The 108,542-nt window shown below is 71.8% G+C and carries 114 protein-coding genes and 1 pseudogene (2 of these 115 running past the window's edge); 54 read left to right on the forward strand and 61 right to left on the reverse strand.

Annotation, left to right across the window (positions count from 1 at the left end; all coding sequences use genetic code 11):
• The 3 genes in view from ACIBQ8_RS03970 to ACIBQ8_RS03980 are tightly spaced (at most 20 nt apart) and all read left to right on the forward strand, a layout consistent with a single transcriptional unit that may run on beyond the window.
• Positions 1–534: the final stretch of an amino acid adenylation domain-containing protein gene (locus ACIBQ8_RS03970; protein WP_397190993.1), read on the forward strand. It extends 11,784 nt beyond the left edge of the window; only the last 534 of its 12,318 coding nucleotides appear in the window; the start codon falls outside the window, past its left edge; it ends in the stop codon at positions 532–534.
• Between the two features lies 1 nt (position 535).
• Complete coding sequence (locus tag ACIBQ8_RS03975) at positions 536–1,837, forward strand: serine hydrolase domain-containing protein (RefSeq protein WP_397190994.1); 1,302 nt, start codon at positions 536–538, stop codon at positions 1,835–1,837.
• Positions 1,838–1,857: 20 nt separating this feature from the next.
• Positions 1,858–3,084 carry an MFS transporter gene (locus tag ACIBQ8_RS03980; RefSeq protein ID WP_397168883.1) on the forward strand — a complete coding sequence of 409 codons (1,227 nt, stop codon included), beginning with the start codon at positions 1,858–1,860 and terminating at the stop codon, positions 3,082–3,084.
• Between the two features lie 17 nt (positions 3,085–3,101).
• Here the strand turns inward: ACIBQ8_RS03980 and ACIBQ8_RS03985 are convergent, their stop codons facing one another.
• Complete coding sequence (locus ACIBQ8_RS03985; protein WP_397190995.1) at positions 3,102–3,965, reverse strand: YwqG family protein; 864 nt, start codon at positions 3,963–3,965, stop codon at positions 3,102–3,104.
• A 62-nt stretch (positions 3,966–4,027) separates the two neighbouring features.
• A complete protein-coding gene (locus ACIBQ8_RS03990; RefSeq protein WP_397190996.1) occupies positions 4,028–5,230 on the reverse strand; it encodes a helix-turn-helix domain-containing protein in 1,203 nt (400 codons plus the stop codon).
• 233 nt (positions 5,231–5,463) lie between these two features.
• Between ACIBQ8_RS03990 and ACIBQ8_RS03995 the strand changes: the two genes are divergently transcribed.
• Together ACIBQ8_RS03995 and ACIBQ8_RS04000 are read left to right on the forward strand one after the other, a co-directional pair.
• Positions 5,464–6,957: a serine hydrolase domain-containing protein gene (locus ACIBQ8_RS03995; RefSeq protein ID WP_397190997.1), complete on the forward strand. Its 1,494-nt coding sequence runs from the start codon at positions 5,464–5,466 to the stop codon at positions 6,955–6,957.
• 34 nt (positions 6,958–6,991) lie between these two features.
• The gene (locus ACIBQ8_RS04000) at positions 6,992–8,188 is read left to right on the forward strand and encodes a serine hydrolase domain-containing protein (protein WP_397190998.1); all 1,197 of its coding nucleotides are present in this window, start codon (positions 6,992–6,994) and stop codon (positions 8,186–8,188) included.
• 160 nt (positions 8,189–8,348) lie between these two features.
• Here ACIBQ8_RS04000 and ACIBQ8_RS04005 read toward each other — a convergent pair whose 3' ends face one another.
• Entirely contained in the window at positions 8,349–8,561 is a 213-nt protein-coding gene (locus ACIBQ8_RS04005) for a PLDc N-terminal domain-containing protein (protein ID WP_397168890.1), read from the reverse strand.
• 260 nt (positions 8,562–8,821) lie between these two features.
• On the opposite strand from ACIBQ8_RS04005, the gene ACIBQ8_RS04010 reads away from it, so the two are divergent.
• Complete coding sequence (locus ACIBQ8_RS04010; protein ID WP_397190999.1) at positions 8,822–9,412, forward strand: CBS domain-containing protein; 591 nt, start codon at positions 8,822–8,824, stop codon at positions 9,410–9,412.
• Positions 9,413–9,539: 127 nt separating this feature from the next.
• Here ACIBQ8_RS04010 and ACIBQ8_RS04015 read toward each other — a convergent pair whose 3' ends face one another.
• The 4 genes from ACIBQ8_RS04015 to ACIBQ8_RS04030 all read right to left on the reverse strand — a co-directional run bounded on the left by ACIBQ8_RS04015 (position 9,540) and on the right by ACIBQ8_RS04030 (position 13,102).
• Positions 9,540–10,358 carry a universal stress protein gene (locus tag ACIBQ8_RS04015; protein WP_397191000.1) on the reverse strand — a complete coding sequence of 273 codons (819 nt, stop codon included), beginning with the start codon at positions 10,356–10,358 and terminating at the stop codon, positions 9,540–9,542.
• 133 nt (positions 10,359–10,491) lie between these two features.
• Positions 10,492–11,886, reverse strand: coding sequence for an OmpA family protein (locus ACIBQ8_RS04020; protein WP_397191001.1), 1,395 nt, complete (start codon positions 11,884–11,886; stop codon positions 10,492–10,494).
• A 245-nt stretch (positions 11,887–12,131) separates the two neighbouring features.
• Positions 12,132–12,905 carry a DUF6544 family protein gene (locus ACIBQ8_RS04025; protein WP_397168898.1) on the reverse strand — a complete coding sequence of 258 codons (774 nt, stop codon included), beginning with the start codon at positions 12,903–12,905 and terminating at the stop codon, positions 12,132–12,134.
• Positions 12,902–13,102, reverse strand: a complete 201-nt coding sequence (locus tag ACIBQ8_RS04030; RefSeq protein ID WP_397191002.1) for a hypothetical protein — start codon at positions 13,100–13,102, stop codon at positions 12,902–12,904. Before ACIBQ8_RS04030 ends, ACIBQ8_RS04025 begins: the two co-directional genes overlap by 4 nt.
• 197 nt (positions 13,103–13,299) lie before the next feature.
• Between ACIBQ8_RS04030 and ACIBQ8_RS04035 the strand changes: the two genes are divergently transcribed.
• Both ACIBQ8_RS04035 and ACIBQ8_RS04040 read left to right on the forward strand, forming a co-directional pair.
• Positions 13,300–13,479, forward strand: a complete 180-nt coding sequence (locus tag ACIBQ8_RS04035) for a hypothetical protein (protein ID WP_397191003.1) — start codon at positions 13,300–13,302, stop codon at positions 13,477–13,479.
• Between the two features lie 137 nt (positions 13,480–13,616).
• A complete protein-coding gene (locus tag ACIBQ8_RS04040) occupies positions 13,617–13,838 on the forward strand; it encodes an SHOCT domain-containing protein (RefSeq protein ID WP_397191004.1) in 222 nt (73 codons plus the stop codon).
• 105 nt (positions 13,839–13,943) lie between these two features.
• Here ACIBQ8_RS04040 and pflA read toward each other — a convergent pair whose 3' ends face one another.
• From pflA to ACIBQ8_RS04060, 4 genes are all read right to left on the reverse strand, one after another.
• A complete protein-coding gene (gene pflA, locus ACIBQ8_RS04045) occupies positions 13,944–14,714 on the reverse strand; it encodes a pyruvate formate-lyase-activating protein (RefSeq protein ID WP_397191005.1) in 771 nt (256 codons plus the stop codon).
• Complete coding sequence (gene pflB / locus ACIBQ8_RS04050) at positions 14,711–16,957, reverse strand: formate C-acetyltransferase (protein WP_397191006.1); 2,247 nt, start codon at positions 16,955–16,957, stop codon at positions 14,711–14,713. The genes pflA and pflB overlap by 4 nt, the downstream gene beginning before the upstream one ends.
• 103 nt (positions 16,958–17,060) lie before the next feature.
• On the reverse strand, positions 17,061–19,499 hold the full coding sequence (gene mgtA, locus ACIBQ8_RS04055) for a magnesium-translocating P-type ATPase (RefSeq protein ID WP_397191008.1): 2,439 nt from the start codon (positions 19,497–19,499) through the stop codon (positions 17,061–17,063).
• Positions 19,500–19,671: 172 nt separating this feature from the next.
• Complete coding sequence (locus tag ACIBQ8_RS04060; protein ID WP_397191009.1) at positions 19,672–20,208, reverse strand: hypothetical protein; 537 nt, start codon at positions 20,206–20,208, stop codon at positions 19,672–19,674.
• Positions 20,209–20,662: 454 nt separating this feature from the next.
• Here ACIBQ8_RS04060 and ACIBQ8_RS04065 point away from each other — a divergent pair, with 454 nt between their 5' ends.
• The 3 genes from ACIBQ8_RS04065 (at position 20,663) to ACIBQ8_RS04075 (ending at position 22,524) form a co-directional block, all read left to right on the forward strand.
• Positions 20,663–21,343 (forward strand): CBS domain-containing protein, encoded by a 681-nt coding sequence (locus tag ACIBQ8_RS04065; protein ID WP_397191010.1) that lies wholly within the window; start codon positions 20,663–20,665, stop codon positions 21,341–21,343.
• A 112-nt stretch (positions 21,344–21,455) separates the two neighbouring features.
• Positions 21,456–21,728, forward strand: coding sequence for a DUF4342 domain-containing protein (locus tag ACIBQ8_RS04070; RefSeq protein ID WP_397168914.1), 273 nt, complete (start codon positions 21,456–21,458; stop codon positions 21,726–21,728).
• Positions 21,729–21,870: 142 nt separating this feature from the next.
• Positions 21,871–22,524, forward strand: a complete 654-nt coding sequence (locus ACIBQ8_RS04075; protein WP_397168916.1) for a hypothetical protein — start codon at positions 21,871–21,873, stop codon at positions 22,522–22,524.
• Positions 22,525–22,659: 135 nt separating this feature from the next.
• Here ACIBQ8_RS04075 and ACIBQ8_RS04080 read toward each other — a convergent pair whose 3' ends face one another.
• The 3 genes from ACIBQ8_RS04080 to ACIBQ8_RS04090 form a co-directional block, all read right to left on the reverse strand.
• On the reverse strand, positions 22,660–24,006 hold the full coding sequence (locus ACIBQ8_RS04080) for an acyltransferase family protein (protein WP_397191011.1): 1,347 nt from the start codon (positions 24,004–24,006) through the stop codon (positions 22,660–22,662).
• Between the two features lie 97 nt (positions 24,007–24,103).
• Positions 24,104–24,997: a hypothetical protein gene (locus tag ACIBQ8_RS04085; protein ID WP_397191012.1), complete on the reverse strand. Its 894-nt coding sequence runs from the start codon at positions 24,995–24,997 to the stop codon at positions 24,104–24,106.
• Positions 24,994–25,536, reverse strand: coding sequence for an RNA polymerase sigma factor (locus ACIBQ8_RS04090; protein ID WP_397191013.1), 543 nt, complete (start codon positions 25,534–25,536; stop codon positions 24,994–24,996). The genes ACIBQ8_RS04085 and ACIBQ8_RS04090 overlap by 4 nt, the downstream gene beginning before the upstream one ends.
• A gap of 407 nt (positions 25,537–25,943) precedes the next feature.
• Between ACIBQ8_RS04090 and ACIBQ8_RS04095 the strand changes: the two genes are divergently transcribed.
• Positions 25,944–26,099: a LuxR C-terminal-related transcriptional regulator gene (locus tag ACIBQ8_RS04095; protein ID WP_397191014.1), complete on the forward strand. Its 156-nt coding sequence runs from the start codon at positions 25,944–25,946 to the stop codon at positions 26,097–26,099.
• A 47-nt stretch (positions 26,100–26,146) separates the two neighbouring features.
• Here the strand turns inward: ACIBQ8_RS04095 and ACIBQ8_RS04100 are convergent, their stop codons facing one another.
• Complete coding sequence (locus ACIBQ8_RS04100) at positions 26,147–26,518, reverse strand: hypothetical protein (protein ID WP_397191015.1); 372 nt, start codon at positions 26,516–26,518, stop codon at positions 26,147–26,149.
• Between the two features lie 8 nt (positions 26,519–26,526).
• The gene (locus ACIBQ8_RS04105) at positions 26,527–27,252 is read right to left on the reverse strand and encodes an SDR family NAD(P)-dependent oxidoreductase (RefSeq protein WP_397191016.1); all 726 of its coding nucleotides are present in this window, start codon (positions 27,250–27,252) and stop codon (positions 26,527–26,529) included.
• A 102-nt stretch (positions 27,253–27,354) separates the two neighbouring features.
• Between ACIBQ8_RS04105 and ACIBQ8_RS04110 the strand changes: the two genes are divergently transcribed.
• A complete protein-coding gene (locus ACIBQ8_RS04110) occupies positions 27,355–28,191 on the forward strand; it encodes a helix-turn-helix domain-containing protein (protein ID WP_397191017.1) in 837 nt (278 codons plus the stop codon).
• A 25-nt stretch (positions 28,192–28,216) separates the two neighbouring features.
• Here ACIBQ8_RS04110 and ACIBQ8_RS04115 read toward each other — a convergent pair whose 3' ends face one another.
• Complete coding sequence (locus ACIBQ8_RS04115) at positions 28,217–29,173, reverse strand: hypothetical protein (RefSeq protein ID WP_397191018.1); 957 nt, start codon at positions 29,171–29,173, stop codon at positions 28,217–28,219.
• Between the two features lie 49 nt (positions 29,174–29,222).
• Entirely contained in the window at positions 29,223–30,110 is an 888-nt protein-coding gene (locus tag ACIBQ8_RS04120; protein WP_397191019.1) for a sigma-70 family RNA polymerase sigma factor, read from the reverse strand.
• 144 nt (positions 30,111–30,254) lie between these two features.
• On the opposite strand from ACIBQ8_RS04120, the gene ACIBQ8_RS04125 reads away from it, so the two are divergent.
• Together ACIBQ8_RS04125 and ACIBQ8_RS04130 are read left to right on the forward strand one after the other, a co-directional pair.
• Positions 30,255–31,400 (forward strand): serine hydrolase domain-containing protein, encoded by a 1,146-nt coding sequence (locus ACIBQ8_RS04125; RefSeq protein ID WP_397191020.1) that lies wholly within the window; start codon positions 30,255–30,257, stop codon positions 31,398–31,400.
• 228 nt (positions 31,401–31,628) lie between these two features.
• Complete coding sequence (locus ACIBQ8_RS04130) at positions 31,629–32,126, forward strand: carboxymuconolactone decarboxylase family protein (RefSeq protein ID WP_397168931.1); 498 nt, start codon at positions 31,629–31,631, stop codon at positions 32,124–32,126.
• A gap of 41 nt (positions 32,127–32,167) precedes the next feature.
• On the opposite strand, the gene ACIBQ8_RS04135 is transcribed toward ACIBQ8_RS04130, so the two are convergent.
• Positions 32,168–33,046 (reverse strand): sigma-70 family RNA polymerase sigma factor, encoded by an 879-nt coding sequence (locus ACIBQ8_RS04135; RefSeq protein WP_397168933.1) that lies wholly within the window; start codon positions 33,044–33,046, stop codon positions 32,168–32,170.
• 135 nt (positions 33,047–33,181) lie between these two features.
• Here ACIBQ8_RS04135 and ACIBQ8_RS04140 point away from each other — a divergent pair, with 135 nt between their 5' ends.
• Together ACIBQ8_RS04140 and ACIBQ8_RS04145 are read left to right on the forward strand one after the other, a co-directional pair.
• Entirely contained in the window at positions 33,182–33,640 is a 459-nt protein-coding gene (locus tag ACIBQ8_RS04140; RefSeq protein WP_397168935.1) for a carboxymuconolactone decarboxylase family protein, read from the forward strand.
• A gap of 28 nt (positions 33,641–33,668) precedes the next feature.
• The gene (locus ACIBQ8_RS04145; protein ID WP_397191021.1) at positions 33,669–34,124 is read left to right on the forward strand and encodes a DoxX family protein; all 456 of its coding nucleotides are present in this window, start codon (positions 33,669–33,671) and stop codon (positions 34,122–34,124) included.
• 140 nt (positions 34,125–34,264) lie between these two features.
• Here ACIBQ8_RS04145 and ACIBQ8_RS04150 read toward each other — a convergent pair whose 3' ends face one another.
• Positions 34,265–34,624 (reverse strand): antibiotic biosynthesis monooxygenase family protein, encoded by a 360-nt coding sequence (locus tag ACIBQ8_RS04150; RefSeq protein WP_397168938.1) that lies wholly within the window; start codon positions 34,622–34,624, stop codon positions 34,265–34,267.
• A 31-nt stretch (positions 34,625–34,655) separates the two neighbouring features.
• Positions 34,656–35,327, reverse strand: coding sequence for an NAD(P)-dependent oxidoreductase (locus ACIBQ8_RS04155; protein ID WP_397191022.1), 672 nt, complete (start codon positions 35,325–35,327; stop codon positions 34,656–34,658).
• Positions 35,328–35,627: 300 nt separating this feature from the next.
• Here ACIBQ8_RS04155 and ACIBQ8_RS04160 point away from each other — a divergent pair, with 300 nt between their 5' ends.
• The 4 genes from ACIBQ8_RS04160 to ACIBQ8_RS04175 all read left to right on the forward strand — a co-directional run bounded on the left by ACIBQ8_RS04160 (position 35,628) and on the right by ACIBQ8_RS04175 (position 38,506).
• Positions 35,628–36,032, forward strand: coding sequence for a GNAT family N-acetyltransferase (locus tag ACIBQ8_RS04160; RefSeq protein ID WP_397191023.1), 405 nt, complete (start codon positions 35,628–35,630; stop codon positions 36,030–36,032).
• A 150-nt stretch (positions 36,033–36,182) separates the two neighbouring features.
• Entirely contained in the window at positions 36,183–36,542 is a 360-nt protein-coding gene (locus tag ACIBQ8_RS04165; RefSeq protein ID WP_397191024.1) for a hypothetical protein, read from the forward strand.
• Between the two features lie 51 nt (positions 36,543–36,593).
• Positions 36,594–37,859 (forward strand): sensor histidine kinase, encoded by a 1,266-nt coding sequence (locus tag ACIBQ8_RS04170; RefSeq protein ID WP_397191025.1) that lies wholly within the window; start codon positions 36,594–36,596, stop codon positions 37,857–37,859.
• Positions 37,856–38,506 (forward strand): response regulator, encoded by a 651-nt coding sequence (locus ACIBQ8_RS04175; protein WP_397168946.1) that lies wholly within the window; start codon positions 37,856–37,858, stop codon positions 38,504–38,506. Before ACIBQ8_RS04170 ends, ACIBQ8_RS04175 begins: the two co-directional genes overlap by 4 nt.
• A 63-nt stretch (positions 38,507–38,569) precedes the next feature.
• Here ACIBQ8_RS04175 and ACIBQ8_RS04180 read toward each other — a convergent pair whose 3' ends face one another.
• Complete coding sequence (locus ACIBQ8_RS04180; protein WP_397191026.1) at positions 38,570–38,926, reverse strand: DUF4440 domain-containing protein; 357 nt, start codon at positions 38,924–38,926, stop codon at positions 38,570–38,572.
• Positions 38,923–39,768 carry an SDR family oxidoreductase gene (locus tag ACIBQ8_RS04185; RefSeq protein WP_397191027.1) on the reverse strand — a complete coding sequence of 282 codons (846 nt, stop codon included), beginning with the start codon at positions 39,766–39,768 and terminating at the stop codon, positions 38,923–38,925. The genes ACIBQ8_RS04180 and ACIBQ8_RS04185 overlap by 4 nt, the downstream gene beginning before the upstream one ends.
• Before the next feature lie 71 nt (positions 39,769–39,839).
• Between ACIBQ8_RS04185 and ACIBQ8_RS04190 the strand changes: the two genes are divergently transcribed.
• Positions 39,840–40,841, forward strand: coding sequence for an AraC family transcriptional regulator (locus tag ACIBQ8_RS04190; RefSeq protein ID WP_397191028.1), 1,002 nt, complete (start codon positions 39,840–39,842; stop codon positions 40,839–40,841).
• On the opposite strand, the gene ACIBQ8_RS04195 is transcribed toward ACIBQ8_RS04190, so the two are convergent.
• Positions 40,830–41,336 (reverse strand): GNAT family N-acetyltransferase, encoded by a 507-nt coding sequence (locus ACIBQ8_RS04195; protein WP_397191029.1) that lies wholly within the window; start codon positions 41,334–41,336, stop codon positions 40,830–40,832. The genes ACIBQ8_RS04190 and ACIBQ8_RS04195 overlap by 12 nt on opposite strands.
• Positions 41,337–41,649: 313 nt before the next feature.
• Here ACIBQ8_RS04195 and ACIBQ8_RS04200 point away from each other — a divergent pair, with 313 nt between their 5' ends.
• Positions 41,650–43,209: a PHP domain-containing protein gene (locus ACIBQ8_RS04200; RefSeq protein WP_397168953.1), complete on the forward strand. Its 1,560-nt coding sequence runs from the start codon at positions 41,650–41,652 to the stop codon at positions 43,207–43,209.
• 152 nt (positions 43,210–43,361) lie between these two features.
• Here ACIBQ8_RS04200 and ACIBQ8_RS04205 read toward each other — a convergent pair whose 3' ends face one another.
• Positions 43,362–44,066 carry a TetR/AcrR family transcriptional regulator gene (locus ACIBQ8_RS04205; RefSeq protein ID WP_397191030.1) on the reverse strand — a complete coding sequence of 235 codons (705 nt, stop codon included), beginning with the start codon at positions 44,064–44,066 and terminating at the stop codon, positions 43,362–43,364.
• Between the two features lie 110 nt (positions 44,067–44,176).
• Between ACIBQ8_RS04205 and ACIBQ8_RS04210 the strand changes: the two genes are divergently transcribed.
• Positions 44,177–44,911: an SDR family oxidoreductase gene (locus tag ACIBQ8_RS04210; RefSeq protein ID WP_397168957.1), complete on the forward strand. Its 735-nt coding sequence runs from the start codon at positions 44,177–44,179 to the stop codon at positions 44,909–44,911.
• A 56-nt stretch (positions 44,912–44,967) separates the two neighbouring features.
• Positions 44,968–45,174, forward strand: coding sequence for a 4-oxalocrotonate tautomerase family protein (locus tag ACIBQ8_RS04215; protein WP_397168958.1), 207 nt, complete (start codon positions 44,968–44,970; stop codon positions 45,172–45,174).
• Positions 45,175–45,251: 77 nt separating this feature from the next.
• Here ACIBQ8_RS04215 and ACIBQ8_RS04220 read toward each other — a convergent pair whose 3' ends face one another.
• Positions 45,252–45,851 (reverse strand): TetR/AcrR family transcriptional regulator, encoded by a 600-nt coding sequence (locus ACIBQ8_RS04220; RefSeq protein WP_397168959.1) that lies wholly within the window; start codon positions 45,849–45,851, stop codon positions 45,252–45,254.
• A 117-nt stretch (positions 45,852–45,968) separates the two neighbouring features.
• Between ACIBQ8_RS04220 and ACIBQ8_RS04225 the strand changes: the two genes are divergently transcribed.
• Together ACIBQ8_RS04225 and ACIBQ8_RS04230 are read left to right on the forward strand one after the other, a co-directional pair.
• A complete protein-coding gene (locus ACIBQ8_RS04225; protein ID WP_397191031.1) occupies positions 45,969–46,709 on the forward strand; it encodes an SDR family NAD(P)-dependent oxidoreductase in 741 nt (246 codons plus the stop codon).
• A 104-nt stretch (positions 46,710–46,813) separates the two neighbouring features.
• Positions 46,814–47,563 (forward strand): SDR family oxidoreductase, encoded by a 750-nt coding sequence (locus ACIBQ8_RS04230; protein ID WP_397191032.1) that lies wholly within the window; start codon positions 46,814–46,816, stop codon positions 47,561–47,563.
• Between the two features lie 136 nt (positions 47,564–47,699).
• Here the strand turns inward: ACIBQ8_RS04230 and ACIBQ8_RS04235 are convergent, their stop codons facing one another.
• Entirely contained in the window at positions 47,700–48,542 is an 843-nt protein-coding gene (locus ACIBQ8_RS04235; RefSeq protein ID WP_397191033.1) for a helix-turn-helix transcriptional regulator, read from the reverse strand.
• Positions 48,543–48,722: 180 nt separating this feature from the next.
• Between ACIBQ8_RS04235 and ACIBQ8_RS04240 the strand changes: the two genes are divergently transcribed.
• Entirely contained in the window at positions 48,723–49,490 is a 768-nt protein-coding gene (locus ACIBQ8_RS04240) for an SDR family oxidoreductase (RefSeq protein ID WP_397191034.1), read from the forward strand.
• A 91-nt stretch (positions 49,491–49,581) separates the two neighbouring features.
• Here the strand turns inward: ACIBQ8_RS04240 and ACIBQ8_RS04245 are convergent, their stop codons facing one another.
• Positions 49,582–50,274, reverse strand: coding sequence for a DUF998 domain-containing protein (locus ACIBQ8_RS04245; RefSeq protein ID WP_397191035.1), 693 nt, complete (start codon positions 50,272–50,274; stop codon positions 49,582–49,584).
• A 308-nt stretch (positions 50,275–50,582) separates the two neighbouring features.
• On the opposite strand from ACIBQ8_RS04245, the gene ACIBQ8_RS04250 reads away from it, so the two are divergent.
• The gene (locus ACIBQ8_RS04250) at positions 50,583–51,197 is read left to right on the forward strand and encodes a hypothetical protein (protein ID WP_397191036.1); all 615 of its coding nucleotides are present in this window, start codon (positions 50,583–50,585) and stop codon (positions 51,195–51,197) included.
• A gap of 44 nt (positions 51,198–51,241) precedes the next feature.
• On the opposite strand, the gene ACIBQ8_RS04255 is transcribed toward ACIBQ8_RS04250, so the two are convergent.
• Complete coding sequence (locus tag ACIBQ8_RS04255; protein WP_397191037.1) at positions 51,242–51,991, reverse strand: MBL fold metallo-hydrolase; 750 nt, start codon at positions 51,989–51,991, stop codon at positions 51,242–51,244.
• Between the two features lie 128 nt (positions 51,992–52,119).
• Here ACIBQ8_RS04255 and ACIBQ8_RS04260 point away from each other — a divergent pair, with 128 nt between their 5' ends.
• Entirely contained in the window at positions 52,120–52,635 is a 516-nt protein-coding gene (locus tag ACIBQ8_RS04260; protein ID WP_397191038.1) for an ArsR/SmtB family transcription factor, read from the forward strand.
• Positions 52,632–54,617: an aminopeptidase gene (locus ACIBQ8_RS04265; RefSeq protein WP_397191039.1), complete on the forward strand. Its 1,986-nt coding sequence runs from the start codon at positions 52,632–52,634 to the stop codon at positions 54,615–54,617. The genes ACIBQ8_RS04260 and ACIBQ8_RS04265 overlap by 4 nt, the downstream gene beginning before the upstream one ends.
• 264 nt (positions 54,618–54,881) lie before the next feature.
• On the opposite strand, the gene ACIBQ8_RS04270 is transcribed toward ACIBQ8_RS04265, so the two are convergent.
• Entirely contained in the window at positions 54,882–55,022 is a 141-nt protein-coding gene (locus ACIBQ8_RS04270) for a hypothetical protein (RefSeq protein ID WP_397168974.1), read from the reverse strand.
• Between the two features lie 107 nt (positions 55,023–55,129).
• Here ACIBQ8_RS04270 and ACIBQ8_RS04275 point away from each other — a divergent pair, with 107 nt between their 5' ends.
• Positions 55,130–55,984 (forward strand): right-handed parallel beta-helix repeat-containing protein, encoded by an 855-nt coding sequence (locus tag ACIBQ8_RS04275; RefSeq protein WP_397191040.1) that lies wholly within the window; start codon positions 55,130–55,132, stop codon positions 55,982–55,984.
• Positions 55,985–56,207: 223 nt separating this feature from the next.
• Here ACIBQ8_RS04275 and ACIBQ8_RS04280 read toward each other — a convergent pair whose 3' ends face one another.
• Positions 56,208–57,131, reverse strand: a complete 924-nt coding sequence (locus ACIBQ8_RS04280; protein WP_397191041.1) for a zinc-binding alcohol dehydrogenase family protein — start codon at positions 57,129–57,131, stop codon at positions 56,208–56,210.
• Positions 57,132–57,224: 93 nt separating this feature from the next.
• Here ACIBQ8_RS04280 and ACIBQ8_RS04285 point away from each other — a divergent pair, with 93 nt between their 5' ends.
• The gene (locus tag ACIBQ8_RS04285; protein ID WP_397168978.1) at positions 57,225–57,656 is read left to right on the forward strand and encodes a MarR family winged helix-turn-helix transcriptional regulator; all 432 of its coding nucleotides are present in this window, start codon (positions 57,225–57,227) and stop codon (positions 57,654–57,656) included.
• Between the two features lie 13 nt (positions 57,657–57,669).
• Here ACIBQ8_RS04285 and ACIBQ8_RS04290 read toward each other — a convergent pair whose 3' ends face one another.
• The 4 genes from ACIBQ8_RS04290 to ACIBQ8_RS04305 all read right to left on the reverse strand — a co-directional run bounded on the left by ACIBQ8_RS04290 (position 57,670) and on the right by ACIBQ8_RS04305 (position 61,181).
• On the reverse strand, positions 57,670–58,329 hold the full coding sequence (locus ACIBQ8_RS04290; RefSeq protein ID WP_397168980.1) for a response regulator: 660 nt from the start codon (positions 58,327–58,329) through the stop codon (positions 57,670–57,672).
• A complete protein-coding gene (locus tag ACIBQ8_RS04295) occupies positions 58,326–59,480 on the reverse strand; it encodes a sensor histidine kinase (RefSeq protein WP_397191042.1) in 1,155 nt (384 codons plus the stop codon). The genes ACIBQ8_RS04290 and ACIBQ8_RS04295 overlap by 4 nt, the downstream gene beginning before the upstream one ends.
• Positions 59,477–60,298 carry a lysostaphin resistance A-like protein gene (locus tag ACIBQ8_RS04300; protein WP_397191043.1) on the reverse strand — a complete coding sequence of 274 codons (822 nt, stop codon included), beginning with the start codon at positions 60,296–60,298 and terminating at the stop codon, positions 59,477–59,479. The genes ACIBQ8_RS04295 and ACIBQ8_RS04300 overlap by 4 nt, the downstream gene beginning before the upstream one ends.
• 262 nt (positions 60,299–60,560) lie before the next feature.
• The gene (locus ACIBQ8_RS04305; protein ID WP_397191044.1) at positions 60,561–61,181 is read right to left on the reverse strand and encodes a hypothetical protein; all 621 of its coding nucleotides are present in this window, start codon (positions 61,179–61,181) and stop codon (positions 60,561–60,563) included.
• 371 nt (positions 61,182–61,552) lie between these two features.
• Here ACIBQ8_RS04305 and ACIBQ8_RS04310 point away from each other — a divergent pair, with 371 nt between their 5' ends.
• The 5 genes from ACIBQ8_RS04310 to ACIBQ8_RS04330 all read left to right on the forward strand — a co-directional run bounded on the left by ACIBQ8_RS04310 (position 61,553) and on the right by ACIBQ8_RS04330 (position 64,669).
• Positions 61,553–61,891, forward strand: a complete 339-nt coding sequence (locus tag ACIBQ8_RS04310; RefSeq protein ID WP_397191045.1) for a hypothetical protein — start codon at positions 61,553–61,555, stop codon at positions 61,889–61,891.
• A 306-nt stretch (positions 61,892–62,197) separates the two neighbouring features.
• Positions 62,198–62,764 carry a DUF4240 domain-containing protein gene (locus tag ACIBQ8_RS04315; RefSeq protein ID WP_397191114.1) on the forward strand — a complete coding sequence of 189 codons (567 nt, stop codon included), beginning with the start codon at positions 62,198–62,200 and terminating at the stop codon, positions 62,762–62,764.
• 138 nt (positions 62,765–62,902) lie between these two features.
• On the forward strand, positions 62,903–63,127 hold the full coding sequence (locus ACIBQ8_RS04320) for a hypothetical protein (RefSeq protein WP_397168986.1): 225 nt from the start codon (positions 62,903–62,905) through the stop codon (positions 63,125–63,127).
• A 63-nt stretch (positions 63,128–63,190) separates the two neighbouring features.
• Positions 63,191–64,090, forward strand: a complete 900-nt coding sequence (locus ACIBQ8_RS04325; protein WP_397191046.1) for an SDR family NAD(P)-dependent oxidoreductase — start codon at positions 63,191–63,193, stop codon at positions 64,088–64,090.
• Between the two features lie 9 nt (positions 64,091–64,099).
• Positions 64,100–64,669, forward strand: coding sequence for a TetR/AcrR family transcriptional regulator (locus tag ACIBQ8_RS04330; protein WP_397191047.1), 570 nt, complete (start codon positions 64,100–64,102; stop codon positions 64,667–64,669).
• Between the two features lie 98 nt (positions 64,670–64,767).
• On the opposite strand, the gene ACIBQ8_RS04335 is transcribed toward ACIBQ8_RS04330, so the two are convergent.
• Positions 64,768–65,571: an alpha/beta fold hydrolase gene (locus ACIBQ8_RS04335; protein WP_397191048.1), complete on the reverse strand. Its 804-nt coding sequence runs from the start codon at positions 65,569–65,571 to the stop codon at positions 64,768–64,770.
• 187 nt (positions 65,572–65,758) lie between these two features.
• On the opposite strand from ACIBQ8_RS04335, the gene ACIBQ8_RS04340 reads away from it, so the two are divergent.
• The gene (locus tag ACIBQ8_RS04340) at positions 65,759–66,709 is read left to right on the forward strand and encodes a TetR/AcrR family transcriptional regulator C-terminal domain-containing protein (RefSeq protein WP_397191049.1); all 951 of its coding nucleotides are present in this window, start codon (positions 65,759–65,761) and stop codon (positions 66,707–66,709) included.
• Between the two features lie 25 nt (positions 66,710–66,734).
• On the opposite strand, the gene ACIBQ8_RS04345 is transcribed toward ACIBQ8_RS04340, so the two are convergent.
• Together ACIBQ8_RS04345 and ACIBQ8_RS04350 are read right to left on the reverse strand one after the other, a co-directional pair.
• A complete protein-coding gene (locus tag ACIBQ8_RS04345) occupies positions 66,735–67,541 on the reverse strand; it encodes a sulfite exporter TauE/SafE family protein (protein WP_397191050.1) in 807 nt (268 codons plus the stop codon).
• Positions 67,542–67,915: 374 nt separating this feature from the next.
• A complete protein-coding gene (locus ACIBQ8_RS04350) occupies positions 67,916–68,524 on the reverse strand; it encodes a TetR/AcrR family transcriptional regulator (RefSeq protein WP_397168998.1) in 609 nt (202 codons plus the stop codon).
• A gap of 97 nt (positions 68,525–68,621) precedes the next feature.
• Between ACIBQ8_RS04350 and ACIBQ8_RS04355 the strand changes: the two genes are divergently transcribed.
• The 3 genes from ACIBQ8_RS04355 (at position 68,622) to ACIBQ8_RS04365 (ending at position 71,441) form a co-directional block, all read left to right on the forward strand.
• Positions 68,622–69,479 (forward strand): alpha/beta fold hydrolase, encoded by an 858-nt coding sequence (locus ACIBQ8_RS04355; protein ID WP_397169000.1) that lies wholly within the window; start codon positions 68,622–68,624, stop codon positions 69,477–69,479.
• A gap of 63 nt (positions 69,480–69,542) precedes the next feature.
• Entirely contained in the window at positions 69,543–70,034 is a 492-nt protein-coding gene (locus ACIBQ8_RS04360) for an SRPBCC family protein (protein ID WP_397169002.1), read from the forward strand.
• 81 nt (positions 70,035–70,115) lie between these two features.
• A complete protein-coding gene (locus ACIBQ8_RS04365; protein WP_397191051.1) occupies positions 70,116–71,441 on the forward strand; it encodes a serine/threonine-protein kinase in 1,326 nt (441 codons plus the stop codon).
• Positions 71,442–71,473: 32 nt separating this feature from the next.
• Here the strand turns inward: ACIBQ8_RS04365 and ACIBQ8_RS04370 are convergent, their stop codons facing one another.
• Positions 71,474–71,611, reverse strand: coding sequence for a hypothetical protein (locus ACIBQ8_RS04370; RefSeq protein ID WP_397191052.1), 138 nt, complete (start codon positions 71,609–71,611; stop codon positions 71,474–71,476).
• Between the two features lie 422 nt (positions 71,612–72,033).
• Between ACIBQ8_RS04370 and ACIBQ8_RS04375 the strand changes: the two genes are divergently transcribed.
• Positions 72,034–72,960 (forward strand): phosphotransferase family protein, encoded by a 927-nt coding sequence (locus tag ACIBQ8_RS04375; protein ID WP_397191053.1) that lies wholly within the window; start codon positions 72,034–72,036, stop codon positions 72,958–72,960.
• A 64-nt stretch (positions 72,961–73,024) separates the two neighbouring features.
• Here ACIBQ8_RS04375 and ACIBQ8_RS04380 read toward each other — a convergent pair whose 3' ends face one another.
• On the reverse strand, positions 73,025–73,618 hold the full coding sequence (locus ACIBQ8_RS04380) for a DUF6461 domain-containing protein (protein WP_397191054.1): 594 nt from the start codon (positions 73,616–73,618) through the stop codon (positions 73,025–73,027).
• Between the two features lie 215 nt (positions 73,619–73,833).
• Between ACIBQ8_RS04380 and ACIBQ8_RS04385 the strand changes: the two genes are divergently transcribed.
• Positions 73,834–74,133: a hypothetical protein gene (locus ACIBQ8_RS04385; RefSeq protein WP_397191055.1), complete on the forward strand. Its 300-nt coding sequence runs from the start codon at positions 73,834–73,836 to the stop codon at positions 74,131–74,133.
• An 87-nt stretch (positions 74,134–74,220) separates the two neighbouring features.
• Here ACIBQ8_RS04385 and ACIBQ8_RS04390 read toward each other — a convergent pair whose 3' ends face one another.
• Positions 74,221–75,639 carry a serine/threonine-protein kinase gene (locus ACIBQ8_RS04390; protein ID WP_397191056.1) on the reverse strand — a complete coding sequence of 473 codons (1,419 nt, stop codon included), beginning with the start codon at positions 75,637–75,639 and terminating at the stop codon, positions 74,221–74,223.
• A 369-nt stretch (positions 75,640–76,008) separates the two neighbouring features.
• Between ACIBQ8_RS04390 and ACIBQ8_RS04395 the strand changes: the two genes are divergently transcribed.
• Positions 76,009–76,869: a LysR family transcriptional regulator gene (locus ACIBQ8_RS04395; RefSeq protein WP_397191057.1), complete on the forward strand. Its 861-nt coding sequence runs from the start codon at positions 76,009–76,011 to the stop codon at positions 76,867–76,869.
• A 10-nt stretch (positions 76,870–76,879) separates the two neighbouring features.
• Here ACIBQ8_RS04395 and ACIBQ8_RS04400 read toward each other — a convergent pair whose 3' ends face one another.
• Positions 76,880–77,794, reverse strand: coding sequence for a hypothetical protein (locus tag ACIBQ8_RS04400; protein ID WP_397191058.1), 915 nt, complete (start codon positions 77,792–77,794; stop codon positions 76,880–76,882).
• 312 nt (positions 77,795–78,106) lie between these two features.
• Between ACIBQ8_RS04400 and ACIBQ8_RS04405 the strand changes: the two genes are divergently transcribed.
• Positions 78,107–78,313 carry a hypothetical protein gene (locus ACIBQ8_RS04405; RefSeq protein WP_397191059.1) on the forward strand — a complete coding sequence of 69 codons (207 nt, stop codon included), beginning with the start codon at positions 78,107–78,109 and terminating at the stop codon, positions 78,311–78,313.
• A 109-nt stretch (positions 78,314–78,422) separates the two neighbouring features.
• Here ACIBQ8_RS04405 and ACIBQ8_RS04410 read toward each other — a convergent pair whose 3' ends face one another.
• The 6 genes from ACIBQ8_RS04410 to ACIBQ8_RS04435 all read right to left on the reverse strand — a co-directional run bounded on the left by ACIBQ8_RS04410 (position 78,423) and on the right by ACIBQ8_RS04435 (position 83,093).
• Positions 78,423–79,358 (reverse strand): NADP-dependent oxidoreductase, encoded by a 936-nt coding sequence (locus ACIBQ8_RS04410; RefSeq protein WP_397169019.1) that lies wholly within the window; start codon positions 79,356–79,358, stop codon positions 78,423–78,425.
• Positions 79,359–79,438: 80 nt separating this feature from the next.
• Positions 79,439–80,038, reverse strand: a complete 600-nt coding sequence (locus tag ACIBQ8_RS04415) for a TetR family transcriptional regulator (RefSeq protein WP_397191060.1) — start codon at positions 80,036–80,038, stop codon at positions 79,439–79,441.
• A complete protein-coding gene (locus tag ACIBQ8_RS04420) occupies positions 80,038–81,048 on the reverse strand; it encodes an aldo/keto reductase (RefSeq protein WP_397191061.1) in 1,011 nt (336 codons plus the stop codon). The genes ACIBQ8_RS04415 and ACIBQ8_RS04420 overlap by 1 nt, the downstream gene beginning before the upstream one ends.
• A gap of 217 nt (positions 81,049–81,265) precedes the next feature.
• Positions 81,266–81,430 (reverse strand): hypothetical protein, encoded by a 165-nt coding sequence (locus tag ACIBQ8_RS04425; RefSeq protein ID WP_397191062.1) that lies wholly within the window; start codon positions 81,428–81,430, stop codon positions 81,266–81,268.
• Between the two features lie 108 nt (positions 81,431–81,538).
• Positions 81,539–81,793 carry a MerR family transcriptional regulator gene (locus ACIBQ8_RS04430; protein ID WP_366328834.1) on the reverse strand — a complete coding sequence of 85 codons (255 nt, stop codon included), beginning with the start codon at positions 81,791–81,793 and terminating at the stop codon, positions 81,539–81,541.
• Positions 81,794–82,739: 946 nt separating this feature from the next.
• On the reverse strand, positions 82,740–83,093 hold the full coding sequence (locus ACIBQ8_RS04435) for a winged helix-turn-helix transcriptional regulator (RefSeq protein WP_397169024.1): 354 nt from the start codon (positions 83,091–83,093) through the stop codon (positions 82,740–82,742).
• A gap of 213 nt (positions 83,094–83,306) precedes the next feature.
• Here ACIBQ8_RS04435 and ACIBQ8_RS04440 point away from each other — a divergent pair, with 213 nt between their 5' ends.
• Positions 83,307–83,600: a DUF1330 domain-containing protein gene (locus ACIBQ8_RS04440; RefSeq protein ID WP_397191063.1), complete on the forward strand. Its 294-nt coding sequence runs from the start codon at positions 83,307–83,309 to the stop codon at positions 83,598–83,600.
• A 260-nt stretch (positions 83,601–83,860) separates the two neighbouring features.
• Positions 83,861–84,760, forward strand: a complete 900-nt coding sequence (locus tag ACIBQ8_RS04445; protein WP_397191064.1) for a PhzF family phenazine biosynthesis protein — start codon at positions 83,861–83,863, stop codon at positions 84,758–84,760.
• A 239-nt stretch (positions 84,761–84,999) separates the two neighbouring features.
• Here ACIBQ8_RS04445 and ACIBQ8_RS04450 read toward each other — a convergent pair.
• The 3 genes and pseudogenes from ACIBQ8_RS04450 to ACIBQ8_RS04460 all read right to left on the reverse strand — a co-directional run.
• Positions 85,000–85,311 (reverse strand): annotated as a pseudogene (locus tag ACIBQ8_RS04450) (winged helix-turn-helix transcriptional regulator); the annotation flags it as partial.
• Positions 85,312–85,514: 203 nt separating this feature from the next.
• Positions 85,515–86,216, reverse strand: coding sequence for a response regulator (locus tag ACIBQ8_RS04455; protein WP_397169030.1), 702 nt, complete (start codon positions 86,214–86,216; stop codon positions 85,515–85,517).
• Positions 86,213–87,496, reverse strand: coding sequence for a sensor histidine kinase (locus ACIBQ8_RS04460; protein WP_397191065.1), 1,284 nt, complete (start codon positions 87,494–87,496; stop codon positions 86,213–86,215). Before ACIBQ8_RS04460 ends, ACIBQ8_RS04455 begins: the two co-directional genes overlap by 4 nt.
• Before the next feature lie 285 nt (positions 87,497–87,781).
• Here ACIBQ8_RS04460 and ACIBQ8_RS04465 point away from each other — a divergent pair, with 285 nt between their 5' ends.
• Complete coding sequence (locus ACIBQ8_RS04465; RefSeq protein ID WP_397191066.1) at positions 87,782–89,287, forward strand: alpha/beta hydrolase; 1,506 nt, start codon at positions 87,782–87,784, stop codon at positions 89,285–89,287.
• A 105-nt stretch (positions 89,288–89,392) separates the two neighbouring features.
• On the opposite strand, the gene ACIBQ8_RS04470 is transcribed toward ACIBQ8_RS04465, so the two are convergent.
• The 6 genes from ACIBQ8_RS04470 to ACIBQ8_RS04495 all read right to left on the reverse strand — a co-directional run bounded on the left by ACIBQ8_RS04470 (position 89,393) and on the right by ACIBQ8_RS04495 (position 95,595).
• On the reverse strand, positions 89,393–90,124 hold the full coding sequence (locus ACIBQ8_RS04470; protein ID WP_397191067.1) for a hypothetical protein: 732 nt from the start codon (positions 90,122–90,124) through the stop codon (positions 89,393–89,395).
• 46 nt (positions 90,125–90,170) lie between these two features.
• A complete protein-coding gene (locus tag ACIBQ8_RS04475) occupies positions 90,171–91,085 on the reverse strand; it encodes an RNA polymerase sigma-70 factor (protein WP_397191068.1) in 915 nt (304 codons plus the stop codon).
• Between the two features lie 42 nt (positions 91,086–91,127).
• Entirely contained in the window at positions 91,128–91,844 is a 717-nt protein-coding gene (locus tag ACIBQ8_RS04480) for an alpha/beta fold hydrolase (RefSeq protein ID WP_397191069.1), read from the reverse strand.
• 20 nt (positions 91,845–91,864) lie between these two features.
• On the reverse strand, positions 91,865–93,511 hold the full coding sequence (locus ACIBQ8_RS04485; RefSeq protein WP_397191070.1) for a ferritin-like domain-containing protein: 1,647 nt from the start codon (positions 93,509–93,511) through the stop codon (positions 91,865–91,867).
• Positions 93,504–93,734 (reverse strand): hypothetical protein, encoded by a 231-nt coding sequence (locus tag ACIBQ8_RS04490; protein ID WP_397191071.1) that lies wholly within the window; start codon positions 93,732–93,734, stop codon positions 93,504–93,506. The genes ACIBQ8_RS04485 and ACIBQ8_RS04490 overlap by 8 nt, the downstream gene beginning before the upstream one ends.
• Positions 93,735–93,864: 130 nt before the next feature.
• A complete protein-coding gene (locus ACIBQ8_RS04495; protein WP_397191072.1) occupies positions 93,865–95,595 on the reverse strand; it encodes an L-aspartate oxidase in 1,731 nt (576 codons plus the stop codon).
• 571 nt (positions 95,596–96,166) lie between these two features.
• Between ACIBQ8_RS04495 and ACIBQ8_RS04500 the strand changes: the two genes are divergently transcribed.
• Positions 96,167–97,264, forward strand: a complete 1,098-nt coding sequence (locus ACIBQ8_RS04500) for a hypothetical protein (protein WP_397191073.1) — start codon at positions 96,167–96,169, stop codon at positions 97,262–97,264.
• Positions 97,265–97,281: 17 nt separating this feature from the next.
• On the forward strand, positions 97,282–101,082 hold the full coding sequence (locus ACIBQ8_RS04505) for a hypothetical protein (RefSeq protein ID WP_397169048.1): 3,801 nt from the start codon (positions 97,282–97,284) through the stop codon (positions 101,080–101,082).
• Between the two features lie 157 nt (positions 101,083–101,239).
• Here the strand turns inward: ACIBQ8_RS04505 and ACIBQ8_RS04510 are convergent, their stop codons facing one another.
• Positions 101,240–101,713 carry a MarR family winged helix-turn-helix transcriptional regulator gene (locus tag ACIBQ8_RS04510; protein WP_397191074.1) on the reverse strand — a complete coding sequence of 158 codons (474 nt, stop codon included), beginning with the start codon at positions 101,711–101,713 and terminating at the stop codon, positions 101,240–101,242.
• Between the two features lie 94 nt (positions 101,714–101,807).
• Between ACIBQ8_RS04510 and ACIBQ8_RS04515 the strand changes: the two genes are divergently transcribed.
• A complete protein-coding gene (locus ACIBQ8_RS04515) occupies positions 101,808–102,776 on the forward strand; it encodes an NmrA/HSCARG family protein (protein WP_397169052.1) in 969 nt (322 codons plus the stop codon).
• A gap of 98 nt (positions 102,777–102,874) precedes the next feature.
• On the opposite strand, the gene ACIBQ8_RS04520 is transcribed toward ACIBQ8_RS04515, so the two are convergent.
• The 3 genes from ACIBQ8_RS04520 to ACIBQ8_RS04530 all read right to left on the reverse strand — a co-directional run bounded on the left by ACIBQ8_RS04520 (position 102,875) and on the right by ACIBQ8_RS04530 (position 107,737).
• Entirely contained in the window at positions 102,875–105,388 is a 2,514-nt protein-coding gene (locus ACIBQ8_RS04520) for an excinuclease ABC subunit UvrA (RefSeq protein WP_397191075.1), read from the reverse strand.
• A 673-nt stretch (positions 105,389–106,061) separates the two neighbouring features.
• Positions 106,062–106,544 carry a nuclear transport factor 2 family protein gene (locus ACIBQ8_RS04525; protein WP_397169055.1) on the reverse strand — a complete coding sequence of 161 codons (483 nt, stop codon included), beginning with the start codon at positions 106,542–106,544 and terminating at the stop codon, positions 106,062–106,064.
• 161 nt (positions 106,545–106,705) lie between these two features.
• Positions 106,706–107,737, reverse strand: a complete 1,032-nt coding sequence (locus ACIBQ8_RS04530; protein WP_397191076.1) for a hypothetical protein — start codon at positions 107,735–107,737, stop codon at positions 106,706–106,708.
• A gap of 66 nt (positions 107,738–107,803) precedes the next feature.
• On the opposite strand from ACIBQ8_RS04530, the gene ACIBQ8_RS04535 reads away from it, so the two are divergent.
• Both ACIBQ8_RS04535 and ACIBQ8_RS04540 read left to right on the forward strand, forming a co-directional pair.
• Positions 107,804–108,469: a response regulator transcription factor gene (locus ACIBQ8_RS04535; RefSeq protein WP_397169059.1), complete on the forward strand. Its 666-nt coding sequence runs from the start codon at positions 107,804–107,806 to the stop codon at positions 108,467–108,469.
• Positions 108,466–108,542, forward strand: the 5' end (the start) of a protein-coding gene (locus ACIBQ8_RS04540) for a sensor histidine kinase (RefSeq protein WP_397191077.1). 955 nt of this gene lie beyond the right edge of the window; only the first 77 of its 1,032 coding nucleotides appear in the window; its start codon is at positions 108,466–108,468; the stop codon falls past the right edge of the window. The genes ACIBQ8_RS04535 and ACIBQ8_RS04540 overlap by 4 nt, the downstream gene beginning before the upstream one ends.

A 108,542-nucleotide genomic window follows, 5' to 3' on the forward strand; every position in this document is an offset into this window, starting at 1 on the left:
GACCTCGACCTGAGCAGGACGGTCGGCTGGTTCACCGCGGAGTACCCGGCGGCCCTCACGCTGCCCGGCGGCGACGACTGGGTGAAGATCGTCCGGTCGGTGCGCGAGCAGCTTCGCGCGATCCCCGGCAACGGGCTCGGCTACGGCCTGCTGCGCCACCTCGGCCCGCCGGGATCCGCCGGGTCGGCGCTGGCGTCGCGGCCCGTCCCGCAGGTGTCCTTCAACTACCACGGGCAGGCCGACGCGGGCGGCGACCACGGCGGCGAACATGGCGGCGAACATGGCGGCGGTCTCCTGTACGCCCTCCACGACCCGATCGGCCGCGAGCAGAGCCCGCTGGAACGGGCCGACCACCTGCTGGAGGTCGTGGGCGCGATCCGGGACGGCCGGTTGTCCTTCGACTGGTACCACTCGCGGAACCTGCACGACCGGGCCACCGTGGACCGTCTCCTGGCGGACTTCCTGACCGCCCTGCGCACGCTGGCCCGCCACCCGGGGCCGCGCCGCGCCGCGAGCCCCGGCCGGGAGGGGTGACATGGACCGCCTCGACCTGCCGGGCCTGCTCGCCGAGCTGGCGCGCGGGCACCGCGTCCCGGGCGCCCAGCTCGCCGTCCACCGCGGCGGCCGGACGACGACCGCCGAGTACGGCGTCGAGACGCCGGGCGGCCCACCGGTGACGTCCGGCACCGCGTTCCCGCTGGGCTCGCTGACGAAGCCGTTCACCGCGACGCTGGCCGCCATGCTGGCCGACGACGGCGACGTCGGTTTCGGCACGCCGCTCGCCGGGCCGCTGCCCGAGCTGGGCCCGGCCGCCGCCGAACTCACGCTGGCCCGGCTGCTCAGCCACACCGCCGGCCTGGCCGCCAACGCCGAGGACGCCGACCGCGCGCCCAGCAGGCGGGCCTGGGCCGAGGAGCACTGCGCACCCGCCTGGCCGGGCATCGGAGCCGCCTTCTCCTACTCCAACGCCGGGTACGTCCTCACCGGCCACCTGATCGAGTCCGTCACCGGGATGACGTGGTGGGAGGCGGTGGAGGACCTGCTGCTGGCCCCGCTGGAGATCACGCCCGCGTTCGTGGCGGGCCCGCCGACGGCCCGGCGGGCGGCGTCCGGCCACAGCGTGCACCCGTCCAGGGACGTGGTGGTGGCGGTGGAGGAGGAGGGCTCGCCCGTCGAGGCGCCGGACGGCGCGCTGGCGCTGAGCGCCGCCGACCTGGTCGCCTTCGCCCGCCTGCATCTGGGGGACCCGTCCCTGCCCGCGCTGCTCGGCGGCGACACGCTGCTGCGGCTGCGCGCCGACCGGCTCGCCGGGGCCGCGATCGGCCCGTACGGCATGGCGGACGGCTGGGGCCTCGGCTGGGCGCTCCACCGCCGCGACGGCGCCGAGTGGTTCGGCCACGACGGCACCGGCGAGGGCACCTCCTGCCATCTGCGCGCCGACCCCGTGAGCGGCACGGTCGTCGCGCTGACCACGAACGCCAACACCGGCCTGGCCGTGTGGCGCGACCTGGTCGACCGGCTGGCGGCGGCGGGCGTCGAGGTGGGCGACCACCGCCCGCTGGCCGATCCGGGCCCGCCGGTGCCGGGTCCGCCCGGCTGCGCGGGCACCTACGCCAACGGAGCGGCCAGGTTCGAGGTGAGCGAGGACGGCGCGGGCGGCCTGAGCCTGCGGTCCACGGGAGCGATCACCTGCTTCCCCGGCCTGGTGTTCGCCGTCGGCGAGCCGCCGCCCCGGGGCCGCACCGCCCACGCCGGCCGCTTCATCGGCGGCGGCGGCCGGATCGACCTGATCCAAGTGACCGGACGGCTGGCCCGCCGCCTGCCGCCCGGGTCCTGAGCGGGAGGAACGCGTCGACCATGAAGGATTCCGCTGTGGCGGCCGCGCCCGCGCCGCTGTCGCGCAACAGGAGCTACGCCACGCTGTGGAGCGGGCAGTTCCTCTCCGAACTGGGCAACGAGATCAACTTCATCGCGATCCCGCTGCTGATCCTGGCCATGTCCGGCTCCGCCCTGGAGGCCGGGCTGGCCTCGTCGGTGGTGGCGGCCGGTCACATGATCGCCAACCTGCCCGCCGGGGTGATCGCCGACCGCTGGGACCGCAGGCGCACCCTGCTGGTCTGCCAGACCGGGCGGGCGCTGGCCATGGCCTCCGTCGCCGCCGCCGTCTGGCTGGACGCCTACTCCTTCCCGCACATCCTGCTGGTGGCACTCCTCGACGGCCTGCTCGGGGCCGCGTTCGAGCCCGCGGAGCAGGCCGCGCTGCCGCAGGTGGTGCCGGCCTCGCAGCTCTCGCGGGCGGTGGCGGCCAACACCGCGCGGCCGTTCATCGCGACCCTGGTGGGGCCGGCGCTGGCCGGCTTCCTGTTCGCCGTGCAGCGGGCGATCCCGTTCGTGGTGGACGCCGTCATGCTCGCCTGCTCCTCCGTCGCGCTGCTCTTCCTGCGGCTGCCCGCGCGGCCGGAGCCGGCCGGGGAGGAGCGGGGGCCGGGCGGCGATCTCGTGGCCGGGTTGCGGTGGGTGCTGGGCCGGCGCGTCATCAGGACGACGCTGCTGTGGATGCTCGTGTCCAACCTGGTCTTCACCGCGCTGATCATCATCGTGCTGGCGACGTCCCACGAGGACCAGGTGGGCGCCGGGGTGATCGGGCTGAGCATGGCGTGCATGGGGGCGGGCGGGCTGCTCGGCGCCGCGCTGGCCGACCGGCTGCACGCGGCGCTGCCCGCGCCGGTCGTGATCGTGGGCTTCTCCTGGGTCACCGCCGCGCTGACGGCGCTGATGGCCGTCGTGCCGAGCGGTCTGCCGCTCGGGCTGCTGCTCGGCTGCGCCGCGTTCTTCGTCCCGCTGGCCAACACCACGATCCTGACGTACCAGATCACCGTCACCCCGGACGCGCTGCGCGGCCGGCTGACGGGCGTCACCGGGCTGTGCGGCGGCGGCGCGGCGGCGCTCGGGCCGCTGCTCGGCGGCGCGCTGGTCACGGCGGGGACCGGCGGCATCCTGGCCTGCGCCGCCGCGCTCGCCCTCGTGGCGACCGCGACCACGCTCAGCCCGACGCTCCGCCGCTTCCCCACCACCCGCCCCTGACCGCAGCGGCGGCGGCGCTAGCACTGCACGGTGACCCTGGCCTGGTCGAAGCGGCGGGCGGCGAGGTGTTCAGGGCGGATCAGCCAGTAGAGGGCGCCGGTGTCCCCCCAGCTCATCTTCGCGTCGCCGTCGCTGTCGAACTGGGCGAGCAGCACCCAGCCCCCGGCTTCCCGGTCCAGGGCCGGGGCGCCCCACGAGTGACCGCCTCCGAGTGCCGCCTTCGCGATCTCGTACTCCACCGGGCCCTGCACCGGCACGGCGTGGCCGCCGAGCTGGTGGCCGATGCGGGTGCGCAGCCGCTGGAAGGCGCGCAGGAACGGCCGGAGCCGGGCGGGCGTGTCACGAGGGCCGGGCCAGTGCCCGCCGTCGCCCAGCAGGGCTTGCCTGACCTGGGGCAGCCACACGTCAGGGGCGCTCTCCTCCACGCCCGCGGCCAGCTCCACGCGCGGGTACGGTTCCAGCCCCGCGGGCGTTCCGGCCCGGCGGACCGGCGTGCCCTCCGGGACGTACAGCACCTGGGCACCGGCCCACGTCCCGGGGTCGTGGGGCGAGACGAACGAGCCGTCGTCGCCCTCGTCACCCTGGCCGTCGAAGAAGAAGAACAGCAGGGTCCCGTCCTGCGGGAAGGCGGCGGTCAGCCCGGCGCGCGGGAGCGTCGCGCACCGCACCGACGCGATGAAGGACAGCGGGCCGTGCCCCGGCCACTCGGGCCAGACCGTCCCGGCCGGCAGGTCCGGCTCCCCGCCGAGGGCTGCGACGGCCCGCTCGCCATGCGCGGCCCGGCGCAGGCGGACGCATGGACGCAGCAGTGCGATCCACCGCTCGGCGAGGTCGGCGGGCAGGTGCTCGGCAGCGAGCCGGGAGTACCGGTCATCAGTCATGACAGTCATGATGGAGCGCGTCACCGACACCCGCGCCGTCCACCGGACGCCGGCCCCGCGCCCTACTTGGTCAGGGATTCGGCGACGAGCCGCCAGATGTCGGCGGCCAGGTCCATGTTGCCGCTCTGCTGGGCCTGCTCGGCGAGCTTGCGCAGCCCGGCGAGCGCCGTGTCCTGCTCGCCCTCCAGGAGCAGGACGCGGTGGCGCAGGACGTCGAGCCGCATCCGCTCCTGGTAGGTGAGCAGGTCGTCGAAGCCGGTCAGCCGGTCGAGGACCGTGCGGGCCTCGTCGAGGTCGCCGGTGAGGACGGCGATCCGGGCGCGCACGGCCAGCAGTTGCTGCTCGATGGTGGGGGCGCCCGCGAACGGCAACGCGGCCTGCACTTCCGCGACCCGCCGCCGGGCGGACTCCGTCCTGGGCGGATCGGCCCTGAGGTCGAGCCGGGCCGCGCCGAGGCGCAGACGCATCCAGAGCGTCAGGTCGTCACGGCCGTCGAAGCCGTCGACGGCCTGGTTCATCAGCTCAGCGCCGGTGTCGAGGTCGCCCTGGCGGAGCCGGACGTTGGCCACCGTCCACACGGCCTGGGCCCACAGCGCTCCCGAGACCTGGTCCGCCAGCGCGAGCAGTTCGTCGGCGTGCCGGGCGGCGTCGGGAAGCCGACCCGCCTCGCCCAGCGCCGACACCAGGGCCAGCAGCGTGGAGACCCGCACGCGGGCGGGCAGCGACTCGCGGACGGCCAGCTCGTGGGCGCGGGTCGCGGCATCGACGGCGCCGGCGATCTCTCCGGTGCTGCGCATGCAGCGCGACAGCGCGGCCAGCACTCTGGACTGCAGCTCGGGCAGCCCGATCTGCGCGCTGAGCGTGACCAGCTCGTCGAGGCAGGCCCGCTGCTCGGCGTACTCCTGACGCCACTGGCGCCATTCGGCGACCTGCCAGAGGGCCTGCCAGCGCAGCAGGGGGTCCTCCCCGCCGGAGGTCTTCAGGGCGTCGCTGAGGGCCTGGCCGCCTTCGTCCTGGCTCAGGCCGGTGGCCAGGGTCAGGCTCTCCGCCAGGGAGGTGGCGGTGGACCGGGTGAGTTCGGCGGGGCTGATGCCGAGCTGTGCGGCCAGGTGCGTGACGGCCCGTTCGGTGGGCTGGCGCGCCCCTGATTCCAGCCGGGACAGGTATCCGGTGGACATGCCCTCGCCCGCGAGAGCTGCGAGCGTCAGGCCGCGTTCGGTCCTCAGTTGCCTGAGCCGGCGGCCGAACACTGGTTGTTCGAGCATCTCCGAACTCCCGGGTAGCGGTTGACGTCGTCCGACGTGCGCGGTCACGCCCGAGGTTAGCTCATTTGCCTCCATGTGGACAAGTTCTTGCCAGGGGCGCTGCCTGCTCGCCGCCGACTTGGCAATTCATTTGGCAAATACTTGCCAAAGTCGTGGCAACAGTCGTAACGTTCCTGTCGTCGCCGACGGCCCTCGTCGCCGACAAGCCAGAAGAAGCCCAAAGGAGCACCGCCATGTCCCCCACCCTCGCCCTCACCGACCAGGACCGGCTCACCCTGCGCACCGCCGCCTGGGGCGCCGTCTCGCTGATGTCGGCCGCCGGTGCCGCCGGCTCGGCGCACAAGGCCGCCGCCGCGGGCTCCGTCGCCCTGACCTCCGCGACCGGCCCGGTCGGGCACGTGCTGGCCAAGGCGCCCAAGGGCGTGAAGTACGGCAGGACCGTGGCCGAGCTCGCCGACCAGGTGCTGCCCGCCCTGAACGCCTCCATGGGCCTGCTCAAGGAGGTGGCCCCGGCCGAGGCCGACAACTTCCGCCGGACCGTCCTGGTCGCCGTCGAGGCGGCCACCGAGGGAAGGCCCAGCCCCACCATGACCGAGATGGCCCGCAAGATAAGCGCGGCCCTCGCGGCGAGCACCGCGACCGGGCGGGATCGCCCCGAACTGGACAGGGCCATGCAGGCGTTCGTCGAGGCCGGGGTGGCCACCGGGATGCAGCTGCGGGTGAACGACGAGCGCGGCGAGTGGGTCGGCACCGCCGGGGTGCGCGAGCTGGGCTCGCCGGACAAGCCGCCGGCGGACGGACGGTTCCGGGTCGGCAGCTCCACCAAGACGTTCGTCGCGACCGTGGTGCTCCAGCTCGTGGCCGAGGGCAGGATCGGGCTGGACGGCCCGGTGAACGGCTACCTGCCCGAGTTCGGGCTGGACGAGCGGATCACCGTACGGATGCTGCTGCAGCACACCAGCGGGATCTTCAACCACACCGGCGAGTACTACGAGGACGGGACGTTCGCGCCGGGCATCGCCTGGTCGGGCAAGGAATGGGTGGAGGGCCGGTTCCACACCCACCAGCCCGAGGAGCTGGTCCGGCTGGCGCTGTCCAAGCCGGCGCGCTTCGAGCCGGGCGCGGACTGGAGCTACGCCAACACCAACTACGTGCTGGCCAGGCTGGTGATCGAGCGGGTCACGGGCCGCTCGTTCGCCCAGGAACTGCAGCGGCTGATCGCCGGCCCGCTGGGGCTGACGGGCACCGAGGCGCCGGGCACCTCGACGGAGATCACCGGGCCGCACGCCCACAGCTACTACCGGTACGAGGACGGCGGCCAGGAGCACACGGTGGACGTCACCCGCCAGAACCCCTCGTGGATCTCCGCCGGCGGCGACATGATCTCCACCACCCAGGACCTGCACACGTTCTTCGCCGCGCTGAACGGCGGCCGGCTGCTGCCCGCCGAGCTGCTGGCCGAGATGCGCAAGCCGGACCCGAAGATCGGCTACGGCCTGGGGATCTTCGAGCAGGACCTCGGCGAGCGCGGCGGCACCGTCTACCACCACAACGGCGGCATGGCCGGCTCCGCGGCCCTGATGTACAGCACGCCCGACGGCGGCAGGACGATGACCGCCTCGGTGACCTACGTGGACGACGCCGGCCTGTCCAAGGCGGCGGCCTTCCAGCAGGCGGCACAGCGGCTCGTGGACGCGGTGTTCGGCGACGGCCGGATCACGAACTGACAACAGCGACCAAGACCCCGGAAACGAGGACATCATGAACACGACGACCATCCGACGCGTAACCCTCGCGGCGCTCGCGACGGCGGTGCTGGCGGGAACCGCCGCCCCCGCCATGGCCACCCCCGCCGGAAAGGATCGCCCGGAGCTGCGCAAGGCGATGAACGCCTTCGTCGCCGCCGGTTTCACCGGGATCCAGCTACGCGTACGCGATCAGCAGGGCGAATGGGCCGCCGGCGCCGGAGTGCGCAAACTGGGATCGGCCGCCGCGCCCCCGGCCGACGGGAGCTTCTGGACGGGCAGCATCGTCAAGACCTTCACCGCGACCATGGTGCTGCAACTGGCGGCCGAGGGCAGGATCGACCTGGACAGACCCGTCGCCGCCTACCTGCCCGGCTACGGGCTGGACGAGCGGATCACCGTACGGATGCTGCTCCGCCACACCAGCGGGATCTTCAACTACACCGGCGAGTACAAGCCCGACGGGACGATCGACGAGCCCGGGATCCCCGCCAACGGGGACGATTGGGTGCCCAACCGGTTCAGGAGCTACGAGCCCGAGGAACTGGTACGCCTGGCCCTGTCCAAGCAGCCGCGCTTCGAACCCGGGACGCAGTGGAGCTACTCCAACACCAACTACACGGTGGCGCAGCTGATGATCGAGAAGATCACCGGCCACTCCTACGCCACCGAGCTGAAGCGGCGCATCACCGGCCCGCTCGGACTGCGCGGCACCCTCGCGGCGGGCAACCGCACGACGGCACTCCCCGGGCCCCACGCCCACGGCTACTACCGGTACAAGGACCGCGTGATCGACCTCTCCCGCCAGAACCTGTCCCTGCTGACCGGCGCCGGTGACCTGATCTCCACCACACAGGACCTGACCACGTTCTTCTCCGCGCTGAACGGCGGCCGGCTCCTGCCCGCCGAACTGCTGGCCGAGATGCGTACGACGATCCCCACGCCGCTCCCCGAGCAGGACTACGGCCTCGGCGTCTGGGCGCAGGACCTGGGCCCCGGCTGCGGCACCGTCTACCAGCACAACGGCAGCCCGCCGCACGGCTACGGGGCGCTGATGTACAGCTCGCCCGACGGCAGCAAGACCCTGACCGCCTCGGTGACCTGGGTGGACTCGGCCACCAGAGGCCCGGTGAAAAACTTCCTGCCGCTCGTGGACGCCCTCGTCAGGCAGGAGTTCTGCGACACGCCGGCCGGCTCCGCCGACCAGGGTTGACCGGCCGCACGGCGAGTCGCCGCCGGTGAGCGCGGTGCGGGCGGCGCCGGAGCCGTCCCTGGAGGTCTCGCCGGACAGGGCTCCGCGGCTCGGCGTACGGAGCAGCCGGCCGAGGACCGGGTTCACCGGACGGGTCTGTCCAGCGCCTTCCAGGTGGGGATCACGACCGGCGGCGCCGTCCCCACAGGAGGTAGGCGAGGGGGCCGACCGGCTGCACGAAGATCGCCGGCCACCACAGTCCCTTGCGCCCCCTGACGTCCGCCCTGGGCCGGAACCAGAGATCCACCGCCGCGGCCGTCGTGGCCGCGAACTCCGCGGACGCCAGCACCAGCAGCCAGCTCCGCTGCCTGTTCGACAGCTCGTTCCATCGCATCGACCGGCTCCTCTCTCTCAGTCCTTCGGCACCAGGATGACGGCGTCCGCGCGGGAGCGCCCGAGCAGAAGGTCGCGAGTCCGCGGGACTTCGGACCCTGACAGGTCCGCCGACGCCCGTCACGATCGCCGGCGGCGAAGTGCGGTGCTCCTCGCCGAAGCAGGCCGATTCCCAAAGTCCGCCTGGCCAAGGCCTTCCGCCCCTACGCCGCCACCATGCGAGCCGATGGCATGGAGGGGAGAGCCGACAGGAGGGACACCATGCGAACCGTCGTGAGAGACGTGATGACCACCCAGGTTACGGCGGTGGGAGCCGACACCCCGTTCAAGGACGTGGCCGACGTCCTGGTGCGGAACGGGATCAGCGCCGTCCCGGTGGTGGACGCCGACGATCGCGTCATCGGCGTGGTCTCCGAAGGGGACCTCATGCGCAAGGAGGAGTTCCGCGAGCAGTACTGCGGCGAGAGCCACCACCCGCCGCTGCGCGCGCGGCTGCGCCGACGCGTCACCAGGCAAGGCGACGGGAAGGCCGGCGGGCACACCGCCGCCGACCTGATGACCGCTCCCGCCGTGACCGTCCCCGCGACCGCCTCCACGGTCAGGGCCGCGCGGATGATGGACGAGAGCGGCGTCAAGCGGCTGGTCGTGACCGACGCCGAGGGCCGGTTGAAGGGCCTCCTCAGCAGGCGGGACCTGCTGCGGATGTACCTGCGGGACGACGACGAGACCAGACGCCGCGTCGCCGAGGGCATCCAGCCGCAAGCCGGAGGGGAAGGCCGCGACGGCGGGGTCGTCGTCGAGGTCCACGACGGCATCGTCACACTGTCCGGGTATGTGGGCAGGCGCAGCTAGGCGGCGTCCGCCGTCCACGCCGCCGGACGCACCTGAGCGCGGCTCCACGACGGCGACAACCCGTCCGAAACCGGTGACGACCGCCGGCCGGATGCGGATCACCTGCCGTGCGAGGCCGCGCCGGCGTTCACCGGACGCTCCTGACCACGGCCAGCGGGCCCGGCGCCCGATGGAGCAGTTCATGGGTGACCGAGCCGAGGACCGTCCCGGCGAACGCGCGGTGTCCGTGCGAGCCGACCACCAGCAGGCCGGCGCGGATCGCCGCCTGGCGCAGCACCTCGACGGGGTGGCCGTGCACCTGCTCCTCGACGAGCGCGACGTCCGGATACCGCCCGGCGAGGGGGCCCACCGGGCCCGGCGTGTCCGGAAGCTCCGCGGGGTCGAACCGGCCGGGATGCGCGGCGGTCCTGGCGTGCACGACGCGCAGGCGCGCCCCTCGCAGCCGCGCCTCCTTGAAGGCGAACTCCAGCACCCCGTGGGAAGCGGGCGAGCCGTCCACACCGGCCACGACCTCCTCCTGGGGCGGCAGGGGCTGCTCGCGGACCACCACGACGTCGCAGGGCGCGTGCCCCGCCACGCCGTAGGCGACCGATCCGAGGAGCATCCCCCGGAAGCCGCCGACCCCGTGGTTGCCGACGACCAGCAGCTCGGCGCTGTCCGCGGCGGCGATGAGCGCGGTGCGCGGATCGTCGGGCAGGAACGTGGTGTCCACGGCGATCTTCGGCTCTTCCCGCCGCGCCCGTGCCTCGGCCGACTCCAGCACGCTTCTGCCGCCCTGGCGCATCCACGCGCCGACCTCGGCGTAGGGGCCGGCCCCCGTCTCGTACGCCCACCGCGGCATGGCATGCGCCACCAGCAGCGGCAGGTCGCGCAAGGCCGCCTCTCGCGCGGCCCAGGCGACGGCCTCCAGCCCGGCCTGCGAACCGTCCACTCCGACGAGAATCATGTGCCCTCCCTGTGTCTCCACCAAGGACACGCCGGGACCGGTTCCCGGCTCCACGGTCGAAGGGCCTCAGCAGAGAGGGCCTTTGGGCCTCTCCGGGATCACGGGCGGCCGGCGTTGCGTGCCGGACCCGCCGTCACTCCTGCTGGTTCCAGCGCGCGATCGGCACTTCGGGGACGGTCTGCCCGCCCTGGACCTGCAGAGTGATCGACGTCCTGTCGTCGGGCGGCGCCGGGAAGTAGACGTAGGCCCGGCCCTTCTGCCCCTCGGCGAGGTGGTGGATCTGGTTCTCCGCCCAGCGGATCGGGAAGTAGCGCGCCTGGGTCGCCGGGTCCACGACGGTGATGGCCCCGTAGCTGGACGGCTGGACGAAGTCGTTCACCCACCCCTCGAACGGTCCCGGGATCGGGACGTTGTCCACCAGGGCGGTGACGTCGAAGCTGATCACCAGGTAGGCGCCGTCACGGAAGGCGGGCAGCACGTCGACCTTGTACTTCCCGCCGTGCTCGAAGCTCGTCACCGCCTCACCGGGACTCGCGCGGAACGGCGCGGGCGGCAGCACGGAACCGCGCACGTCGCCGACGGCCGGCTCGGTGGTCGTGGCGCCCGGCTTCTCCTGCTTGATCGTGTACGAGATGTCGACGCGGCGGTTGAGCGCGCGGCCCTCGGGGTTGTCCGCGCCGCCCGGCTGCTCGTTCGGGGCGACGGGCTGGGTTTCGCCCTTGCCGTCCGTCTTGTACTGGTAGTCGGTGCCGAGCTTGGCCTGGAGGTACCGGGTGACCGATTCCGCTCGCCGTACGGAAAGCTGCTGATTGTAGGAGTCGTCGCCCTTGCTGTCGGTGTGGCCGGTGACGATCACGGGCGGCTTGGCCGGGTCGGCGCGGCGGCGGGTCTCCTCGACGACCTCGTCGAGGACGGCGGTGGCCTTCGGGTTGAGCGTGGCCTTGTCGAAGGCGAACAGGACGTCGGTGCGCAGGCCGATCGTCTCGGTGCTCCCGTCCTGCTTGGTGGTCCGTTCGGGGGTCTCGACCAGCTCTTCGACGTCCCAGGCGCCTTCCCAGATCTGGCCTTGGGGCGCCACGACCTGCCACGGGTCGCCCGGCTTCGAGACCGGGTCCGCGGCGCCCTGCGTGACGGGGATCCCGGTCAGGGGGCCCATCTGCGTCGTCGGCGCGACCGTGACGGTCTTCGTCTCGGGCGGCAAGGGCGGGAAATAGATCTCCACCGGGTGCGGCACGCCCGGCTCGAAGTCGTCGGTGAAGCTGCCGTGCCGCGTGCCGAACACCTGGCCGTCACGGTCGTTCTCACGGAGCGGCGTGTAGTGCCTGCCGTTGACCGCGTCGAGCAGCCGGAAGTCGGCGAAGTCCGCCCGCAGCCGGTCACTGGCGAAGTGACCGGTCTGGGGCTTCCGGGTGGGGTTGGTGATCACCATGCGCAGGATCGTCAGCCTGGGACGGCGCTCGACGGCCTTGACCTCGACCCGGAACGGCTCGGGGACGTCCCACCCGGCCAGCCCTTCCACGGCGTACACGGCCGGCGGCTGTGGCTTCGGCGGAGCGGTCGCCTGCTTCGCGGGTCCCACCTGGGATGATCCGCACGAGACGGTCAGCAGCGCGACAGCGAGCACAGCGACAGAGCGCAACGTCCCTCCCCGAAATGATCGGAACGGGGAGGCTACTACAGGTCCAGGAGGGACGAGAGCGAGTTGTACGACTTCGGCTAGTGTGCGACCTCAGCGGGCCGGGCCGGCGGGCCGAACGGCGTCCTGTCCGGCCGCTAACGGAACAGCGCGTCCTCGACCTGGAAGCGGATGAACTCGCCGTCGGCCCATCGCTCGCTCCCCGGCCACCATCCGCCGCGCAGCCGGGCCGGTACGGTGAACCCGTCGAAGGTGGCCTCGTCCTCGCACTCCACCCCGAACAGGTGACTGCGGAACGGGCCTTTGTCCGGGTTGCCCCAGCGCTCGACGGTGACGGCGGTGAGGGCGCCGGTGGGGGCGACGGTCAGCGTCACGTCGAAGTCCTCACCGCCGACCGGCACGACGGCGATCACCCGATCGTCGTCGAGGGGCTTCCACCTCAGGCGCGGGTCGAGCGCCGCGGCGGGCGCCATGACGAACTCGCAGGCCAGCCGGCCCGCCGCGCTCCTGGCGAGGTCCGGGCCGGTGCCCGACATCACCGGGACGACGTTCAGCAGCCGCCATCGCATCTCCCCCACGCCCGCCCGGTAGCGGTCGAAGCCGCTCACCGGCAGCGCCCCCATCCAGGCTCCGGCCGTCCAGACGAACCCTTCCATCGGCGCCAGCACCTGCAACGCCGCGAAGCGCCGCCAGCGGCCGAGCCTGATGTCGCCGCGCATGCGCAGCACCACCGCACGCAGCAGCGGCGTGCCGGGCTCGATGGCGTGCAGGACCCAGCGCCGGGCCGGTTCGGGCAGCAGATCCGCCTCGGCGGGGTCGAACGGGCGCGGGTTGCGCGTCCCGGCCTGCAACAGCTCCCAGTCGCGGCGGGCCTGTTCGGTCAGGTGCGGCGGAGCGAGGACGACGCTCATGACGACCCGCCTCCCGCCCGCACGACGGCCACCGGCCGCCGGTCGCGGGCTCGCCGCGCCGGCGCGTCCAGCAGTCCGGCACCTCGTCCGGTCGGCGTCTGGTGATGGCCGGCGGCGGTGAGCGCGTGCTCGGCCGCCCCTGGCCCGCGCACCGCGGCGTACGAGGATGCCGAACCGTCGAATCCGACGACGATCATCTCTTCCACCCCATCACGGTCTCGAATCTCCCTGTACCACCAGCACACTCCGCCCGGACGGCCGGTCACAGAGGAGAAGGTCCATCCGCGACCTGTGCCATTGGTCCCCGGGATCCCGGACGTTCGCCGCTGTGCCGGACGCGGCCGGACGCGCACCATGAGCGTGTACCGGAAGGACGAAGGAGAGGTGAGCCACCATGATCGGCGGACGGATGCTCATGGAGTCACCGGCGCTCGAGGTCGAGCTCCTTGCGCTGCGGAAGCGGGTCGACGAGCTGGAGGAGCAGGTACGCACCTTGACGGCCGCCGGCCTCGCGCTCGCCCGCATCCTGGAGAACCTCCAGCGCACCACGACGAGGCCCGTCCCCACCGGCTGAGCCGGATCAGAGGCCCTCGCCTGCCCGGGGGCCGCCGCCGGAGGGGGCGGCCCGAAAAACCCGCTTCGCCCCTGACCTCGTACGGCCGGGCGGCTGGAGGAAAGGAGATACGCATGAACATGGGCATCATGTCTCACATGGGAAGCGGCGTCGGCTGGATGGGGGGAGGCGTCATGCTGCTCCTGTGGGCCGCCCTCATCGCGTCGGCCTGCTGGCTCGTCATCCGCGCCGCGTCCCCCGCGCGCCTGGTTCCCGTCCGCGTCGACCGGGCCCGCGACCTGCTCGCCGAGCGCTACGCGCGCGGCGAGATCTCGACCGAGGAGTACCTGGACCGGCTGACGTACCTGACATCCCGCTGACCGCCGCGAACGCCGGCGCACGGCTCCGTCCCGGACGCCCTCGTCTTCCGGGCGCCGGCGGAGGCGGCCGTACTTCTCCGGCCGGCCCCGATGCGGCCTGTCCGGTCAGAGGCTGGTGACGCCGTGGGCGCGGAACTGGGCGTGGACGCGGTCCAGGAGCGCCTGGTCCGGTGGTGCGACGTCGGCGAGAGGGTAGGGCAGGCCGAGCCGCTCGTACTTGGCGGTGGCCATGCGGTGGAAGGGCAGCACGTCGACCCGTTCGACGTTGCCGAGCCCGGCGACGAAGCGGGCCAGTCCGTCCACGTTCGCGGGCGCGTCGGTCAGCCCGGGGACCAGCACGAACCGGATCCAGGTGGGCCGGCCGAGCTCGGCGAGCCGGCGGGCGAAGCGCAGCGTGGGCTCGACCGGCCCGCCCGTGACCCGGCGACAGGTGGCCGGGTCGAAGGACTTGATGTCGAGCAGGACCAGGTCGGTGTCGGCGAGCATGGCGTCGGTGGCGCGGACGCCGAGCAGGCCGGAGGTGTCCAGGGCGGTGTGCAGGCCGCCGTCGTGGCATCGGGCCAGCAGCTCGGCGGTGAAGCGGGGCTGCAGCAGCGGCTCCCCGCCGCTGACGGTCACCCCGCCGCCGGAGACGGCGAGGAAGCGCCGGTACTTGCCGATCTCGTCCATGATCTCGTCGGTGGTCGTCCGGCGGCCGTCGCGCATCCGCCAGGTCTCCGGGTTGTGGCAGTACTGGCAGCGCAGCGGGCAGCCGCAGGTGAAGACGACGAAGCGGGGGCCGGGGCCGTCCACGCCGACCGACAGGTCCCAGGAGCTGATGACGCCCGTGCCGGGCGCTCGAGGCAGGCGTCCGGCGGGGCGGGTGGCGGTGTTCACAGCGCGTCGTGGAAGGTGCGGTTGACGACGTCGCGCTGCTGCTCGGCGGTGAGCCGGACGAAGTTGACCGCGTAGCCCGAGACGCGGACGGTCAGGTGCGGGTGGCGCTCGGGGTGTTCCATCGCGTCCAGCAGGACCGCCCGGGTCAGGACGTTGACGTTCATGTGGAAGCCGCCGGCGTCGACGTAGCCGTCGAGCACGCCGACCAGGTTGTCCGCGCGTTCGGCGGGGGTGCGGCCGAGGCCGTCGGGGGTGGTGGTGCTGGTCAGGGAGATGCCGTCGAGCGCCTGGTCGTAGGGCAGCTTGGCGACCGACAGCGCGGAGGCGACCAGGCCGTGGCGGTCGCGGCCGTTCATCGGGTTGGCGCCCGGGGCGAACGGTTCTCCGGCGCGGCGGCCGTCGGGGGTGTTGCCGGTGTGCTTGCCGTACACGACGTTGGAGGTGATCGTGAGGACGGACTGCGTGTGCTCGGCGTCCCGGTAGGTGCGATGCCTGCGGATCTTGGCCATGAACGAGCGCACCAGGCCGACGGCGATGGCGTCGGCGCGGTCGTCGTTGTTGCCGTAGGCGGGGAAGTCGCCTTCGACCTCGTAGTCGACGGCCAGCCCGGTCGTGTCGCGGACGACCCTGACCCGCGCGTGCCTGATCGCCGACAGGCTGTCGGCGGCGACCGAGAGGCCGGCGATGCCGCAGGCCATGGTCCGCCTGACCGGGTGGTCGTGCAGGGCCATCTCGATGCGCTCGTAGGCGTACTTGTCGTGCATGTAGTGGATGATGTTGAGCGCGTTGACGTAGGTGCGGGCCAGCCAGTCCAGCATCCGGTCGTAGGCGGCCATGACCTGCCCGTGGTCCAGGTACTCGCCGGTCAGCGGCGGGAAGGCGGGGCCGACCTGCTCGCCGGTGAGCTCGTCGCGGCCGCCGTTGATCGCGTACAGCAAGGTCTTGGCCAGGTTGACGCGGGCGCCGAAGAACTGCATCTGCCTGCCGACCGGCGCGGCGGAGACGCAGCAGGCGATGGCGGTGTCGTCGCCGGTCCGCGGGCGCATCAGCTCGTCGCTCTCGTACTGGATCGAGCTGGTCTCGATCGACAGGGCCGCGCAGAAGCGCTTGAACGGCAGCGGCAGCCGCGGCGACCAGAGGACGGTCAGGTTCGGCTCGGGAGCGGGGCCGAGATTGCGCAGCGTCTGCAGGTAGCGGAAGCTGGTACGGGTGACCAGCGGGCGGCCGTCGTCGCCGATGCCGCCGATCGACTCGGTCACCCAGGTGGGGTCGCCGGAGAAGAGCTGGTCGTACTCCGGCGTGCGCAGGAAGCGGACGATGCGCAGCTTGATGACGAAGTCGTCGACGAGCTCCTGAGCCCGTTCCTCGGTGATGCGGCCTTCGGCGAGGTCGCGCTCGACGTAGACGTCGAGGAAGGTGGAGGTGCGGCCGAGCGACATGGCGGCGCCGTTCTGCTCCTTGATCGCGGCCAGGTAGGCGAAGTACAGCCACTGGACGGCCTCGTGCGCGGTGGCGGCGGGCCGGGAGATGTCGTGGCCGTAGGAGGCGGCCATCGTCTTCAGCTCGTCCAGGGCTCTGATCTGCTCGGCCAGTTCCTCCCGGTCGCGGATCACGGCGCCGGTGGCGTCGCGGTCGTCCAGGGAGCGCAGCTCGGCGTGCTTGGCCTCGATCAGCCGGTCCACGCCGTACAGGGCGACGCGGCGGTAGTCGCCGATGATGCGGCCGCGGCCGTAGGAGTCGGGCAGGCCGGTGATGACGCCGGCCTTGCGGGCGCGCCTGATCTCCGGGGTGTAGGCGTCGAACACGCCGTCGTTGTGGGTCTTGCGGTACTTGGTGAAGATCTCCTTGACGGCCGGGTCGAGCTTGCGGCCGTAGGCGGCCAGGCCGTTCTCGACCATGCGCAGCCCGCCCGCGGGCATGATGGCCCGCTTCAGCGGCGCGTCGGTCTGCAGGCCGACGATCAGTTCGAGGTCCCGGTCGATGTAGCCGGGCGGGTGAGCGGTGATCGACGAGGGAGTCGAGGCGTCCACGTCGAGGATCCCGTGCTCGCGCTCCTCGGGGAACAGCTTCGACACCGCCGCCCACACGGCCCGCGTCCGTTCCGTCGGCCCGGCGAGGAAGCTCGCGTCGCCCTCGTACGGCGTGTAGTTGGCCTGGATGAAGGCACGCACGTCCGGCGCCGCACGCCAGCCCTCCCCCGCGAACCCCTGCCACGCGCCCGTCTGTACCCCGGTCAGCGTCATGAGTTCCCCTTCGCGTCGATGTCCCTCCTCACTCTCTCCGCGAGGGGCGGGCCGCCGCCGCGGTCCAAGGCCATCGGCGTCCGGGACCAAGGTCCCGGACGGCTCACGCGGTGAGCAGCCCTCGGAGCAGGCGCTTGGCGCCTTCGTTGGCGGCGACGTACAGGACGGTCAGGGCGGCGAGCGCGCCGAGCACCGGCCACGTCAGCGGTGCCAGCCCCAGCACCCCGCCGACCGGCGTGTACGGCAGCGCCACCGTCAACACGGCCACCGCCACACTCGTCAGCAGCAGCGGCCGGGACGGCCGGCTGCGGTAGAACGGCCGCGCGGTCCGCAGCACGAGCATGACCGCCAGCTCGGTGGCGGTGGACTCGATGAACCAGCCGGTGCGGAAGACGTCGGCGCCGGCGTCCAGGCCCAGCCTGAGCACCAGGAACGTGGCGATGTCGAACACCGAGCTGAGCAGCCCGAACATGATCATGAAGGTGCGGATCCCGGCCAGGTTCCACGACCGGGGCCGCCGCAGCTGCTCGGGATCGACCTGGTCGGTGGCGATCGTGGTGCCCGGGATGTCGGACAGGAAGTTGAGCAGCAGGATCTGACGCGGCAGCAGCGGCAGGAACGGCAGGAACGCCGAGGCGGCGGCCATGCTGAGCATGTTGCCGAAGTTGGCGGAGATGGTGACCCGCACGTACTTGAGGGTGTTGGCGAACGTGCGCCTGCCCAGGCGCACGCCGTCGGCGATGACCTTCAGGTCCTTGTCCAGCAGCACGATGGCGGCCGACTGCTTGGCCACGTCCACGGCCGTGTCGACGGAGATGCCGACGTCGGCGGCGTGCAGGGCGGGGGCGTCGTTGATCCCGTCGCCGAGGAAGCCGACGGTGGCGCCGCAGGCGCGCAGCGCCCGGACGATGCGCTCCTTGTGCAGCGGCTCCACCTCGGCGAAGACCTCGACGCTCGCCACCCGGGCGGCCAGCGCGGCCTCGTCGAGCCGGTCGAGCTCCGGACCGGTCAGCACCTCGCCCCCGAGGCCCACCTCGCGGGCGATGCGCTCGGCGGCCAGGCGGTTGTCGCCGGTGATCAGTCGTACGGAGATGCCCAGGTCACCGAGGTCGCGCACCGCTTCGGCGGTGCCCTCCTTGGCCGGGTCGTGGAAGGCGAGCAGGCCCGCCAGCGTCATCCCGCTCTCGTCGGCGACGGTCGCGCGCGAGCGTCCGGGCAGCTCCGACGTGGCCAGGCCGAGCACGCGGAAGCCGTCCCGGCTCAGCTCGGCGAAGCGCTCCATGACGGCCTCGCGCACCGTCTCCAGCGGCACCGTCCCGCCTGCTGTACGGGCGGTGGAGCAGGCGGCGAGCACCGCCTCCAGGGCGCCCTTCGTGATCAGGGTCGGGACGCCGGCCTCGGCCACGAGCACGGACAGGCGCTTGCGCTGGAAGTCGTAGGGCACCTCGTCGAGCCGTGCCGCCGCGTCGATCGGCGGCGCCCCCGCAAGGACGGCCTCGTCCAGCGGGTTGGCGAAGCCGTGCTGGAGTCCGGCGTTGAGGCGGGCCAGCCGTAACACCTCCGCGCTCGGCTCGCCGCCGACGCCGGTCGCCCGGTCCAGCCGCACCGCGCCGGCGGTGAGCGTACCCGTCTTGTCGGTGCACAGGACGGTCATCGCGCCGAAGTCCTCGATCGCGTCGAGCCGCTTGACGATGACCCGCTCGGCGGCCATGCGCCGGGCCCCGGCCGACAGGCTGACGGCCACGATCGCGGGCAGCAGCTGCGGGGTCAGGCCGACGGCCAGCGCGAGGGAGAACAGCAGCGCGTCCACGACGGGACGGTCCAGCACCACGTTCACGACGAAGATGGCGGTGACCAGCACCACCATCGCCCGTACGAGAAGCAGGCCGAAGCGGGTCATGCCGCGTTCGAAACCGGTGGTGACCTCGCGGCCGGCCAGCTCGGCGGTCACCTCGGCGAACTTGGTGGCGCGGCCGGTGCGCAGCACGGTGGCGGTGGCGGTGCCGCTGGCGACGTGGGTGGCGGCGTACAGCTCCGCCGTGTCGGCCTTCTCGACGGGGAAGGACTCGCCCGTCAGCGCGGACTCGTCCACCAGCAGGCTCTGGGACCGTTCGACGGCGCAGTCGGCCGGGACGATGTCGCCCGCCCGCAGCACCAGCACGTCACCCGGGACGATCTCCTCGGCGGGCACGGACACCTCGCGGCCGTCCCTGATCACCTCGGTCTCCACGCGGACGCGGGCGAGCAGGGCGTCGACGGCGCTGCCCGCCGAGTGTTCCTGCCAGAACCCGAGCGCGCCGCTCAGGACGATGATCACCAGGATGATCAACCCGTCCGTAAGGTCGCCGAGCGCCATCGACAGGATCGTGGCGGCGATCAGGATGAGCACGATGGGGCTGGTGAACTGGGCCAGCAGCAGTCGCGCCCCGCGATGCCCGCGCGGCCCGGCGACCCGGTTCGGTCCCTGCAGCCGGAGCCGCCGACGCGCCTCCAGGCTGGTCAGACCCGGCATGCTGCGTGGTGGCGACGGGGAGATCGACATGAGGACGTCCTCCTTCCAGGACCACCCCAGCACAGCAGTGCCGTCACCTCGGTGCAGGAGACTTTCGGCACCGAGTCGACGGACCTTCGTCCTCGCCGCGGCTCGTCCGCCGCAGGCACGGCGAAACGCCCACCCCCCGGGTGCCTAGGGGGTGGGCGTGTGCTCGTGCGCATTACTTCAGCCAGGCGTTGCGCCGGACGATCGGCAGGTTGCCCAGGCCGAGGGTGGCGCCCGCGCCGGCCATCGCCAGGCCGATCAGGACGATGGCGTAGATGATGTGCTCGTCCATGAAGGGGTTGTTGGCCAGCGGGAGTTCGGCGGCCCACATCAGGGTCAGCATGAGCGTGCCGGCGACCGCGGCGATCCGGGTGCCGACGCCCAGCACCAGCGCCAGGCCGATCCCCGCCAGACCGGCCATGAACAGCCAGTCCACCCAGACCTGTCCGGCCAGGTTCGAGAACAGGCCGCCCAGCGCGTTCTCGCCGGTGCCCTTGAGGAAGCCGGTCGTCGGGCTGCCGCCCGCGATCCACGCCTTGCCCGCAGGGGTCGCGAAGCCCCACCCGAACGTCTTGTCCAGGAACGCCCACAGGAAGATCCAGCCGATCGCGATCCGGGCGACGGCCCAGACGTACTCGACCGGACGGCGTCCGGCGGCGGTGGCGGTGGCGGCGCCCGTGTACGTGACGGGCCGGTCGATCGTGGTGGCCATGACGGCCCCCTTTCGGTGGTGATTCGTCGTTCTCTTCCGCGCCTCCATCACACCGTGGCCGGCGATTCGCCGGCAGTGCCCTACGACCGTCGCGCGGAGGACCTTGGTCCCGGCTCACGCTCGGCGGTCATCTGTCCGAACGGCCGGAAACCGACCATGGGCTGCTCCAGCCATTCCATCAGCTCCGGGAACGGAAGTCTGACGTCTCTCCGCTCCGGCAGGCTCATCACGTTCGCGCCGTGACCTTCGGGCCTCTCGTCATCGTCACCCCTGACGGCGCCACCACCGTGGACGCCCGCGTCAGGGGCGCTCCCGGCCAGGCCCCGCCCTCCCCGCTGCGGCGACGCCCGCGCTGACCTACGACGGCGCCCGTCCGGGACTTCCGCCCCTGTTTGCCCGGCTCGGCCGGAGTTGTGATGAGGGCAGGAACGAAGCTCACGGAAGGAGCCGTCCCATGAAGATGACCGTCGCGGACGTGATGACCGGCAAGGTCGTGTCCGTCACCCCCGCCACCCCGTTCAAGGAGATCGCCGAGGCGCTCATCGCCGGCGGCATCAGCGCCGTCCCCGTCGTGGACGACGAGCAGCGCGTCGTCGGCGTGGTGTCCGAGGCCGACCTGCTGCGCAAGGAGGAGTTCCGCGAGCTGTTCTACCGCGAGGGCTACCAGCCGCCGCTGCGCGCCCGGCTGCGCCGTCCGAAGGGCCGCCAGAAGGCCGCCGGCGACACCGCCGCCGAGCTGATGACCAGTCCCGCGATCAGCGTCTCCCCCGAGGCGTCGGCGGTCTCGGCCGCGCGCCTCATGGACGCCCACGACGTCAAGCGGCTCGCCGTGGTCGACCGCGACGGCCGCCTCCAGGGCATCGTCAGCCGCCGCGACCTGGTCAAGCTGTTCCTGCGCCCGGACGAGGAGATCGCGGCCGAGGTGCGCGACGAGATCCTCGACCAGAAGCTGTGGGTGGAGACCTCAGGCGTGCGGGTGGAGGTGCGCCAGGGGATCGTGACGCTGTCCGGCTGGATGGACCGCCGCACCGAGACGGGCATCGCCGTCCGCATGACGAGCCGGGTCAACGGCGTGGTCGACGTCGTCGACAAGCTCACCTGGAAGACCGACGACTCCACATGGCAGGCCCGCTAGCGATGCCGGTCCTGAGCGGAAGCCGTCCCCCGCCCGGAACGGGACTTTGGCCTCTGCTCGCACGTCCCCGCCGCCGGAAGACTGGGGGAAGCCGAAGATGAGGAGCAGCGAGATGACAGTCACCCGGGAAGAGGTCAAGGTCCACGGCGACGAGCTCGCGGACAAGGTCAAGTCCCTGATCCATGAGGGCAACGTCCAGCGGGTCGTCGTCAGGGACTCGCACGGGCACACGGTGATGGAGGTGCCGGTCACGGTCGGCGTGGTGGCGTTGATCGCCGCGCCCGTCGTCACGGCCGTGGCCGCGATGGCGGCCGCCGCCGCGGAGTGGTCCATCCAGGTCGAACGACACGCGCAGGACGAGCAGCACGTACCGCCGCAGGTCTGATCGCGCGTCCTCCCCGCCATCGGCCGTCCGCGCCGGTGGCGGGGACCGATCAGGCGACGACCGCGTTCCGCTGCCGACGCCGCCCGCGACAGAATGGCAAGATCCAACAGCGACCGGGATCGGACAGAACGCGAGGAGTCAGGTGTCCTTCGAACAGTGGAGCGCACGGTGGGAATCAGTACCGCTGTCGGAGGCGGCAGAGCGCTACGACCTCTGCCAAGCCAGCGACAACCGCGTGGAGGATCTGGAAGAACTCTTCGGGGACGAACCGGAGTGCTTCTTCGTTCACCGGGGTGACCTCACCGTGGACGGGCCTTTGTCGACGGGGAACGACCCTGGCCTGGCGGAGGACACCGTTTACGTCATCGACGGCGACCTGACGGTCAACGGGCCGATGCGCTTTCTGAACGCGGATGTCTACACGCCGCTCTACATCACCGGCTCGGTCACCGCGCAGCACCTGATGTGCCTGCTGGACAGCCATCTGTTCATCGGCGGCTCGCTCACCGTCGGGGGCCTGCTGATGACCGAGCTCTCCGACGCGGGAATGGTCGTCGTACACGGTGCCGCGTCTGCGGGCGCGTGGCTCGAAACCTGGGACAGAGGCGACGTCACCTTCGTCGGCACCCTCAAGGCCCGTCGGCTGCGTATGCCGAAGGGTGACTACCTCGAACGCTCCGACGCCGATGACGCGGCCGACATCCTGTTGCCCGAGTTCCTGGACGGCGACACCGAAGACGCCGCGGAAAAGCTCTGGAAAGCCGCGCTTGAAGGGCGTCCCCTTCTGCGCCCCTGACCTCCGAACGCCCTCAATCGGCGGACACGCATCGAGCTGGTCTTCACCCCGGGAGAGGCGGAGCCCACACCTTGCTGATGCGGGTACAAGGGATACGGCAGTGCCTCTTCCCGGGTGCGGCTGCCCCGCGAGGCCCTACATCGGCTCATGGCTCCTCATCCGGCCGGGCCCGTCCTGCACGAGTGGTCGCGGGCCGGATTCCGCCCGGCGGGATTCGGCCTGGCTGATCAGGCGCCTGCCCAATCGCTGCGCCGGCAGCTCCACCCACCGCCAGGTGAGCGCGCACAGCCCGAGCAGCACCGCGTACACCGCCACCAGCAGCGTCAGGCGCACCGCCACCGGTACGGCCGACGGGTCCGGCACGAAGAACTCGACGCTCTCCAGCAGCAGCGGGTGCAGCAGGTAGATCGAGTACGACACCAGCCCCAGCCAGGTCAGCCACGACGGCATCGCGCGGCGGCGCAGTGCCATCGCGGCGGCGAAGGTCAGCCAGGCCGCCACGACCGCCACCTGCAGCCCCGGCTCCGCTCGCGCCGACCACAGCCCTGCCACCGGCACCAGCGCCACCCACGCGAGGTGCCGGTGACCGAACTGGCCGGTCTCGACGCGGTACAGCGTGGTGCCGGCGAACATGGTCGCCAGGATGGACAGCCCCTGCCACGGCCCGGGATAGCTCTGGTTGACCGCCAGCAGCAGCAGGACCGTGCCCGCGACGGCCACGGCCCCCGCCTGCCGTACCCGCCTGCCGCCGCGCAGCATGGCGGCCAGCCCCGCGGCCACCACGACGGTCACCACGACCACGACCGCGAGCATCCGGCCCGCGCCGCCCGCCGACAGCAGCGTCACCGGCAGCAGCCCGGCGCCGAGCACGGCGGCCGCCGCGAAGCCGAGCGCGGCCGCCGTGCTGCGCCGGTGCACGCCGAGGGTGAACATCGCCGTCAGCAGGAGGTAGAAGGCCATCTCGTACGACAGCGTCCACAGCACATTGACCAGGTTCGGGACGTACAGCAGGTTCTGCAGCATGCCGGCGTGCGCCAGGGCCAGCGCCACCGGCCGGCTGCCCCACCAGACGTGCAGGTCGTCCCAGCCGGCCGCCACGAGCAGCAGCATGCCGGCCACGCACACGCCGAACAGCGGCCACAACCGGAAGAACCGCGAGATCCAGAAGGCCCGCACGCTCCCCCTGCGCTCCAGCGACGCGGGTACGATGTAGCCGCTGACCAGGAAGAACACCGTCACGCCGTACCAGCCGGGGTCGAAGACGGCCTTGACCGGCGGCCGCCCCTCCGGCCACAGCGGGGCGAGCGCGTGCTCGAAGACCACCACCATCGCGGCGAGCCCGCGTAACGCGTCCAGCCAGGCCAGCCGCCGGGCGGCGGGAGGAGCAGAGAAGAGGCTCTGCGCCTTGATCATCCACCGCCGCACCCTCGACACCACCGGCACCCGTTCCTCCTTGATCGGCTCGATCGCCTGAATCAGCACGCCTGCCCCCACCTGGCCGTCAGCACGATCCCGGCCGCCCGTGGCAGCCGGGACGCGGCCTGCCCCGGGCTGCACAGGGAAGACCGGGGCTCCGGGCTCAGTCGGGCAGGTCGTACCACTGGGGTTGGGGGTGCGGGGTGGGGGCGGGGCCCGCGTCCGCGCCGGGGTTCACGTACAGGTCGACGGTGTCGGAGCTGTGGAAGCGGGTGGACGCCACGATCCAGTCGTCCTTGATCCGGCTTCCCGGCACGGCCTCGTCGAACCACGAGAGGCTGCCGTCGTCCTCGTTCCGTTGCTTCCAGAGCAGCCGGTAGCCGGCCTTCAGCCCGCGCCGGCCCAGCTCGGCCCGTACCTCCGCGACCGTCTTTCCGTGGCTGGTGTAGCCGGACAGGGCCTCCTCGCCCTCCGGGTCGACAGGGCCGTTCTCGACGTACGGCTCGCCCGGCCTGGCGGGACGCCCGACGCCGAACACCACCCGGCCGGGGAAGTCGGCCGGCATCCAGACCTTGGCGCAGAACGCCGACGAGCACGGCGTGATGCCCTGGGTGCCGATGCTGCCGTGCCACTTGAAGCCGTCCGGGACGACGGGCCCGATCAACGTCCCCACCTCGGAGGGCGCCACCGGGACCACCTTGACCGTGACGTTCAGCCCGACCGCCCGGAACGCCTCCTCGAAGCGGCGGCGGTCGGCCGTGGGATCGGTGATGTTCACGCTGAAGTACCCGCCGGTCTTCTCGATGGAGACGGCGGCGTTGGCGTAGCTGGTCACCGGGCCGCCGACCATGCCGGCGCCGACGGCGACGGCCGCCGCCGCGGCCATGGTCGCGAGGCCCCGCGCCAGCCCTCGGCGCACCCTGCGGCGGGGCCGGGCCACGATGACGGGCTCGCGCTCCTCGGACATGATCGCGTGCATGAGGTCCCGAGCCTCCGGCGCGGACGCCTCTCCGGCGAGGTCCTGGTCACGGACGTGGGCGAGATCGGCGAGGTTCACAGCGAGCTCCCTTCCAGGGCGACGGCGCGAGGGTGGTCGAAGCCGGCCTTCGCCAGGTCCCGGGCGAAACGCCGGCGGGCGCGGTAGAGCCTGATCCGTACCGCGTTGCGGGAGACGCCGAGCACGCGGGCGATCTGCCCATGGTCCAGCGCCTCCCAGGCGACCAAGGAGAGCAGCTCCCGGTCATCGTCGGACAGGCCGCGGAAGACGTGTCCCATCTGCGACATCTCGTCCTCCGGCGAGCGGGCCAGCGCCGGGGAGGCGGCGAGCCGCTCCCGCAGGGCCGCCGTGCGCTGCTCATGGCGTTCTTCGCCACGCCGGTGGTTGGCGAGCACCCGCCGCGCCACGCCGTACAGCCACAGCCGCGCCTCGTCCCCCTCGGGCAGCTCCTCGATGCGACGCCACGCTGTGGTGAACGTCTCGGCCACCACGTCGGCCGCGTCCTCGGGGTGCCCGCAGCGGCGCAGGACGTACCCGAGTATGGGTTCGTAGGCGGATTCGTAGATCTCCACGAACCGGCTACGGGGATCGGCTCCCATCCGGTCTCCTTGTCTGGATCATCTGTCACATAAATCCATGTCCGGAACTTTGGCGGCATTTCCCTGCGGGTCGCGGGGCGGGGATCGAGAACCTCGAACAGGAGCTCACCGGCTGCCGATCGATGAAGGCCCGCCTGCTCCTCAACCCTGACGACGCCCTCGAAGGCCAGGGCCCCGGCCCGGTGCGTCTCCAGGACCCCGGACATGCACTCGCGCCGCATCAACGCCGCCTACTTCGCGCTCCAGACCGGCGACTTCCAGACCGCGCGGGAGATCGCCCGCGCCGCCGCCGACGAATGCCGGGCGGCCAGCGAGGTCAGCAAGCTCGCGGTGCTCCAGGCGAGCGGCCGCGCAGGGAGCGGAACAAGAAGGGCCCTGCAGACCTTCCAGCGCCTTGAGGCCCGCCCGTGGGCCGAGCGTGCCCGCGGCGGGCCGGACGAACAAGGAGATCGGCGCGCAGCTCTTCCTCAGCCCCGAAGACCGTCAGCCACCACCTGTACAGAGCCTTCCCCAAGCTCAACGTGACCAGCCGGGCCCAGCTCGCCGGCCTCGACCTGACCTGACATGAAGCCCGGAACTCTTCAGGCGGCACGGTGACCGGGCCCGCGGGCTACAACTGGCGGCGGATCGCGTCGATCGTCGTCTCCGGCGAGGTGTTGAAACAGAACCGGATCCCCGGCGCCGCGGCGACCAGCACGTTGATCAGCCGTTCGAAGAGCAGGGTGTGCTCGGGAATCGTCCGCACGCCGGCTCCGATCATGGCCACGCCGAAGGAGGGCCCGGCCTCCAGACAGTCGCGAAGGGTCCTCTCCGCCGCTTCCGGGTCGGCTTCGACGAGACAGGGCGTCACGTCGAGCCCCGCCTCGCGCAGGGCCGCGTCGCCCTGCGCGATCCGGGCCGTGAGCGCCTGCTCGTCGAGGCCGGGCAGCGTGGTGTAGTCGATCGCGCTCGGGTGCAGGCCGATGGAGATGATTGCGGTCATGTCTTCTCCTACCAGGGAATCGGGCCGTTGCCGCCGAAGAAGCCGCCGGTCGGCCCGCCCGGCTCCAGGGTGGCCAGGCGGACGACGACCTCGGCTGCTTCGGCCACCGTGTGGAGGCCCGTGTGATGGTTCATGTCGGTGGCCGGGTTGCCCGGGTCCGCGGCGTTGATCCTGAACGTGGGCAGCGCCCGGGCGTACTGGGAGACGATCATATTGAGCGCGGTCTTGGACGAGGCATAGTCCAGGGCCAGGAAGCCGTGTTCAGGGCGGGCGGGGTCGGCGGCGTTGGCCAGGGAGGCCAGAGCGCTGGAGACCATGACGACGCGGGCGTGCTCCGACCGGCGGAGCAGGGGCAGGAACGCATGTGTCACCCGTACCGGGCCGAACACGTTGGCCTCGTACACCGGCCGCAGCGTGCCGGCGTGCATGTCGGCCGGATCCATGAGCGGGCCGCCGACACCCGCGTTGTTGACCAGGACGTCCAGGTGGTCCGTCTGCTCGGACACCCTCTTCACGGCGGTCGCGGCGGAGTCGTCGGAGGTGACGTCCAGCTCGACGAACGCGACGTCGAGCCCCTGGGCCGCCAGCGAGTCCGCGGCCCGCCTGCCCCGTTCCGGGTCCCGGGCGGTCAGGAACACGCGCCAGCCAAGGCTCGACAACTGGCGTACGGTCTCCAGTCCCAGCCCCTTGTTCGCCCCGGTGACCAGGGCCATCGTTCTCAGGTCTGCGGTCATGGCCTCCATCATGGGGACGGCCCCCGCGGCCTGCCAGGACGGGTGTGGCCTGGGACCGGCCGTACCACCCGTTCGAGCCGGACGATGCGGCAGGATCGAGGCATGAACCGCGCCGAACTCGCCGAAGTGCTCCGTACGGCTCGATCGCGCCTGCGTCCGCAGGACGTCGGGCTGCCGGCGGGGCCCCGCCGTCAGGTCAGGGGGCTGCGCCGGGAGGAGGTGGCCCTGCTGGCGGGCCTGAGTGTCGACTACGTCGTACGCCTGGAGCAGGGCCGCGGTCCCCGTCCGTCGAGTCAGGTCATCGCCGCGCTGGCCCAGACGCTGAGGCTCGACGACGACGACCGCGACCTCGTGTTCCGGCTGGCCGGTCACGAGCCGCCCCGCAACGGGAGCATCCAGATGGTCGTACGGCGGAGCGTTCTGCGCCTGCTGGACCGCATGTCGGACCTGCCCGTGCTGGTGCTGTCGGCCAAGGGCGACGTGCTGGCCTGGAACCCGCTGGCGGCCGCGCTGCAGGGCGACATGTCCGCCTGGCCCCGCCATCGGCGCAACCTCATCTGGCAGCGCTTCCTCGGCAGCAGCCGCTGCCAGGTCGCCCTGAACGCGGGCGAGGACGACGCCGCGGCCCGCGCCTCGGTCGGCACCCTGCGCGCCGCGCAGGCCCGCTATCCTCGCGACCCGGACCTCGTCCGGTTGATCGCTGAGCTCCGTAGCGGGAGCCCACGCTTCGACGAGCTGTGGCAGGAGGGTCGCTCCGCCGCCTGGCGCGCCGCGACCAAGAGCATCAGCCATCCGGCGCTCGGCACCGTCACGCTCGACTGCGACACCCTGCTCCTTCCTGACGACAACCAGACGGTGCTGGTGTACTCCGCCGAGCCGGGCTCCTCCGAGGCGGCGGCGCTCGACCTCCTGCGCGTGACCGGGCTGCAACAGGTCTGAGCGCTGCGGCATGCGTGGCGCGGGTTCACGCCGCCGGCGTCCATGACGGGCCGCTCATGGCGGCGGTCAGCGCGACGCGCAGCCGTTCGTACGTGGGGGCCAGCCGGCGCAGGCCGGAGGCGAGCGCCGCGTCGTCGCCCGACACGAGCGGACCTTGCAGGCCGCCGACGATGCGGGCCTGCTCCGTGGCGATGGCCGCGCCCGCGTCGAGGCGGAGGGACGACAGGCAGGCCGCCAGGTCGTTGAGGCGGCGGGCGCCCACCCGCACCGCGAACGCCTGCCACAGCGCCCTGATCTCGGGATCCAGCCCTTCCTCCACCAGTTCGGCCGTGCGCTCGGCGGCCTCGGCCAGCCCCAGCGTGCCGGGCGGGACCTCCACGTCCGTACGCCCGGCCAGCCAGGCCAGCCCGGCGGGCAGCGAGCGCCGCAGCGCCTCCCGCGGGCCGACCTGCTCGCGCCGGGTGAACCGGCGCCGCATCCGGAACGGCCGCTCCAGGTAGGGGATCAGCTCTCCGCGCCAGGCTGCGGCGAAGGCGCCGACCGGCAGGGTGGCGTACGGGTAGCCCTGCGGGTCGTGCACGAGCACGGTGTCGCGGCCCACTTCCAGCACCACCACGTAATGGTCGGCGCCGACCGCCTCGCCCGACCCTGGCTGGTACGCCAGCAGACCGAGCTCAAGCGGCCCGGCCACCACCGGCCCGTCCTGGCAGGCCCGGCGCAGCCGGTCGAGCGCCGCCGCCGCCGTCCCGCCGTCCGCGCGTTCGCACTCCCAGCCGAGCAGGCCGATGGCGGCGTCGATCCCGATCTCGGGGTCCCAGCCGAACGCGTCGAACAGCGGCAACCGGCCGCCGATGAGCTGCATCCCGTACGGGGAGCCTGTCAGGACCTCGATCACGGCCGGCGGCGGCGCCTCGCCGCCCAGGACCATCGCGAGGGAGTTGGCGTAGCAGTACGGCCCGGAGCCGACATAGGTGACGGACATGGTCGGCACCTTGCCGCCTGACACGGTGTCATGGTCAAGGCCGTCGTCCTCACGGCTCCAGGCGGGAGAGGTCGAGCCGGGCCAGCCGGTCGGGGTCGGACAGGATGTCGATCGTGGCGATCCTGCCGTCGGAGATGGTGAAGCTCATGACGGAGATCAGCTCGTCGTCGATGCTGTTGACCAGGCCGGCGAGGCCGTTGACGAGTGCCGGGCGGGTGGTGGCGCTCGTGGCCATGCGCTGGAAGGTGGCGAGCTGTCCCGCCACGGCCGCGACACCGCCCAGGACCTTCAGACCGCCGGCGAGCATCCCGCCGTCGGCGCGCAGCAGCACGCCGGGGTCGAGAACGGACACCAGCGCGGCCAGGTCGCCGCCGCGCGCGGCGGCCAGGAACGCGTCCACGACGCGGCGCTGATCGGCCAGGTCGGGGTCAGGGTTCGGGGTCGCGCCGCGGACCCGCAGGCGGGCCCGGCTGGCGAGCTTCTTGGCCGCCACGGGGGTGCGGTCCACGATGGGCGCGATCTGCTCGAACGGCAGGCCGAACATGTCGTGGAGCACGAACGCCAGCCGTTCGGCCGGGGTCAGGGACTCCAGCACGACCAGCAGCGCCAGGCCCACCGAATCCGCCAGCAGCACTTCCTGCTCCGGGTCGGCGGCATCGCCAAGGCTGACCACCGGGTCGGGCAGACGCTCCTCCAGCGACTCCTCCCGCCGGGACTTACGGGCCCGCAGCATGTCCAGGCACACCCGGCCGACCACGGTGGTCAGCCAGCCGCCGAGGTTGTCGATGTCGCCCGCGTCCGAACGCGCCAGCCGCAGCCATGCCTCCTGGACGGCGTCCTCGGCCTCGGTCAGCGAGCCGAGCATGCGGTAGGCGACCGCCTTCAGGTGGGGGCGGTGCCCCTGGAACTCGTCGGCCAGGAAGTCATGGGGCGTCACGGTCGCAGTCCTCTCAGCTCAAGCCAGGTCAGAACGCTGACGCGTCAACCCGGCGAAAGGTGACCGCGAACGCATCCGGTCACCTTTCCCCCCGGCCGTCCGTCATGCCGGCGACCGACACCCCTTCAGGAAAGGTTGCCGACGATGAGCAGGACGGATGTCCACGGAACGGTCGCGGACGGCTTCGAGCCGGTGCGCGAGGCGTTCGCCGAGGTGGCCGCCGAGCAGGGCGGCCAGGCGGGCGCGCAACTGACGGCCTACGCGCACGGCCGGCGGGTGGTCGACCTGTGGGCCGGGGACGAGGTGAGCGGGGACACGCTGACCGGCGTCTACTCCTCCACCAAGGGCGCCGCGACGCTGGTGGCGGCCCTGCTGGTCCAGGAGGGGGCGCTCGCCCTCGACGAGCCGGTGGCCCGGCACTGGCCGGAGTTCGCCGCCGCCGGCAAGGACCGGATCACGCTGCGGGACGTGCTGACCCACCGCTCGGGCGTGATCGGCGTCGACGGCGGGCTGTCGGCGGCCGAGCTGGCCGACGACGCGGTGATCGCGCGCCGCCTGGCCGGGCAGCGGCCGTACTGGAAGCCGGGCTCGGCCTACGGCTACGGCGGGTTCGTCTCGTTCGCCATGGTGAACGAGGTGATCCGGCGGGTGACCGGCCGGTCGCTGCAGCAGGTGTACGACGAGCGCATCCGGACCCCGTACGGGCTGGACCTCTACCTCGGGCTGCCCGAGGACCAGGAGCGCCGGTTCCGGCCGATCCAGCGGTGGACGGCCACCCCCGAGCAGGAGGCGGCGTTCTGGGAGAACGTGCCCGGCCCGCAGAGCATTCTCGGCATCGGCTACGGGCTCAACAGCACGCCGCCGCTGGACCAGGTGGCCTTCGCCAACACCCGGGCCGTCCGCGCCAGCGGCCCGGCGTCGGCCGGCGGCGTGGGCAGCGCGCGCGGCCTGGCCGGTCTGTACGCGGCGGCCGTCTGGGGCGTCGGCGGCCGTCCCCCGCTGCTCAGGCCGGACACCGTCGGCGAGTTCTCCATGCTGCACTCCACCGGCGGCGACCTGGTCCGCGGCGACCAGGGCAACTACGCGCTCGGGTTCCAGGCCAAGGGCCTGCGGTACGGGTTCCTCGGCGCGAACGCCTTCGGCCACGACGGCTCGGCGGGCTCGGAGTCCTTCGCCGACCCGGCCAGCGGCATCGCCTTCGGCTACACGCGGCGCCGCTTCGGCTTCGGCTGGTCCTACCCCGAACACGACCGGCTGGCCGCCGCCGTCCACCGCGCCGCCACCGTCTGAGGACCTCGCATGAGCACGCACACCGCGCCCCGTCCTGAGAGAACCGGCCTCGCCCTCCTGGTGATCGCCGCCGCGCAACCGCTGATGGTGATGACGGCACCATCGTGACCGTGGGCCTGCCCGTCGGCGGCGCGCCTCGCTGATCTCCGTCGCCTCCCCGTCACTTCCGGCCCGCGGGATCCGTCATAGCGGCGGAACACCGTTGCATCAGAAAGGGACCCCATCACCATGACCAGCACCGAGCAGCAGCACCGCCGGTCGCGCCTGTCCAACCCCGCTGTGCTCGTCCCCGAGCTGAAGGACATCGGCGGCGCCCTGTTCAGAGCGACCGGGAACGGCTCCGTACCGGAGGCCACCATCAGCCTGCTCCAGTTGCGCGCCGGGCAGATCGTCGGCAACACGTACCTGACGGTCCTGCACACCGGCAACCTCCGCAAGGGCGGGGAGGCCGAGGAGCGCATCACCGCCGTGGCGTCCTGGCAGGACGCCCCCTGCTTCACCGACGCCGAGCGCGTCGCGCTCGCCCTGGTGGAGGCCGTGCTCACCGCGAATGCGGGCGGCGAGCGCGTCTCCGACGAGCTGTACGAGCGGGCGCGCGAGCACTACGACGAGAAGGCGCTCGCCACGCTCGTCATGGCGATCGGCCAGGTCTGCTTCTTCATCCCCCTGGCCCTCATCGGCAAGCCGCTGCCCGGCGTGTCGCCGACGGAGCAGTGGAGCCGGTAGCCGGCCCAGCGAACCGCGGGGTCTGCGGCCCGGCCGGTCGCCTACCGGCCGAGCATCACCAGGTCGGCGTCCTCCAGGTACTCGGGGTCGGCGAGCAGGTCGACGTGGGTGATCCTGCCGTCGGCGATGGTGAAGGCGAAGACGACCCGTGGCCGTCCACCAGGCGCCCACACCAGACCCGGTGCGCCGTCGATGAGCGCGAGCTCGGCGGCCCGGGCCCGGCCGGCGAAGGTCTCGGCCACGCCGTCCGCCCCTCGTACCAGCCTCGACGCGCCGGAGAGCACGGCGGTGCGGTCCGCGCTGATCTCCACGTCGGGGTCGAGCAGCGCGAGCAGGGCCGCGAAGTCCCCGGCGCGTGACGCGGCCTGGAAGGCCGCGACGATCTCCCGCTGCCTGGCGGAGTCGGTTGCGGCTTCCGGGGTCGCCGGGTGCTGCACGCGCCGGCGGGCGCGGCTGGCCAGTTGCCGGGCCGCGGCGGGCGTCCGGTTCACGATGGTCGCGATCTCGCCGAACGGCACGGCGAACATGTCGTGCAGGACGAACGCGATCCGTTCCGCGGGCGTGAGCGTGTCGAGCACCACCAGCAGGGCCAGGCCGACCGAATCGGCGACGACCGCCTCGTGCTCGGGGTCGTCCGCCTCGCGAAGGCCGGCCGTCGGGGCCGGTCCGGAGGCGGGCAGCGGCTCCTCGCGGCGCGTCCTGCGATCGCGCAGCATGCTCAGCGCCACCCGTGCGACGATCGTGGTGAGCCAGCCCGGCACGTTCCGCACGTCCTCCGCGCCGGCGCGGCTGAGCCGTAGCCAGGCCTCCTGCAGCGCGTCGTCGGCCTCGCTCGCCGAGCCGAGCAGCCGGTGGGCCACCGCCCACAGGTGGTCGCGATGCTGCTGGAACCAACCGGCCAGCAGGTCCTTCTCCTCCATGACGCCGTCCCTCTCGTGCTGTCTGTACCGGATGACGCAGAAAACCGCGGAAACGTGACAGGCGGCGCGCTGTCACAACCTCCCCTCGCCGCGAGTCATCAGGGCGGAAGTCCAGTCGATGAAGCGGAGAGACACATGCAGACACGGATGAAGAACCCCGCCGTCGTCCTGCCGACGGCGATGGCGCCCATCCAGGAGCTCTTCAGGGCCGCCCGCACGGGCGGCGTGCCGGAGAGCACCCTGGGGCTGGTGCACCTGCGCGCCAGCCAGATCAACGGCTGCGGCCCGTGCGTGGAGTCGGGCGTGCGTGCCGCCAGGAAGCTCGGCGAGAGCGACGAGCGGACGGGGTCGGTCGTCGCCTGGCGGGAGACGCCCTACTTCACCGACGCCGAGCGCGCCGCGCTGGCCCTCACCGAGGCCGCCACCCGGCTCGCCGACCGCAGCGACCCGGTCCCCGACGACGTCTGGGACGAGGCGGCCCGGCACTACGACGAGGCGGGGCTGGCCGCGATCATCCTGATGGCCGCGGTGACGAACCTGTCGAACCGGCTCAACGTCACCACCCGGCAGCTCGCCGGCCAGAAGTGGGGCTGAGCCGCATGACGAACACGACGGAGTGCTCATGACCACGCGCACCTGGCCGGCCACGATCCTCTACTGGTATCTGGCCGTGTCCTTCTTCATCGGTTTCGCCACCAAGTTCTGGCCCGGGCCGACCTTCTTCGGTCCGGCCTACGCGGAGAAGTTCGTCGACTGGGGCTGGCCGCCGTGGATGCGGTTCGTGGTCGGCGGCCTGGAGCTCGTCTTCGGGCTGGCGATGCTCGTCCCCCGGCGGCGGGTCAGGTTCATCGGCGCCGCGGGGCTGGTGTTCGTGCTGGTCGGCGCGGTGACGACCCACCTCATCGATGTCGCCCCCTTGTACGAGGAGGTGTCGGCGCCGCTGCATCTGGTCATCATGATCGGCGTGGCGCTGGCGAACTGGCCGGCGGACTGGCGGGACCTTCTCCGTCCCTTCGGCGACCGTGGCGTCCGCGCGGCGCCGAGGACGTCGGCCGGCCGGGCTTCGGCCGTCCGGTAGGAACAACCGGCAGGGCCGTGATCCAGTACGTGATCACGGCCCTGCCGGGCACAACGGTGTGGCCCGGGCCTCCGCCTGTCCTTCGGCGGAGGCCCGGGCCACGGCGCCGACCTCAGCCGGTCACCGGTACGGCGCGTGCGTCATGAGGGCTGGAGGTCGACGACGACCTCGTAGACGCCGGGCCGCGCGGTGATGTGCAGGCCGGGGTCATTGAGCAGCCGCTGGGCGCTCTCCTGCCATTCGGGCCTGCTCAGCGCCTCCTCCAGCCGCCTCCCGCTCTCCCAGTGGGCCACGTTGACGAACCGCAGCTCGGCGTCGTCGATCAACGACCGGTGCAGCCGGGCGCGGACGAATCCCGGCTGCCTGGCCATGATCTCGGCGTTCTCCATCCACAGCGGCAGGAACGTCTCCGCCTCCTCCACCGGTACGGTGAAGGCGTTGATCATGGTGATGGGCTCGTCGACCGGCGTCTCGGTGCGGGTGATCGGAACTTCATTCATGATTTCTCCCTTGTGGTCGGTGCCGAGAGGATCAGTCGGCCATGCCGAGGACCTGTTCGACCGTTTCCGGCCGGTCGAGCACCGCGAGCATGGCGTGGGCCACGTCCGCGCGTGAGACGTACCGGCCGCCCCGCACGTTCTGTCCGACCGCCGTCCGGTAGGCGCCGGTCACCGGCTTGTCGGTCAGCTGCACCGGCCTGAGCACGGTCCAGTCCAGGCCGCTGTCGCGTACGTCGTCCTCCATGACGGCCAGATCCAGATACTGCGGGCGGAGCGCGGCCTTGACGATCGGATACACCACGTAACGCAGGAACGGACCGTCGCCGGGGTCGTGCCGGGGCGGGTTGGGGCGTCCGGGGGAGGGCGTGGTGCCCACCGGGGCGGCGCTCACCACGATCAGCCGGCGGGTCCCGGCGGCGCGCATCGCCGCGATGATCGCCTTGGTCCCCCTGGAGGCCACCCCCGCCGCGGCGTTGTTCGGCGGGCCGAGCGCCGACAGCACGGCGTCGGCTCCTTCGACGGCGGGCAGCAGGGTCGCGACGTCGGCCGCGGCCATGTCGGCGGCGCGCACGACGCGGACCGGCTTCCCGTCCAGCCTGGCCGGGTCGCGTACGACGGCCGTGACGTCGTGCCCCTGGGCCAGAGCCTGGTCGAGCACCTGCCGGCCGACGCCACCGCTGGCGCCGAAGACAGTGAGTTTCATGGACGAATCCCTTCGGGTTCGTTGAAAGGGGGTTGCCCGGGCAGGCGATCCCGGCTCATGGGCGGCGGCCGACGCGAAGGCCCCGAAGACGCCCAGATCGCCGACATGTACGGACACCCCTTGCTTGCCTTTCGTCTTCACCTGGACGACGGCGCGGGCACGGCGAAGGTGACGACTCTCGCCAGAGACGCTCCGCGAGGTCGGCGGCCGAGCCCGTCCCGTCGCCTCCATGACTCGCCGCACGGCGCGAACGTGACAAGCGGCGGCTGTCACCTCTTTCGATCCCCCGGAGTCAGGTTCATGACCAGCGGACGGCCGCGCACGGGCATCGGCCTGGATATTTCGGTCCGAAGTGCGAAGTTGGACGACGTTCCCGCGCTCGTCGAGCTACGCATGGCGAACGCGGAACATCACGTCGGGCTGGGCCCTTCCGTCCATCGCCGACCGGACGGCGACGTGGTGCGCGGCCACTTCGAGAGCCGTCTGCGCGCCGGGCAGGATGACCTGCTGCTCGTGGCCGAGGTCGATGGCGAGGCGGCGGGCATGGCGGAGGTCGTCCTGCGGCCGGCGGCTCCCGACCATCAGATCCTGATCCCGCGCCGCACCGCGGAGGTCCACACCGTGGTCCTCGACCGCCATCGCGGTCAGGGCGTCGGCCGGGCCCTGCTGGCCGCGGCTGAGCGGAGCGTCCGGGGCGCTCAGTGAGGGGGTGCTCCACCGATCGGTTGATCGGCTCCACCGTCTGAACGATCGCCCGGATCCACCGCCCACCCGGCGGATCGGGCGATCCGCGCGGGGCGCCTCCGTTGCGACGCTGGATCCCGTCGGCGAGCGGCACGGACGGAGGCGGTCGAGATGCGCAATGTGGTGTGGCTGGTCAGAGGGTACGTCGCGGTCAGCGTGCTGACGGTGGTGACGATGGTCTTGTTCAGGAACGACGGGACGATGGTCACCGGCTCGGTGTGGATCCGCGGCACGCTCGTCGCCGTCGCCTCGCTGGTCACGTTGTTCTTCGCAGCACGGGCGGCCAGGGGCGAGCGGAAGATGCTGCTGCGGCTGCGGATCGTCACCTCGATCATGCTGGTCGCGATCGTGGTGATCATCGCGTTGCCCGGTCTGTTCCCGCTCTGGTTCAAGCTGGAGCAGGGCGTCTGCGGCCTGCTCCTGCTGCCCGTGGTCGTCCAGCTCAACCGGCGACCGGCGGACCGGCGGTGAGCACGCCGGCGGAGCGGCCCGGCGGCTAGATTGTCCTGGGAGCAGGTGAGCATGGACAGTTGGCGGATGGCCGCGCCGGCGGGCTGGGAGCAACGGCTCCGGCCCATGGTCACCGTGGTCCCGTACGTGCTGCTGGCCGTCATGGCCGCCCTGACGATCGTCGTCAAGCACGACCGGCCGGGCTCGCTCGCCCTCGACCTCGCGCTCTGCGCGGCGGCCGCGGTGTGGAAGCTGGCGCTCTTCACCCTGCACCCGGAGTGGCGCGGCCGGGTCGGCGTGATGAGCGTGTTCGTCGCGGGCCTGATCCTGTTCGGGCTGGTCATGGTCGTCCGCGATCCGTGGTTCGGCGTCTACACGCCCGCGCTGTACTTCTACGCCTTCCGGATCATCGGCTGGCCGCGTGAGCTGTACTTCATCGCGGGCGTCGCGGTGGTGGCGGGCACGGCGCAGTCGGCCGGCCTGGAGTTCGGCACCTGGACGGGCCTGCTGGAGTACCTGGGCGTCCTGGTCGTCAACGTCGTGCCGATGTGCCTGATGGCCTGGCTGAGCGAGGTCGGCGCACGGTACTACGCGGCGCGGGAGGCGGCCCTGCGCGAGAGCAGGGAGGCCAACACCCGGCTGGCCGCGGCCCTGGCCGAGAACGCGGCGCTGCAGGAACGGCTGGTCGAGCAGGCTCATGAGACCGGCGTCCTGGACGAGCGAGCCCGGATGGCCCGGGAGATCCACGACATCCTGGCCCAGGGCCTGACGGGCATCGTCACCCAGTTGCAGGCGGCCGAGCAGGCGGCCGGCGACCCGGCCGCATGGCGCCGGCACCACGCGGCGGCGACCGCGCTGGCCCGGGAGAGCCTCACCGAGGCGCGGCGCTCGGTGAACGAGCTGCGCCCTGAGCCCCTGGAGACCGGCCGCCTGGCCGACGCCCTCACCGACGTGGCGGCCAGGTGGTCGGCCCGCCACGACCTCCCGGTCCAGGTGGCCGTCACCGGCGAGCCCCGGACGTTGCCCCCGGAGGCCGAGGTCGCCCTGTTACGGGTCGCCCAGGAGGTGCTGGCCAACGTCGCCAAGCACGCGCGCACCGCGACCCGCGTCGGCCTCACTCTCACCTACATGGACCGGCAGGTGGTTCTCGACGTCCGCGACGACGGTCCCGGCTTCGACCCGGACGTGCGCGCCGGCCACGGCGGCGGCTTCGGGCTGGTGGCGATGCGGCAGCGGATCGAGGCGCTGTCGGGCGCGTTGCACATCGAATCGGAGCCGGGCGGCGGGACCGGGATCTCGGCCAGCCTGCCCGCGGACACGCCGGAGGCAGGCACATGACTGACGCCATCAAGCTGCTGGTCGCCGACGACCACCCGGTGGTCCGCGACGGGCTGGGCAGCATGTTCGCCCGCGATCCGGAGTTCACCGTGGTGGGCGAGGCGTCGGACGGGGCCGAGGCGGTCCGGCTGGCCGAGGCCCTGGCACCGGACGTCATCCTGATGGACCTGCGGATGGCGGGCATGGACGGCGTCACCGCGATTCGCGAGCTGGCCAGGCGCGGCGTGCCGGCCCGGGTGCTGGTGCTGACGACGTACGACACCGACAGCCACGTGCTGCCCGCGATCGAGGCGGGCGCCACCGGTTACCTGCTCAAGGACGCGCCGCGCGAGGAGCTCGTCCGTGCCGTGCGCTCGGCCGCGCGCGGCGAGGTCGTGCTCTCGCCGTCGGTGGCCGCCCGCCTGGTGAGCCGGCTCCGCACCCCGGGCCCTTCGGCCGGGCCGTTGAGCCGGCGGGAGCTGGAGGTGCTGCGGCTGGTCGCGGCCGGCCTCAGCAACCGCAGGGCCGCCGCCCGGTTGTTCATCACCGAGGCCACGGTCAAGACGCACCTGCTCAACATCTACGCGAAGCTCGACGTCAACGACCGCGCGTCGGCGGTGGCGGAGGCGTACAACCGCGGCCTGCTGGGAGCGCCCGAGCGCCCGTAGTGCCCGCCGACCGGCCCGTTCCCGCGCACCCGACCGGCGGGTGCCGGGCCGGTACGGCGGCCGTCACGGGAGCCAGGTCTCGTGCAGGTGCAACCAGGTGGCGGCCTGGAGGACCACCGTGGACTGCCGGGTCCGATCCGGCTGGACCTCCTGGTAGGTGGCCACCGCGAGGGCGCCGCCGGAGGCGACGATCCGTACGTGGCGGATCTCGACGGTCAGCCCCGGCGCCCCGCCGTGGAGCGCCTCGACCTCGGCGAGGACCTGCTCGCGGGAGAGCGTCCGGCCGTCCGGGGTGATGAGCGTGAAGCCGGGGGCGTGGGCGTCGGCTAAGCGGGCGAACTCCTCCGGCGCGGCGGCGCCGGTCAGCCAGCGTTCGATGACCTCGTGGTGGCGGACGATCTCCGCCTCGACGTCGTTCACCGGGCTGCCCAGGGCTGGGCGGCGATCCAGGCGTGCAGCGGCGTCAGCCGGAGGCCCAGCAGCTCGGCCGCCGCGGGGTCGGGCGCGAACAGGTCGCGGTCGGCGGCGGCCCAGCGGTAGGTGGCCGCCACGACGGCGGCCGTCGAAGCGCCCAGCGCCTTCGCCAGGCCCGGCTCGAACTCGGCCGGATCCTGCGCGGCGTACCGGGCGCCGAACGCGGCCGCCAGCTCGTCGCCGGTCACCACGTCGGGCCCGCCGAGCCTCAGCACGGCTCCCTCCAGACCGTCGCGCACGAGCGCGGCGTGCGTGGCGGCGGCCAGGTCGTCGTGCGAGAGCCAGGGCACCGGCAGGTCGGCGGGCAGCGGATACCGCAGCACGCCCTCGGCAGCCAGCGGGCCCGTCACCCACGGCGCGGCCAGGTTGTCCAGGTAGACCGGCGGGCACAGCACCACGAGCGGCAGGCCGGCCGACCGCAGCGTCCGCACCGCCCACCGGCGCGTCTCGAAGGCCGCCACCTGCGTGGCGGCCTCGGGCAGCCGGTTGGCGGTGTTGAACACCAGCCGCCGCACCCCGGCCGCCAGCGCGGCGTCGCGCACATGCCGGACGTGGGCGGCCACCGTGTCCGGCTCGTAGACCATGGGCAACGTCACCGAGGCGTGCGTCACCCCGGCGAAGGCCGCCTTCACCGCCTCGGCGCCGCCGAGGTCGCCGGCGACCGGCTCCACTCCACGCGGCACTCGGCCGCTCCTGGTCAGGCCGCGTACCGGGTGTCCCTCGGCGACGAGCCGCCGCGCGACCGCGCCGCCCTGGGCGCCTGCCGCGCCGATCACGAGAAAGGTCATGCCGGACAGCCTCCACCAGATCGGCGATACGCTCGATAAAGCGAAATATCGGGTTATTTAAGGAACGTCCGATGGATGGTGACCTGCTCAGCGCGCTGCTGGCCCCGCTGCGGCTGGAGGGCGTCTTCCACAGCCGCTGGCGGGCCGGCGCGCCCTGGGGCGTCGCGGGCGAGGCCGAGGACTGCGCGCTGCTGCACTACGTGCACGAGGGCACCTGCGCCGTCGAGCTGCCCGGCGCCGAGCCCGTCCTGCTGCGCGCCGGGGACCTGGCCGTCTTCCCGCACGGCAGCGCCCACCGGCTGGGCGACCGGCCGGGGCGTCCCGCCGTGCCGCTCGCGGCCGTGCTGCCCGAGCGGCCGCAGGGCGGCGTGAGCACCGTCGAGGTCGGCGGGGACGGCGAGCGGACCGTCCTGCTCTGCGGCGGGCTCCACTACGACCGGGCCGCCGTCTCGCCGATCTACCGGGCGCTGCCGCCCGTCCTGGTGCTCGACCGGGCCGCGCTGGAAGGTCACGGGCTGCTCGGCGGCACCCTCGAACGGCTGGCGGGCGAGTGGGACCTGGCCGGGCCGGGCGCGACGCTGGTCGCCCTGCGCGCCTTCGAGCTGGTCTTCGTGCTGGCGCTGCGGGCCGCGGTGGGCGCGCGGGCCGAGGGCTCGCCGGCCCTGCGGGCGTTGCGTCACCCGGCGATCGGGACGGCGCTGCACGCCGTACAGACGCGGTTCGCCGAGCCCTGGACGGTGGAGTCGCTGGCGGCCCAGGCCGGGATGTCGCGCTCGGCGTTCGCGGCGACCTTCCGCGAGCTGGTCGGCGAGGCGCCGATCCGGCACCTGACCGCCCGCCGCATGCGGGAGGCCGCACGCCTGCTGAGCGAGACCACGCTCCCCCACAGCCGTATCGGCGAGCGCGTCGGCTACCACTCGACGGTCGGCTTCCACCTGGCCTTCCGCCAGCAGTACGGGATCACCCCCGGCGACTACCGCCGTCGCTCGGCTCGGCACGCCGCCCCCGGCCCGGCGGACGTGACGCGGGCCCCGGCCGATCCCCCGGCGCGGTCCGTGCGATCACCGGTCTGAGAGCTGCCCCCGCTGGTGAGGCGTGCCTCTGGACGCTTCGGTGTCCGCCGTTCGCAGGCGGAGTTCCAGGACGTCCTCCCTGCCGAACCTCTGCCCGGTCGGAACGAACCCGGCAGCGGCGTAGAGCGCCCTGGCCGCGACGTTGTCGTCACGCACGCCCAACCGCAGGACCGGCGCGTCGAACGCGTCCCGCACGTGGGCGATGACCTGCTGGAGGGCCGCCCGCCCCAGCCCCTTCCCCTGGTGATCCTTGTCGATCATCAGGCGGTAGAGCCAGATCTGGCCGTCATCGGGATCGGGGCCGTACATCGCGAACCCCACGGCGAGCTCGTCGTGCATCACCGCACGGGTCACGAAGCCCGGCAGGAAGCGGCTCTCCGCGATCGAGTACAGGTTCGGCGCGACGAGATCGGCCTGGTCGTCGGCCACCCTCAGCTCGGCCACCGCCTCCCAGGTCTCCAGGCACAGGTCGTCAAGACGCACACGAGTCGACATGGGTCATCTGTACCGAACCCGTGCGCGGAGGGTAAAGCGAATATCGCTCCAGCCACGTGACCCTCGCCACGGATGGCCGGCCGGAGCCTTCCGCCGTTCGGCAAGAAGACGTCCACCATTCGCTCTTTCCTCACGCTCCTCTGCGAGCGTGACGGAGGGCCGCAGATTGATCTGCTGTGCCCCATTTCGTGCGCAAGCTCATGGGCCACCCCGAGAACGACGCACCAGGTATTTCAGATGAGAGGTATGTCCCATGTGCCGCACCCATGCACACTCCCACAGCGCACCGGAAGGAACGGCTGCCTTTGCGGACTTGTCCGTCTCAGAGACCGACCTGTCGCCCGCCGACCTCGGCCGGCGCCGCTTTCTGCTGAACAGCGGGCTGCTCGGCCTCAGCAGTCTCGGCGTCACCGCGCTGGGCGGGCTGACGGCGCGTCCCGCCGCCGCGACCGGCAGAGGCTCCCGCTCGCTCCACTGGCTGGCCGGCGACCATCACGTCCACACGCAGTACAGCTACGACGGCATGTACACCATTGAGCAGCAGGCCGCGGGCGCTCTCAAGCACGGCCTGGACTGGCTGGTCATCACCGACCACGGGCACGCCGCGCACGAGAAGTTCGCGGTCGAGTCGACTTATGCCGACATCGTCGGCTCCCGGGCCAAGCACCCCGAGCTGCTGCTGTGGCAGGGCCTCGAATGGAACGTTCCCGGTGGCGAGCACGCCACGGTGTTCTTCGACGGCGCCCGCGACGAGATCCAATTGCTGCGCGCGTTCGAGCGGCTTTTCGACTCCAGGATCAACGGCACCGGCGCGAGCAGCCCGGCGAACGAGGCCAAGGCGCTGGAGGCGCTCACCTGGCTCCAGACCGCGCTGCGTACCGGCTCGGCGAGTTCCGCGCTGTTCCTGATCAACCACGTGATGCGGCGCGGCCGGTACTCCCCCCGCGACCTGCGCAGCTACCGTGACACGGCGCCGGACATCGCGGTCGGCATGGAGGGCGCGCCCGGCGCCCAGAACGAGCCCAGGGCCCGCGGCGACTTCAACAACACCGCCGACGCCAGCTCCTGGGCGGGCTGGCGGCCGGAGCACTACCCGACGTACGGCGGTTTCGACTCCATGACCGGAATCCTGGGCGGCATGTGGGACTCGATGCTCGCCGAGGGCAAGGGCTGGTGGATCACCGCCAACTCCGACGGCCACTTCTACAACGGTGACACGACCGTCGAGCCGTCCCGCCCGGCCGACTGGTACGACCAGCACGGCAAGTACCCCGACCCCGTCGACGGCGGCGTCCCGCTGCGGCACGCCGACTTCTGGCCCGGCCAGTTCAGCCGCACGGTCGTGGGGGCGACCTCACGCAGCTATGGCGCGGTCATGGAGGCGATCAAGGCCGGACGGTCCTGGGTGTCGATGGGCGGCCTCGTCGACGGGCTGCACGTCGACGCGCACGCCCCCGGCAACGCCCCGGCCACCTTCGGCGGACGGCTGTCGGTGCGGCGCGGCGACGACGTCACCGTCACCATCTCCGTCGATCTCGCCGGGCGTCCCAACGCCAACGACGAGATCCCCCGGCTCGCCCGCCTGGATCTGATCCGCGGCGCGATCACCGGGCCGGCCGCCGACCCCGACGCCTTCACCGCCCCGGACGTGAGTGTGGTGGAGTCGTTCACGCCGAAGGGCAAGGGCCGGGTGGCCCAGTTCCACTACAAGTTCCGCGACGTGCGCGAGCCGTTCTACTTCCGGCTGCGCGGCACCGACGGCAGGCGCAGCGCTCCCGGCGGGATGGAGCCGGCCGCGGACACCGGCCCCAACGAGGCCCCCTGGCACGACCTCTGGTGCTACACCAACCCCACTTTCGTGGAACTGTCATAGGACTTTCGGAGGAACTGTCATAGAACGCCGTTGACGCCCTGTCCCGCCGGCAGGGCGCTCCCCCGCGCCCTGGCCGGCGGCCCCGGCGCGGCCCCCGAGCCCGGCCCGGCGTCGCCGGGCGAGGTGCCGTGACGCTCGCGCGACCCAGGCCGTCATCCTCCGGCGGGTTGCGTGATGCGTTCAAGCCATCGCCGTAGAAGGGCGGTCTCGGCCGGTTCCAGGGCCTCGGTCCCGGTGAGATCGAGCTGTGCGTGCAGGCGCAGCGCGGCGGCGTGCAGCGGGTCGGCGTCGTCCTGAGCGGTCGTCCTGGTCAGGACGTGCGAGAAGACGGCGTCTCGCATGCGGTGGGACAGCGCGGGGTCGTCGAACAGGGCCGGTTCGGCGATGTGGTCGAGGGCGGCGCCGACGTTCGCCGACAGGATCAGCCGGGCGGCGGTTCGCGGCTCGGCCTTCAGCGCCCCCACCGCCGCGCACCGCGTGAGCGCCGCCGCCAGCAGGTCCATCACGCGATCTCGCGCCGTCGAGTGCGACCACGGCCGCGGCGTGAACATCAGCTGGTAGAGAGCCGGCTTCGCCCGGGCGAACGCCATGTGGCCGTCCCAGCCGGCGTGCAGGTCGGCGACCGGGTCGCCGGTCTGCTCCTGGGCCGCCTTGAGCGCGGCGTACTGCTCGTAGCCGTGGTCGGCGACGGCGTCCAGCAGGCCGCGCTTGTCACCGAACAACCGGTAGAGCACGGGCTGGCTCACGCCGACCGCCTCGCAGACCGCGCGCGTGGCCACCTCGTGGTCCGAGGACGACGCCAGTTGCCGCTCCGCGGCCTCGATCATCGCCGCGCGAAGCGGGTCCGTCTCTGCCATGCGATCGATGATACCGCCATCCGCTAGCGGCGATACGAAGGTGTGCTACCGTCAATGACGTAACACCGATACGGCAAATCCGTATCACCGCTAGAAGCAAGGAGTCTTCCATGAGTGACCAGCGTGTGGCCGTCGTCAGCGGCGGCTCCCGCGGGATCGGCAAGGCGATCGCGGTGGCGCTGGCGGCGCAGGGCTGCGCGGTCGCGGTGGGGTTCCAGGGGGCGGCCTCCGCCGCGGCGCAGGTGGTCGAGGAGATCACGGCGTCCGGCGGCCGGGCGATCCCGGTCCAGGCCGACGTGGCCGACGAGGACGCCGTCGCGGAGATGTTCGAGGCGGCGGAGAAGTCCTTCGGCGGCATCGACGTGGTCGTCAACTCGGCGGGACGGCTGTCGCTGTCCCCCATCGCCGACCTCGACCTCGACGAGCTGGACGCCCTGCACCGCACCAACATCCGCGGCGCGTTCGTGATGGCCAGGGAGGCCGCGCGCCGCCTGCGCGACGGAGGCGCGATCGTCAACCTGTCCACCTCCGTGGTCGGCCTGCAGTTCCCCGGCTACGGGGCGTACGCCGCCGGCAAGGGAGCCGTCGAGGCGATGACCCTGGTGCTCGCCCGGGAGCTGCGCGGGCGGAACATCACGGTCAACGCGGTCGCGCCCGGCCCGACCGCCACCGAGCTGTTCCTCGACGGCAAGGACGAGGCGACGATCCAGCAGCTCGCCAAGCAACCGCCGCTGGAACGGCTCGGCACCCCCGAGGACATCGCCGAGGTCGTCGCCTTCCTGGCGAGCCCGGCCGGACACTGGATCAACGGCCAGGTCGTGCGCGCCAACGGCGGGATCATCTGACAGCCGCCGCGCCCGATCCGTCTTCGAGACCCCATCGCCCCAGAAAGGAAACCGACATGCCGTTCGCCAACCTCAAGGTCCCCGCCGACACCCTGACCCCCGAGTCCAAGAAGAAGCTCATCGACGCAGTCACCGACGCCTACGCCACCGTCTACGGAGAACGAGCCCGCGCCACCACCCTGGTCCTCCTGGAGGAGGTTCCGGACGGCGGTTGGGGCCTGGGCGGCGACATCCTGACCGCGGACATGCTCGGCCGGAGCTGACCGAGGCGGGCCGACCACCCCCACGACGAGCCGCGGCGGGCACCACACCTCGGGCCGGGTGGGCCCGAGGCCGCAGATCAGGCGCGCAGGGCGTCGATCAGGGCGTCCACGGCGGCGAGCGCGGCGGAGGTGTCGAGCCCCGCGCGGGAGACCAGCGACAGTCCCTGGACGGTGAACAGCAGGAGCTGCGCCTGGGCCTCGGGGGTGGCGGCCCGGACGACCTCGCCGTCGGCCTGCGCGCGGCGCAGGGCGTCGGCGACGATCCGGGTGAAGCGGGCGTGCGAACGGGCGACGATCTCGCGGGCCTCGGCGTCCTGCGGAACCAGCTCGGCGGTGGTGTTGCCGATCATGCACCCCTGCGGAACGCCGGCGTCGGAGGCGTACTCCTGCGCCCGGGCCGGGTTGGCGAGCACCTCGCGCAGCGCCGGCAGCACCGGCCCGGACGCCAGCGCCGCGATCAGCTCGCGCTCGTAGGTGTCCCAGTACAGCCGGACCGCCGCCAGGTAGAACTGCCGCTTGTCGCCGAAGGCGCCGTACAGGCTGCCCCGCTCCAGCTCCAGCGCGTCGACGAGGTCCTGGACGGAGGTCTCCCCGTAGCCCCGCGACCAGAACAGCAGCAGCGCGCGCTGCAACGCCTGGTCCTTGTCGAACGCGCGAGGGCGTCCTGTCCGTGCCATGTGCCCAGGTTACGACTTTTTGACCGCCCACACAAAAGTCTGTACGTTGAAGGCCGCGCGACTTATTGAACGACCGCACAGAAGTCGTCGGCGCGAGCACCTGAAAGGCAGAACCCCATGGACTTCCACGGCAAGACGGCGCTGATCACCGGATCGGGCGCCCTCGGCGGGCTCGGGCACGCCACGGCGAAGGTCCTCGCCGCCGGCGGGGCGAACGTGATCATCACCGGCACCGACCCGGGCCGCGGCGCCCAGGTCGTGGACGACGTGCGGACCGGCGCGACCGGCTCCGTGCGCTTCATCGGCGCCGACCTGGCCGACCCACAGGCCGTGCGGCGGCTGGCCGAGGAGGCGGGGGCGGTGGACGTCCTCGTCAACAACGCCGGTGTCGTCCCGTTCAGCGCGACCGCCGAGCAGGACCTCGCCGCCTACGACGCGGCCTTCGCAGTCAACGTGCGCGCGCCGTTCGTCCTGGTCGCCCGGCTCGCGCCGAAGATGGCCGCCGGCGGGGGCGGCAGCATCGTCAACGTCACCTCCACCGCCGCAGGGCTCGGCATGCCGCCGATGGCGGTCTACGGCGCCACCAAGGCGGCGCTGGAATCCCTGACCCGCACCTGGGCCGCCGAGTTCGCCGCCGCCGGCGTCCGCGTCAACGCCGTGGCGCCCGGCCCGATGACCACCTCCAAGGTGGTGGCGGCCATGGGCCCCGACGTCGGCGGCATGGGTCTGACGACCGCGCTCAAGCGCGCCGCCGCCCCGGCCGAGGTCGCGCACGTCATCGCCTTCCTCGCCGGCGACCAGGCCAGCTACGTGACCGGCGCCGTCGTGGCCGCCGACGGCGGCCGCACCGCCATCTGACCTCGAACGCACCGGCAGCGCGCGAGCCGGCCTCCGACGGCGGGACTGCCGGTCAACGTCACCACGAACCAGGCGCCTCGGCGCCAGTCAGGAGGATGACCTCCATGGGTCGTCTTGCAGGAAAGCACGCACTGATCACGGGCGGGACGAGCGGCATCGGGCTGGAGACGGCCCGTCAGTTCCTCGCCGAGGGAGCGGCTGTCGCGATCACCGGCCGCTCACGGGAACGGCTGGCCGAGGCCGCCCGGCAACTGGACGGCCCGCTGCTGCCCATCGTCAGCGACGCCGGCGACGTCCCCGGCCAGGCGGCGCTGGCGGCGCGGTTGCGGCAGGAGTGGCCGAAGCTCGACATCGTCATGAGCAACGCCGCCGACGTCACCCATCTCCCGATCGGGCAATGGAGCGAGGAGGCGTTCGACAAGCTCGTCGCCACCAATCTCAAGGGGCCGTTCTTCCTGGTCAGAGCGTTGCTTCCGCTCCTGTCGCGGCAGGCCTCGGTCATTCTCGTCGGCTCGGTCTCCGCCTACGTCGGGCACGAGAACGCGGCGGTCTACGGCGCCGCCAAGGCGGGCCTGCTGTCCCTCTCCCGCGGGCTGACCTATGAGCTGAAGGACCGGGGCGTCCGGGTCAACGGGCTGAGCCCGGGGCCGACCCTCACGGACACGTTCAAGTCGCTCGGCCCCGAACGACAGGCCGCCGTCTACGACGAACTCCGGCGGACCGTGCCCCTGCATCGCATCGGCACCCCCACCGAGGTGGCGAAGGCGGCCGTCTACCTGGCCTCTGACGAGTCCGCCTACACGGCCGGCACCGTCCTGCGCGTCGACGGCGGCATCGGAGAACTCGCCTACTGACCTCCCCGCCGGTCTCTCCGACCACTGACGATCTCGGATGACGCCGACGGGCCCCACTGATCACTGGTCGTCCACGCTGCGGGTCTCGGCGAGCGGGGTCACCCCTGCCGCCCGCGGCGGAACGGAGGCGGTGCGGTCAGGGTGCGGCGGTGGGGGCCACCCAGCTGCCGAGGAGCCGGAGCGCCTCCGCGGTCGGGGAGCCCGGCTCGACGTTGTAGACGCACAAGGTCTGGTCGGGGTCGCCCGGCGGCTGGAGGGACTCGTAGTGGAAGTGCAGTTCGCCGACGAGGGGGTGGTGGTAGTGCTTGGTGCCGTGCGTGCGGCGCAGCACGCGGTGGTCGTTCCACCAGGAGCTGAACTCCGGCGAGCGCAGGCTGAGCTCGCCGACGAGGTCGGCGAGCCGGCGGTCGTGGGGATGGCGGCCGGCCTCCAGCCGGAGCATGGCGACGGTCTCCGCGGCGATGCGTTCCCAGTCGCCGGTGCGGGTGCGGGCTTCGGGGTCGAGCAGGTAGTAGCGGGCCAGGTTGCGCTGAGGCACGGGAAGGGCCTCGAAATCGGTCAGCACCTCGCGGGCCAGGCGGTTGGCGGCCAGGACGTCCGTACGGCGGCCCAGGATGAAGGCGGGCACGTCGTGGAGGGTTTCGAGCATCAGGTGCAGGCCGGGCCTGACCCGCTGGGGGCCGATGGGGGCATGGCGGGTGGTACGAGCCAGCAGGTCGGTGAGGTGCTCGCGTTCGGCGGGGTCGAGCTGGAGGGCCCGCCCGAGCGCCTCGACGACCTCCGGCGAGGGGTGGCCGGCGCGGCCCTGTTCGAGCCGGGTGTAGTACTCGGTGCTGACCCCGGCCAGCCTGGCGACCTCGTCGCGGCGCAGGCCGGGCACGCGACGCGCGCGGCCGTCGGCGGGCAGCCCCGCCTGGTCCGGCGTGATCCGGGCACGGCGTGAGCGCAGGAAGTCGGCGAGTTCACGACTGCGGTCCATGCCCTCCAGTGTGCAGGGGCGGGGGGACGGCCAGGTCCACGGAGGTGGCCCTGCCAGTACCTGCCTCCCGGTTACCTGCCCGGGCAGGGGCCCTTCGAGCACCCCGGGAAGGGGACGCGGGCTGGTGAGCTGATGAAGGACCGCGGCGATGGGCCGCGGACGACTCGGAAGGCATGCACCATGAACGCAGCAACCCCTCTCGCCGGCCGCGTGGCCGTCGTCACCGGCGCGTCCAGCGGGATCGGCGAGGCTTCGGCCGAACGACTGGCCGCACTGGGCGCACGTGTGGTGGTCGTGGCGCGGCGCGCGGAACGGCTGGACGACCTCGTCGTCCGGATCGAGAAGGCCGGGGGCCGGGCTCTGGCGCTGGCGGCCGACGTCACCGACGCGGCGGCGGCGCGGGCCGCCGCCGAACGGGTGGCGTCCGAGCTGGGCGGCGCCGACCTGCTGTTGAACAACGCGGGCGTCATGCTGCCCGCCCCGATCGAGGAGCTGGCCGCCGACCAGTGGCAGCGCCAGATCGACCTCAACATCACGGGCCTGATGAACGTGATCGGCGCGTTCGTCCCCCAGCTCGTCGAGGCCGCGGGGACGCGCGGCGTGGCCGACCTGATCAACACCTCCTCCATCGCGGCGCAGAACATCTTCCCGAACTTCGCCGTCTACTCCGCGACCAAGGCGTACGTCACCCACCTGTCCCGGCACCTGCGGGCCGAGCTGGGAGGCAAGAACGTGCGGGTCTCGGCGATCGAGCCGGGGATCGTCGGCACCGAACTGCAGAGTCACGTCACCGACGAGGGGGCGCGGGCGTGGCTGGAGGGCTCCAAGGAGTCGATGGAGTGGCTCACGCCGCAGGATGTCGCGCAGACCGTCGGGTTCATCGCGAGCCTGCCGCCCCGGGCGAACCTCCAGCAGGTCACCATCATGCCAACCGGCCAGCCCGCCTGACTCGCCGTGGCCCGGTGGCGCCGCTGGCGACCGGGCCCCTTCATCGCCGAGCGGCCGGCCCCTGACCCGGGCCCACCTGGTCGAGGCCCGTTCAGACCACGGTCAGGGCGACGCCGCGACGCCGGGTCGAGGCCAGCCGGTACGCGGTCAGGAGCGAGGCCCACGCCATGATGAGCGCGACGGCCAGGGCGAAGGCGACATTGGCCGCCCTGGAGCCCTGCGCCGCGAAGATCGAGGTCCAGGCCGTCACGAAGAGCGCGCCGGTCACCGTGCTGAGGGCGGCCCAGCCGCGACGACCGGCCGCCGCGAACCGCCGGCCGTACGCGAAACAAGCGGCGACCAGCGCGAGAAAGGCGATCGCGGAGACGAGAAGGTGCAGCATCGCCTGCGTGCTCATGCTGGTGGGCGGGCCGACGGGCGTCCCCGGCGGGAAGCCGTCGGCGGGGTCGGCGGAGAAGCAGGCAGCGGCGATCATCCCGGCGCCGAAGACGCCGACCAGTCGCGGCCCCCAGGTGCCGTCCCAGGCCGCCGGACCGCGAGCCCGGTGCAGGCCGACCGCTCCGGCCACGAACAGCAGGCCGCTGATCGTGAAGTCGGCGATCTGGATCCACCCCTGGTCGCCGTTGCTCAGCATGCTGGCCGGGTACCGGCTGATGTCGAACCCGTCCCTGGTGAGCATCTGCAGCACGACCACGATGATGTAGAGCGGGCCGGCGACGGCGCCGCACGTCAGCAGCCTCCGCGTCGCCCCGCTGACCGCTGGGGTGGTGGGGTTACCGGTCATCCGGCCTGGTCCTCTCCTGAGAAGCGCCTGTCTGGGTGACGATGTCGATCATTCGTCCTGCTCGTCGTTCGGGGCTGGGCGTCCTTCAGCGGACGGAGTCTCCTCGAGCGGGTGCCGACAGCGCCGCCGGGCACGTCGAGTGCGTGCACGGGCCATAATTTCAGCCACTACTTATATAAGTCAAACCTGATACAGCGTGGGGCGGGGCCGGCCTGCGGATCAGTGGTCATGGGTGGGCAGGGGACCGGGCGACGGGCTGTTCTGCCCGATCACGGCGCCCCTTTCCGGGCCCTGACTAGGGTGCTGGGGTGAGCACATCCCGACCGTCCTGGCGCAACACCACCCCTGACTGGGCGACCGACGTCGACCTCGGCCATCTCGCCCGCATCCGGGAGAACCCGGTCGAGTTCGCCCCCGGCGGCGTCCGGCACCTGATCCTCGAAGTCCTCGCCCACCCGGCCGACGAGGCGGCGAGCACGGGCGCCGGACGCTGCACCGTCACCCTCCACCCCGACGGCTCGGTGTCCGTGGCCGACGAGGGGCGAGGCACCGACACCCGTTTCGATGAGCAGGGGCGGCCGGTGAAGAAGCCCGTCATGGCGTCCAAGGACCTGCGGTTCTTCGACGACCCCGGTGCGGAGACGCTGCCCGACGGGCATCCGCGCCGCGGCATGTCCGTCGTCGCCGCGCTCAGCGAGTGGCTCGTCCACACCAACCGCCGCCTGAACGGGTCCTGGACGCAGCGGTACGAGCACGGCGTCCCCGTCACCGGCCTGGAGCCCATCGTCGGCGACGGCGCCACAGGGACGACCGTGCACTTCCTGCCCGACGCGCACCTGCCCCCACTCGCCGACGACCTGCACAACTTCGCGGACGGATGGCCTGGCCTGGTCGTGACCGTCGACGACCGCCGTGGCGGCTGACTGATCGGGTTCTGTGCCGCCCCTCGGAGCCGTCCCGTGAACGTTCAGGCGCGTGAGAGGTCGAAGACGAGGCCGGACGTGGCGATGCCGATCTCGCCGTCGCATTCGGCCTGGGCGGCGGCTCGCGCGGCCGAGGTGTCCGTGCCTGGGTGCAGGTGCGTCAGCAGCAGGTGGCGGACATCGGCCTCCCGCGCCTGCCGGCCCGCCTCACGGGCGCTGGACAGGTAGCGCCGGGAAGCCTCCGGGACCTCGTTCACAAAGGTGGCCTCGGCCAGCAGCAGGTCAGCGCCACGCGCCAGGTCCACCCTGCCGGGGCTCGGGCCGCTGTCGCCGGTGTACGCGAGCACCCGTCCGCCCGCTGTCAGCCGTACGCCGGCATTGGGCACCGAGTGCGGCAGCGGGCGGGTCCGCGCGTGGAACGGGCCGATGTCGAAGCCGCCGCCGGCGGTGAACTCGTGCAGGACGTAGGCGTCGGCCAGCACCCCTGGGCGGTCCAGCGCGAGCACCGCGTCCAGGGCGCCGGGCAGCGCGTACAGCGGCAGCGGCGGCGACGGGTCGTCACGCATGGTGCGCGCCCGCAGCAGCGGGTTCAGGTCGGCGCAGTGGTCGGGATGCCCGTGGCTGATGAACACCGCGTCGATCTGATCAGCGCCGACCCGTTCCAGCAGCCGCGGGACCGTCCCGGATCCGAGGTCGACGAGCAGCCTGAACCCGTCGTGCTCGACGAGGTAACCGCTGCAGGCCTGGCCCGCCGCCGGCCACGCACCGCATCCGCCGAGGATCGTCAGCAGCATCCGTGCACCCTAACGGATGCCGCTCGCTCCGACCGGCCGGCACGAAGTCGCGCGAGCCGCCGTCCGTGCCTGGGACACCTCGCAGAGCACCTCTTCCCAAGAACTGTTGGAAAACTTAGAATCCCAAGGTGTCTTTGGAAAATGAGGACGACCTTGTCCCCCTGCGCGCCCTGGCCAACCCCCTGCGTATCCGCATCGTGTCGCTGCTCACCGGCGCGTCGATGTCGGCCACCGAGGTCGCCGACGAACTCGGCATCGCGCACGCCTCGGCCAGCTACCACCTGCGCCAGCTGGCCAAGGCGGGCTTCCTCCAGCAGACGGACGAGCGTCCGCGGGCCGGCAAGGGCCGCCCGCAGCTGCGCTACCGGTACGACCCGTCCAGCGGCGAACGTCTCGACCGGTCCGAGGGGCGGCAACTCCTCCACCAGGCGTTGAGCACCGACCTGGCCAGGCGCCTGGCCGAGACCGATCGCCGGCGCACGTCCATGGACGCCGAGGTCTGGCTGGCCAGGCCCGTCTGGGAGGAGATCGTCGGCCTGATCGACCAGGCGGTGGCGCTCCTGCACGACAAGGCCGGACCGCCGCACGACGGCGTCAAGGTCAGCATGACCGCGCTGCTGCTCGAACTACGCGACGAACGGTGATCGGCCGCCTGCTCGGCTGCGCGGCGGGCGCGTTCCTGTCGATCGGGCCGCTCATCCCGGCGGTTCCGCGCTACGTCACCGGCCCGCTGGGCCGGCAGGCGGGCATGGTGACCGTCTCGCCGGCCGTCACCGCGGCGGCCGGGGTGCTCGCCTACGTCGGACTCGCCGCTCTGGCCGGCGACCACCGGCGGCCCGGCGCGGCGATCAACCAGTTCTCCGTCGTCGTCAACGCCGGCCTGCTCGCGGGGCCCGTCACCGCCGAGACGCGGTACGCCGCGTCCGGGTTCGCCGCCGTCTGGATCACGGCCGCGGCCGCGGCGCTGGGTTCGGCCGTGCTCGGCCGCACCCTGCCGAAGACCACGAGCCCTGACGCGGAGAGGACCAGCCCGGATCCGGGAACCGGGCGGGCCCGGCTGTCCCACAGGTCCGCTCTACGACCCGGTTTCGGCCATCTGGCCTCCGTGTGGGGCTGCACCGCCGTCAGCGCCTTCCTGCCGCTGCACGTCGCCGCACTCGGCGGCGGCTCCGGCGGCCTCCACTTCCTGGTCTACGGCGGCGTCCTGGCCTGCCCGCCGGCGAGCGCGGAGCCGCCGTCGCCACCACGACGGCCTTCTTCGACGTCGGATTCCTCAGCGCCGCCCTGTCACTCGGCGTGCTCGCCGACCCGTTCGGCCCGGCCGGCGGCTTCGCCCTGGTGGGCGCCGTCTCCGCCGCCGGAACGCTGCTGTTCCTGCCCATGCGCCACAACGAACACGAAGGAGCCCCCCTTGACCATTCCCCCCGCTGACCTGTCCGGCTATGCCGACGTCGTGTTCGACGTGGCCGTGCCCCTGCTCGCGGACGACCGGGTGCTGATCAACGCCGAGGTCGAGCACGCCCCGCTCGCCCGCGCCCTGGCCGAGGCCGCCTACGCCAGAGGCGCCCGTTACGCCGACATCTGGTACTTCGACCCGCACGCCAAACGATCCCGGCTCCGGCACGCCGACACCGCGAGCCTGGCCGAGGTGCCCTCGTGGCTCGACGCCCGCAACGAAGAGGTGGGGCGGAACGGCGGCGTCATCGTCAACGTCCGCGGCGCCGCCGCCCCCGACCTGCTGGCCGGGCTGGATCCGATGCGCGTCGGGCTGGACCGCATGCCGTCGCTGACCTCACGGCAGCGGCTCCAGCTCAACAACCTGGTCCGCTGGACGATCGTCCCCTACGCCACCCCCGAGTGGGCCCGTGCCGTCTTCGGCGAACCCGACCAGGCCAGGCTGTGGCGGCACCTGCGCCGCATCCTCCGTCTCGACGAGCCCGATCCGCGCGCGGCGTGGCGGCAGCGCATCGCCGAACTGCTCGATCGCGCCCGACGGCTCACCGAGATGCGCCTGGACGCCGTGCGGTTCGAGGGCCCCGGCACCGACCTGACCATCGGCCTGCTGCCGGACGCCCACTGGACCGCCGCCCGCCTGGAGGACGTCGACGGCCGCCCGTTCCAGGCCAACCTGCCGACCGAGGAGGTGTTCACCACCCCTGACTACCGGCGCGTCACAGGGACGGTCCGCGCCACCCGGCCGCTGTCCCTCGACGGCACCCTCATCCGCGACCTGGAGCTGACCTTCGCCGACGGCGTCGTGACCGATGTCAGGGCGAGCGCCGGAGCGGACGTCGTCCGCGCGCACCAGGCCACCGACGCGGGCGCGGCCCGGCTGGGCGAGCTCGCCCTGGTCGACCGTTCCTCGCGGGTGGGCGAAAGCGGCATCACCTACCTGGAGACCCTTCTTGACGAGAACGCCACCTGCCACCTGGCCTGGGGCGCCGGGCTGCCTCCGGGCGTGCCCGCCCCCCTGCGTACGGACGACCCCGCGCGGCTGGACGCGGCGGGCGTGAACACCTCACGCGTGCACGTCGACTTCATGGTCGGCGGCCCGGACGTCACGGTCACCGGGCTGGGACCCGGCGGGAAGGTGGTGCTCCTGCGCGACGACGCCTGGCAGTTCTGACGCCCCGCCACAACGGCCCGGCCCTGAACCAGAAGCGGGACGGCACCGACAATCCGGCAGGACGGGCCAGGAACCGCCGCGTGGAGATCTCCTGCCCCCTCAAGCAACAGAGCCCGGACGTGGTCACCACCACAAGCCCCTCCCCCGGCCAGGTACGCGGCTCCGCAGGGACCTCGACACCCGCCGGCTCTACGTCGACGGCCGCCGGGCGGCCCGCGCCGGCATCGCCGCGCTGCCGGGATCGGCGCGCGTCACCGACAGCGGCTACGTCACGGACAGCGCCGAGCCGCGACGGTGGCGCAGCCCCGCGGACGTCGAGTTCGTCCACCGCGGCGTCCACCCCTGGACCGAGGCCCGTTGCGGCGTGGCCGCGGTCGCCGCCGACGGTGACGCCACCGTGGTCACGATGGCCCTCCCCGCCTACCGGTGGGCCGCCGAGCTGTACGTCTCCACCTGGGACGGCCAGTCGTCGGCCGGGCTGGGGCTCGGGCGAGGACCCGTCGCGTACGCGGGTGGTCGCGCCTGTGCTGGAGACGCTGGTGAGCGCGACCGGGGTGCGCGAGCTGTCGCTCAGGGGACTCGTGTTCGCCGAGGCCACCTGGCTGCGGCCGAACCGTCCCGAGGGCTTCCTGCACTATCACGGCACCGGTTACTACGAGGGCGGCGGCACCGATGTCGCGGTGCTGGGCGAGGGCGCCTCCGTGACGTCTCCCGTCGATTCCGTGACGATTCCCGCCTGCGTGACCTTCGACGGCACGACCGGCGTGGAGATCGAGGGCTGCCGGTTCACCCGGCTCGGGGCATCGGGCCTCGGCGTCTCCGGGCTCGCCGTACGCGGTCGCGAACTCGACACCCTGTCCGCCGCCGCCTTCCAGGTCTCCGCCGGCGGCGACATCTCCATCGAGGACAACCGGATCCACCACATCGGGATCGAGTTCGGCGGCTCGCCCGCGGTCGCCGTGACGGGCACGCGGGGCTGCCTCGTCGCGCACAACGAGATCACGCACGTGCCGCGCTGCGGGATCGTCGTCGGGCCCGGCGAAGGCGCCCGGGTGCTGCGCAACCTCGTCGCCCACAGCATGGAGGCGCTGGCCGACGGCGGCGGGCTCTACGTATCGGGCCCGCAAGGAGACTCGCCTGACAACGGGGCGCTGATCAGCGGGAACGTCATCAAGGACACGCGCACGCCGTACAACTTCGGGCTCTACACCGACTACGGCGCCGCATGGGTGACCGTGGAGGGGAACGTCGTCATGCGGGCCGACCACACCGCCGTGCTCACCGTGGAGAACGTCACGTACAAGGAGGAAGAGGAGCTGAACGCGGCAACCGTCACCATCCAGGAACGGGCCGGGCTGCGCGGCTGAACGCGCAGCCAACGGGCAGCCGCCGACGCTCGGCGTTCTCGGCCTGACCGGGCCGGCCAAGGCCGTCAGGCCGTGACATCCACCCCGACAGGGCCCGGCCCGGCCGCTATGGCCAGGCCGGCGCCCTGCTGAACGGCCCGGGGAGAGCGGCGAACCGCATCCGCTCGATCGCCGGCAGCTCGTGGTCGCCGAGGATGCGGCACGTCACCGGCTTGGCAGGCGCTCAGGGGACGAAGACCACCCGGTCGTCGCTCTCGGCGGCCCACGCCCGCGCGACGTCGGCCAGCGGCACCGGCCGGGCCCGCACGTCGATCACCCCCGAGTCCACCGCGGCGGCCAGCTCCGGCAGTTCGGCGAGGATGTCGCGCGCGGGGACCGAGCCGATGCCGCTGCCGACGATCTCCAGCCGGGCCGCGCGCAGCGCCGCGGCGGGGATCGGCGCGCTCTGCCCGGCGACGGAGCCGATCTGGATCCAGGTCAGCGGGACGGCCCGGTCGGCGCGGGCGGTGAGCATCGGGATCATGGCGCCTGCGGCGGGCTCGCCCCACACGTAGTCGAGGACCACGTCCACGTCGGCGGCGCGGGCGAGCTCGTCGAAGGTGAGGGTCTCGTCGGCGCCGAGCGCGGCCAGCGCCTTCAGACGGACGGCGTCCCGCCCGGCGGCGATGACCTGGGACGCCCCGAACAGCTTGGCGATCTGAACGGCCATCCGCCCGGCGTTCCCGGTGGCGCCGAGGACGAGGATGCGCTGACCGGCCCGGAAGCCGATCCGCCGGCGCAGCGCGATCCAGGACGACATGGCGGGGTTCATCGCGGCGGCGATCCGCACCGGGTCGACGCCGTCGGGCAGGACCACGCTGCGGCGCGGGTCGATGAGGGTGCGCTCGGCGAACGTGCCCAGCGGGGTGTCGTCCAGCACGGCGTAGCGCAGGTTGCCGTCACGGTCGCGGACGACGCCGTCGGCGCCGGGGACGAGCGGATACCCGCCGCCGCCGGAGTAGTGCGAGCCGTCCGCCTTGGCCCGGGTCAGGTGGTGCAGACCGGCGGCGAGCACGTCGACGAGCAGCTCGCCGTCGCGCGGGACGGGGACGGGGTGGTCGCGGTAGGCGGGTGGGGTGCCGGGGGCCTGGATGACGGCGGCGTGCATGGATCACTCCCAGAGGTGGTTTGTATTCCCAACTAATTCTCAAGGATGGTTGGTAATACAAACCATGTCAACCTCGTCCGCTAGCATGGCTGCATGACCGACGCCGACGACGTCATCGACGCCCTGGTCCGCACCACCTTCGAGGTCACGGGCGCGCTCACCCGCATCGGCGCCGCGCACGACCTGTCGCTCACCCAGCTCCGGGTGCTCGGCATCCTCCGCGACCGCCGCGCCCGCGTCACCGACCTGGCCGCCTACCTGGGGTTGGACAAGTCCACGCTGTCCGGCCTCATCGACCGCGCACAGCGCCGTGGCCTGCTGGCCCGCGGCAAGAACCCCGACGACGGCCGGGTCGTCGAGGTGTTCATGACCCCCGCCGGGCTCGAACTCGCCGGCCGCCTCGACGACGAGATCCGGCTCGCGCTCGGCCCCGCCATCGGCCGCCTGGCCCCCGAGCAGTCCACCCTCCTCGTCGGCCTGCTCGAAGCCGTCTCCTCCCGCCCGGCGCCCGCGGGCGCGCCCTGACGGCGGGCCGCGGTCAGGTCACCAGGCCGTTGCGGTAGGCGTAGACCACGGCCTGGACGCGGTCGCGCAGGTCGAGCTTGGTCAGGATGCGCGACACGTACGTCTTGACGGTCTCCTGGCTGATCACCAGCGTGGCGGCGATCTCGCTGTTGGACCGGCCGTCGGCGATGAGCCGCAGCACCTCCAGCTCGCGCGGGGTCAGCGCGCCCTCGCCGGACGGCGGCCCGGCTGGACGGATGCGGGCCGCGTACCGGCCGACGAGCTGCCGCGTCACCTCGGGGGCCAGCAGCGCGGCGCCCGAGGCGACGGTGCGGATGCCGTGCAGGAGCTGGGCCGGCGGGGCGTCCTTGAGCAGGAAGCCGCTGGCCCCGGCGCGCAGCGCCTCGTAGACGTACTCGTCGAGGTTGAACGTGGTCACCACGAGCACCTTGACCGGCTCCGCGACGCCCGCGCCGGCCAGCAGCCGGGTGGCCTCGATGCCGCCGAGCACCGGCATGCGCACGTCCATGACGACGATGTCGGGGGCCAGCCGGCGGGCGAGGTCCACGGCGGCGCGGCCGTCGCCGCACTCCCCCACGACCTCCAGGTCCGGCTGGGCGTCGATGATCGTGGCGAAGCCGGTGCGGATCAGCGCCTGGTCGTCGCAGACCAGCACCCGGATCGGCGCGCTCACGACGGGCCGCCCGCGGGGATGCGGGCGCGTACCAGGAAGCCGCCGCCCGCCTGGCGGCCGGCGGCGAACTCGCCGCCCAGCGCCTCGACCCGCTCGCGGAGCCCGGCCAGCCCCCGCCCGCCCCCGCCGGGCGGGACGGCTCCGGAACCGGGTCCGCCGGTGCTGACCGACACGCTGATCTCCTTCTCGCCGTACCGCACCTCGACCACGGTCGGGGTGCCGTGGGCGTGTTTGAGGGCGTTCGTCAGGGCCTCCTGGACGACCCTATAGGTGACGAACTCGGCGCTGCCCGCCGATTCCGCCCGGCTGCCCTGCTCGGCGAACTCCACCGGCTGCCCGGCCTGCCGGGTCTGCTCCACCAGGGTGCGCAGCTCCCCTGCGGAGGCCACGCCGACGTCGGTGTCGTGGTCGGCCTTGAGCAGGTCGAGCATCTGCCGCAGGTCGGCGATGGCCCGGCGGCCGGTGTCGGTGACGGCGTTCAGCGTCGCCTCCAGCCGTTCGGGGGCGGCGGTCAGGTAGCGGGCGGCCTCGGCCTGGACGACCATCGCCGTCACGTGGTGCGTCACGACGTCGTGCAGCTCGCGGGCGATCCTGGTGCGCTCGGCGGCCCGGGTCGCCTCGGCGACGTGCCGGCGGCGTTCGGCCTCGGCGGCCCGGGTCGACCGCAGCCACGCCCCGATCCCCCAGGCCAGGACCAGCGCCAGGTAGAAGACCACGTACCCCTCCACCCGCTCGATCGCGCCGAGCCGGGCGAGCGCGAACGTCAGCGGCACGTACGCCAGGGAGAGCAGGACGACAGTGACCCGCCGGCCCCGCTCCAGATGGGCGCCCGCGCTGATGAGCGCGATGGTCATCATGTTGCTCGCGAACAGGTGGTACCCCCGGAGCTGGTCGATCACGAACCCGATCGACACCAGGACCAGGCACACCGCCGGCCACCGCCGCCGGACGGCGAGCGGCAGGCACTCCAGGACGATCACCAGCATCGCCACCGCGTCGAACGGGCGGGCGGGCAGGTCGCCGACCTGCGTCCCCTTGCCGTGGAGCGCGGGCAGCAGCGACGCGACGGCCACCAGCAGACCGAGCGGCAGGTCCCGGAGCACGACATCGCACCGCCGCCACGCCTCCGCGGCCCGTCGCAGATCGATCATCGGGTGAGCGTAGCGGTCGCGCCCCGCCTGAACGCGACCACGGTCCCCCGGCGGCGGGCCAGCCACATGAACGCGACCGTCAGCAGCAGGCCGGCCGCCACCGCGTACACGCTCGCCTCCGGCCCGAACGCGCCACCCGAGAGCAGTGCCGGGCCCGACGTCGTGCCGTGCAGCAGGCCCTGCGTCGCGCCGCTGCCCGAGACCTCGGCGCCGAAGACGCCGGCCGCCGCGAAGTTCCAGCCGAAGTGCAGGCCGATCGGCACCCACAACGTGCGGGTGGCGGCGTAGGCGGCGGCCAGCATGCCACCCGCCTCGATCGCGACGGCGAGCGCGCCCCACAGGTCGGCGTGCGGGTTGAACAGGTGCGACATGCCGAACAGCAGGCCGGTCAGCACGAGCGCCCCCCACGTCCCCGCGCGCTCCTCGACGATCCTGAACAGGATGCCGCGGAACAGCAGCTCCTCGGTCGCCGCGGCGGCGGCCATGGAGCCGACCAGCCCGGCCGCGCCCGCGAGCGAGCCGAAGCCGTCGATCCGGTAGCCGCCCACGAGGGCGAGGTTCGCCACGACGGCCGCGAACAGCGCGGCCCCGACCAGCGTCCACCGGACCAGCAGGCGGGCCGCGCCGCGCGTGGCGACCTCCTCCGGCACGCGCCCCTCCGACCACCGCACCACGCGGGCGTAGACGAGCACGGCCAGCACCGCCGTGGCGACGCCCGCCAGCAGGGTGGCCGGCGGACTCCCCGCCACCGCGCCGGCGACCGCGTAGCCCACGAAGGCGACCGCCGCGACGGGCACGAGCTGTTTCAACAACCGCATGACGAACTCCCTCACCCGGGCGGCACGACCAAGACCGCCGACACCAGGAAACGCTAGGGACGCGGCGCGCCGGAGTCGTCCCCGCGGGGTGGACAGTCACGGGTAGCTCGCACGAGGGACGGCAGCTTTCCAGGGGGACCGTCCTGTCCCCTATGCGTTCCCCTGCGGGCGATCTCCGCATGAAGGGCCGCCTCCTCGCACTGCCGGCCCTCCGGCGCAGGTGCTGAGGACGATCGGGCGAGGCCAGAACTGGCGTTGATGCTCACGAGTCGAGAGTTGGTCGTGTCCAGAGGTTGAGGTCGCTGCTGGTGGCCACGACGAGGGTGAGGCCTGAAGGCGAGAATCCGGCGGCGCGAAAGGTGGAGTAGTCCGCATGGAAGATGTGCCACCAGGTTTGCCCGGGTGGGCCCTTGTAGGTGCCTCCATCCGCGGAGAGCAGGACGCGGTGGCTGGGCCATTCGGGGCAGACGACGTCGAGACACCAGCCGTCTGGGGTGGTGCTGTGCAGGCCGCCGCCGAAGAGGCCGGCAATGTGCACCCGGGTGCCCGCGACAGGCCCGAGACCGGGGCAGGTGAGGTCCGGGGAGGTATTGGGGGTGCTGGTGTCAGGGTCGGGGTCACGGTCTCGGGAGATCTTCTCGCCGGTGACCGCGTCGAAGAGCCCGTGACCGTCGCTGGAGACGACCATGACCAGATCTCGTCTGCTCTCTGGATGGACGGCGAAGCCGATGCCCAGCAGGCCGCCGATGGGGGTTCTGACGTCCGCCACCGGCCGCCAGGGTGCCGGAGCCTGAACGACGGGAGCAGCCAGAAAGTGGTCGCGCAGCCGTTGCTGACAGTCCGAGTGCAACACGTCTCCCATGTGGCCGAGCTCCATGATCACGTACGAATCCGTCAAGTAAACCTGGGTTCCGTCCCCCGCGCCCAGCTCGACCACCCCGGTACCTGGTGACAGCCGACAGCATGGCCTGGTCGCACACGACCCCACCTGCCACAAGAGCGAGGCCAGCTCCAGGATGTTCGCCCTTCGGCGTCAGCCGCGACCGCGTCGAGGCGGCCGCGGCTGACGCCGAACGCGAGATCGATGCGCCTGACCAGATGGACCTGCTCCCGGTCCCGGCCAGGGCCGTCAAGCAACGCACGCCCAAGCCCGTCCAACAGCTCCGACTTGCTCACCAGCGTCCTTGGATGCGAGCGACTACGTGTTCACCGCCACCGGATGAGATCATCCGGTCCATGGGCGCCGTTGGATCCATGAGTGATCGCGATCTGCAGACGATCAAGGAATGCCTGAACGCCGCCGTCGACGGCCCGTTCTTCCCTGACTGGGAGTTCCAGACCCTCATGGGCTTCAGCCGCGAAGAAGTATCGGCGATCGCCCAGGCGTGGCCGCACACCGACAACCCCGGCGAGCAAGACGATGCTGTCAACAACGTGCTGAACATGCTGCTCGGCTACCCCCACGGGCATTGGAGCAGCTGGCCCGAATACTCCTCCGCCACCCCGCAGGACATCGCCCGGATCCTGGCTCGCTGGCGAGGCGACGACGGATTCGACAGCACACCCGAAGGCACCTTCGACCGGCTGCGCTAGCCTCCGTCGCTCCAGAACTCAATGACAGCTCATGATCAAGGTCGTTGCGTTCAGCTCAACACGCCCTCGACAGGTCGCTAGAGGCGAACTGAGGCTGAAGATCAGTTCCAGGGTGTAACGGATCCGCGCTGACCATGAGTGGTTCATGGATGACACGGCCACCTCGGATCCGCTCAAGCTGGACCCCGTCGGGGGCGCCAAGCGCGCCCTGTCCAGCACTCCAGCGGCAGATCGTGATCACGCCGGCGGTGCTGCCGGTTGTGCCGCAGCGTGGGGATTCGAAGCGCCTGGCATACTCGGGCCGTGATGGACGTCGAGGAGTTCTGGACCCTTATCGATGAGGCGTGCGCCGAGGTCGACGCGCTGGAACTGGACTTCGACGAGCGGCGCGACGCGATCGGGCGCGCGTGCGAGGAGCGGCTTGTGCGCCGTACGCCTGCCGAGATCGTCCAGTTCGCCCTGCGCCAGTGGCAGCTGCGCGACCATGCCTACCGGTACGACCTGTGGGCGGCGGCGTTCCTCATCGAGGGCTGGTGGTCCGACGACGGGTTCATGGACTTCCGCGAGGGCCTCATCTCGCTCGGCCGCCCCTGGTACGAGCGCGCGCTCGCCGATCCGGACTCTCTCGCCGGCCATCCAGCGGTACGGGACGGCGGGGACGTGCTCATCGGGAACGACGACTTCAACCAGGTGGCCCACCGGGCCTACCAGCGTCTCACCGGCGAACCGGACGGGCTCGACGAGGCGCTGGCGGCCTCCCCGGAAGCCGGCCCGCTCGGCGCCCTGACCAAACCGGCCGGGGTCCGGTGGGACGTCGCCGACGACGAGATGCGCCGCCGCCTGCCACGCCTCGCCGGGATCTTCCTGGACTGACACGCCGACGTCCGCGACCGGTCGAATACGACCACCCGCCGTGACGGCACCACCGGCGAACGCGCCTCCTCCCGCTGCTGTCCGCCCCGAAGCATTCAGGGAGATGCCCGCTCCGGCGGATCACGATCGACTTCAGTCATGACAGGCGGATTCGTGATGGCGGCGGTGCTGTTCGTCGCGTCGTTCGCCGTCGCGTCCCAGGCGGCGGCCGAGTCGGCGTGCGCCTGGCGGATGCAGGCGCTCCAGGCGCCCGCCGGCGCGACGCAGCACCAGGTTCACGCCACCGACCACAACGGCGGGTACTCCGGCGTCGCCCACTTCCCCGGCACCGGCTGCCCGCCGTCCCCCACGCGAAGCGGATAAGCCATCCGCATGGATGCTACAGTCCTGAAAGTGGATGATGTATCCGGTATGAGGGGTGGGGCAATGAAGAGGACCGCTGTGGTGACGGCCGGGACAGGCGGGATCGGGCTGGAGACGGCGTCGGCGCTGGCGGAGGCGGAGTTCGCGGTCACCGTCGTCGGCCGGGACGCCGGACGGGGCGCGCGGGCCGTCGAGCGGATCAACAGCGGCGGGGCGGCCCACCCCGCCCGGTTCCTCGCGGCCGATCTCGGCTCGCTCGACGAGGTCCGTACGCTCGCCGCGCGGATCGCCGACGCGCATCCGGAGCTGACGGTGCTGGTCAACAACGTCGGGGCGATGTTCCCCGACCGGCAGGAACGCGACGGGGTCGAGGCGTCGTTCGTCGTCAACCACCTCTCGCCGTACCTGCTGACCGAGCTGCTGCTGCCCGTCCTCGCCGCCGGGGCGCCGAGCCGGGTGGTGAACGTCACCTCGGGCGCGGTCGTCGCCGCCAAGCGGGTGTTCGACGCCGCCGAGCCGCCCGGCGGCTACTACGGCTTCCACTGGTACGGCCGGGCCAAGCTCGCCAACCTGGCCTACACCCTCGACCTGGCCGCCCGCCTGGACGGCACGGGCGTGTCGGTCTTCGCCGCCGACCCGGGCGGAGCCGCGACCGGCATGACCGACGGCACCATGACCGACCCGAAGATCGTCTCGCCCGCCCTGCGGCTGCTGTGGCCGCTGGTGCGCCGCAAGTTCGAACGCTCGACGTCCGGCCCGGCCTCCGCCGCCGCCCGGTCGTCCGTCGTCGCCGCCACCGACGAGGCCCTGAAGGGCCGGACCGGGCTGGTCATCGGCCCGCACGGCGGCCCGGTCCCGATCTTCCGCGCGGCGACCGACCCCCGGATCGCCGACGCCGTACGCGCGCTGAGCGAACGTCACGCGCCGCTGACCCGGCCGCATCTGGATGGACGATCCGGTTAACCTGGGCCCATGACGACGCCACTGCGCAAGGACGCGGCCCGCAACTGGGACAAGATCGTCACCGTGGCCCGTGCCCTGGTCGACGAAGGCGTCCCCTTGCAGCTCAACGACGTGGCGCGCCGCACCGGCGTCGGGGTCGGCACCGTCTACCGCCACTTCGCCACCCCCGAGGCGCTGCTGGAGACCGTCGCGACGCCGTGCCTGGAAGCCCTCGCCGCCCACGGCGAGCGGGCGCTGGCCGACGCCGACGCCTGGCGCGCGCTGGAGGGCTTCCTGATGCGTACCGTCGAGGCCCAGGTGGGCGACGCCTCCCTGGCCCCGGTCGCCGCGGCGCCGGCCGACGCGCTGCCGCGTACGACGGAGCTCAAGAAGGCGGTGTGGTCGGCGGGCGACACGCTGCTCCGGCGAGCGCGGGAGGCCGGAGCGGTCCGGCCCGACCTGGCCGCCGACGACCTCGTCCCGCTGATGTGCGGCATCGCCTACGCCGCGCAGGTGCACGGCGGAGCGACCGCCGACCGGGCCGCGACCGCCCGCCGCTACCTCGCCACGCTCCTGGATGGCCTGCGGGTCACGCCGTAGACCGGGACGAACAGAGAAGCGGGCTGGTCCTCACCTACGTCCTCCGCAGCGAGGCGCGTCGAGGAGATCGCGGCCCAGAGGGTCGCCGGGGGCGTTCGTCATGCGGAGGTGATGTCGATCGTTCGCAGGAAGTCCTGGATCGCGCCGGTGAAGCCCGCCGGGTCCTGGAGGTGCACGAAATGGTCACCGTGGAGTGTCACCAGCCGGGTGTGCGGCCGCCGCTCGGCCATCTCCCGCGCCTGACCGCCGGTGATCGGGCTGTCCTCGCCCACCAGCAGCAGCGCGGGGATGTCGGTCGCCAGCCAGTCGGCCCAGTGATCCCCCCAGTTGGCGCGTTCCGACTCGATCGTGTCCTGGGGATGGAACGGCAGGCGCCAGGTGCCGTCCGGCAGTCGCCGCAGACGGCTCGCGAACATCGGGCCCGCTGCGCCGAGCCCGGCGACGAGCTCGTCGTGAGTGGCGGCCTCATAAGGGCTGGGCAGCAGGAAGTCCAGGCGACTCGGACCCGAGACGACGGCGCCGATCTCCTCGACGACCATGGCACGGACCAGGGACGGGTGACGGGCGGCGAGCTGGTAGGCGTTCAGCCCGCCCAGAGAGTGGCCCAGAACCACGACCGGGCCGACGTTCAGGTGCTCCAGCAGGGCCGCCAGGTCGGCCACGTAACCCTCTCGGGAGTAGTCCGCGGCCCGGTCCGACTCGCCGTGCCCTCGCTGGTCGGGCGCGATGACCCGCCATTCAGGGCTCAGCTCGGCCGCCAGGCCGCTCCACATCATGCCCTGGTCGAGATGGCCGTGCAGTGCCAGCAGCGGCCTGCCGGGGCCACCGAAGTCGAGGTAGGACAGGCGGCGTCCGTCCAGTTCCAGTGTTGCCCGCACCGGGGTGGGGATCGTGCCGGGCATGTCGGTGCTCCGATCGTCTCGGTCTCTGGCCAGGCGGTCCCGTGCCGAATGTATGCACCGTAGACTGGCGTGCCATCTGGAGTCGAGCGTGCACTAGTACGCCTGGTGAAACCGGAAGAGCCCGGCTGGAGCAACGACCGGCTTGGAGCTGTGTGCACTAGTGCGGTCGGATGGAGGACGTCTTGTGATGAGCCGTACCGAACCCTCCTCGGATCCGCCCTTCCTGCGCATCACCGCCGAGCTGCGCCGGCGCGTGGAGAGCGGTGAGCTCCGGCCCGGGGACCCGCTGCCCTCCACGCGGCAGATCGTCCGGGAGTTCGGCGTGGCCATGGCCACCGCCACCAAGGCGCTGGCCGCCTTGCGGCAAGCCGGTCTGGCCCGGCCGGTTCCCGGAGTCGGTACGGTCGTCGACACCCCGGGCCCACGCCAGCGGAGTCCGCACGATCGCAGACGTCCGGCGGCGTCCCTGGACCGGGGCCGGATCGTCGGCGCCGGGCTGGCCGTCGCCGACGCCGAGGGGCTGGCCGCGCTGTCCATGCGCCGTCTCGCCGCCGATCTGGACGTCACCACCATGGCGCTCTACCGCCACGTGTCCAGCAGAGAGCACCTGATCCTGCTCATGGCCGACGCGGTCTTCGGCGAGTTCCCGCTGCCGGAGCCCCCGCCGCCCGGATGGCGCCGCTGCCTGGAGGTGGCGGCCAGGCAGCAGTGGGCCATGTACCAGCGTCACCCGTGGCTGGCGCGGGCCGTCTCCTTCACCCGGCCCCTGCCTTCCTCCCGCGCGATGGCCCACAGCGAATGGACGATGCGCGCCCTGGACGGGCTCGGCCTCGACCCGGCCACGAGCCTGCACATCCATGTCTGCGTGGCCGCGTACGTCCGAGGGGTGGCCACGAGCCTGGAAGCCGAAGCCGAGGCCGCGGCCCACTCGGGGATCACCGACGAGCAGTGGATGGACGCCCGGGGCACACCGGCCCTGAAGGGGCCCTCGAAGAACCCGGCGTTCCCGAACCTGGCGCTCGTCCCGCCCCGCTCGCTCGACCTGGGCACCCTGTTCGAGTTCGGGCTCCAGCGCCTGCTGGAGGGCATCGTGACGCTGATCGACGAGCCCGTTCGCCGGGCCGGCCGCGAGCCCTGACGACGCCGTCCAGGACGGGCCCCGCTCAGATCCCGGCGAGCAACAAGGTCGCCGCGACGGCCACTCCGGCCTCGGTGACCAGCACGAGGGCCTGGGCGTGCATCCGGGCGGCGGTTCGTCGGCCCAGCCACGCTCCGGCGACGACGGCCGGGGTGAGGGCCAGGCCGAGGTGCAGCACGTGCGCCGAGAGCAGGCTGCCCGCGCCATAAGCGACGATCTTGGTGAGCTGGACGACCAGGGACGCGGCGGCTTCGGTGCCGATGTACGCGCTGCCGATGAACCCCTTGACCAGGAAGAACGGGGCCGCGACCGGTCCTGACGCCCCGAACAGGGCCGAGGCGAGACCGCAACCGGCGCCGACGGCGGCGAACGTCCTGTCGCCCGGCACCGCTCGCGGCGGCCGGAATCGCCGCCAGAGGAGAGTGACGATGAGAAACCCGCCGAGAACCCGCTTGAGCGGCTCTACCGGCACGTAGGGCAGCAGAAGCCCGCCGGTCAGGGCGAAGGGGACGGCTCCCAGGGCGTACCACGCGATGACCCGCCGCTGGACGGCGTGCCGGTTGAACCAGGCGCGGCCGCCGTTACTGGCCAGTTGAGTCAGTGTGTGGATGGGCAGCGCCACCTGCAGACCGAACAGGGCGGTGAACGCGATCAGCATCAGCACGCCGCCCCCCACGCCGCCCACCGACGACAGCCAGGCCAGAGCGAAGGCCAGCACTGACGCGGCCAGCAGCGTGGGGAGAAGGCCGGCGGACGGCTCAAGAGCCGATGCGTCCTGTCGTGAGAGCTCACCGGGCAGGCACTGGACGAACAGCACGACGGTCGGGCACACCAGGAGGCCTTTCCGGCTCCCGCGCTCGCGGGAACCACGACCTCCAGGCTTTTGTCCCTTCAGTTGACCGGTGGCCACCCGAGCCGCCGGCGGTATCGCTCGGACCAGGCCCGCCGGACCCGCGTGAAACGGGCCGGGCGGCGGAACCCTAGACACTCACCTGACACCGTACTCTCCGCGGCGAGTTCTCCCGGAGCACCGGTCAGGAAGTGCGGACGACCAGCGTCGGCCGCCACGTCCGCGTCGCCCGAAGGACGGCCGCTCTGCGCAGACGTGGCAGGACGGCGGTCGGCGTGGACGAAGGTGAACGCGTCCGGCCTCGGCCAGCGTGCCCCGCTCGGCGGAATCGGCGCTCCTCCACCGTCACGACACGGCTATCCCTGCCCGGAGACGGTCGCGCGCAGGGCTTCGGTCCACCAGTCGAGCAGACGATCCCGGGCCGTGTCGTCCAGTCCGACGCTCCGGCGGAACTCGTCGCCGAACAGCGGTTCCGTCGCCACCGCCTGGTGCAGGGCGCACACGGTCAGCTGGATCGCCTCGCGGGACGGCGGCGTCCGCCCGCTCGCCGTGCAGTGCCGCAGCGCCTGGGCGTGCAGCCGATCCACCAGCTCGTCCAGCATTCCGCTGCCGGTGTCCCGCCAGCCGGAACGGTGCAGCGCGAGCGCCAGTTCGGCGTAACCGCCGGCGTACAGCGCGGACAGCGTGCGGACCAGCTCGGCGAGGTCGATCGGGGCATCGGCCCACGTGCCCAGCACCGTGTGCAGTTCGGCCTTGAGCTTGGCCCCGCCGAATCGCAGCAGCGACTCCAGCAGTCGTTCGCGCGTGCCGAAGTGGTGGTTGACCGCGGCGTCGGACACCCCGACCTCCGCGGCGACGGCGCGCACCTGCACGGCGGCGGGGCCGCCCGCGGCGAGCAGCTTGCTCGCCGCCTCCAGGATCAGCCGCTTGGCGTCCTCGGGCCGGCGTCGTACTCGGGTGGCCACGCGTCCACATTACCTTGACCAGTCAAGGCAGCAGCCCTTACCTTGGACCCTCAAGGTAAGGGGGTGGCACGTGCGGGGACAGTTCACGATTCCGGCGATGACCGAGCTGGCGGCGGCACTGGGCGTCACGGTCCACGAGCCGGCGCCGCCCCGCGAGATCCGCTTCTCCCGGGCGGGCTGCCCGCTGCACGGCTTCGACTGGGGCGGGACAGGGCCGCCGGTGCTGCTGTTGCACGGTGGCGCGTTGACCGCGCACACGTGGGACTTCGTCTGCCTCGGGCTGCGCGGCGCCGCCCGGCTGATCGCGCTGGATCTGCGCGGTCACGGCGAGAGCGGCTGGTCCGGCGACTACCGCATCGGCACCCTCGCGGCCGACGTCGTCGCCGCGGCCGATCATCTCGGCTTCGACCGGGTGCGGCTGGTCGGCATGTCCCTGGGCGGCGTCGTCGCGGCCCACGTCGCCGAGGAGCGTCCCGGCCGGGTGGAGCGGCTGGTTCTCATCGACGTCGCGCCGGGCGTGGACTTCGACAGCACCTGGCGGGTGCGGACCTTCATCAGCGGGCTCGGCCCGGTGCGGGAGCTGGAGACGGTGGTGGAGGCCGCGATGCGGGTCAATCCACGCGCCCACCGGGCCAGTGTCGCCTACCGCATGAGCACACTGTTCCGCCGCGCACCAGGGGGCGGCTGGGTGCCGAAGGGCGATCCGCGCCCTCCGGACTTCCCCGCCATCCTGGCGGCCATCGACCGGCTGCCCGCTCAGCTCGGCAGGACGCCGGTACTGCTCGTACGGGGCGGACGCAGCAGGGTGCTCCCCCAGGCCGCCGCCGAACGCCTGGTCGCGCAGGTTCCGGACGGCGAGCTCGTCGTCGTGCCGGACGCCGGGCACAACGTCCAGGAGGACAATCCGGCCGCGCTGATCACCGCGTTACGCCCTTTCCTGACACGCTGCCCGTGAGCACTCTGGAGCGGCGACCACGTCCGTGACGCCGGTCCAGGACCACGAGAGGAGACCCAGCGCATGTCCGCACGAACGCTCGAACTCACCACGATCCCTTCGGTGGAGGTCGGCATGCTCATCCGCCGCCCCGCCCGCGAGGTGTTCCAGGCCGTCGTGGATCCCGCTGTCATGAGCAAGATCTGGTACACCAGGAGCAGCGGGAAGATGACCCCCGGCGCCGAGCTGACCTGGGAATGGGAGATGTACGGGGCGTCGGCCCGGGCCTCGGTCGCCGAGGTGGAGGAGAACCGGCGGATCCGTTTCACCTGGGGCAACTACACTCCCGACGCCCCCACCACGGTCGAGTTCCGCTTCACCCCCATGCCGGACGACACCACCTACGTCCAGGTCACCGAGAGCGGGTTCACCGGCACCGGCGACGAGCTCGTCCGCTACGTGACCGACTCCACCGGCGGCTTCACCTTCCTGATCAGCGCCCTCAAGGCGCTGCTGGAGCACGACGTCGTTCTGAGCCTCGTCGCCGACGCCCACCCGGGCGGCCTGCCGGGCTGAGAGAAGTCGGCGGGCGGTGATCACTACCGCGGAGCCGCCGGTCCCTTTTGTCCTGTCCGTTCATGTGTTCCTGGAGGCCGAGTGGATCAGCTGGGGGCGGACGATCCCCGCACGCTGGGGCCGTACGAGCTCGTCGCCCGGCTCGGCGAGGGCGGCCAGGGCGTCGTCTACCTGGGCCGCGACCCCGCCGGCCGGCGGGTGGCCGTCAAGCTGCTGCACAACGGCCTGCTGACCGACCCCGGCGCGCGCGCCAGGTTCCTGCGCGAGGTGGAGATCGCCCGGCGGGTCGCCAGGTTCTCCACCGCGCCCGTGCTCCACGCCGACCTGGCCGGCCGGCGCCCCTACATCGTCAGCGAGTACGTGCCCGGCCCTTCGCTGCGCGACCTGGTCGCCACCGAGGGACCACGGCAGGGCGCCGCCCTGGAGCGGCTCGCCATCAGCACCGCCGCCGCGCTGGCCGCCATCCACCGGGCCGGGGTGCTGCACCGCGACTTCAAGCCGGCCAACATCCTCATGGGGCCCGAAGGCCCGGTCGTGATCGACTTCGGCATCGCCCGGGCCCTGGACGCGCCGGGCAGCACCTCGACGGGCCCGCTGATGGGCACGCCGTCCTACCTGGCGCCCGAGCAGATCGGCGGCAGGCAGGTGACGGCCGCTGCCGACGTCTTCGCCTGGGCCGTGACCATGGTGTTCGCCGCCTCGGGACGGCCCGCGTTCGGCGCCGACTCCACGCCGGCCGTGCTCAACCGCATCCTGAACGAGCAGCCGGCCGTCTCGGGACTGACCGGGGCCCTGCTCCGGCTCGTCACCGCCGGCCTGTCGAAGGACCCGGCCGCGCGGCCGAGCGCCGACGACCTGGTCGCCGGGCTGACCTCGCCCGAGGTCGTACCGGGACCGGCCGCCGGGTCGTCCGCGCCGCCGGAGCGTCCGGCCGGTCGGCGACGGCACGCGCTGCCGGCGATGGCCGCCGCCGCGACGGCCGCGCTGCTCGTCACGGGCGGCGTGCTGATCACCACGGCCGACCCGCCCGCGCCGCCCCCGGCCACGATCGGCTCGGCCGCTCCCCCGTCGTCCGGCACAGCCACCGCCCCGGCCCCGGCCGCGACCACCACCTCGCCGCAGCAGGTCGGAAGCACCCCGCAGCGGACGTCGTCCCCGCCGGCCACGCACCGGGCCCGACCCGAGAGCTCGGCCCCCGCGACCCGCCCCACCAGGACGGGCGACGCGGTGAGCAACGCCGTCGATGACCGCTCCCTACCTCACCGGACGCCCGCCGGGAACACAGAGAACCCGCCGGAGCACGAGCCCGAGCCCGAGCCGCCGCGGCAGACCACCCAGCCGCCCGCCCAGCCGCAGCAGCCGTCCCCGATGGAGAACCCGTTCACCTGCATCCCGTCGATGTGCTGAGGCGTGGCCGCTGAAGGCGACGGCTGCGGTGGTCAGAAGACGGCGATCGGCAGGCTGCCGCCGCCGAGGCCGGATCCAGGAGCGGCTTCGCGCTCCTGCAGCTCGGCCTGCCCGCCACGACCGCCGCCGCGGCCCGGCGTGACCTGGAAGGGGGCACCTCGGCCACGCACACCCTCACCGGCGGCGAATGGGGTCTGCCGCCCCCGGCTGGGCTCGCGGGCACTGTCGACCTGGGGGTGGAGGCCGGGTCGCTGGCCGGGCTGCGTCCGGGCACGGTGCGATCAGCCGGACCGCCGCCGGAACGCTGTCGGCGAAGATCGGTTCGACGCTCACCCCTTACCTGGGGGACGGGACGCGAGGGTGGCGAGCACGTTGATCACCTCGTGCCGCGCGGCTGCCTCGAAGGGAGGTCAGGCGCAGGCGTGCTGACGAACACAGTGGTCAACTGACCCAGGGGCCGGGATCTGAGCAGGCGATCCCGGCCTGGGAGACCGGACAGAGTCCTCCTCGCAGGCCACACCGTCAATACGCCGTCCGACACCGCCGAAAAGGGTGAGACAGCTCCCAGCCATCCGTGCCAGCATGCTCGACCATGGCGGAATACGGGACGAGCGACCAAACGCTGGCCGCCCTCGCCGGCCGGTACGGCACCACCGCCGAGCAGGTGCGGCCGCTTCCCACCGGGGTGGCCAACCGCGTCTACCTGCTCGGAGCCGACCTGGTCCTGCGCATCCCACGGGCCGAACAGTTCCTCCCGGACTTGGTCAAGGAGGCCGCGGTCATCCCCGTCGCCCGGGACGCCGGCGTGCGCGCTCCGGAAGTCGTCGCCTTCGACGACACCTGTTCAGTCGTGGACGTGCCCTACATGGTGCTGACCCGGACCCAGGGAGTGGATCTCGCGCGCCTCGACCCACCCGCAGCCGGCACCGAACATCTCTTCCGGCAAGTAGGGCGGGAACTGGGCAAACTCCACCGGCTCACTCCGGACACCGTACCGGCCCTTGCCGGCGTCCCCGTGGATGACGGCGCCGCCGACCCCTGGGCACTCACCGGCCGCCTCCTCAAGGAAGGCTGGATCGATGCCGAGACCGCCCGCTGGCTCACCGGATGGTTCGACCGGCTCGCACACCATCTCCCCACGAACGCGCCCATGGTCCTGGTCCACGGCGACATCGCGCCACAGAACCTGCTCGTCTCCTCCTCGAAGAGGGTTCAGCTCAACGGGATCGTGGATTGGGGCGATGCCGAATGGGCCGACCCAGCCGTCGACTTCGCCAAGATGCCCCTCACGGTCGTCCCGGCCATGCTCGACGGTTATCGGCAGGAAACCGGTCAGGACATTTCTCATTGGGAAGCCCGTGTGTTGTGGTTCCATCTCACCTGGGCTCTCGGCCGCTTGGAAAATCCGATTCCGCGCCCGGACGAACGCCATTGGACCGCACCTCCGGCCAGCCGGCTCCTGGGCCTGCTCCGTTTCTTCGCGTCAACTCCCCCACCCCCTTGGAACGAGCTGTCCTGACGCCTGAAGCCCTGCACATTCTTTCCGGCCGTGACACGTAACCGGGAAGGCGTCGGTGCTGAGGTCACAACAGGTACAGGCTGTGGGGGCGGTCCAGCCACCGCGCGTCGATCTCCTGCCCGGTGAGGCGGCCTGCCAGCCGGAGTGCCGATGTCACGCTCACTTCGACCGTGGTGGGATCTTCGTTGAAGATGTCCGCTGGTTCGTCCAGTTGGAAGTGCAGGTCTCGCATGAGCTGGTCGAGGGCGGTGGGGTCGGCCCCGAACCGCTCACTCGGCCAGACGAGGTTGAGCCCGACCACCGTGACGCCGTCGACGGCCCAGTCCAGACGCTGACCGCCGGCACATTGAACGTTCAGCAGGCGCGTTCCGCGCGACGCCTCCTTGATCCAGGAGAAGTCATTCGGAAACCAGTCGAACATGAAGGCCTGCACCCATCCGCCGGCAGCGCCGGCCCACATGCCTGCACGGCCGCCACCGAGGCCCGCCACATCGTCCAGGCCACACCGGTACACAGGGGCCGGATCGGCGCCGACCCGCCGGGCCAGTTCGTTGCCCCCCATCCCTTCGGCCCACACGATGTGGAAACCCGGATATTCGGCCGCACCGTCGAACCCTCGGGTGGCGAGTAATTCGTAGAGGTCGGTGGGTTTTGGCATGTGACGTCTCCGCGATCAGGGAAAGCAGGCGCGGCCTAAGGGGCGGGCCTGCTCCCGCTTCACTTACTCCTCCGCTTCACGCGGTAACGCGCGCAGAATAGCCCAGCCATTGAGCGGCACAACCACGATTGCGGCCGAGCATCCTGTGTGAATCTCATGCCTGCTGGTGACGTGCGCATCTGGCAGTGGCCGGCGCCCGCTCCTACCGTCGAACCATGACCATCAAGCGCTTCGCCACCATCATGGGCGCGGCGCTGCTGGCAGTCTCCTCGCTGGCAGCACCAGCGCAAGCAGCCACGGGCCACTACTCGTGCGACACCGGAAACGTGTTGGACGAGCCCACGGCTCCGGGCTCACTCCACGTCAACGGCGAGCCCTGCTACGGGGCCCCGTCCGGAGGCATCGACGCGATAGTGATCATCAAGTCCGGGCAGGGCACCGGCACATACCTGTGCGACCTCGTGCTCACCTATCCCAGGGGCAACCTCGGCGGCTTCTACTGTCAACGGCTCTGATGCGAAGCGACCTGCCGTCAACGACATCGACCGACCTCCATCCCAGGGCGAGCAGCGGCGGACCGCTTGGATCGGCCTCGGCGGGATCTACCGTGACGGGCGCGCCGACGACGACCGCGACCCGCTGGGCCGGCCCGATCGCGATCCCGGCAAGCGGCCAAGCGCCATCCATCGTGTTCGACCTCTGATCGTTCCGCATCGGAGGAGGAGTTGTGAGCTCCAAGCCGACCCCGCAGCGACGAGGACGACGATGCTGATCAAAGCCAGCGACACCATCTCGGGCGCTCGTTCGGAGAACGCCTTCGCGTCCTGAAGGATCTCTGCGGCGCCGTGGAGGGCGAATGCCGTCGCGCCACAGCCGAAGACGAGCCCTGCGACGCCGACGACAACGGTGACGACGTAGCCGACGTTCGCCGGCAGGAACCGCGCGAGACTGGCGCACGCCAGGCCGGCGAGAACGACATCGGCAACGGCGATCGACAGCACGGCGTCGGCACTGCGCCTCTCGAAGTACTCCCACGTGTCGCCGTTGTCCGGGAGTCCGGCGACGCCGAGGACGGTGATGAGCACCATCGCCGTCATGACCACCCCCAGCGCGGCAAGTCCCACGGGCCGCCACTTCACCGGCCGAGCCGGGAGGATCCTGGTGTCGCGCCCCACGTGGGCCGTGGTTGCAGGCTGCTCACCTGCAATGTCTCTGACGATGTCCAGGGCTTCGGCGGCGGTCGGCCTGAGAGCTGGGTCCTTGTTCAGGAGCCGGGTGATGAGCTGAGTGAGCGGCCCGGTTCGTCGCGGCGCCGGTGGCTCCTCCAGGAGTACTGCGGCCAGCGTCGCTTCCTGGGTGGCGCGACGGAACGGCGAGACGCCCTCGACGGCCTGGTAGAGGGTCACGCCGAGGGAGAACAGATCCCCGGCGGGCAGGTCGTCGCTGCCGCGCAACCGCTCGGGTGCCACGTACTCGGCCGAGCCGATGAACATCCCGGTGGCGGTCAGTGCTGTGTCGGTGTGGTGGATCGCTGTCCCGAAGTCGGTGAGCAGGACCTTTCCGTCCTCGTCGAGCATGACGTTGGCCGGTTTGATGTCGCGGTGCACGACACCTTCCCGGTGTGCCGCGCCGATCGCCGTCAGCAGTGCCGCGGCGACTTCCATGGCCCTGTCCACCGGGAGAGGTCCGTGCTGCTGGACGTGCTCGCTCAGCGAGCAGCCCTCGACCAGTTCCATGACGATCCAGGGAAGGCCGTCGTCGATGACGACGTCGTGGATCGCGACGATGCCGTGGTGCTTGCGTAACCGGGCGGCGTTGCGGGCCTCGCGCGTGGCGCGCGCCAGCCGCTCGGCTCGTTCGGCTTCCGGCATCCACGGCGGCAGTCGCAGTTCCTTGATCGCGACGTCCACGTCGAGGGTCTCGTCGCGAGCCCGCCAGACCCGTCCGAAACCACCGGACCCCAGTTCGGCGGCAAGCCGGTAGCGCCCACCGACCACGTCACCGGCCAGCCTCGAAGTCATGCCCCGTCTCCCGCCATCGCCCTCGGCACGAACAGTCGATCAGGCATGCCCGGTCGGATCGTACGTGCCGGGTGGAGCAAGCGGGCATGCACCGATGACGGCAACTTGTACACCCCCGGCAGCACGGCGCACATCACGCCTTGTCACCTTTTGAACGTGCCTGACGAGCCAAGCAAGATCTTCGCACGTCGCCCCGCGGGAAGAGGACAATAAGCCAAGATGACGATCGCCGACGACGCGGCGAGTTCGAGAGCACCTGCCCGGGAGCGGCCTGCGCCGGCACGACCCGCATTCGCGCCATTCTCTCCCAATCAAATTCATCCCCTTCCGGTAGATCCATGGTCAAGATTTCGATATACCGTCGCGCGTGTGGACTTACGCCGATTGCAGTATTTTGTGGTCGTCGCGGAAGAGGGCAGCGTGGGACGCGCCGCCCGTCGCCTGTTCATCTCCCAGCCGCCGCTGAGTCAGCGCATTCGCGAACTGGAGGCGGAGCTGGGATGCGCGCTGTTCGTCCGCACCGCGCGCGGGATGATCCTCACCATGGCCGGCGAGGTGCTGCTCAGGGAGGCCCGGGGACTGCTCGCCGCCGCCGCGGGCGCGGTCGAGCGAGTACGGCAGGCGAACGGCGAGCCGGTACTGCGGATCGGCGTGCTGGGCCCGGCCGAGTCGTCCTTGTCGGCCGAGGCTGCCCGGAGCTTCAACCAGCGGTATCCGGCCTCGCGGGTCCAGCTTCGCCAGGGCAACGTCGCCGATCCCACGATCGGGCTGGGGCGCGGCGAGGTCGACGTGGCGATCACGTTCACGCCGTTCGACGAGACCGGGCTGGCGGTTCACGCGGTCCGGGCGGAGCCGATATACGTGGCGCTTCCCATGGACGACCCGCTGGCCGACCGGCTCTCACTCGCCCGCGCCGACCTGTACGGCCATCGGACCGTCCGGCTGCCCAGCGAGGCGGACCCCACCTGGGTGAAGTTCTGGCAGATTCCGGGCGACGGTCCGGTGGTGCGATCACTCGGCGAGGGGCTGCACGCGGTCCTGTGGCAGCAGGCCGCGATCTTCGTTCCCGAGCGGACGACGCGGACGAATCCCGTCCCGGGCGTGCGCTACGTCCCGCTGGCCGATCATCCCTCGACCCACCTCGTCCTGGCCAGGCGAAGCACCGATCACTCGCCGCTGGTGACCGGTTACATCGCCGCGAGCCTCGCCTGGGCCCAGGACTGCTCCTGAGTGTCAGCGGTCAGTCATCGATCAGTCTGACCCAGCCCGAGACATTCCAGGCCGCGGTCGAGGGGCTGTAGATGGCGAAGTCGATCGCGCCGCCGATGGTCGTGTAGCCGCTCTTGCCCTTCCAGCTCACCCCGACGCCGGTGTCGTTGCTGTTGGCCCAGGCCCAGGGGTCGACCTGGCCCCGGCAGTTGTAGATGCTGCCTCCGACCGAGAAGCCGAAGATGCTGACGGAGATGGGCTGCTGCCGGCAGGGCTCGAAGAACTGCGTCCACTTGGGGTCCTGGTCCATGATTGCGTTGCCGGGCGGGACGTAGGTCCACTGCCAGGTCTGTTTGATCTCTGTGCCCTTCGCCAGGTCGTAGGCGCTGTGCCAGATCTGGCCGAGGACTCCCCAGTTCCCGGCTCCGTCGTTGTTGACCAGCCAGTAGCCGAACCAGCCGTAGATATGGGCGTTGCCGAACCAGTAGTCGGCGACCAGCGCCCAGTCCGGGTTCCGGTCCACCGGGGTGCTCAGGGCGGCGGCGGCCCCGCTGGTCGCCGGTTCGGGGCCGGACCCGGCGTACTTCAGCAGTTCGGACTTGCTGAGGTTCGGTCCGGTGACGGACAGTCCGACCGCTCGGCCGCCGGCGACCTGGGCGGAAGGGCCCACACCGGGGACCTGAGACGCCGCGTGGACGACCCGGACGGTGCTGCCGGGCAGCACCCCTTGAAGCCTGAGCTTCGCGCCGGTGTTGGAGGTCCAGGTGATGGTCCGGACTCCGACGGCATCCGCCGCGCTGACGGACTCGGTGAAGGTTTCGCCCGCCTGATCGGAGACGATGGTGACCGGCTTGTCCCGGCCGGGCGGCGGTGACTGAGCCGCCGCCGGACTCGTCGTCAGGGCCAGCGTCACGGTGACGACGGCCAGGATGCGCAACGACCTCATGGTTCTCCTTCCGGTGCCGGAGCGGGGTGACGAGGGGAGGTGCGGCTCCAGCCCCTCCAGAAAACGATTTCAGTAACCGCTCGTCCAAGACTTTCTTGGGATCACCGGGACACTTCTCGATATGGCTCACTTCCGTGTGAACCGCGACCAGGTCGCGGTCGTGAGCACCGACGTTCGACGACCGTCGGAGGTCGGCCATGCGCCGGTGGCCGGCTGAGAGCTGACCGCGCATCCGGCCGAGCGCTCGCCCGGCGAGCCGGAAGTGCGGAATCGGCCGCGCACCCGATCGGCTTGCGAGGCAGGATGTGAAGGATGACGATCACGCCTCCCGGCCAGCCTCCGCGGCCGCCTGCGCCGCCCGTTTTCTGGAAGGTCTCCCTGACCGGCGCGGCGATCTGCCTCGTGCTGGCGGTCTATGCGGCGCTCATGGACGACGTGCAGGCCATGACCGCGCTGGCCACGGCCGCCGCCGGGTTCGCCGTCCTCTTCATCCGTGCCTACGTCCGGGCGCGGCGCTGAGAGGCGAGGGCCTGACCGGCGTCACCCATGAGCCCATGCTCGCCATGGCCCTCCATCGGCGTGATCAGGAGATGAGCCTGCGCGACATCGCCGGACGCGCGCGGATCGGTCAGCCGAACCGCAGGACGAACCGCCCGCGAACGCCGCGCCGTTCGAGCGAGCGATGCGCGTCGGCGGCTCGGGAAGCCGGCAGTTCGCCGGCCACGCGCACGGTGAGCCGTCCTTCACCGGCGAGTGCGGCGAGCCGGTCGAGCTCGGCCGCGGCCTCGACGTAGTCGCGGACGAAGATCGGGACGACGCGGACCCGGCCGGTCCCGTCGCCCTGGTAACCGCGGACGGTGACGACCGTGCCGCCGTCCTTGACGGCAGAGAGCGCGGCGGCCTCCAGCACGGCGGCGTCGAGGAGCCCGTCCACGCCGCCCGGGTGGCGGCGGCGGACCGTCGCGGCGAAGTCGTCCCCCCGCGGCACGACTTCGTCGGCTCCGCACTCGCGGACGAAGGTCTCGTCCTGCTGGGCGGCGTCGGCGACGACGACCAGCCCGTCCTGCTTGGCGAGCTGGACGAAGTACCCGCCGACGGTGCCGGCTGCGCCGGTGACGGCGACCGTCGCGCCGGACGGGAGCGCCAGCGTGTCGAGCGCGAGCCGGGCGGTGAGCCCGTTCATCGGGATGGTGGCGGCCTGGACGTCCGAGAGCCCGGCCGGGATCCTCGCGACCGAGCGTGCCGATATGACCAGGTCTGCCCGGTAGCCGCCGTGCGGGCCCGAGGGCACCACGATGGCCATGACGGCGTCCCCGATCGCGAACGGGCGGTCGACGGCGGGACCGATCTCGGTGATCACGCCGGCGACCTCCATGCCCGGCACCCGTACCGCGTCGGCCTCACCCTGCCGCGGACGAGAACGGATCATCGCGTCGGCCGGGTTCACCGTGGCGCTGCTCACCCGGATCCTGACCTGACCGGGACCGATCGGCTCGGCGTCCAGGTCGAGCTCGCCGAGGGCGTCCGGTCCGCCCGGCCGCGTAACGCCGATTGCTTGAACCATGGTCGTTCGCACTCCTTGTCGGTTGCCGCCTGGGCGGCGATGGGCAGGGCCGATCGCGGCCGGTGAGCGGCCTGGTCCGGCTACGGCGATGTGGGGGCGTGCAGGCCCTCCAGCAGGAGGCTGCACACCTCGTCGAGTTCGGCGCCGATGCCGGGGTTCTGCCATTCGGCCGCGTGGGCGAGGTGGTGGTACTTGGCAGTGGCGTTGAAGACCACGCGGGCGGTGGCCTCCGCGTCGTCCGTGCGGAGGCTGCCGTCGGCGGCGCCGTCGGCGATGATGGCCGTCAGCTGGCCCAGGAGGTCGGCGACGTGGTCGGTGGCGACGCTGCTGTGCGCGGCCGCGAGGATTCCGTAGGCGGCGAACAGCTCCGGGTCCTCGCGGATCTTCGCCTGCTTCGCGGCCAGGACGGCGTGCAGCCAGGTACGCAGCCGTCGCGCCGGCGGGACCGCGCGGTCGGCGGCGATGACGGCGAGGGCGTCGCGGTTGCGGTCGAGCCAGCGCCGGGTCACGGCCTCGCGCAGCGCCTGCTTGGAGGGGAAGTGCTTGTAGACGGCGGCGTGGCTGACCCCGAGCGCCCTGGCGACGTCGACGACCGTTGCCTTGCCCGGTCCGTGGCGGCGCAGGATCTCCTCGGTGGCCGCCAGGATGGCGTTCGCGTCCAGCGGGGTTCGGGCGGGCATCAGCGCCTGCCGCCCGTTCGCTCGCTGTCCAGGAGCGCGAGCAGGGCGGGGACGTAGCGTTCTCCCGCGACCGCCCCTCGCGGGACGGCTTGCTCGATCGCGTCCAGGTCGGCCTCGGTCAGCCGCAGGCCGGCGGCGTCCACCGCCTCGGTGACGCGGTGCGGCCGGCTGGCCCCGACCAGCGCGACGATGTCCCGGTGCACGCGCCCCTGCGCCAGCACCCACGCGATCGCGAGCTGCGCGACCGTGGCGCCGCGGGCGGCGGCGATCTCCCGAAGCCGCTCGACCAACGCGAGGTTGGTCTCGATGTTGCCGGTGGCGAAGCGGGGCAGGTGTGCGCGATGCCGTGCGTCGCCGGCCGACGGCCGCCACGTGCCGGTCAGCATGCCTTGGGCGAGCACCCCGTAGGCGGTGACGCCGATGCCCAGCTCGCGGCAGGTGGGCAGGATCTCGTCTTCGACGCCGCGGCTGAACAGCGAGTACTCGATCTGGACGTCGGTGATCGGGTGCACGGCGTGGGCGCGGCGGATCGTCTCGGCGCCGACCTCCGACAGCCCGATGCCGCGCACGTAGCCCTTCCGCACCATCTCGGCGACGGCGCCGACGGTCTCCTCGATCGGGACCGCGGGGTCCAGCCTGGCCGGGCGATAGATGTCCACGTAATCGGTGCCCAGCCGCTGCAGCGAGTAGCCCAGGAAGTTCGGGATCGCGTCCGGCCGGCCGTTGACGCCGCGGACGCTGCCGTCCACACCGAACAACGCGCCGAACTTCACGCTCAGCACGGCGCGGTCGCGATCGGCGGGGCGCAGCGCCTGCCCGATGAGCGTCTCGTTGTGCCCCATCCCGTAGTGGTCGGCCGTGTCGATGAACGTGATCCCGGCGTCGAGCGCGTCGCGAAGCGTCGCGATGCCCTGCTCGTCGGCGCTGCGTCCGTACGCACCGGACATGCCTGCACAACCGAGCCCGACAGCCCCCACACAGACGTCGGCGCCGAGTGTCCTCTGCTCCATACGAGAAACGCTAAGCGGGTTGGTAACAGATGTCAAAACTTGTAACTTGCTACCTCTTCTCGCCAGGCGGGATCTGGTGTCGGCGGGGTTCTCCGAGGTGAGTGCTCACCTGCCGTTGCGGCGGGAGCAATCCTGATCGCGACGGCCTGCTGCCGGTGGGGTCGCAGAAGGTCACGCCGCTCAGGTCCACCACCGGCACGCTGGACAGAACCGCCGGTCAGGGATCCTTGACCTGGTGGAGCAGCAGGCCGACGAGCTGGTGGTCGAGTTCGCCGGCCACGCGCGCCACCATGTCGTCCTGGTGCACGGCGATGGAGATGGCCAGGCTTTCGAGAGAGCTGTAGCCCTCGGTCGCGGGACCTCTTTGGGCGGTCAGCTTCAACGGCCGGCGCCGCGCCGGTCGGACTGTCCCGGAATTGCCGGGGCTACCTGCCATTTCAGGGCGCGGCTTGTCCTGATGCCCCCGGGCGTGACCGGGGGCTCGGAGCGGTCAGTGACGCCGGCGGAGCTCTTCGTTGATGCGCAGCGCCTCGGCGAGCTGGTCTTCCAGGATGATGATGCGGCAGGCCGCTTCCAGCTGGGTGCCGGCGTCGACGAGTTCGCGGGCGCGGGCGGCCAGGCGCAGCTGGTAGCGGGAGAAGCGGCGGTGGCCGCCCTCGCTGCGTAGCGGCTCGATCAGCTTGGCGGCGCCGAGGCTGCGCAGGAACGCCGGGGTGACGCCGAGGATTTCGGCGGCCCGCCCCATGCTGTAGGCGGGATAGTCCTCATCATCGAGCCGCCGCCCGAGACTGCCGGCCTCTTCGACCGCCTGGGCCGGGTGAGTGGCCGGGTGAGCTCCGGTGGGGCGGGGCTGCTCCCGCCTGGAAGCGCTGACCGTTGCCTGAGATGTTTGATCCATTCAACCTTCCCGAATGCGAACAGGGGCCCCGGCGCCATGATGCGCCGGGGCCCAGAGGTTTAACACCATCGACCGGCCCTGCCTGCGTGCTGCAGGGGCGGTTCACTTATGCCGCGCCAGCCGCCAGATGCGGGGACGCGGGGATCGCGTAAGCGTGACCGTAGACCACCGTCCTGTTCGTGGAGCTGCGGTACCCGTGCGGCGACATGCGGCCGGCGACGGGCGATCCTGATGGCGTTCAACACTCCCTTCCGGTTATCCGTACCTCGGCACCCTGACCGCTGGTGCCGACTTCCTGCAAAACGGCAGCGCGTCCACCGCCCCGGCCCTCTTGCTCAACCACCTGGCCGCGGCAGTCCGACCTTCTGCCCTCTTCCTCGTTCCGTACTGCTGTACTGCTGTCCACGTCCGTCCGGGCAGCCCCGTCATGGTGCTCGTACTGCGCTGCCCTCGTGGATCCATCCCTTGCGATGTCAGGAACTCTAGTCCCCCACAGCGCGAATGTCTACTGTGGCGACTACAGATTTTCTTGCACCCTTGAGTAAGAGCTCCGCCTCTGTGCGAGCTGTCCTCACCGAATGGGACGCTTCCGAGCCGAAGGCCGACCCACCGGCCCAGCTTCAATCACTGACCGGTGACAGCCATTGGGAGTCAGGGCCCAAGCACTGCAGATGGGCGGCGCTCAGCTCATACTGTCGGCCAGCAGCCAGTTGGTCCGGCGGCATCTGCGCCCCGGCGGCGATCAGGGGCGCCAGGCCACTGCCGAGGTTCCCGCACTCAGCCCGTCGAAGCGCTAGCGGGCGTCTTCCGGACCGGCGGCGTTGAGGGTCGCGGCCCACTCTGCGGACCACCCGGCGAGCGGGCGCAGCGCACGATAGGCACCGTGGCCCAGCTCAGTGAGGGCATAGGCGGTGTCCGGGTGCTGCTCGACGAGGGCGGCGTCGAGCAGCTCGGTCAGCCGTTGCCGCAGCACGCTGGAGGACATGTTGTCGCAGCGCTCCTGCAACGCACGGAACCCGACCGGCCCGTCTCGCAGTTCCCAGACGATCCGCAGGTTCCACCTGCGGCCGAACAGGTCGAGGGCGGCCATCAGCGGCCGGCCGGTGCTCGACCCTCGGACCGCCCGTCCCGGCCTGGGTGCCGCCATCCGTCGTACCGTCCCGTCTTGCTGCTTCGATATCCGACACACTAACGTGTGTCGCGTTGATTCGATTTCCGAAGCACTGAGGGCTCCCCGGGACGCGAACCGGCAGCCTCGGGTGGCGACCCGAGCCGGGCCGGATCGGCACGTCCTCACAACTTCCCGGCGCTTTGTCACCGGGCGAAGCCGGACGTGTCCGGCCGAACACAGGAGGTTTCCATGGCCAAGGGCTACTGGGTCAGTGTCTATCCCGCCATTCCCGCCCCTGAGACGCTGACTGCCTACAACGAGCTGGCGGGTCCGGCCGTCCGGGCTGCGGGCGGGCGGGTCCTGTCCCGTGGCGGTCGAGTCGTCGCCCACGAGGCCGGAATCGCGCAACGCGTCGTTCTGATCGAGTTCGACAGCTTTGAACAGGCCGTCGAGGCTTACGAGAGCGAGGCGTACAAGAAGGCGCTGGTGGCCCTCCCCGACGGCTTCGAGCGCGACTTCCGCATCATCGAAGGCATCGACTGACCGGCGGACCCGGCCCTCCCCGAGCATCCGTCACCTGATGCGCGCACGGCGCTCAACGTTGTCGGCGGGGTTGTCCAGCATCAGCGGTGTCGATGTCTGAGATCATCCATGGGCCACGCCATCGGCAGTGCGGTGATCATCCGCTGTCCGGTGCAGGACGGCACCGGCTGAGGCGGGCCGGTACGCTCCAGGACTCGTTCGGTCGTCCGTTGCGGCCAGGCCGTTCACGGCTGCCAGTTCCTTGTGTCGAAGGGGGGCCGATGTCCTGGCCGAATGTCACAGTGGTTGATGCGTGCGTGCGGCGCGACGGCCGGGGCGGTAGCCCCACGGCCGTCACCGACGACGACCCGGCGGCGACGGACGCGGACCGGCGGGCGGTCGCTGCTGCGGCCGGCACCTCGCACGCGGCGTTCCTCGGCCCAGGGCGGACGCCGGACGGTGGCCGGCCGGTCCGGTTCTTCACCGTCACCGCCGAACTGCCCGGCTGCGGCCACGGCACCGTTGCCGCGCAGGCCGTCCGGTTGACCCGCACCGCGCTGAGCGAGCTGAACGACCGCCAGCACACCGGCGGACGCACGTTCGACACCGTCGCGATCCGCCGCTCCGCCGGCATCGAGGTGTGGTTCGACCAGGGCCTCGTCGCGCTGCGTCACCCGGCGCCGGACGAGCGCGCCGCGATCGTCACCGCGCTCGGCCTCACCGCGGACGATCCGCATCCGGCCGACGCGCCACGGATCGCCGCGCCCGGCGCACCGCGCATGCTGGCGCCGGTCCGCGACCGGTCGGCGCTGTTCCGAGTCCGCCCACACCTCGGCGAGCTGACAGCGGCGTGCAGACGGTACGGGCTCCTCGGCTGCTTCGTGTACGTACCGCCGGTGGGCGACCGACCGGGTGCGGCGCGGATGTTCGCGCCGGCGATCGGTGTCGACGAGGACGTCGCCAACGCCAACAGCACCGGCTGCCTGGCCGCCCACCTGCTCGACACGACAGGGGCGCAGACGGTCGCGATCGAGGTGGAGCAGGGTGACACCCTCGGTCGACCGGCCAGCGTGCTCGCCTCGGCCCGGCGCGTGCCGGCGGGCATCACGACCCGGGTCGGCGGGCTGGCAGTGGTCCGCCGAGGCGACGACCAGACCGTCTCCCCTGCGATCCGCGCATGAGGCTGGGACTGCCCGCTACGGTCAAGCGCTGGCTCCCGGCGCCGGGCGCCAGCGGGACACGGCGCCGAGGGCGCGGCTGAGCGTCCATCGGGAGACGCTCAACCTGGCGGCCACGGCGCTGCGGGTTTGTCCGGCGCCGTTCTCGTTCGCGGCCTGCGACAAGGGCGTTAACGGCACCGGAACGCCGCGGCGGTCTCGGCCGGGGCCGCTCGGCCAGCAGCCCGTACAGCCGGGCGCTCTCAGCCCGACGCACCTCGCTGACCAGGCGGGTCAGCGTCGTGATCCAGCCGAGCCACCGTCAAGCCCGGTCCGATCCGCCTCGCCGGCCTGCAGGGCACCAGGGGGCTGCTGGTGAACGATTCCCCCAGCGTGGAGAGCCGGTAGACCGCGCCTGTGTGCATCGACGCTTGATCGGCGCTGTTGCCTCTCACGACGAGTCCGCGTGCCTGGAGACGTCGTAGCGCCTGGGTCAGCACCTTGTCGCTGACTCCCGCGATCCTCGCGAGCAGTTCCTTGCGTCGCGTCGGCCCCAGGCGCGGGGCCGAGAGGACGACAGGATCCCAGGAGCACGCGGTTGGGTGGCTCGTCCTCCCCTGTCACGCTGCCCAGGACGATTCAGAAATCGGAGGCTCGCGGACGCTCGGACATGACACGACAGTTCTGGCGCCTCCGCAGCACCCACGTGAGGGTGGCGCCGTCGTTGATCACGACGGAGATCCCGGCCGGTGCTCCCGGACCGGTGAGTCGCCGAGCATCAGGTACGGTCTCCGGCTCCGGGGACGATCAAGCCGGTCTCGTATGCGACGACCACCGCCTGGGCGCGGCTGGACAGCTTGAGCTTGGTCATGAGGCGGCCCAGGTGGGATTTGACGGTGGCCTCGGCGATGTCCAGGCGGGCGGCGATCTGCTGGTTGGTCAGGCCCTGGCCGACCAGGTGCAGCACGGCGGTCTCCTGGCTGGTGAGCCGGGCGAGTTCCTCGGGCCGGCGCCGGTTGGGTTCGGGCGTGGTGACGAAGTGGTGGACCAGGCGCCGGGTGACGCTGGGCGCCAGCAGCACCTCGCCGCGGGCGACCGTGGCGATCGCGGCCAGCATCTGGTCGGCGGGGGTGTCCTTGAGCAGGAATCCCGAGGCGCCGGCGCGCAGGGCGGCGAAGACGTGTTCGTCCAGGTCGAAGGTGGTCAGGATGAGGATCTTCGGTGCCGGGCCGGCGGCGTGGGCGAGGATGTGGCGGGTGGCGGCGACCCCGTCCAGGTTGGGCATGCGGATGTCCATCAAGATGACGTCCGGGGCGGTCGCCGCGGCTTGGGCGATGGCTTCGTGGCCGTCGGCGGCCTCGCCGACGACAGCGAGAGCGGCGTCGGTGCGGAGGAGGGCGACCAGGCCCGCTCGGACCAGGGCCTGGTCGTCGACGACCAGGACACGGATGGTCCCGCGGTCGGTGTCAGGGCCGGTCATCGGGACGCTCCCCCTCGCGGTGCGCTCTGCTGCTGGTGGGGGCGAGCCGCGGCGAAGGCGGACTCCGCGAGCGAGGAGGCGGGCTCGGCGAGCGATGAGAGGGGCTCGGCGAGTGGGGAGGCGGGCAGGTGCGCGCTCACGGTGAAGCCGCCGTCCGTACGTGGGCCGGCGGTGAGGGTACCGCCGTAGAGGGTGGCTCGTTCGCGCATGCCGATCAGCCCGTGCCCGTCGGCGGCGCTGTGCCCGGCGGCGGCCGGGCCGTTGTCGCCGACCTGCAGCGTGACGGCGGCGGGGTGGTAGGTCAGGGTGAGGGTCACGTCGGCGTGCGGGGCGTGTTTGAGCACGTTGGTCAATGATTCCTGGGCGATGCGGTACAGGCACCGGTCCACGCCGGGCGGCAGCGGGCGTGCCTGACCGGAGGTCTCCCGCCGGATCGACAAGCCCGACAGGCGGGAGCGTTCCAGCAGCCTGTCCAGCTGGTCCAACCCCGGCTGGGGGGCGTAGGAGTCCTCGCCGGTGTCGGACGTCAGGCGCAGGACCGACAGCATGTTCCGGAGTTCGGCCAGCGCCTCGCGGGTGGTGGCGGCGATCGCGGTGAACGCTTCACGTGCGGCGTCGGGCTCGGTGTCGATCAGGCGGCCGCCGGCGCCGGACTGGATCGAGACGACCGACAGGTGGTGGGCGACCACGTCGTGCAGTTCCCTGGCGATGCGCACGCGTTCTTCGGCGACCGCTCGCAGGGCTTTCTCCTCGCGTTCGATCTCCAGGTGGCGGGCGTGCTCGATGAGATCCTGGTGGCGCAGCCTGCGGCTGCGCACCCCCTCCCCGATGGCCCAGGCCGCGCCGAGCTGAAGCGCGTTCTCGACCAGGCTCTTGAGGATCGCGAAGGTCAGCCCGGACCTGACTAGGTCGGGAACGAGGATGCCCGCCATCAACGCCAGGGCCAGGACGCCGTCGCGGTGGCCCTCCCGGCGGTAGGCCGCGACGGTGTAGAGGCTGACCAGCACCGGCGGAGCCTGGAATCCGTTGGGGTAGCCGGCCAGGCCGCAGCCGATCAGGCCCGCCGTGATCACCGCGAGGACGGCGACGGGGTGGCGCCTGCGCAGCACCAGCGGCGCGCTGGTGAGCACCGCCAGCAGGTACGCCAGCACGACCGGGTCATGGGCCGACAAGGCGGCCTGGGTCACCGCGAGCCCGGTCGACACACCGGCCAGCAGGCTGTCGGCGACCATCACCGGCAAGCCGCGCCACCAGCGGCCCCATCGTCGCACCACGTTCATGAGACGAAGGTAGCCGCCACCATGAACCGCTTTGTCCTCCTTTGGGAGGAGTCGTCGTTAGGGCAGCGGTTGCAGAGAAGCGGACGGTTGGTGTGCCGGTGGCAGGGCCCGGATCGACCTTCCGCACGATGCCCAGTGGCTGCTCAGAGCCCTAGTTTTGGATACAGCCGGTGATCAATGATCAACAGGGGGGCACCCCTGGGCCCGGACACATCACTACCGGAGCGTCGAAACCCGACGCGCGCCGGATCCGCAGGAAACAACCCCTTCACCAAGGAACGACGCATGCTCCTCATCAAGAGTGGAACGGCTGCCGCAATGGCCCTCACCGCCGGAATCGGATTGGGCGCCGCCGGACCGGCACAGGCCGCCACCCCCCTGGACCGCTTCCACCATCAGACGATCACCTGGCGCTCCTGCGCGACCGGACCCGGCGATCAGATGGGCCGGCAGATGGACGCCGCCGGCGCTCGGTGCGCCACCGTCCTGGTCCCGATGGACTACCGCAGGCCGCAGGGGCGGACCCTCTCCATCGCGCTCTCCCGGATCAAGGCCACCGATTCCTCGCGGCGCCGCGGCGTCCTGCTGCTCAACCCCGGCGGGCCGGGAGGCGCCGGCCTCTCGATGCCGCTCCTGGGCAAGGAGATGCCCGCGGTCGCGGCCCGTTACGACCTGGTGGGCATGGACCCCCGATTCGTCGGCCGCAGCACACCGATCAGCTGCCGGTGGCAGACCGACACCTTCCTCCGCTCGGCGGGACCCGACCGGCGTGCCTTCGACGAGGGGGTGCGTCTCGCCGAACAGTTGGCGGCGGGCTGCGCCGAGAGCAATCTCCAGACCCTGCCGTACGCCACGACCAGGAACACCGCACGCGACATGGACGTCATCCGGGCCGCGCTCGGCGAGCGGAAGCTGTCCTACCTCGGTTACTCCTACGGCACCTACCTGGGCGCGACCTACCTGCAAATGTTCGGCTCGCGGGCCGACCGGGTGGTGCTCGACAGCGCCGTCGACCCGCGGGTGTACGGCCCGCGCATGTTCTCACGCGCCGCCCCCGCGATGGACGCCGCGCTGCGGCGCTGGGCGTCCTGGGCCGCCTCACATGACGAGAAGTACGGGCTGGGCGGGACGCGTGACGCCGTCCTGACGACCGTGGAGAAGATCAACCGGCGTCCCGTGCAGATCGGCGGATACCGTGTCGACGCCCATGTCGTGCCGTACTGGCTGTTCGCGCGTCTCTACAGCGACGACCCGCAGTCCTATGCCGTCCTCGCCGAGGAGGCGCGGGCGCTGAGCCGCGGCGGCGAGACACCGCCGCCCGCCTCGCTGAAGGAGTTCCTCGACGGCCTGTTCACCGGTTCCGGAGAGGCCTCGGACCGGGCGGGCACGGCGATCCTGTGCGGTGACCGGGCCGTACCCCGCGACCCGGCGACCTACTACCGCGACATCCAGCGGCACCGTGCCGCCGAACCACTGTTCGGCCCGCTCGCCCGCAACATCACCCCGTGCGCGTTCTGGCCGGTCAAGCCGCTTGAGGCGCCCACGAGGATCGGGAACGACGTACCGGCGCTGATCGTCGGCGCGGCCGGCGACCCCGCGACGCCCTACCCGGGCCAGCAGGCCATGCACCGGGCGCTGACCGGCTCCCGCATGATCACATTGAACGACGCCTTCCGCCACGGCGCCTACCTCGCGGCGGGCAACGCCTGCGTCGACACCAAGGTGACCAGCTACCTGGTCGACGGCGCCCTGCCCGGCAAGGACGTCACCTGCGACCGCCCGGCCGTCTGACACCACCTCGGGTCGACGGTGACGCGCGTGGAGCAGAGCGCCCTGACGCCCACCCCGTTGTAGTCGTGTCAGTGGAGAGGATCTGGTCGTGCACCGGTATGCCCTTCAGCGCCAGCGCTGGAGTTTGTCAGGGTTCAGGATGATCCACACCGCCGTGACCTCGGCTCCGGCCACGCTCACGCTGACCACCGCCACGGCCTTGCCCGCCCGCCGCAGCACGAGCCCCGTCCTGCCGTTCACCAATCCGATGGCCGGCTCGGTTCCTGGCTGGCCGATCAGCAACGCCGTGACGACCCGCGCGACCGCGTCCGCGCCGTAAGCAGGCCGTACGGCGACGCGCACCTTGCCGCCGCCATCGCTGACGACGATCGCGTCGGCGGCCAGGACTTCCCGCAGCGCCTCGGTGTCGCCCGCCTGGCAGGCCGAGGCGAACCGGCGGGCCACCCGCTCGTGCCTGGCGAGCATCTCCGTGCCGTACCCGGCCTGGCGCGAGGCCGGGTACGGCACGGGCTGGAACCGGGTCCCCCGGCCGCCGGGCACGTGGTCGGGGGCAGCGTCGGGAGCAGGGTCAGGGGCAGGGTCAGGGGCGGGGGCGGGGGCAGGGTCAGGGGCGGCGACGAGCTCCAGGCAGATGCTTCCCGCTGTCCGCGTCAGCCAGGCGCGCGGCACCGCGACGGCGGCGCGCTCCTCCTCGTCGAGGGCGTACCAGCGGCGATAGGTCTCCTGGACGACGTGGTCCGCCGTGGCGTCCGAGCCGAACATGCACAGAGCGATCTCGAGCAGGTGCTGCCGTTCGTCGAGCATCTCCGCCAGCGACTCGGCGCCCGCCTCGGTCATGGTCTGCCGCCTCCTTCATCGTTGGCAGATAAGACCGGACAGCCCGTTACGTTGTGACAAAGCGGCTGCGAGACCGCTTGAAGGCCTCGATCTTGGCCGGGTTGAGAATCCACAACAGGTGGTGGATCCCCTCCCTGGATGCCTCGACGGCGAGCAGGGCGACGTCCCTGCCGTCCTGGGTGACGAGCACGCCTGGCAGCCCGTTCATCTCGACCCACGTGATGGCGGTGCCCGGCCAGAACCGCGGCGAGAACGCGGCCACGAACCTGGCCACCCGCTCGGTGCCCAGCACGGGGAACTTGGCCGATCCCCTGATGCCGTCGCCGTCGGAGGAGCTGACGACGTCGGCGGCGAAGAGCTTCTCCAAGGCGCCGACGTTTCCCGTCTGGGCGGCGTGGAGGAACGTCTCCAGGAGGCGCCGGTGCTGGAGCCTGTCGATGGGCTCGTGGCGGACGGCGGTCACGCGCCTGCGGGCGCGGCTCACGATCTGCCTGACATTGACCGGGGTGAGCCGCAGGATCTCCGCTATCTGCGGATAGGGGTAGTCGAATGCCTCGCGCAGGACGTAAGCGGCGCGCTCGGTGGGATTGAGCCTTTCCAGCAGGAGCAGAAAGGCCAGCTCCAGCGCTTCGCCGCGTTCGGCGCCGACGGTGGGGTCCAGGCTGGTGTCCACGGGTTCCGGCAGCCAGGGGCCGATGTAGGACTCCCGCCGCACGCGCGCCGACTGCGCCAGGTTGATGGCCAGCCGGGTGGTGACCAGCGCCAGGAAGGCCGGCGGGTTCTCGATGGTTTCGCGGTCGGTGTCCTGCCAGCGCAGCCACACCTCCTGGACGATGTCCTCGGCCTCGGCCGCGCTGCCCAGCATCCGGTAGGCGATGCCGAACAGCCGCGGGCGCAGCTCGATGAAGGCGGAGGCCGCCCGATCGAGAGCGTCCGCCTGGTCCGGGGATTCCGTGTTCATGTGCCCCACATCGATTCGCCCGTCGGCTTGAACAGGGGTTCGTCAGCCTCGCGCGTGGTCCGCAGCGTCGAGGATAGTCGCTGTCACGGCGTCGGGCCGGGAGGCCGCGAGCGCGTGGGAGGCGCCGGCGACCTCGCGGGTGCCGCGCGAGTCCGCGCGCTCGGCCATGAAGCGCAGTGCGGCGGCCGGGATGTTGCGGTCCTGGTCGCCGTGGACGAACCAGGACGGGACGGTGCGCCAGGGCGCCTCGTCGGCGGCGAGCCCGTCGGACAGGGCGCGCTCGGTCACCGGCCGCTGCGTCGCGGCCATCAGCCCGGCCTCCTCGGCGTCGAGATCGGCACAGAACTGGCGGTGGAACTTGGCGGGGTCGATGCGGAACTCGTCGCCGCCGGAGGCCACCGGGTAGACCTGCAGCGCCTGGCCGAGCGTGCTGCCCTCGAACTTGCTCGACAGCAGCAGCGCGCTCTCGCCCGGCTCGGGGGCGAAGGCGGCGACGTAGACCAGCGCGCGCACGGCCGGGTTGCCCACCGCCGCCTGGCTGATCACCATGCCGCCGTAGGAATGGCCGACCAGGACGACAGGGCCGCCGATGCCGCCGATCACATCCCGCAGGTAGGTGGCGTCGCCCTCCACGCCGCGCAGTGGGTTGGCCACGGCGACCGCGGTGAGCTGGTTTCCCCGCAGGCGCTGGATGACGCGGTTCCAGCCGGCCGACTCTGCGAAGGCGCCGTGGACGAGGAGAACGACTGGTTGGTTCATGGGATTGCCTCTCTGGTTGTTCACTCGTGAAAGCCGATCTCGCGGTGGGTGCCGTCGCAGAGCGGTTTGTTGCCGGAGTGACCGCAACGGCACAGCGTCATCCGGTTCCTGGTCTCCAGCGGCAGGCCGTCCGATCGGGTGACGGGGATTCCACCGGTCACCCACAGCGCGCCGGCGAGCCCGTCCTCCTCCTCCAGCACCGAGATGGCGCGCGGGAGGTCGGCCTCGATCGTCTCGCCGCCGCGTTCGAGGGCATAGCTGTAGGAGCCGGAGGGGCAGTGATCGATGCGGCCCATGATGTCGGAGCGCACGTCGCTGTCGGCGGTGTCGTCGAGCATCTTGGCGATGGGCCTGGTCCGGCCGATGCAGAAGGCGGCGTGCACGCACAGCTCGCCCACCCGCCGCGCGGAGATGCCGACGCCGTCGTGCACGTGCTGCAACTCCTGGTAGGGCCGCATCGGCGCGGCCTCCGTGCCGTCGAAATCGGTCAGCGCGTGAGTGCCGTCGCAGAACGGCTTGGCGCCCGAACGGCCGCAGCGGCACAGCGCATAGGTTTCCTCGGTTTCCAGGGGCTCCCCGGTCTTCCAGGTGAGCGCGTTCTTCTGCTCAGCCGAGACGATCTTCCGCTTGCGCCGCAGGGGGACACGACCGTGGACGACGTATGGCCCGTCCCGGAGCACGACGATCCGCTGGTGGTCGCCCGCGCTCCAGCGGCGCAGCTCAGGCGGGACGTACTCGAAGGTGAGGCCGCCCCGCTGCATCAGCCCCTGCGCCTGGGCCTTGAGCGCGTACATCTCCCCGGTGGCGACGGCGAGCATCCTGGGGCTGCCGTTGAAGGCCAGCTCCAGCAGATGGAGGATCGCGCAGTAGGTGTGGTCGAACTCCTCCTGCGCGGCGCGGTCCGCAGGGTCGGGCGTCATGGGGAACACCCCGGTGAGATCCACCGGGAGCTTTTCACCGGTGGGCCCGGACTCGGGGGTGTCCCCGCGCCGGTAGCGGCGGCCGAGCTTCAGCTCCATGAAGCGGTAGTAATGGGCGACCTCGTCCTGGTCACCGTCCCAGACCTCGCCGCGGGCGTTGCCTTCCCCCTGCTCGACGATCTCCTTCAGCGCGTCCAGCGCGGAGGCGAGGTCGGTGACGGCGACGAGCCTGCCGCCGGTGTGACGGAAGTGGGCGCCGCTCACCTGCCGAGCCGGGTCGCCGGAGAAGACCTCCTTCTCGCCGAGCGTGTCGCACAAGTGGCGCAACCCCTGCTCGATCGCGGCGTAGAACTGGCCGATGGTCTCGTAGTCGTCGTCCTCCGGCGGGGCGCCTGGCGGTGCCGGCTGTTCCAGGCGCAGGAACATCTCCAGCGCTTCCGGGCCGAACGGCACCAGCGACAGGTCGAGGTCGCCGTGGGGCAGCTTGCGGGGGTGAGGCGGCAGCATCTCGGGCGTGTCGAGCCGCGGGGCGCCGCCGACGGCGTTGAGCAGGTTCGCCGCCAGCGCGAGATGCAGCATCTCCTCCACGAAGACGCTGCTCACCACCTCGACGGCCGCCGGGTTGCGCTCCGGGTCGAGAGAGTACAGCGCGGTCAGGTACGGCGGCAGGGTCGCGTGCTCCAGCTCGATCGCCCACTGCAGGTGCTCGCGCAGGCTGCCGAGCGTGCCGATCCGCGGCTCAGGCAACGTCGCCACCCGGCCGCGTGCCGTTCTCCAGCACCTCGACGGCGTCGCGCAGCCCCCGCAGGGCGATCCTCTCGCGATCGACGTCCGTCGGGTCGTACAGCCACTCGGTGACCGGCCGCCCCACCTCCTCTTCGGGGTGGCCGGCCTCCACGAGGGTCAGCTCCTCCTCGATCTCGACGTGGAGCTCGTACAGGAACTCGTTCTCACCGTTCGGGGTGCTCATGTCTCCTCCAAGGGATCTACAGTCGCCCGGCGATCCGGCCCGGCGCCGGCTCGCACGCATCCCCCGTTCGGTGATGCGGCCCGATCGCCAGCTAAGACAGGACAGCCCCGGCATTTGTGACAAGATCCGGCTATTCGACGAGCTTTCCCACGGTGGAGACCTCGCGCATGAGCGCCGTGATCTCGGCGGGAATCGGCGGGATGCTCTCCCTCTCCACCGATCCGGGGCCGGACCACACGAGGTTGACCTGCAGTGCGGGGTCGAGTTCCGGGTAGTCGGAGCGGTTGTGGCAGCCGCGGGTCTCACGGCGCTCGATCGCGGCTTCGATGGTCGCGCGCGCGGCGAGCGCCGCGGACTTCAGGTCGAAGGCGTGGGCCAGGTCCTGGAAGCCGGCGATGTCCGGGTGCACGCCGATCCCGCCGATGCGCGCCTCGACCGCGGCCAGCTCGGCGAGGCCTTTCCGCAGGCCGCCCTCGTCGCGTACCACTCCGGCGTGCTCCGTCATGATGTCGCGGAGAGCGCGCTGCAGCGACCGCACGTTCTCCGGGCCGTCGGCGGACAGGAGCTCGTCCACTTCCTCCCGCGCTGCGGCGAGCGCCTCGGCGGAGCGGCGCTGCGCGTCGAGCCCCGCGGAGTACTCCGCCGCCGCCCGGCCGACGATGCGGCCGAAGACGAGGAGCTCGATGAGGGAGTTGCCGCCCAGGCGGTTGGCGCCGTGCAGGCCGCTGGCCGCCTCCCCGATGGCGTACAGGCCGTCGACGCCCGTGCCGTGGTCCTCGGGACGCACCCAGACGCCGCCCATCGAGTAGTGCGCTGTCGGCGCGACCTCGATCGGCTTCTTGGTGATGTCGAGCATCTGCAGTTCCAGAAGCGTCTGGTAGACGCGAGGCAGCCGCGTCATGATCGTCTCGCGCGGCAGATGCGAGACGTCCAGCCACACGCCACCGTCCGGGGTGCCGCGACCTTCCTTGATCTCTGTGTATGCGGCCAGCGCGACCCGATCGCGCGTGGACAACTCCATCCGCTCCGGGTCATACCTGGACATGAACCGCTCGCCGAGCCGGTTGCGCAGGACCCCGCCCTCGCCCCGGGCCGCCTCGGAGACCAGCGTGCCCGCCGCGTTCTCCGGCGCGATGAGACCGGAGGGGTGGAACTGCACCAGCTCGGGGTCGCGGATGCGGCAGCCGGCCAGGACGGCCAGGCGGAAGGAGTCGCCGGTGTTCTCGTCACGCCGCGAGGAGGTGCGCCGCCAGATCCGGGTGTGGCCGCCCGCGGCCAGGATCACCGCATCGGCATGGATGACGTAGCGGCTGCCGTCGGTCAGATCGAACCCGTACGCGCCGAAGACCGCGTTGTCGCGCACGAGGATCCGCGTGATGTACACGGTGTCCAGGACGCGGACGTCGAGCTGGGCCGCCCGATTGATCAGCGTGCGCTGGATCTCGAGTCCGGTGTAGTCCCCCGCGTACGCGGTGCGCCGGAAGGTGTGGGCGCCGAAGAAGCGCTGGGAGATCCGTCCGTCCCGCTCGCGTGCGAACGGCATGCCGTACCGCACGAGGTCCTCGATGCCGCGTGCGGCCCCCTCGGTGACGATGCGCACCGTCTCGGGGTTGGCCAGCAGGTAACTCTCCCTGAGAGTGTCGGCCGCGTGCTGCTGCCAGGTGTCTGCGGGGTCCATCGTGGCGAGGGCCGCGTTGATGCCGCCTGCCGCGAGCGAGGTGTGTGCGTCCGCCTTCGGCCGTTTGCCGACCGCGAGGACGTCCACCCCGCCTTCGGCGAGTTCGACGGCCGCCCGCAGCCCGGCCCCGCCGGTCCCGATGACCAGGACGGACGTGGCGATTCTGTTCTCTGACGCGTACATGATGCTCCTTCGGTCACGTGCCGCCCAGATGGCGGCGACACGACGGCGACGACGCACCCGGCCAGGACGCTCTCGCCCGGCAGGATGATCGTGAACAGGCCGTGACGCTCGGCGACGTGGGCGAGCCGGAGCAACCAGCCCGCCTCGGCCAGGCTCCTGGGCGAACGCCCACTAGGACCGGACAGCGTCGCGATATGTGACAGACCGCCGCGAAAGCTGTCAAAGGCAGCGGGCGAGGCCGGCGGCGAGCAGGCATCCTCCAGAAGCGCAGGCTCCGCCTTCCCGCTCCTGCTCAGAGCCGGCGAGCGCCTGGCGCCGCGACCGCGCCAATGGTGCTGCGCACCGTGACGGGCAGCGGCTACCTGGCCCGGTACGCGGCGCAAGCACACCGTCGAATGGCACCCGCGCAAGCTCTTCGCCAGGCTCGAAGGCCGGCGATCGGGACGGTGGTGTGACGAGCGTCATGTCACGGGCGGCCTGCCGCATTTTGTCTCTGTCATGACGGTCCATGAGTCACCGCCGGGCCAACGGCGCGATGGACGTCGATTCGAGAGACGATGCGGGAGAAGAGATGTTCGTCAAGAAGAGGTTGTTCATCGCGGCCGTGTCGCTGATCGCCTCTGCCGCTGGAATGACGGCGTCGGCTTCGGCCGACGACGGCGGTGCCTCGATCAGCTCCTGGGGCTTTCCCGGTGAGGGATCCGACTGGCAGCCGGTGACCTACGCCGGCGGGCAGATCACCAGCAGGTCCACTCCGGGAGAGGCGCGCGACAACCGCGGCAACATCCTGCACGCCTGGCGCGGCGCCGACAACGACTCCATCTGGATCTCGTTGAACAACGGGCCCGCGTACTCGCTGCCCAACGCGCAGACATGGACTCCTCCGCGGGTGATCTGGACGGACGACGGGGGCCGCGGCAACTTCCGGATCTTCCACACCGGCACCGAGGGCCACGTCTACCAGCACCGCGTCCAGCTCAGCACGAGCTACCAGCTACCTGCCACGCTGCCCAGCTGGACCAGGATCCCCAACGACACGCGCACCACCGACACCGAGCCCGTGGCGGCCGCCGCGCTCCCCGGCAACTCCTTCATGCTCGCCTGGAACAGCCAGTCCACCGACGACATCTGGACGATCTACTACAACGGCGACACCGGCACCTACAGCTCGCCCAGCGTCGTGCCGGGCGCGCGGAGCAAGGACGCGCCGGGACTGGCCGCCCAGGTGGGCAGCAGCGCCGACCCCGCCCCCTGGAACCAGGTCGTGCTCGCCTTCACGGGCACCGACAACTACGTGTACATGTCGCGGCAGCGGTACGGGACCGGCAGCTGGACCAATCCGTTCCGGGTCTATGCGACAGGCACCCCCGGCTACACGAGGAACGGCCCGTCCGTCGCGCTCTCCCGGAGCGGCTACGGCGTCATCACGATCACCGAGGACCGTGACAACACCATCGGCAGTTACATGATCTCGCGCGACGGCGGCTGGAGCGGCTACTACGAGGAGAACAGCTTCGCGCTCTCACCCGGCAGAACCCCGCTGGCCGTGGTGGCCGGTACCGATCTCTACTACGTGCTCAACGGTTCGGCCGGCGGCAAGAGCGGCGTGCTGTGGAAGAAGGTCTACGACTTCGCGGCGATGCCCACGCCGTCGGCCCCGCAGTGGTGAGGCGGACGGCGGCCACGGTGTCCGCCCTGCTGCTCGGGTTGTCCTCGCCGGACATCGCCCCGGCAGCGTGGGCGGCGGCCACCTCCCCGATGCCCGTGACCGCGCCTGCCGCGGCGGAGGACCCGCCGTCGGCGGGGCCTGGAGCGTCCGGCCCTGACCTGAGCAGCGCCAACCGCACAGCCCCGCCGGCCGGTCTGCCGGACTGGTCACGCGCCGGGTACCGAGGCGGCCAGGAACTGCCTGAGGGCGACACGGATCTGACCGACGACGCCTCCTGCCGCATCTCGCCGGAAGAGCTCGCCTCCTCCTACGGCGTGACGGCGGACGACGGGGCCGACGACACCGCCGGGCTGCAGAAGGCGATCGACCACATCAAGAGCGACTGCTCGCCGAACGCCAACTTCAACCGGCTCTCGCTCATCGAGCTGCCCTCCGGCCGGATCGACGTCACCCAGCAGATCTACGTGGACGCCGGATTCCTGATCGTACGGGGCAAGGGCGCCGGCGACGGCGGCACCCGGCTGGTGTTCAGGCCCGGCCTCCGGACCCGCTACGACCAGGTGATCAACGGCCGGTGGGACCAGGAGAGCATGACCGCCGGCACCGCCCCCGACATCGGCAACGGCGGCTGGATCTGGCCGGGGCGTGGCATGTTCCGGGTCCAGACCCGGGAGGTGGCTGCCCGGTACAAGGACGACTGGGAGCTGGCCTCCAGCCTGCCCATGCGCAAGGACCTCTACGAGGGCAGCGTCAACCAGCACTGGGTCTCCGGCTTCAAGGTGGCCGCCGCGGCCGACGACCCGGGCTTCTCGGCACGGACGGGAGACACGGTCGTGCGGCTGGACGCGAAGGCCGACATGACCAGGTTCAGGCCAGGCGGCTATGTCTGGGTGGGCGCCGCCAACAGCAGGAAGTTCTACGCGCAGCAGGGCATCACCGATCAGAGCATGATCGAGGCGCTGCACATGCGGCAGGAGATGTTCCGGCTCAGCCGCATGGACGCCACGGCCAAGACGATCACCCTGGACCGGCCGCTGAAGTGGGACCTGCCGGTGAACTCCGAATCGGACGGCTCCGAACCGCTGAACGGCGGCGGCACCCCGTACGCCAGCAAGGTCACGCCGCTGACGGTGGTCGAGGGCGTCGGGTTCGAGGACTTCTCCTTCACCCAGGACATGAACGGCCTACCGAAGATCGGCGGCCAGGAGACGTACTCGCTCACTCCCGAGCAGGCCGTGCACAACTACGGCAACCTGGCGCCCGAGTACGCCATGCACGGCATCGTGTTCAAGTGGGCGGCGAACAGCTGGGCGCGCGGCCTCAGGGCCACGATGACCGGCTCACACCCCATCGTCACCGAGGTGGCGCGCAACCTGCAGATCGAGCGCAACAGCTTCGACGGCGCCTGGAACAAGGGCAAGGGCGGCAACGGCTACCTGCGCGGCAGCCGCGTGTGGGACTCGCTGTGGGCGCACAACCTCAGCCGCAACCTGCGCCACTTCACCTTCCAGTGGTCGGCGGGCGGCAACGTCGCCTTCCGCAACGACCTCGACTCCGACCTGAACCTGCACGGCGGCTGGGAGCACGACAACCTGTTCGAGCAGAACACGGTGCGCGTCCCCTACGAGCACCGCTCGGCCAGTTGCTCCGCCAACTGCGGCGGCGAGGGCGGCGAGATCGACGCGGGCACCTGGTATCCGATCTGGTGGGCGGCCGGCCCCAAGGCGGGCAAGTGGGCCGGCTCCTCAGGGCCGCAGAACGTCTTCCACGACAACACGCTGAGCAAGCAGACCACCGCGGACGGGCCGTTCGAGCCGTACCGGCCGTACGGCGCCCAGGTGGGCACCGCCTTCCAGTTCGGATCGGACGCCGCCGACCCGCGCGCGTTCCTGCCCCTGAGCCAGAACGGGCAGGCGATCACGGACTGGACCGGACGGGAGACCCTGAACTACCAGGGCAACGGCGTGGCCGCCCTCGACGTGGGACACCGGCACTCGCTGTTCCTCCGCGAGACCGGCGGCGAGCTTCCTCCACGTGACCCGAAGCTCGTCGAGATCAAGGCGGCCACCTGGAACATGGCCGGCGCGTCCTCGCAGCAACAGGGCGACCGGTACGCGACCGCGCTGCCCGCCCTGCACACCCGGGCGGATCCTCCCCGGGAGAACGACCTCCTGGCGCTCCAGGAGAGCGGCTATCCCGCCGCCCAGCACTTCTGGGGCAAAGAAACCTACGCGCAGACCGACTACGTCAAGAGGATGCGCGACGGCAGCACGAACGCGCCTCCCGTCGAGGAACTCTGGCTCAGCCGAACCACTGGCGGCCGCGGCGGCGGTTACCTCTACTGGCTGAACACCAACGTCGACACCGGCTCCGGCGCCCCGGAGAAGATCAATCTGGCCGTCTGGACGCGGAGAAGTGTCCGCAGCGACGAGATATTCGTCGTCCCCGGAGCGACGCGGAACGGCGTTCACGAGGGCAAGTCCCGTCCCGCGCTCGGCGTCAACTATTGCGGGGTCGTCTACTTCACCTGGCACGGGGCCGCACAGGGCGGCACGGACAACGTCACGATGCTGCGGAACATCAGGAGTCGTATGGAGAACGCCGGCCCGAACGGGCAGCCACTGCGCTGGGTGGTCCTCGGCGACTTCAACATGGAGGTCTATGGGCAGGCGGGATTGCTGAACGCCCTCGGCGGCGACTCCCCTCAGTTCGACGTGCTGCCCTCAAGCGGGCCCACCCGGCCCGTCACGGGACGCACCATCGACTACGCCGTCACCCGCAACGGCCTCACCCCGGTGCTCTACAGGGGTTACGGGTTCGGGACGCCGATGACCGACTTCGAGATGTCGGACCACCTTCCCGTCGAATACGACTTCTCCTATCTCACCGAGGACCAGCGGTGCACGACGTCCCAGCCGGCGCGGCAGGCGAAGGCCGTCCCGCGGACGACGCAGAATCTCAGAAGCGCCTCCAGCACCCGCTCCCCCTACCCTTCGGGTTCAGGGACGCGGCCCGGCAGCAGCCGCCTCAAGACCAGGATGTTCGGCCGGTCCGAGCAGAGCGCGCACAATTTCCGGTTCCTGGCCGCCGGGGACGACCCGGGTCACTACCGCGTGCTGCACAGCCTCACCCGTACCTATCTGGGCCAGGAATCCGGCCTCGCCGACGCGCCGGCGATCCTCCAGGGCTCCGACGAGGGCGACTCCCAGCTCTGGCGACTGCTCGACATGGGCGACGGCACCTGGATCCTGCTGAACAAGGCCACCGGTCAGGCGTTGACCAGACTGGATCGCGCCGACGGCGAGGAACTGGTGGGTCGTGACCTCGCCGACGAATTCGATCCCGACCAACGCTGGTTCCTCCAGGACGCCGAGAACGAGGCACTGGACGTCGATGAGATCGTCACCGGCGCGGGATCGGCCATGACCGTGCAGGACTCCGATCCCGGACCGGGCACGCCGGTGGTGCTCGAACCCGACAGCGACGATCCCGAAGAAGAATTCATGCCCATATACGCCGACAAAACCGAGGATTATTACTGCTACTACCTCGTCCAGAAGGGACTGTACGTCAATTCGACAGCCACCGATCCCGCGGTCGGCGACGGCAACCGGCTCACCCTGAACGAGTTCCGTCCCAATGACGGCGGCTACATGTTCTGCACCCCGTCGGCCGACAGGCACGCCGCGCAACTGACGGCGGTGGGCCAGTACGACGCGCAGGGCCGCTTCCTCGCCCTCGGCACCACCGGCCCCGGCCTGCTGGCGCTGAGCGCGTCGTACGGGCTCACCTGGAACTGGAAACCCCTCGCAAGCTGACTCCCGGCGGCATCGCGCCCGCCGATCAGCACACCAGATCACGACCCATGACGAACGCCTTCGCCGGGCCGCGGACACGGCCCCCGCCAGTGCCGTACGGCCGCCCGGCGAAGGCCCGGCGTCCTCGTCTCTCGCCATGCCGGGGGCGAGAGCGTGATCACAACGAGCAGTCGCGATCCCGGTGCTCGTCGAGCGCGCGCAGCACGTCGGCGCATGCCTGCGCGAAACCGGCCAGCCGCTCGGGGCCCAGCACGTCGATGAACAGAGCGTGCACCAGCTCGGTGTGCTCGGGGACGGCCTTGTCGATCGCCGCGTGCCCCTTGTCGGTGAGCCGCACGTCGGGATAGCGGCGGTCGTCGGAGCCCACCCGCTCGACCAGCCCGCGCTGCGCCATCCGGGTGAGCTGGTGGGACAGGCGGCTCTTCTCCCACTGGGTCGCGGCGGCCACCTCCGCGACGGGCATCTCCCGCCGCTCGGACTCCGCGAGCCGGACCAGGACCTCGAAGTCGGCCGCGGACAGGTCGCACTCGCGCTGCAGGTGCTGCTGCAGGTGTGAGCCGAGGTGCTTGGCCATCTCGATGTACGTGCGCCACATCCGGTCGGCCTCGCCGATGTCCTGCTGCCATCCCATGACGCCCACTCTATCGGTTGCTTGACGTATCAACCTGGCGCTGTATGGTGGCCAGGTTGATACATCAACCTGAACACCTGAGGGGACCGTACCTGTGAGCGAGCAGCAGATCATCGCCGTGGTGGGCGCGACCGGAGCGCAAGGAGGCGGGCTGGTCCGCGCGATCCTCGACGACCGCGGCGGGCGCTTCGCCGCGCGAGCCCTGACCCGGGACCCGGGTTCGGCGCGGGCCAGGGAGCTGGCCGCGCTGGGGGCCGAGGTCGTGGGGGCCGATCTCGACGACGTGGGCAGCCTGCGCAGGGCGTTCGACGGCGCACACGGCGCCTTCGTGGTGACCAACTTCTGGGAGCCGCGCACGCCCGAGGAGGAGCGGGCACGGCCCGCGACCATCAAGGAGCGGGAGCAGGCCGGCAACGCCGCGCGGGCGGGCCGGGAGGCCGGCGTCCGGCATTTCGTCTGGTCCACGCTGTCCGACACCCGCGGCTACTTCCGTCCGGACGACGGGACGCCGAGCTTCGAGGGCGCGTACAAGGTGCCGCACGCCGACGGCAAGGCCGAGGCCGACCTGTTCTTCCTGGAGTCGGGCGTGCCCACCACCTTCCTGCAGGCGAACGTCTACTACGAGGCGTTCCGGGACATGTTCGCGCCCCGGCGTGACGAGACGGGCGCGCTGGTGCTGCCGCTCGGGTTCGGCGAGGCGGGGGTGGCCGCGCAGGCCGCGGAGGACGTCGGCAGGACCGCGCTGGGGATCTTCCGCCGCGGCACCGCGATGGCCGGCCGGCGGGTGAGCGTCGCCGGGGCCGTGCTCACCGGCGCGCAGTACGCCGCCGCGCTGAGCCTGGCGCTCGGCGAGCCCGTCACGTACCAGGCGGTCAGCCCCGACGTGATCCGGGCCGCGGGGTTCCCTGGCGCGGGCGAGGTCGGCAACATGCTCCAGTACCTGATCGCGGCCGCCCCCGACATCGCCGAGCTCATCGACTTCAAGCTGCTGCGCGAGCTCAACCCGCGGCTGCAGTCGTTCGACGCGTGGCTGGCCGTCCACCGCGACACCATCCCGCGCTGACCGGCGGCGGTCGCCGCGCGTCCCATGCCGACGGGAGGAGGCGAGGACGATCCTGCCACGGCCCGTTCTCAACGACCTGTTCCGGCGCGGCGTCGCGGTCAAGGCGCGACGGTGGGGCCCAGGAGCGGCAGGCCCGCCGCGTACCGCCGGAAGAAGCCGGCGGTCGGGGTGTTCGCGATTGCGACGGTGTCCGGGGTGCCCTCCGCGATCACCGCGCCCCCGTCCGGACCGGCTCCCGGCCCCAGGTCGATCACCCAGTCCGCGGACGCGGCGACCGGGATGTCATGTTCGGCCACGACGACGGTGTTGCCCGAGTCGAGCAACACGTCGAACGCGTCCACCACCCGCTGGATGTCAGAGGGGTGCAGGCCCGAGACGGGTTCGTCGAGAACGACCAGACCGGCCTTGCGCCCCGCGGCGCCGCGCTGGATGGCCGACGCCAGCTTCAGCCGCTGCGCCTCGCCGCCGGACAACTCCGTGGCGCTCTGGCCGAGCTGCAGATAGCCGAGCCCGACCTGGTTCAAGGCTCCCAGGGTTTCGGCGAGTTGCCGGGGTTTCGTGAACCGCTCCACCGCCTCGGCGACGGTCAGCTCCAGCACCTGATCGATGGCCAGTCCCTGGTACTCGATCTCCAGGGCCTCCGGCGTGTAGCGCCGCCCCTGGCATGCGTCGCAGACCACCCACACATCCGGCAGGAAGTGCATGTCGACCAGCTTGCGGCCGTAACCGGTGCAGGGCTCGCAGCGGCCACCGCCCGCGGTGTTGAAGCTGAACCAGGACGCGTTGACCCCGCGTGCGCGTGCCAGGTCGGTTTCGGCGAACAGCTTGCGGACGACGTCGAACGCCTTGCTGTAGGTGGCCGGGTTGGATCGCGGCGTGCGCCCGAGCGGTTCCTGATCGACGACGGCGACCCAGTCGAACCCCTCCAGGCCGGTCACCTGCCGCACGGTGTCGACCGTCGTCCCGTTCAAAGCGGCCTCCACGCTCGCCGCGAGCGCGGCGAGCAGGCTGCTCTTGCCGCTGCCGCTCACCCCGGTCAGGCAGGTGAGCCGGCCGGCGGGGAAACGCACCAGGTCTGCGGTCACGTTGTGCGCGCGCAGGCCGTGCAGCGCCACCCAGCCGGTGTCATCCCCGGCCGGACGGCGGGTCCGGCGCAGCCGTGGCCCCTCACCGGCCAGGTAGCGTCCGGTCAGTGAGGTGGGGTGGGCGGCCGCGTCGGAGGGAAGCCCCGACACCAGGATCTCGCCGCCCAGGCGGCCGGCGCCGGGGCCCATGTCGATCACCCAGTCGGCGCGGGCGATCAGTTCGGGGTCGTGCTCGACCAGGAGCACCGTGTTGCCGGCCTTGCGCAGTTCCAGGGCGATGTCGAGCAGGTGCGCCTTGTCCGCCGGATGCAGCCCGGTGCCGGGCTCGTCCAGGACGAAGACGATGCCGCTCAGCTCGGTGCTGAGCTGCGCGGCGAGCCGGGTTCGCTGCAACTCGCCCCCGGACAGTGTCGCCGCGCTCCGGGACAGCTGGAGGTGGGCCAGGCCGAGGCGGTCGAGGATGCCGAGTCTGCGGCCCAGGTCCTGCAGCAGCGGCTCGCCCACCTCGCGCTGCCGGGCGTCCAGGTCGCCGGCCACCCGCTCGGCCCAGCCGCGGACTTCCCGCACGTCCACCTGGAGCAGGTCGGGAAAGGTCAGCCCGCCGAGCCGCACGGACCGGGCCACCTCGTCGTACCCGCTGCCGCCGCAGGTGCCGCAAGGCTGCTTGCGCATGTACGGCAGGTAGCGCTGCTTGGCGCTGGCGGTCTGGGCGTTCAGGAACACCCGCTCCACCTCGGCCAGCGCGCCCCGCAGCGGCTGGCTGGAGGTGTAGGTGACCGAGACCGTCTCCTTCTTGCTGGTCATGTCGACGGTCGCCTCGACCTTCTCCTCACCTGTGCCGTACAGCACGCAGTGGCGGAACTCCTCCGGCAGCGACCGCCATGGCAGGCCGAGGTCCACGCCGCGCTTGTCGGCGAGCGCCGGCACGAACGCGTGCTCCCCCGACCGCCACTTGGCGTACCAGGGCGAGGCCCCCTCGAAGAGGGGAAGCTCCGGACGGGTGATGATCAGGTCCTCCTGCGCCTGCCAGCGCCCGCCCACCCCGTGACAGTCCGGGCAGCTGCCTTCCGGGGTGTTGCGGTCGAAATGGGCGGTCGTCAGATGCCCGTTGACGCTCTGCGCCGCCGGGTCCGCGCCGATCGCCGGAAGGCGCGAGTACAGCAGTCCCAGGTGTCCGTCGATGCCGGTGATCGTCGCGACCGTGGACCGGGGGTTGCGGTTCAGGCGGCGCTGGTCGACGGCGAGCGTCGCGCCCAGTCCCAGGATGCGGTCGACCTTCGGCCGGTTGCGCTGGGTGATGTACTGCCGCACGAACGGCGAAAGCCCCTCCAGATAGCGCAGCTGGGCCTCGTTGTGCAGGGTGTCGATGGCCAGCGACGTCTTGCCGCTGCCGCTCACCCCGGTGAAGGCGGTGAGCCACCCCTTGGGGATGCTCACCGACACGTCCCGCAGATTGTTGGTACGAGCCCCCACCACCTCGATGGCCTCTCGCCCCATGCCGGCGACGTCCCGTACGAACGCAGTCAACCTTGATCCACCCTCTCGCAACACAACAGAACACAGGCGGACGGACTCCCGCCCATGTCGAACACGTTGATTCCGCCACTACGCGGCCGCTTGATCAGATCTCTCCGGGGCTTCGCGCACATCGGCGCGGACCGGTGCGTTGATGATCGCCCGGAAACCCGACGCCTTGTGTCATGTTTCATCCGTCGTTCGTCTTGCGGGGATGGCGAACCGGCGTTGCCACAGGCGAGACCGACTGCGTAGACCGTGCCGTTCCGGGCAGCGCGCTCACCGCGGAGACTCCTGAACGGTCCCGCTCAAGCCGGCCTGGGCGGCGTCCCCGTCGGCCAGAACGATTCCGTCCCTGCCGTCGGAGCCGGACGCGCTGACGCCGGACGATCCGCGACCGCCTTCAGCCGGGTTCCGCGCTGGGCGCCGACGTGCTCAAGCCGCCACCCGCACCCCTGGGCCGTACGGACCGGAGAGGGTTCGGGGCTTGCCGCGGCGACGTCTGGAGAGGTGGGAGTCGGCGCGGACGCACCTCGCGGCGGCGGCACGGCGGCGCACCCCGCAGTCAGGACGGCTCCGCGACGGCGTACGCAGCGCTACTCACGCCCGAGACCCGAACGCGCGACCAGTGGTGGCAAGCGGGCGAGATCGCCACCGCCCCGGCCGCGCCCGCTCAGCAGCCGGGCTAGACGTCGCCGTCCGGGCGCAGGGCGTGCAGGACCGCAGAAGTGTCCAGGTAGAACGGGTGTATCTCGGTGATGCGATCATTCTTGATCGTCATCAGCTGCATCACCGAGGTCTCCAAGGCCCGGCCGGTGGCGCGGGCGCGCAGGATGCCGCGGTTCCAGACCACGACACTGCCGCCGTCGACCACGTACTTCTGCTCCAGGAACTCCAGGGACTGCCATGCCTCGCTCATGGCGGCCATGAACTGCTCGATGCCGCTCGGTCCGCGCCAGATGCCCCCGTAGGGCAGGGAGTCCGCCTGGTACATCACGACCTCTGGGTCCAGGCACTCGGCAAGCCGGCCGAAGTCGGCCTTGCCGAGGCCCCCTGCGGCGATGTAGGCGACCTCCGCCCGGTAGAACCTCTCCAGCACCGCCAGTGAGCTCCTGCCCTCGTCGCCACCCGAAACCGGACCGTCATTCGTCATCGCTTCTGCCGTCATGCGCTCATCATGTCCGCTCCGGACAGAATGCATCCGGCGGAAATCGGACCCGTAGGCGGCAAGCTCGCCACCGACGATCCTCGACCTGCCCCTTGCCCTGCCGGGGGGACCGGCGCCGCGACATCGTCCGCCAGACCAGGAAATGATCGGCGGGACACTCCCTAACCGCAGCCCGCGGGCGGCCCCTCGGACCAGCCGATCGGCTGCTGTCGCCGGTACTGCTCCAGGTCGAGGTGGTTGCCGTTGATCGCGTTGCGCCGCCGCAGTTCCGCCCAGTACACCGGGTCGAGAAAGATCGCGGGATTCCACAGCGACCGGGTCAGGTCCGACGGCCGGCCGAGGTACAGCACGGCGTCGGCGACCGCCCCCAGCGGCTGCCCGCACAGTGGCGGCGCGTCCATGAACTGCCCGGCGTCGACGGATGCCAGCCAGGTGCCCGCACACGGGATCACCGTGCGCCGGGGATGCCCCGCCAGGCGGGGATGCGTGCCGGACACGATGACGTGGACGCGGCTGCCGGTGCGCTGTTCGATCAGCGCGACCACGTGGTCCGCGCTGCCGTGCAGGACGTGCCCGCTGCCGTAGCAGATCAGCGCCCGGCGCCCCTTGGCCAGCACCTCCCGCTCCACCAGGGACGCCGCGAACGCGTCGCGCTGCTCAAGGAGCGCGTCCACCTGCGCCTGCGTGCTGATCTTGGACCAGTCGATCGGCGGATCGCCGAGCAGCACCCGGATCCGCCGCTGCGGCGGCAGCGTCCAGTTGACGGCGCGGACCGTGCGGAAGAACTGCTCCCTGATCGGCTGGTCGCCGGTGCCCGCGGGCGACTGCGTGGTGTCGCGCCACACCTTGCGCAGCGTCGCGTCGTCGACCGCCCCGCCGGCGACGAACCGGTCGACGACCGGCTGGTGGCGCGCGTTGCCGAACTCGACGACGACGTCGTCGACCGCCTCCGGCAGCCGCGGGTCGGCCAGCAGGAGCTGCAGCGCGTCGCCGTGCTCCTGCTGGCCGTGCGCCTCACCGATCGCCACGAGCCGGTGATGGTCGAAGCCCGCGAGCACCCCACGGGCGAAATCCGTGGCCGACGTCGGCCTGCTGCTCTCCCCCGCCCGCCCGGCGGGCAGCAGCCCCCCGAGCGCCGCACCGGCTCCCGTCACGGCCAGCGCCCTGCGCCGCGTCCATCGTGCGTCTGTCATGCCCACGGTTGTACGGCAGGCCCGGTGTCACCCCGGTGACACCGGATCCCTGGCATCGTGAACGGCATGCGCGTTCTGGTGGTCGAGGACTTCGAGGTGCTGGCCCGCACGATCGGCACCGGGTTGCGCCGCGAGGGCATGGCGGTCGACGTGGTGCTGGACGGCGACGACGCGCTGGCCCACCTGGCCGTGGTCCGCTACGACGTCGTGGTGCTCGACCGCGACCTGCCCGGCACCCACGGCGACGACGTCTGCCGCGAGATCGCCGCAGGCGGGGCCGGGTCGCGGGTGCTGATGCTCACGGCCGCGAGCACCGTGCGGGACCGGGTCGAGGGGCTGGGGCTGGGGGCCGACGACTACCTGCCCAAGCCGTTCGACTTCGCCGAGCTGGTCGCCCGGGTGCACGCGCTCGGCCGGCGTTCCGCGCCCGCCGTGCCGCCGGTGCTGCGGATGGGCGAGCTCACGCTGGACCCCGGCAGGCGGGTGGCCTCGCGTGGCGGGCGCCCTCTGGAGCTGACGCCGAAGGAGTTCGCGCTGCTGCGCTGCCTGCTGGCCGCCGGCGGCCGGGTCGTCCCGGCGGAGGAGCTTCTGGAGCGGGTCTGGGACGAGCAGGCGGACCCGTTCACCACGGCGGTCAAGACGACGGTGCGGCGGTTGCGGATCAAGCTCGGCGATCCGCCGGTGATCGAGACCGTCCGCGAGGGCGGCTACCGGATCGGACTCCCGCGATGAGCCGGCCCTCCCTGCGGGTCCAGCTCACGGCGCTGTACGCCGGGCTGGTGCTGGCGGTGGCGGTTCCGATGCT

Source organism: Nonomuraea sp. NPDC049646 (assembly GCF_044465525.1).
In the GTDB taxonomy this organism is placed as follows: domain Bacteria; phylum Actinomycetota; class Actinomycetes; order Streptosporangiales; family Streptosporangiaceae; genus Nonomuraea.

Bases quoted from the DNA above. Each gene is read 5' to 3' on its own strand.
- ACIBQ8_RS03975 (WP_397190994.1), top strand. From the start codon at position 536: ATGGACCGCCTCGACCTGCCGGGCCTGCTCGCCGAGCTGGCGCGCGGG.
- ACIBQ8_RS03980 (WP_397168883.1), top strand. From the start codon at position 1,858: ATGAAGGATTCCGCTGTGGCGGCCGCGCCCGCGCCGCTGTCGCGCAAC.
- ACIBQ8_RS03985 (WP_397190995.1), bottom strand. From the start codon at position 3,965: ATGACTGATGACCGGTACTCCCGGCTCGCTGCCGAGCACCTGCCCGCC.
- ACIBQ8_RS03990 (WP_397190996.1), bottom strand. From the start codon at position 5,230: ATGCTCGAACAACCAGTGTTCGGCCGCCGGCTCAGGCAACTGAGGACC.
- ACIBQ8_RS03995 (WP_397190997.1), top strand. From the start codon at position 5,464: ATGTCCCCCACCCTCGCCCTCACCGACCAGGACCGGCTCACCCTGCGC.
- ACIBQ8_RS04000 (WP_397190998.1), top strand. From the start codon at position 6,992: ATGAACACGACGACCATCCGACGCGTAACCCTCGCGGCGCTCGCGACG.
- ACIBQ8_RS04005 (WP_397168890.1), bottom strand. From the start codon at position 8,561: ATGCGATGGAACGAGCTGTCGAACAGGCAGCGGAGCTGGCTGCTGGTG.
- ACIBQ8_RS04010 (WP_397190999.1), top strand. From the start codon at position 8,822: ATGCGAACCGTCGTGAGAGACGTGATGACCACCCAGGTTACGGCGGTG.
- ACIBQ8_RS04015 (WP_397191000.1), bottom strand. From the start codon at position 10,358: ATGATTCTCGTCGGAGTGGACGGTTCGCAGGCCGGGCTGGAGGCCGTC.
- ACIBQ8_RS04025 (WP_397168898.1), bottom strand. From the start codon at position 12,905: ATGAGCGTCGTCCTCGCTCCGCCGCACCTGACCGAACAGGCCCGCCGC.
- ACIBQ8_RS04030 (WP_397191002.1), bottom strand. From the start codon at position 13,102: ATGATCGTCGTCGGATTCGACGGTTCGGCATCCTCGTACGCCGCGGTG.
- ACIBQ8_RS04035 (WP_397191003.1), top strand. From the start codon at position 13,300: ATGATCGGCGGACGGATGCTCATGGAGTCACCGGCGCTCGAGGTCGAG.
- ACIBQ8_RS04040 (WP_397191004.1), top strand. From the start codon at position 13,617: ATGGGAAGCGGCGTCGGCTGGATGGGGGGAGGCGTCATGCTGCTCCTG.
- pflB (WP_397191006.1), bottom strand. From the start codon at position 16,957: ATGACGCTGACCGGGGTACAGACGGGCGCGTGGCAGGGGTTCGCGGGG.
- mgtA (WP_397191008.1), bottom strand. From the start codon at position 19,499: ATGTCGATCTCCCCGTCGCCACCACGCAGCATGCCGGGTCTGACCAGC.
- ACIBQ8_RS04060 (WP_397191009.1), bottom strand. From the start codon at position 20,208: ATGGCCACCACGATCGACCGGCCCGTCACGTACACGGGCGCCGCCACC.
- ACIBQ8_RS04065 (WP_397191010.1), top strand. From the start codon at position 20,663: ATGAAGATGACCGTCGCGGACGTGATGACCGGCAAGGTCGTGTCCGTC.
- ACIBQ8_RS04070 (WP_397168914.1), top strand. From the start codon at position 21,456: ATGACAGTCACCCGGGAAGAGGTCAAGGTCCACGGCGACGAGCTCGCG.
- ACIBQ8_RS04090 (WP_397191013.1), bottom strand. From the start codon at position 25,536: ATGGGAGCCGATCCCCGTAGCCGGTTCGTGGAGATCTACGAATCCGCC.
- ACIBQ8_RS04100 (WP_397191015.1), bottom strand. From the start codon at position 26,518: ATGACCGCAATCATCTCCATCGGCCTGCACCCGAGCGCGATCGACTAC.
- ACIBQ8_RS04105 (WP_397191016.1), bottom strand. From the start codon at position 27,252: ATGACCGCAGACCTGAGAACGATGGCCCTGGTCACCGGGGCGAACAAG.
- ACIBQ8_RS04110 (WP_397191017.1), top strand. From the start codon at position 27,355: ATGAACCGCGCCGAACTCGCCGAAGTGCTCCGTACGGCTCGATCGCGC.
- ACIBQ8_RS04115 (WP_397191018.1), bottom strand. From the start codon at position 29,173: ATGTCCGTCACCTATGTCGGCTCCGGGCCGTACTGCTACGCCAACTCC.
- ACIBQ8_RS04125 (WP_397191020.1), top strand. From the start codon at position 30,255: ATGAGCAGGACGGATGTCCACGGAACGGTCGCGGACGGCTTCGAGCCG.
- ACIBQ8_RS04130 (WP_397168931.1), top strand. From the start codon at position 31,629: ATGACCAGCACCGAGCAGCAGCACCGCCGGTCGCGCCTGTCCAACCCC.
- ACIBQ8_RS04135 (WP_397168933.1), bottom strand. From the start codon at position 33,046: ATGGAGGAGAAGGACCTGCTGGCCGGTTGGTTCCAGCAGCATCGCGAC.
- ACIBQ8_RS04140 (WP_397168935.1), top strand. From the start codon at position 33,182: ATGCAGACACGGATGAAGAACCCCGCCGTCGTCCTGCCGACGGCGATG.
- ACIBQ8_RS04145 (WP_397191021.1), top strand. From the start codon at position 33,669: ATGACCACGCGCACCTGGCCGGCCACGATCCTCTACTGGTATCTGGCC.
- ACIBQ8_RS04150 (WP_397168938.1), bottom strand. From the start codon at position 34,624: ATGAATGAAGTTCCGATCACCCGCACCGAGACGCCGGTCGACGAGCCC.
- ACIBQ8_RS04155 (WP_397191022.1), bottom strand. From the start codon at position 35,327: ATGAAACTCACTGTCTTCGGCGCCAGCGGTGGCGTCGGCCGGCAGGTG.
- ACIBQ8_RS04160 (WP_397191023.1), top strand. From the start codon at position 35,628: ATGACCAGCGGACGGCCGCGCACGGGCATCGGCCTGGATATTTCGGTC.
- ACIBQ8_RS04165 (WP_397191024.1), top strand. From the start codon at position 36,183: ATGCGCAATGTGGTGTGGCTGGTCAGAGGGTACGTCGCGGTCAGCGTG.
- ACIBQ8_RS04170 (WP_397191025.1), top strand. From the start codon at position 36,594: ATGGACAGTTGGCGGATGGCCGCGCCGGCGGGCTGGGAGCAACGGCTC.
- ACIBQ8_RS04175 (WP_397168946.1), top strand. From the start codon at position 37,856: ATGACTGACGCCATCAAGCTGCTGGTCGCCGACGACCACCCGGTGGTC.
- ACIBQ8_RS04185 (WP_397191027.1), bottom strand. From the start codon at position 39,768: ATGACCTTTCTCGTGATCGGCGCGGCAGGCGCCCAGGGCGGCGCGGTC.
- ACIBQ8_RS04190 (WP_397191028.1), top strand. From the start codon at position 39,840: ATGGATGGTGACCTGCTCAGCGCGCTGCTGGCCCCGCTGCGGCTGGAG.
- ACIBQ8_RS04195 (WP_397191029.1), bottom strand. From the start codon at position 41,336: ATGTCGACTCGTGTGCGTCTTGACGACCTGTGCCTGGAGACCTGGGAG.
- ACIBQ8_RS04205 (WP_397191030.1), bottom strand. From the start codon at position 44,066: ATGGCAGAGACGGACCCGCTTCGCGCGGCGATGATCGAGGCCGCGGAG.
- ACIBQ8_RS04210 (WP_397168957.1), top strand. From the start codon at position 44,177: ATGAGTGACCAGCGTGTGGCCGTCGTCAGCGGCGGCTCCCGCGGGATC.
- ACIBQ8_RS04215 (WP_397168958.1), top strand. From the start codon at position 44,968: ATGCCGTTCGCCAACCTCAAGGTCCCCGCCGACACCCTGACCCCCGAG.
- ACIBQ8_RS04220 (WP_397168959.1), bottom strand. From the start codon at position 45,851: ATGGCACGGACAGGACGCCCTCGCGCGTTCGACAAGGACCAGGCGTTG.
- ACIBQ8_RS04225 (WP_397191031.1), top strand. From the start codon at position 45,969: ATGGACTTCCACGGCAAGACGGCGCTGATCACCGGATCGGGCGCCCTC.
- ACIBQ8_RS04230 (WP_397191032.1), top strand. From the start codon at position 46,814: ATGGGTCGTCTTGCAGGAAAGCACGCACTGATCACGGGCGGGACGAGC.
- ACIBQ8_RS04235 (WP_397191033.1), bottom strand. From the start codon at position 48,542: ATGGACCGCAGTCGTGAACTCGCCGACTTCCTGCGCTCACGCCGTGCC.
- ACIBQ8_RS04240 (WP_397191034.1), top strand. From the start codon at position 48,723: ATGAACGCAGCAACCCCTCTCGCCGGCCGCGTGGCCGTCGTCACCGGC.
- ACIBQ8_RS04245 (WP_397191035.1), bottom strand. From the start codon at position 50,274: ATGACCGGTAACCCCACCACCCCAGCGGTCAGCGGGGCGACGCGGAGG.
- ACIBQ8_RS04255 (WP_397191037.1), bottom strand. From the start codon at position 51,991: ATGCTGCTGACGATCCTCGGCGGATGCGGTGCGTGGCCGGCGGCGGGC.
- ACIBQ8_RS04280 (WP_397191041.1), bottom strand. From the start codon at position 57,131: ATGCACGCCGCCGTCATCCAGGCCCCCGGCACCCCACCCGCCTACCGC.
- ACIBQ8_RS04285 (WP_397168978.1), top strand. From the start codon at position 57,225: ATGACCGACGCCGACGACGTCATCGACGCCCTGGTCCGCACCACCTTC.
- ACIBQ8_RS04295 (WP_397191042.1), bottom strand. From the start codon at position 59,480: ATGATCGATCTGCGACGGGCCGCGGAGGCGTGGCGGCGGTGCGATGTC.
- ACIBQ8_RS04300 (WP_397191043.1), bottom strand. From the start codon at position 60,298: ATGCGGTTGTTGAAACAGCTCGTGCCCGTCGCGGCGGTCGCCTTCGTG.
- ACIBQ8_RS04310 (WP_397191045.1), top strand. From the start codon at position 61,553: ATGAGTGATCGCGATCTGCAGACGATCAAGGAATGCCTGAACGCCGCC.
- ACIBQ8_RS04315 (WP_397191114.1), top strand. From the start codon at position 62,198: ATGGACGTCGAGGAGTTCTGGACCCTTATCGATGAGGCGTGCGCCGAG.
- ACIBQ8_RS04320 (WP_397168986.1), top strand. From the start codon at position 62,903: ATGACAGGCGGATTCGTGATGGCGGCGGTGCTGTTCGTCGCGTCGTTC.
- ACIBQ8_RS04325 (WP_397191046.1), top strand. From the start codon at position 63,191: ATGAAGAGGACCGCTGTGGTGACGGCCGGGACAGGCGGGATCGGGCTG.
- ACIBQ8_RS04330 (WP_397191047.1), top strand. From the start codon at position 64,100: ATGACGACGCCACTGCGCAAGGACGCGGCCCGCAACTGGGACAAGATC.
- ACIBQ8_RS04335 (WP_397191048.1), bottom strand. From the start codon at position 65,571: ATGCCCGGCACGATCCCCACCCCGGTGCGGGCAACACTGGAACTGGAC.
- ACIBQ8_RS04340 (WP_397191049.1), top strand. From the start codon at position 65,759: ATGAGCCGTACCGAACCCTCCTCGGATCCGCCCTTCCTGCGCATCACC.
- ACIBQ8_RS04355 (WP_397169000.1), top strand. From the start codon at position 68,622: ATGACCGAGCTGGCGGCGGCACTGGGCGTCACGGTCCACGAGCCGGCG.
- ACIBQ8_RS04360 (WP_397169002.1), top strand. From the start codon at position 69,543: ATGTCCGCACGAACGCTCGAACTCACCACGATCCCTTCGGTGGAGGTC.
- ACIBQ8_RS04375 (WP_397191053.1), top strand. From the start codon at position 72,034: ATGGCGGAATACGGGACGAGCGACCAAACGCTGGCCGCCCTCGCCGGC.
- ACIBQ8_RS04380 (WP_397191054.1), bottom strand. From the start codon at position 73,618: ATGCCAAAACCCACCGACCTCTACGAATTACTCGCCACCCGAGGGTTC.
- ACIBQ8_RS04385 (WP_397191055.1), top strand. From the start codon at position 73,834: ATGACCATCAAGCGCTTCGCCACCATCATGGGCGCGGCGCTGCTGGCA.
- ACIBQ8_RS04390 (WP_397191056.1), bottom strand. From the start codon at position 75,639: ATGACTTCGAGGCTGGCCGGTGACGTGGTCGGTGGGCGCTACCGGCTT.
- ACIBQ8_RS04400 (WP_397191058.1), bottom strand. From the start codon at position 77,794: ATGAGGTCGTTGCGCATCCTGGCCGTCGTCACCGTGACGCTGGCCCTG.
- ACIBQ8_RS04405 (WP_397191059.1), top strand. From the start codon at position 78,107: ATGACGATCACGCCTCCCGGCCAGCCTCCGCGGCCGCCTGCGCCGCCC.
- ACIBQ8_RS04410 (WP_397169019.1), bottom strand. From the start codon at position 79,358: ATGGTTCAAGCAATCGGCGTTACGCGGCCGGGCGGACCGGACGCCCTC.
- ACIBQ8_RS04415 (WP_397191060.1), bottom strand. From the start codon at position 80,038: ATGCCCGCCCGAACCCCGCTGGACGCGAACGCCATCCTGGCGGCCACC.
- ACIBQ8_RS04420 (WP_397191061.1), bottom strand. From the start codon at position 81,048: ATGGAGCAGAGGACACTCGGCGCCGACGTCTGTGTGGGGGCTGTCGGG.
- ACIBQ8_RS04430 (WP_366328834.1), bottom strand. From the start codon at position 81,793: ATGGGGCGGGCCGCCGAAATCCTCGGCGTCACCCCGGCGTTCCTGCGC.
- ACIBQ8_RS04435 (WP_397169024.1), bottom strand. From the start codon at position 83,093: ATGGCGGCACCCAGGCCGGGACGGGCGGTCCGAGGGTCGAGCACCGGC.
- ACIBQ8_RS04440 (WP_397191063.1), top strand. From the start codon at position 83,307: ATGGCCAAGGGCTACTGGGTCAGTGTCTATCCCGCCATTCCCGCCCCT.
- ACIBQ8_RS04445 (WP_397191064.1), top strand. From the start codon at position 83,861: ATGTCCTGGCCGAATGTCACAGTGGTTGATGCGTGCGTGCGGCGCGAC.
- ACIBQ8_RS04455 (WP_397169030.1), bottom strand. From the start codon at position 86,216: ATGACCGGCCCTGACACCGACCGCGGGACCATCCGTGTCCTGGTCGTC.
- ACIBQ8_RS04460 (WP_397191065.1), bottom strand. From the start codon at position 87,496: ATGAACGTGGTGCGACGATGGGGCCGCTGGTGGCGCGGCTTGCCGGTG.
- ACIBQ8_RS04465 (WP_397191066.1), top strand. From the start codon at position 87,782: ATGCTCCTCATCAAGAGTGGAACGGCTGCCGCAATGGCCCTCACCGCC.
- ACIBQ8_RS04470 (WP_397191067.1), bottom strand. From the start codon at position 90,124: ATGACCGAGGCGGGCGCCGAGTCGCTGGCGGAGATGCTCGACGAACGG.
- ACIBQ8_RS04475 (WP_397191068.1), bottom strand. From the start codon at position 91,085: ATGAACACGGAATCCCCGGACCAGGCGGACGCTCTCGATCGGGCGGCC.
- ACIBQ8_RS04480 (WP_397191069.1), bottom strand. From the start codon at position 91,844: ATGAACCAACCAGTCGTTCTCCTCGTCCACGGCGCCTTCGCAGAGTCG.
- ACIBQ8_RS04490 (WP_397191071.1), bottom strand. From the start codon at position 93,734: ATGAGCACCCCGAACGGTGAGAACGAGTTCCTGTACGAGCTCCACGTC.
- ACIBQ8_RS04495 (WP_397191072.1), bottom strand. From the start codon at position 95,595: ATGTACGCGTCAGAGAACAGAATCGCCACGTCCGTCCTGGTCATCGGG.
- ACIBQ8_RS04500 (WP_397191073.1), top strand. From the start codon at position 96,167: ATGTTCGTCAAGAAGAGGTTGTTCATCGCGGCCGTGTCGCTGATCGCC.
- ACIBQ8_RS04510 (WP_397191074.1), bottom strand. From the start codon at position 101,713: ATGGGATGGCAGCAGGACATCGGCGAGGCCGACCGGATGTGGCGCACG.
- ACIBQ8_RS04525 (WP_397169055.1), bottom strand. From the start codon at position 106,544: ATGACGGCAGAAGCGATGACGAATGACGGTCCGGTTTCGGGTGGCGAC.
- ACIBQ8_RS04530 (WP_397191076.1), bottom strand. From the start codon at position 107,737: ATGACAGACGCACGATGGACGCGGCGCAGGGCGCTGGCCGTGACGGGA.
- ACIBQ8_RS04535 (WP_397169059.1), top strand. From the start codon at position 107,804: ATGCGCGTTCTGGTGGTCGAGGACTTCGAGGTGCTGGCCCGCACGATC.